The 115,343-nt window shown below is 72.4% G+C and carries 90 protein-coding genes and 3 pseudogenes (1 of these 93 running past the window's edge); 43 read left to right on the top strand and 50 right to left on the bottom strand.

Features of this window, described 5'->3' with window-relative positions; translation table 11 throughout:
* The 3 genes in view from crtI to PV342_RS04380 are tightly spaced (each overlapping or abutting the next) and all read left to right on the top strand, a layout consistent with a single transcriptional unit that may run on beyond the window.
* On the top strand, positions 1-1,194 hold the 3' portion of the coding sequence (gene crtI, locus PV342_RS04390; protein WP_500315836.1) for a phytoene desaturase family protein. The gene continues 324 nt to the left of window position 1, outside the view; the window shows 1,194 of its 1,518 coding nt (coding positions 325-1,518); the start codon falls outside the window, past its left edge; it ends in the stop codon at positions 1,192-1,194.
* Positions 1,191-2,192 carry a phytoene/squalene synthase family protein gene (locus PV342_RS04385; RefSeq protein WP_400800896.1) on the top strand — a complete coding sequence of 334 codons (1,002 nt, stop codon included), beginning with the start codon at positions 1,191-1,193 and terminating at the stop codon, positions 2,190-2,192. Before crtI ends, PV342_RS04385 begins: the two co-directional genes overlap by 4 nt.
* On the top strand, positions 2,189-3,205 hold the full coding sequence (locus tag PV342_RS04380; protein ID WP_500315835.1) for a Rieske (2Fe-2S) protein: 1,017 nt from the start codon (positions 2,189-2,191) through the stop codon (positions 3,203-3,205). The genes PV342_RS04385 and PV342_RS04380 overlap by 4 nt, the downstream gene beginning before the upstream one ends.
* Before the next feature lie 35 nt (positions 3,206-3,240).
* Here PV342_RS04380 and PV342_RS04375 read toward each other — a convergent pair whose 3' ends face one another.
* Complete coding sequence (locus tag PV342_RS04375; protein WP_500315834.1) at positions 3,241-4,809, bottom strand: FAD-dependent oxidoreductase; 1,569 nt, start codon at positions 4,807-4,809, stop codon at positions 3,241-3,243.
* Positions 4,800-6,017 carry a lycopene cyclase family protein gene (locus tag PV342_RS04370; RefSeq protein ID WP_400800890.1) on the bottom strand — a complete coding sequence of 406 codons (1,218 nt, stop codon included), beginning with the start codon at positions 6,015-6,017 and terminating at the stop codon, positions 4,800-4,802. The genes PV342_RS04375 and PV342_RS04370 overlap by 10 nt, the downstream gene beginning before the upstream one ends.
* A 218-nt stretch (positions 6,018-6,235) precedes the next feature.
* On the opposite strand from PV342_RS04370, the gene PV342_RS04365 reads away from it, so the two are divergent.
* The gene (locus PV342_RS04365) at positions 6,236-6,958 is read left to right on the top strand and encodes a class I SAM-dependent methyltransferase (protein ID WP_400800887.1); all 723 of its coding nucleotides are present in this window, start codon (positions 6,236-6,238) and stop codon (positions 6,956-6,958) included.
* A 48-nt stretch (positions 6,959-7,006) separates the two neighbouring features.
* Here the strand turns inward: PV342_RS04365 and PV342_RS04360 are convergent, their stop codons facing one another.
* Both PV342_RS04360 and PV342_RS04355 read right to left on the bottom strand, forming a co-directional pair.
* On the bottom strand, positions 7,007-10,438 hold the full coding sequence (locus PV342_RS04360) for a CARDB domain-containing protein (protein WP_500315833.1): 3,432 nt from the start codon (positions 10,436-10,438) through the stop codon (positions 7,007-7,009).
* A 461-nt stretch (positions 10,439-10,899) separates the two neighbouring features.
* On the bottom strand, positions 10,900-14,529 hold the full coding sequence (locus tag PV342_RS04355; RefSeq protein WP_500315832.1) for a S8 family serine peptidase: 3,630 nt from the start codon (positions 14,527-14,529) through the stop codon (positions 10,900-10,902).
* 729 nt (positions 14,530-15,258) lie between these two features.
* Here PV342_RS04355 and PV342_RS04350 point away from each other — a divergent pair.
* Positions 15,259-16,016, top strand: a pseudogene (locus tag PV342_RS04350) (SAM-dependent methyltransferase).
* Between the two features lie 11 nt (positions 16,017-16,027).
* Here PV342_RS04350 and PV342_RS04345 read toward each other — a convergent pair.
* The 5 genes from PV342_RS04345 to PV342_RS04325 form a co-directional block, all read right to left on the bottom strand.
* The gene (locus PV342_RS04345) at positions 16,028-16,717 is read right to left on the bottom strand and encodes a pyridoxamine 5'-phosphate oxidase family protein (protein WP_400800878.1); all 690 of its coding nucleotides are present in this window, start codon (positions 16,715-16,717) and stop codon (positions 16,028-16,030) included.
* Positions 16,718-16,847: 130 nt separating this feature from the next.
* Positions 16,848-17,483 carry a CBS domain-containing protein gene (locus tag PV342_RS04340; protein WP_386992470.1) on the bottom strand — a complete coding sequence of 212 codons (636 nt, stop codon included), beginning with the start codon at positions 17,481-17,483 and terminating at the stop codon, positions 16,848-16,850.
* A gap of 176 nt (positions 17,484-17,659) precedes the next feature.
* Positions 17,660-18,322, bottom strand: a complete 663-nt coding sequence (locus PV342_RS04335; RefSeq protein WP_500315831.1) for a helix-turn-helix domain-containing protein — start codon at positions 18,320-18,322, stop codon at positions 17,660-17,662.
* 83 nt (positions 18,323-18,405) lie between these two features.
* The gene (locus PV342_RS04330) at positions 18,406-19,047 is read right to left on the bottom strand and encodes a CBS domain-containing protein (RefSeq protein WP_400800872.1); all 642 of its coding nucleotides are present in this window, start codon (positions 19,045-19,047) and stop codon (positions 18,406-18,408) included.
* Between the two features lie 33 nt (positions 19,048-19,080).
* Positions 19,081-19,347, bottom strand: a complete 267-nt coding sequence (locus PV342_RS04325; protein WP_400800869.1) for an SHOCT domain-containing protein — start codon at positions 19,345-19,347, stop codon at positions 19,081-19,083.
* A gap of 445 nt (positions 19,348-19,792) precedes the next feature.
* On the opposite strand from PV342_RS04325, the gene PV342_RS04320 reads away from it, so the two are divergent.
* The 5 genes from PV342_RS04320 (at position 19,793) to PV342_RS04300 (ending at position 26,046) form a co-directional block, all read left to right on the top strand.
* Positions 19,793-22,192 (top strand): glycoside hydrolase family 65 protein, encoded by a 2,400-nt coding sequence (locus PV342_RS04320; protein WP_400800866.1) that lies wholly within the window; start codon positions 19,793-19,795, stop codon positions 22,190-22,192.
* 61 nt (positions 22,193-22,253) lie between these two features.
* On the top strand, positions 22,254-22,694 hold the full coding sequence (locus PV342_RS04315) for a hypothetical protein (RefSeq protein WP_400800863.1): 441 nt from the start codon (positions 22,254-22,256) through the stop codon (positions 22,692-22,694).
* A gap of 110 nt (positions 22,695-22,804) precedes the next feature.
* On the top strand, positions 22,805-23,956 hold the full coding sequence (locus tag PV342_RS04310) for a PLP-dependent cysteine synthase family protein (protein WP_400800860.1): 1,152 nt from the start codon (positions 22,805-22,807) through the stop codon (positions 23,954-23,956).
* Positions 23,953-25,224: an MDR family MFS transporter gene (locus PV342_RS04305; RefSeq protein ID WP_400800857.1), complete on the top strand. Its 1,272-nt coding sequence runs from the start codon at positions 23,953-23,955 to the stop codon at positions 25,222-25,224. The genes PV342_RS04310 and PV342_RS04305 overlap by 4 nt, the downstream gene beginning before the upstream one ends.
* Before the next feature lie 192 nt (positions 25,225-25,416).
* Positions 25,417-26,046 carry a pyridoxamine 5'-phosphate oxidase family protein gene (locus PV342_RS04300; RefSeq protein ID WP_361007552.1) on the top strand — a complete coding sequence of 210 codons (630 nt, stop codon included), beginning with the start codon at positions 25,417-25,419 and terminating at the stop codon, positions 26,044-26,046.
* A gap of 127 nt (positions 26,047-26,173) precedes the next feature.
* On the opposite strand, the gene PV342_RS04295 is transcribed toward PV342_RS04300, so the two are convergent.
* A complete protein-coding gene (locus tag PV342_RS04295; protein ID WP_400800854.1) occupies positions 26,174-27,796 on the bottom strand; it encodes a flavin monoamine oxidase family protein in 1,623 nt (540 codons plus the stop codon).
* Positions 27,797-28,048: 252 nt separating this feature from the next.
* Between PV342_RS04295 and PV342_RS04290 the strand changes: the two genes are divergently transcribed.
* The 5 genes from PV342_RS04290 to PV342_RS04270 all read left to right on the top strand — a co-directional run bounded on the left by PV342_RS04290 (position 28,049) and on the right by PV342_RS04270 (position 33,070).
* The gene (locus PV342_RS04290) at positions 28,049-28,495 is read left to right on the top strand and encodes a nitroreductase family deazaflavin-dependent oxidoreductase (RefSeq protein ID WP_400800851.1); all 447 of its coding nucleotides are present in this window, start codon (positions 28,049-28,051) and stop codon (positions 28,493-28,495) included.
* A gap of 325 nt (positions 28,496-28,820) precedes the next feature.
* Positions 28,821-29,396 (top strand): RNA polymerase sigma factor, encoded by a 576-nt coding sequence (locus PV342_RS04285; protein WP_400800848.1) that lies wholly within the window; start codon positions 28,821-28,823, stop codon positions 29,394-29,396.
* On the top strand, positions 29,393-30,625 hold the full coding sequence (locus PV342_RS04280) for a CU044_5270 family protein (RefSeq protein WP_400800845.1): 1,233 nt from the start codon (positions 29,393-29,395) through the stop codon (positions 30,623-30,625). The genes PV342_RS04285 and PV342_RS04280 overlap by 4 nt, the downstream gene beginning before the upstream one ends.
* A gap of 388 nt (positions 30,626-31,013) precedes the next feature.
* Positions 31,014-31,811 carry a L,D-transpeptidase family protein gene (locus PV342_RS04275; RefSeq protein WP_400800843.1) on the top strand — a complete coding sequence of 266 codons (798 nt, stop codon included), beginning with the start codon at positions 31,014-31,016 and terminating at the stop codon, positions 31,809-31,811.
* Positions 31,812-31,837: 26 nt separating this feature from the next.
* Positions 31,838-33,070 carry a L,D-transpeptidase gene (locus PV342_RS04270; protein ID WP_400800840.1) on the top strand — a complete coding sequence of 411 codons (1,233 nt, stop codon included), beginning with the start codon at positions 31,838-31,840 and terminating at the stop codon, positions 33,068-33,070.
* A 114-nt stretch (positions 33,071-33,184) separates the two neighbouring features.
* On the opposite strand, the gene PV342_RS04265 is transcribed toward PV342_RS04270, so the two are convergent.
* Positions 33,185-33,613, bottom strand: coding sequence for a DUF6210 family protein (locus tag PV342_RS04265; RefSeq protein ID WP_400800837.1), 429 nt, complete (start codon positions 33,611-33,613; stop codon positions 33,185-33,187).
* 251 nt (positions 33,614-33,864) lie between these two features.
* On the opposite strand from PV342_RS04265, the gene PV342_RS04260 reads away from it, so the two are divergent.
* A complete protein-coding gene (locus tag PV342_RS04260) occupies positions 33,865-35,112 on the top strand; it encodes a phosphodiester glycosidase family protein (RefSeq protein WP_400800834.1) in 1,248 nt (415 codons plus the stop codon).
* 415 nt (positions 35,113-35,527) lie between these two features.
* On the opposite strand, the gene PV342_RS04255 is transcribed toward PV342_RS04260, so the two are convergent.
* Positions 35,528-35,908 carry a hypothetical protein gene (locus PV342_RS04255; protein ID WP_400800831.1) on the bottom strand — a complete coding sequence of 127 codons (381 nt, stop codon included), beginning with the start codon at positions 35,906-35,908 and terminating at the stop codon, positions 35,528-35,530.
* Between the two features lie 489 nt (positions 35,909-36,397).
* Between PV342_RS04255 and PV342_RS04250 the strand changes: the two genes are divergently transcribed.
* On the top strand, positions 36,398-37,423 hold the full coding sequence (locus PV342_RS04250) for a C40 family peptidase (RefSeq protein WP_500315830.1): 1,026 nt from the start codon (positions 36,398-36,400) through the stop codon (positions 37,421-37,423).
* Between the two features lie 158 nt (positions 37,424-37,581).
* Complete coding sequence (locus tag PV342_RS04245; RefSeq protein WP_400806378.1) at positions 37,582-38,310, top strand: DinB family protein; 729 nt, start codon at positions 37,582-37,584, stop codon at positions 38,308-38,310.
* Here the strand turns inward: PV342_RS04245 and PV342_RS04240 are convergent.
* Positions 38,300-38,527, bottom strand: a complete 228-nt coding sequence (locus PV342_RS04240; RefSeq protein ID WP_400806376.1) for a hypothetical protein — start codon at positions 38,525-38,527, stop codon at positions 38,300-38,302. The genes PV342_RS04245 and PV342_RS04240 overlap by 11 nt on opposite strands.
* Before the next feature lie 474 nt (positions 38,528-39,001).
* Here PV342_RS04240 and PV342_RS04235 point away from each other — a divergent pair, with 474 nt between their 5' ends.
* Complete coding sequence (locus PV342_RS04235; protein ID WP_400806374.1) at positions 39,002-39,313, top strand: hypothetical protein; 312 nt, start codon at positions 39,002-39,004, stop codon at positions 39,311-39,313.
* A 255-nt stretch (positions 39,314-39,568) separates the two neighbouring features.
* Here PV342_RS04235 and PV342_RS04230 read toward each other — a convergent pair whose 3' ends face one another.
* The gene (locus PV342_RS04230; RefSeq protein WP_392616157.1) at positions 39,569-40,318 is read right to left on the bottom strand and encodes a lysophospholipid acyltransferase family protein; all 750 of its coding nucleotides are present in this window, start codon (positions 40,316-40,318) and stop codon (positions 39,569-39,571) included.
* A 186-nt stretch (positions 40,319-40,504) separates the two neighbouring features.
* Positions 40,505-40,879, bottom strand: a complete 375-nt coding sequence (locus PV342_RS04225; protein WP_500315829.1) for a winged helix-turn-helix transcriptional regulator — start codon at positions 40,877-40,879, stop codon at positions 40,505-40,507.
* A gap of 105 nt (positions 40,880-40,984) precedes the next feature.
* Between PV342_RS04225 and PV342_RS04220 the strand changes: the two genes are divergently transcribed.
* The 3 genes from PV342_RS04220 to PV342_RS04210 all read left to right on the top strand — a co-directional run bounded on the left by PV342_RS04220 (position 40,985) and on the right by PV342_RS04210 (position 44,030).
* Entirely contained in the window at positions 40,985-41,350 is a 366-nt protein-coding gene (locus PV342_RS04220) for a DoxX family protein (RefSeq protein WP_361009305.1), read from the top strand.
* 243 nt (positions 41,351-41,593) lie between these two features.
* Complete coding sequence (locus tag PV342_RS04215) at positions 41,594-43,090, top strand: FGGY-family carbohydrate kinase (protein ID WP_400806370.1); 1,497 nt, start codon at positions 41,594-41,596, stop codon at positions 43,088-43,090.
* Positions 43,091-43,250: 160 nt separating this feature from the next.
* Positions 43,251-44,030 carry an SDR family NAD(P)-dependent oxidoreductase gene (locus tag PV342_RS04210; RefSeq protein ID WP_400806367.1) on the top strand — a complete coding sequence of 260 codons (780 nt, stop codon included), beginning with the start codon at positions 43,251-43,253 and terminating at the stop codon, positions 44,028-44,030.
* 21 nt (positions 44,031-44,051) lie between these two features.
* Here PV342_RS04210 and PV342_RS04205 read toward each other — a convergent pair whose 3' ends face one another.
* Positions 44,052-44,504, bottom strand: coding sequence for a MarR family winged helix-turn-helix transcriptional regulator (locus PV342_RS04205; RefSeq protein ID WP_386992516.1), 453 nt, complete (start codon positions 44,502-44,504; stop codon positions 44,052-44,054).
* A gap of 598 nt (positions 44,505-45,102) precedes the next feature.
* Here PV342_RS04205 and PV342_RS04200 point away from each other — a divergent pair.
* Entirely contained in the window at positions 45,103-46,290 is a 1,188-nt protein-coding gene (locus PV342_RS04200; protein ID WP_400806365.1) for an alpha/beta hydrolase family protein, read from the top strand.
* A 72-nt stretch (positions 46,291-46,362) separates the two neighbouring features.
* Here the strand turns inward: PV342_RS04200 and PV342_RS04195 are convergent, their stop codons facing one another.
* Together PV342_RS04195 and PV342_RS04190 are read right to left on the bottom strand one after the other, a co-directional pair.
* Complete coding sequence (locus PV342_RS04195) at positions 46,363-46,986, bottom strand: isochorismatase family protein (protein ID WP_400806362.1); 624 nt, start codon at positions 46,984-46,986, stop codon at positions 46,363-46,365.
* Positions 46,987-47,185: 199 nt separating this feature from the next.
* Entirely contained in the window at positions 47,186-50,590 is a 3,405-nt protein-coding gene (locus tag PV342_RS04190; RefSeq protein WP_400806360.1) for a S8 family serine peptidase, read from the bottom strand.
* Positions 50,591-51,149: 559 nt separating this feature from the next.
* Between PV342_RS04190 and PV342_RS04185 the strand changes: the two genes are divergently transcribed.
* Both PV342_RS04185 and PV342_RS04180 read left to right on the top strand, forming a co-directional pair.
* Positions 51,150-52,928 (top strand): serine hydrolase domain-containing protein, encoded by a 1,779-nt coding sequence (locus PV342_RS04185; RefSeq protein ID WP_400806358.1) that lies wholly within the window; start codon positions 51,150-51,152, stop codon positions 52,926-52,928.
* A gap of 62 nt (positions 52,929-52,990) precedes the next feature.
* Entirely contained in the window at positions 52,991-53,911 is a 921-nt protein-coding gene (locus tag PV342_RS04180) for a MurR/RpiR family transcriptional regulator (protein ID WP_400806357.1), read from the top strand.
* Between the two features lie 199 nt (positions 53,912-54,110).
* Here the strand turns inward: PV342_RS04180 and PV342_RS04175 are convergent, their stop codons facing one another.
* From PV342_RS04175 to PV342_RS04140, 8 genes are all read right to left on the bottom strand, one after another.
* Entirely contained in the window at positions 54,111-54,587 is a 477-nt protein-coding gene (locus PV342_RS04175) for a cupin domain-containing protein (RefSeq protein WP_400806355.1), read from the bottom strand.
* A gap of 350 nt (positions 54,588-54,937) precedes the next feature.
* Entirely contained in the window at positions 54,938-55,522 is a 585-nt protein-coding gene (locus tag PV342_RS04170; protein ID WP_400806353.1) for a malonic semialdehyde reductase, read from the bottom strand.
* Complete coding sequence (locus tag PV342_RS04165; protein WP_400806352.1) at positions 55,485-56,360, bottom strand: AfsR/SARP family transcriptional regulator; 876 nt, start codon at positions 56,358-56,360, stop codon at positions 55,485-55,487. The genes PV342_RS04170 and PV342_RS04165 overlap by 38 nt, the downstream gene beginning before the upstream one ends.
* 165 nt (positions 56,361-56,525) lie before the next feature.
* The gene (locus PV342_RS04160) at positions 56,526-57,176 is read right to left on the bottom strand and encodes a hypothetical protein (protein WP_500315828.1); all 651 of its coding nucleotides are present in this window, start codon (positions 57,174-57,176) and stop codon (positions 56,526-56,528) included.
* Positions 57,177-57,235: 59 nt separating this feature from the next.
* On the bottom strand, positions 57,236-58,687 hold the full coding sequence (locus PV342_RS04155) for a glycosyltransferase family 87 protein (RefSeq protein WP_500315827.1): 1,452 nt from the start codon (positions 58,685-58,687) through the stop codon (positions 57,236-57,238).
* On the bottom strand, positions 58,684-59,523 hold the full coding sequence (locus PV342_RS04150) for a methyltransferase domain-containing protein (RefSeq protein WP_500315826.1): 840 nt from the start codon (positions 59,521-59,523) through the stop codon (positions 58,684-58,686). Before PV342_RS04150 ends, PV342_RS04155 begins: the two co-directional genes overlap by 4 nt.
* Complete coding sequence (locus PV342_RS04145; RefSeq protein ID WP_400806345.1) at positions 59,520-60,176, bottom strand: TIGR04282 family arsenosugar biosynthesis glycosyltransferase; 657 nt, start codon at positions 60,174-60,176, stop codon at positions 59,520-59,522. The genes PV342_RS04150 and PV342_RS04145 overlap by 4 nt, the downstream gene beginning before the upstream one ends.
* Complete coding sequence (locus tag PV342_RS04140; RefSeq protein ID WP_386992814.1) at positions 60,173-60,901, bottom strand: glycosyltransferase family 2 protein; 729 nt, start codon at positions 60,899-60,901, stop codon at positions 60,173-60,175. The genes PV342_RS04145 and PV342_RS04140 overlap by 4 nt, the downstream gene beginning before the upstream one ends.
* A 117-nt stretch (positions 60,902-61,018) precedes the next feature.
* Between PV342_RS04140 and PV342_RS04135 the strand changes: the two genes are divergently transcribed.
* Together PV342_RS04135 and PV342_RS04130 are read left to right on the top strand one after the other, a co-directional pair.
* Positions 61,019-61,738, top strand: a complete 720-nt coding sequence (locus PV342_RS04135) for a response regulator transcription factor (RefSeq protein ID WP_449706085.1) — start codon at positions 61,019-61,021, stop codon at positions 61,736-61,738.
* The gene (locus PV342_RS04130; RefSeq protein ID WP_329190438.1) at positions 61,728-62,840 is read left to right on the top strand and encodes a sensor histidine kinase; all 1,113 of its coding nucleotides are present in this window, start codon (positions 61,728-61,730) and stop codon (positions 62,838-62,840) included. The genes PV342_RS04135 and PV342_RS04130 overlap by 11 nt, the downstream gene beginning before the upstream one ends.
* A 165-nt stretch (positions 62,841-63,005) precedes the next feature.
* Here PV342_RS04130 and PV342_RS04125 read toward each other — a convergent pair whose 3' ends face one another.
* The 5 genes from PV342_RS04125 to PV342_RS04105 all read right to left on the bottom strand — a co-directional run bounded on the left by PV342_RS04125 (position 63,006) and on the right by PV342_RS04105 (position 67,984).
* Complete coding sequence (locus tag PV342_RS04125) at positions 63,006-64,058, bottom strand: NAD-dependent epimerase/dehydratase family protein (RefSeq protein ID WP_500315825.1); 1,053 nt, start codon at positions 64,056-64,058, stop codon at positions 63,006-63,008.
* 52 nt (positions 64,059-64,110) lie between these two features.
* Positions 64,111-64,536, bottom strand: coding sequence for a hypothetical protein (locus PV342_RS04120; protein ID WP_391578274.1), 426 nt, complete (start codon positions 64,534-64,536; stop codon positions 64,111-64,113).
* 2 nt (positions 64,537-64,538) lie between these two features.
* On the bottom strand, positions 64,539-65,675 hold the full coding sequence (locus PV342_RS04115) for a molybdopterin-dependent oxidoreductase (protein ID WP_400806335.1): 1,137 nt from the start codon (positions 65,673-65,675) through the stop codon (positions 64,539-64,541).
* Positions 65,676-66,062: 387 nt separating this feature from the next.
* A complete protein-coding gene (locus PV342_RS04110) occupies positions 66,063-66,575 on the bottom strand; it encodes a hypothetical protein (protein ID WP_500315998.1) in 513 nt (170 codons plus the stop codon).
* Between the two features lie 2 nt (positions 66,576-66,577).
* Positions 66,578-67,984, bottom strand: a complete 1,407-nt coding sequence (locus PV342_RS04105; RefSeq protein WP_500315824.1) for a molybdopterin-dependent oxidoreductase — start codon at positions 67,982-67,984, stop codon at positions 66,578-66,580.
* Between the two features lie 348 nt (positions 67,985-68,332).
* Here PV342_RS04105 and nhaA point away from each other — a divergent pair, with 348 nt between their 5' ends.
* Positions 68,333-69,649 carry a Na+/H+ antiporter NhaA gene (gene nhaA, locus PV342_RS04100; RefSeq protein ID WP_500315823.1) on the top strand — a complete coding sequence of 439 codons (1,317 nt, stop codon included), beginning with the start codon at positions 68,333-68,335 and terminating at the stop codon, positions 69,647-69,649.
* A gap of 448 nt (positions 69,650-70,097) precedes the next feature.
* Here nhaA and PV342_RS04095 read toward each other — a convergent pair whose 3' ends face one another.
* Positions 70,098-73,535 carry a phosphocholine-specific phospholipase C gene (locus PV342_RS04095; RefSeq protein ID WP_500315822.1) on the bottom strand — a complete coding sequence of 1,146 codons (3,438 nt, stop codon included), beginning with the start codon at positions 73,533-73,535 and terminating at the stop codon, positions 70,098-70,100.
* 242 nt (positions 73,536-73,777) lie between these two features.
* On the bottom strand, positions 73,778-77,569 hold the full coding sequence (locus PV342_RS04090) for a S8 family serine peptidase (protein WP_500315821.1): 3,792 nt from the start codon (positions 77,567-77,569) through the stop codon (positions 73,778-73,780).
* A 415-nt stretch (positions 77,570-77,984) separates the two neighbouring features.
* Here PV342_RS04090 and PV342_RS04085 point away from each other — a divergent pair, with 415 nt between their 5' ends.
* Positions 77,985-79,265 (top strand): MFS transporter, encoded by a 1,281-nt coding sequence (locus tag PV342_RS04085; RefSeq protein ID WP_500315820.1) that lies wholly within the window; start codon positions 77,985-77,987, stop codon positions 79,263-79,265.
* A 22-nt stretch (positions 79,266-79,287) separates the two neighbouring features.
* Here PV342_RS04085 and PV342_RS04080 read toward each other — a convergent pair whose 3' ends face one another.
* From PV342_RS04080 to PV342_RS04070, 3 genes are all read right to left on the bottom strand, one after another.
* A complete protein-coding gene (locus tag PV342_RS04080; protein WP_361002197.1) occupies positions 79,288-79,743 on the bottom strand; it encodes a VOC family protein in 456 nt (151 codons plus the stop codon).
* 6 nt (positions 79,744-79,749) lie between these two features.
* Entirely contained in the window at positions 79,750-80,805 is a 1,056-nt protein-coding gene (locus PV342_RS04075) for an MBL fold metallo-hydrolase (RefSeq protein ID WP_500315819.1), read from the bottom strand.
* A gap of 380 nt (positions 80,806-81,185) precedes the next feature.
* Positions 81,186-83,549: a glycosyl hydrolase family 95 catalytic domain-containing protein gene (locus tag PV342_RS04070; protein ID WP_500315818.1), complete on the bottom strand. Its 2,364-nt coding sequence runs from the start codon at positions 83,547-83,549 to the stop codon at positions 81,186-81,188.
* A 497-nt stretch (positions 83,550-84,046) separates the two neighbouring features.
* On the opposite strand from PV342_RS04070, the gene PV342_RS04065 reads away from it, so the two are divergent.
* From PV342_RS04065 to PV342_RS04050, 4 genes are all read left to right on the top strand, one after another.
* Positions 84,047-85,234: a bifunctional class I SAM-dependent methyltransferase/NUDIX hydrolase gene (locus PV342_RS04065; protein ID WP_500315817.1), complete on the top strand. Its 1,188-nt coding sequence runs from the start codon at positions 84,047-84,049 to the stop codon at positions 85,232-85,234.
* A gap of 24 nt (positions 85,235-85,258) precedes the next feature.
* The gene (locus tag PV342_RS04060) at positions 85,259-86,383 is read left to right on the top strand and encodes a hypothetical protein (RefSeq protein ID WP_500315816.1); all 1,125 of its coding nucleotides are present in this window, start codon (positions 85,259-85,261) and stop codon (positions 86,381-86,383) included.
* A gap of 642 nt (positions 86,384-87,025) precedes the next feature.
* Entirely contained in the window at positions 87,026-88,630 is a 1,605-nt protein-coding gene (locus PV342_RS04055) for an MFS transporter (RefSeq protein ID WP_500315815.1), read from the top strand.
* A 48-nt stretch (positions 88,631-88,678) separates the two neighbouring features.
* The gene (locus tag PV342_RS04050; protein ID WP_500315814.1) at positions 88,679-89,458 is read left to right on the top strand and encodes a class I SAM-dependent methyltransferase; all 780 of its coding nucleotides are present in this window, start codon (positions 88,679-88,681) and stop codon (positions 89,456-89,458) included.
* Positions 89,459-89,667: 209 nt separating this feature from the next.
* Here the strand turns inward: PV342_RS04050 and PV342_RS04045 are convergent, their stop codons facing one another.
* A complete protein-coding gene (locus tag PV342_RS04045) occupies positions 89,668-90,882 on the bottom strand; it encodes an SMI1/KNR4 family protein (RefSeq protein ID WP_500315813.1) in 1,215 nt (404 codons plus the stop codon).
* A 36-nt stretch (positions 90,883-90,918) separates the two neighbouring features.
* Here PV342_RS04045 and PV342_RS04040 point away from each other — a divergent pair.
* Positions 90,919-91,903: pseudogene (locus PV342_RS04040) on the top strand (enoyl-[acyl-carrier-protein] reductase FabV); the annotation flags it as partial.
* Positions 91,904-92,092: 189 nt separating this feature from the next.
* Here the strand turns inward: PV342_RS04040 and PV342_RS04035 are convergent.
* Positions 92,093-92,869 (bottom strand): hypothetical protein, encoded by a 777-nt coding sequence (locus PV342_RS04035; RefSeq protein ID WP_500315812.1) that lies wholly within the window; start codon positions 92,867-92,869, stop codon positions 92,093-92,095.
* A 137-nt stretch (positions 92,870-93,006) separates the two neighbouring features.
* Positions 93,007-93,153 (bottom strand): hypothetical protein, encoded by a 147-nt coding sequence (locus PV342_RS04030; protein WP_400806295.1) that lies wholly within the window; start codon positions 93,151-93,153, stop codon positions 93,007-93,009.
* Between the two features lie 762 nt (positions 93,154-93,915).
* Between PV342_RS04030 and PV342_RS04025 the strand changes: the two genes are divergently transcribed.
* Positions 93,916-94,614: an SDR family NAD(P)-dependent oxidoreductase gene (locus tag PV342_RS04025; protein ID WP_400806293.1), complete on the top strand. Its 699-nt coding sequence runs from the start codon at positions 93,916-93,918 to the stop codon at positions 94,612-94,614.
* Positions 94,615-94,701: 87 nt separating this feature from the next.
* Here PV342_RS04025 and PV342_RS04020 read toward each other — a convergent pair whose 3' ends face one another.
* Complete coding sequence (locus PV342_RS04020) at positions 94,702-95,301, bottom strand: hypothetical protein (RefSeq protein ID WP_329190472.1); 600 nt, start codon at positions 95,299-95,301, stop codon at positions 94,702-94,704.
* Between the two features lie 477 nt (positions 95,302-95,778).
* On the opposite strand from PV342_RS04020, the gene PV342_RS04015 reads away from it, so the two are divergent.
* The 3 genes from PV342_RS04015 (at position 95,779) to PV342_RS04005 (ending at position 102,811) form a co-directional block, all read left to right on the top strand.
* A complete protein-coding gene (locus PV342_RS04015) occupies positions 95,779-96,210 on the top strand; it encodes a hypothetical protein (protein ID WP_500315811.1) in 432 nt (143 codons plus the stop codon).
* 322 nt (positions 96,211-96,532) lie between these two features.
* Positions 96,533-97,564, top strand: coding sequence for a methyltransferase (locus tag PV342_RS04010; RefSeq protein ID WP_386992579.1), 1,032 nt, complete (start codon positions 96,533-96,535; stop codon positions 97,562-97,564).
* A gap of 1,179 nt (positions 97,565-98,743) precedes the next feature.
* The gene (locus tag PV342_RS04005) at positions 98,744-102,811 is read left to right on the top strand and encodes a Kelch repeat-containing protein (RefSeq protein ID WP_500315996.1); all 4,068 of its coding nucleotides are present in this window, start codon (positions 98,744-98,746) and stop codon (positions 102,809-102,811) included.
* Positions 102,812-102,955: 144 nt separating this feature from the next.
* Here PV342_RS04005 and PV342_RS04000 read toward each other — a convergent pair whose 3' ends face one another.
* On the bottom strand, positions 102,956-103,216 hold the full coding sequence (locus PV342_RS04000) for a hypothetical protein (protein WP_500315810.1): 261 nt from the start codon (positions 103,214-103,216) through the stop codon (positions 102,956-102,958).
* Between the two features lie 210 nt (positions 103,217-103,426).
* Here PV342_RS04000 and PV342_RS03995 point away from each other — a divergent pair, with 210 nt between their 5' ends.
* Together PV342_RS03995 and PV342_RS03990 are read left to right on the top strand one after the other, a co-directional pair.
* Positions 103,427-105,043, top strand: a complete 1,617-nt coding sequence (locus PV342_RS03995) for a purple acid phosphatase family protein (RefSeq protein ID WP_500315809.1) — start codon at positions 103,427-103,429, stop codon at positions 105,041-105,043.
* Between the two features lie 274 nt (positions 105,044-105,317).
* The gene (locus PV342_RS03990; RefSeq protein ID WP_400806277.1) at positions 105,318-106,964 is read left to right on the top strand and encodes an alkaline phosphatase D family protein; all 1,647 of its coding nucleotides are present in this window, start codon (positions 105,318-105,320) and stop codon (positions 106,962-106,964) included.
* 176 nt (positions 106,965-107,140) lie between these two features.
* Here the strand turns inward: PV342_RS03990 and PV342_RS03985 are convergent, their stop codons facing one another.
* The 5 genes from PV342_RS03985 to PV342_RS03965 form a co-directional block, all read right to left on the bottom strand.
* Positions 107,141-107,479, bottom strand: coding sequence for a helix-turn-helix domain-containing protein (locus PV342_RS03985; protein ID WP_500315808.1), 339 nt, complete (start codon positions 107,477-107,479; stop codon positions 107,141-107,143).
* A gap of 103 nt (positions 107,480-107,582) precedes the next feature.
* Entirely contained in the window at positions 107,583-107,891 is a 309-nt protein-coding gene (locus PV342_RS03980; RefSeq protein ID WP_361002242.1) for an SCO5918 family protein, read from the bottom strand.
* A gap of 54 nt (positions 107,892-107,945) precedes the next feature.
* Complete coding sequence (locus tag PV342_RS03975) at positions 107,946-108,275, bottom strand: CBS domain-containing protein (protein ID WP_400806394.1); 330 nt, start codon at positions 108,273-108,275, stop codon at positions 107,946-107,948.
* Between the two features lie 108 nt (positions 108,276-108,383).
* Positions 108,384-109,883: a DEAD/DEAH box helicase gene (locus PV342_RS03970; protein ID WP_500315807.1), complete on the bottom strand. Its 1,500-nt coding sequence runs from the start codon at positions 109,881-109,883 to the stop codon at positions 108,384-108,386.
* Between the two features lie 366 nt (positions 109,884-110,249).
* Complete coding sequence (locus PV342_RS03965; RefSeq protein ID WP_004986771.1) at positions 110,250-110,453, bottom strand: cold-shock protein; 204 nt, start codon at positions 110,451-110,453, stop codon at positions 110,250-110,252.
* A gap of 667 nt (positions 110,454-111,120) precedes the next feature.
* On the opposite strand from PV342_RS03965, the gene PV342_RS03960 reads away from it, so the two are divergent.
* Positions 111,121-111,831 carry a class I SAM-dependent DNA methyltransferase gene (locus PV342_RS03960; protein WP_400806265.1) on the top strand — a complete coding sequence of 237 codons (711 nt, stop codon included), beginning with the start codon at positions 111,121-111,123 and terminating at the stop codon, positions 111,829-111,831.
* 78 nt (positions 111,832-111,909) lie between these two features.
* Here PV342_RS03960 and PV342_RS03955 read toward each other — a convergent pair whose 3' ends face one another.
* The 3 genes from PV342_RS03955 to PV342_RS03945 all read right to left on the bottom strand — a co-directional run bounded on the left by PV342_RS03955 (position 111,910) and on the right by PV342_RS03945 (position 113,891).
* Positions 111,910-112,278 (bottom strand): DoxX family protein, encoded by a 369-nt coding sequence (locus PV342_RS03955; protein ID WP_500315806.1) that lies wholly within the window; start codon positions 112,276-112,278, stop codon positions 111,910-111,912.
* Between the two features lie 603 nt (positions 112,279-112,881).
* Positions 112,882-113,553, bottom strand: coding sequence for a permease prefix domain 1-containing protein (locus PV342_RS03950; RefSeq protein WP_500315805.1), 672 nt, complete (start codon positions 113,551-113,553; stop codon positions 112,882-112,884).
* A complete protein-coding gene (locus PV342_RS03945; protein ID WP_500315804.1) occupies positions 113,550-113,891 on the bottom strand; it encodes a PadR family transcriptional regulator in 342 nt (113 codons plus the stop codon). Before PV342_RS03945 ends, PV342_RS03950 begins: the two co-directional genes overlap by 4 nt.
* Before the next feature lie 85 nt (positions 113,892-113,976).
* Between PV342_RS03945 and PV342_RS03940 the strand changes: the two genes are divergently transcribed.
* Together PV342_RS03940 and PV342_RS03935 are read left to right on the top strand one after the other, a co-directional pair.
* The gene (locus tag PV342_RS03940; RefSeq protein WP_500315803.1) at positions 113,977-114,462 is read left to right on the top strand and encodes a hypothetical protein; all 486 of its coding nucleotides are present in this window, start codon (positions 113,977-113,979) and stop codon (positions 114,460-114,462) included.
* A gap of 204 nt (positions 114,463-114,666) precedes the next feature.
* Positions 114,667-115,086: a CoA-binding protein gene (locus PV342_RS03935; RefSeq protein WP_386992607.1), complete on the top strand. Its 420-nt coding sequence runs from the start codon at positions 114,667-114,669 to the stop codon at positions 115,084-115,086.
* A gap of 153 nt (positions 115,087-115,239) precedes the next feature.
* On the opposite strand, the pseudogene PV342_RS03930 reads toward PV342_RS03935, so the two are convergent.
* A pseudogene (locus PV342_RS03930) lies at positions 115,240-115,343 on the bottom strand (IS481 family transposase); the annotation flags it as partial.

Here is a 115,343-nt window from a genome sequence, read left to right as displayed (position 1 = left end):
GAGCCGGACGTGATGGAGGCCGAGGTCGCCGGGTTCGCAGGCGGGCGGGAGGCGCAGGGGTACCGGCGGCTGCGGTCCTGGCTGGGCGAGCTGTACCGGGTGCAGATGCGCAGCTTCATCGACGTCAACTTCGACTCGCCCCTGTCCCTTCTCACCCCCGACCTCGCCCGGCTGGCGGCACTCGGCGGATTCGGCCGGCTCCAGCCGCGCATCGCGCGCTTCGTCAAGGACGAGCGCCTGCAACGGGTGTTCTCCTTCCAGGCCCTGTACGCCGGAGTGCCTCCCGCCCGGGCACTGGCCGCGTACGCGGTCATCGCCTACATGGACACCGTCGCCGGCGTGTACTTCCCGCGGGGCGGCATGCACGCCGTCGCCCGCGGTCTCGCCGCCGAAGCCACGGACGCCGGTGCGGACCTCCGTTACGGGAGCGAGGTCGCCGCCCTGGAGCGCGGCCACGGCGGCAGAGTGACGGCCGTGCGCACCAGTGAGGGCGAACGGATCCCCTGCGACGCCGTGGTGCTCACGCCCGACCTACCGGTGGTGCACCGGCTCCTGGGCCGCGTTCCCCGGCGGCCGGTACGACTGCGGTGGTCTCCATCCGCGTTCGTGCTGCACGCCGGGACCCGCCGGACGTGGCCGCAGCTGGCGCACCACACCCTCTCCTTCGGCGGCGCCTGGACCCGCACCTTCGAGGAACTGACCCGTCTCGGACGCCTCATGAGCGACCCCTCCCTGCTCATCACCAGGCCCACCGCCACCGACCCCTCGCTCGCGCCCGAAGGCCGGCACCTGCACTATGTCCTCGCCCCGTGCCCCAATCTGGCCACCGGCCGCGTCGACTGGAGCCAGGCGGCCCCCGCCTACCGGGATCGGCTGATGGAGGAACTGGACAAGCGCGGACTGGAGGGGTTCGAGGCGTCCGTCGAGACGCTCCGCACCGTGTCGCCCGCCGACTGGGCAGCGGACGGGCATGCGGCGGGCACACCCTTCTCGGCGGCGCACACCTTCGCCCAGACGGGACCCTTCCGCTCCCGCAACCTCGTCCGCGGCGCCGGAAACGTCGTCCTGGCCGGCTGCGGCACCGTGCCCGGTGTCGGAGTGCCCACCGTGCTGATCTCCGGGAAGCTTGCCGCCGCCCGTATCGCTGGGGACCGGGCGGTGGCGCGGCGGGGGCCGCGGAGGAGCGTCCTGTGACGGCCCGGGAACTCGACGCCGCAGGAATCACCGAGCCCGCGACGCGGGAGGCCTACACGCGCTGCCGCGCGTTGAACGCGCGGCATGGCAAGACCTACTTCCTGGCCACCCGGCTGCTCACACCGGACCGCCGCCCCTTCGTCCACGCGCTCTACGGCTTCGCCCGCTGGGCCGACGACATCGTCGACGTCGACCACGGCCCCGGCGGCGGAGCGCCCGCGGCCAGGCAACGGGACCTCGCCGATCTGGAGACGGCGCTCCTGGACGGGTTGCGCAGGGGCCGGGCGGACCATCCGGTCGTCACCGCCCTGGCCGACACCGTCCGCCGGCACCGGCTCGACCACGCGCTGTTCACCGACTTCATGGCCGCCATGCGGATGGACCTGACCGTCACCGGGTACCCCACATACGCCGATCTGGCCGGCTACATGCACGGGTCGGCGGCGGTGATCGGCCTGCAAGTCCTCCCGGTCCTGGGGACGGTCACCTCCCGGGAGGAGGCCGCCCCCGCCGCGGCCGCCCTCGGCGTCGCCTTCCAGCTCACCAACTTCCTGCGCGACGTCGGGGAGGACCTGGACCGCGGCCGTGTCTACATCCCCGATGACATCCTGACCGCCCACGGGGCTGATCGCGCGCTACTGACCTGGTGCCGCGGGCGCGGTACCACCGACCCGCGAGTCCGCGGCGCCCTCCGTGAGACCGCCGCCCTCACCCGTGGTGTGTACCGGCGGGCCGCCGTCGGCATTCCCATGCTCGCTCCCGTCTCACGCCCCTGCGTCCGAACGGCCCTGGTGCTCTACCGGGGCATCCTCGACGAGATCGAGGCCGCCGATTACCCGGTGCTCCACCGGCGCGTGGCCGTGCCCCGGCACCGCCGCGCCCGTGAAGCCGCCCGCGGGCTCGTCGGTGTCGTCTCCAGCCGCGTCACCCACCGTGCGCGCTTGCGGCCGGTGCCGTGCGGCGCCACATCAGACACGCCCGAGGAGTCGACCGTATGAGCCGCTCCGGCCGTCCGCTGCATCCGCTGGCGCTGCTCAGCGCCGGCAAGTGGCAGGATCAGTCGCCCACCTGGCGTGACGCCAGGCCCGCCCTCATCGCGTCCGCGCTGAAGCGCGCCCAGGCCCGTCCGTCCGGCAACTGGTACGTGGTGGCCGCAAGCACGGAGGTCGACGGGCGCCGCGTCACCGGCAGGTGCGTTGCGGGCCTGGAGGTGGTGCTGTGGCGCGACCGGGAAGGACACGCACGAGCCGCCCCCGGGGCCTGCCCGCACCTGGGTGCTCCGCTGTGCGACAGCGTCCTGCGGGACGGCACGATCGTCTGCCACTGGCACGGCCTCGCCCTGAAGCCCTCGGGACGCCCGGGGTGGGAACCCTACCCCGCCCACGACGACGGCCTCCTGGTGTGGGTGCGGCTGGACGCCGTCGGTGGTGAGGAACCCTCACCGGCGCCCGCCGTGCCCGCGCGCCCAGCCCCGGGAGCCTCGCTGGCGGCCGTCATGACCGTCGCCGGGCGGTGCGAGCCCGAGGACGTCGTCGCCAACCGGCTGGACCCGTGGCACGGGGCCTGGTTCCACCCCTACTCCTTCGCCGACCTCACCGTCGTCGAGGCGCCCGCCGGCCACGACACGGACGCCTCCGACACGGCGCAGGACCGCTTCCTGGTCGACGTCTCCTTCCGTGTGCGCGGACGCCTCGGCGTGCCGGTGCGGGCGGAGTTCACCGCACCCGGGCCGCGCACCGTGGTGATGCGCATCGTCTCCGGGGAGGGGGCCACCAGCGTCGTCGAGACCCACGCGACCCCCCTGGGGCCCGGCAGCGACGGACGACCGCGCACCGCCGTGACCGAGGCCGTCGTCGCCCACTCGCCGCGCCCCGGCTTTGCCCTTGTGCGCCGGAGCGCGCCGCTGCTACGGCCAGTCCTGCGGCACAGCGCCGCCCGCCTGTGGCGCGACGACCTGGCCTACGCCGAGCGCCGCTACGCCCTGCGGAGCCAGGGCCGGTTCCCCGGCTGAAGCCCCGTCTCGTGCGCGGTGCCGGCACGACGCCTTCAGCCCCGGCGTGACAGGACGCGCATGACAGGGTTGCGCCCGCCCACCGGGACCGACCACAGCGGGTGGCCGCGCACTCCCCAGGACGCCAGGAGGGCGTTCGCCGCCTGGGTTCCCGTGGTGGCCGCGCGTTCCATCAGGGCGACGGGGAGCGCGCAGCGCACGTGGTCGCCCGCGACCACCAGGCGGGGGTGGCGGGTGCGCACCGTGGGGCGGTCCCGGTAGCCGCCGACGGAGAACAGTGGGCAGTCCTGCCGCCATTCGTGGCGGGTGTCGACCACGGCCGCCCCGGCGCACTCGGGGTAGATCCGCGACAGTTCGCGCCGCATGGCCGCCTGGACGGCGCTGCGGTCGGCCGCCGGGCCGACCGCATAGGCGTGGAGTTCCACCACCGAGCCGCCGGTCGTCCTCGCCCAGCGGGCCGCCTCTCCCTCCCAGTGGCTGAGGACGGTGACGTTGTCCACCGGGCCGTATCCGCTCGTCCCGAGGAATCCCGGCCGGTCGGAGCGCACGGGGCGGTCCAGCCAGTAGCGCGAGACCAGGAAGGGCGGGGCCGGCTGGAGCCGTTCGACCCCCGCACGCCAACTGGCCCCTTCCAGACCGGGCGACGCCGCGACCACGCTCCGCAGGCCCGCTGCGTCGAGGGCGAGGACGACCGCGTCGTACCGGTGCTCCTCCGGCGTGCGGGACGCAGCGGTGGCGGCGACCGCCAGGCGGAAACCCTCCGCGTCGGGGGTCACGGCATGGACGGTGCTGCCGGTACGGATGACGGTCCCCAGACCGGACAGGTGGTCGGCGAGTGGGTCCCAGAGCGCCTGCGGGTACGGCTCCCCGGGCACGTCGAACAGAAGTCCTTCGGAGGAGCCGAGGAAGTAGATGTGGAACATCAGCACCAGTTCCGCGGCGGAGAGTTCCTTCGGATCGGCGAAGAAGCTGCGGGAGAACACCTCGAACGCCAGGTCCCGGGCGTCCTCCGGGAAACGGACGTCGTCCAGGAAGGCCGACGCGCTCACCCCGTCGAGCCGTTCGTACACGTCCGGGATGCTGACGTCCAGGAGCGGCAGGGCGGCCCGCGGGTTCATCCGCGCCAGGCCCGACCAGCCGAAGGACGGGCTGAGCGCGACGAAACCCAGCACGCTCCACGGCGGTGTACGCGGCACGTTGCGGAAGCTGTCGCTCGCGCCGGTGGCGCGCCGCAGCGGGTAGTCGGCGAGCGGCCGCAGCCGCTCGAGGCCCGGGTCGGCCCGGCGGAGCACCGCACGGAGGTTGTAGTACTGGCGGAAGAAGGCGTGGAAGCCCCTGCTCATCGTGACCTGCCGGCCGTCGGCCAGAGTGGTCCGCCATCCTGCGGCCCTGCCGCCGAGCACATCCTCCCGTTCCAGCAGGTCGACGCGCACGCCGCGCTCGGCGAGCGCGACGGCCGCCGCGATCCCCGCGATGCCTCCACCCACGACGGCCGCGTGTGGTGCGGGAGCCGGCACCCGGTCGGCGCCGTCCCGCGCCGGCCACAGGACGGCCCTGCGGTCGCGGCCCGGGCGCGTCGGCCGGAACGGGCGGTTCAGGGGCATGCGGTGGCCTTTCGTCGCGGGAGCAGTGGGAGTTCCAGGAGAGAACGCAGCATGGCCGGCACCGGCGTGCCCAGACCGATGGCCCACTCGTCGCGCAGCGTCGACGTGCCATCGAGGAAGCGCAGTACCCGCTCCGGGGGATTGCGGCGGAACAGGGCCTCGAAGAAGGCCGCCCCACCGGCCCGGCCGGTCGCCAGGGCGCGCAGCATGACGGCGTCCATGAGGCGGTGGCGGGCCGCGTGCAGCGCCGGCGGACGCGGAGTCCGGCCCGCGTGCCAGGAGGCGGCGATCGCGGCCGACTGCCGCTGGATCGCCGCGAAGGCGTACCCGGTGGAGGGCCGGGCGGCACCGCCGGCCACACCGATGCGGAACACGCTCTCTCCGGCAGACCGGGGGAAGCGCCCGTCCGTCATGGGGATGATGCCCTGTTCGACCGCGGTGACCACGTGTCCGGCCGGCCGCAGTACGCGCTGGACATAGTCCTCCAGCGCCGCATCGTAGGCGGACCCGGTCAATGGTGCGGCGGAGAACTCCGTGTACTCGACCAGTGCCTCGCGGGGGGTGAAGGGCAGCACGTAGGCGAAGGACAGACCTTGGGCGGGCTGGGGGGTGCGGAAGTCCATCAGATCGGCGACACCGGGCTCGAAGCGGTCCGCACGGACGGTGACGAACCAGCCCTTGAAATGCTGCAGGAGAGTGGTGCGGGCCGGCGGCAGTTCGCTCGGGGGCCGCGAGTCGAAGGCCCAGCGGGCGTGGAGCCGGACCGGACGGCCCGCCGCGTCATGGCCGGCGATCTCGGCGCCTCCCGGCGCGTCACGCACCTGGTCCACTGTCGCCTCCACCCTCATCACGCCGGGCCGACGGGCGAGTACGCCTTCGACTGCGTGGAGGAAGTCGGCCGAACGGATCATCCGGTACGCGCGGCGGGACGTGAAGCAGACGCGGCGGCCGTCCCCGGCCGTGATCCGCAGCCGGTCCCAGCGGGCGGTGACCAGGCTTTCGAACTCGTCGCACTCGTCCCCCCAGAAGCACCATGTGCGGGCGGGGGAGCGCACGGGGGAACCCAACGGGGGCTCGACGAGCACGAGCGACACGGGGCGACCGGCCGGGCCCGGCGAGGCCGTCAGGCGGTGCGCCAATGACAGCCCGGCGGCGCCCGCCCCGACGATCGCGATGTCGACGGCACCCCGGATACCGGCATCGTCCAACGGATCCTCCCGGAGGTTGGTGGTGCGAAGCGGTCGTGGCGATGATCGCCCCTGCCGCCGCCGGAAGGGGGCACGGCCGGGTCGGACACGCGGTTCTTGACCCGTCCGTGGACGGCTCCGCCGAGGTGCGTTCCGACGGGAGCGGCGGTGGGATGGACAGCGGCATGGCGTGGTGCGCGTGCGTCCCGTCACCTGTCCCGGCAGCAGAGGAGCCCGTCATGACCGTGATGCACGGTGGTGAACTCGCGTCCGCGTTCGACCACGCCGCCACGCTCTACGATCGGATGGTCGCCGCCAATCCGGGCTACCACGCTCATCTGCGACGGTCCGCCCGGCGGCTGGGACTGCCCGCCGGCGGGGGAGGGATGCGGCTGCTGGACCTGGGATGCGGCACGGGTGCGTCCACCGCCGCCCTGCTCACCGCGGCCCCGCGTGCCCGGATCACCGCGGTCGACTCCTCTGCGGGCATGCTCCAGGTGGCGGCCGGCAAGCGATGGGGCCCCGGTGTCACGTTCCTGCACGCCCCGGCCGAGCGGCTCGCGGCAGCCGGGGCGGCCGGGCCGTTCGACGCGGTGTTCGCCGCCTACCTCTTCCGCAACGTGGCCGATCCCGATCTGGTCCTGGACCGGGTGCGGGACACGATGGCCCCGGGTGGGCGCATCGCGATCCACGAGTACACCCTCAGCGGCCGGACGCGCCATCGCGCGGTGTGGACGGCGGTGTGCAGGGGACTGCTGCTGCCCGTCGGGCAACTCGCCGGGGACCGCCCCCTGTACGAGCACCTGTGGCGCAGCGTTCTCGCGTTCGACACCGCCGACGCCTTCGCCGCACGGATGCGGGGGGCGGGATTCACGCACGTCCGGGTTCTTCCCCTGCCGGGCTGGCAGACCGGGGTCGCGCACACGTTCGTGGCGCGGGCGCCGGCCGGCAGGCGGGTGTGACAGGGCGCGGGATCCCCGGCTCGTGGTGAGCCGGGGACCCCGCCGTTCTCAGAAGGACCTGCGTGCTGCGGACGCGCCGTTCGGTGAGCCGGTGACGGTGAACTGGGAGCCGGGCTCGATCAGTACGTCACCCTGGGCCGAGTTCGTGATCGTGACGTCGGTGAGGGTGGCGCTGCCGCGGGCGCCGCTCATCGCGAGGATGCCGGAGCCGTTGACGGACTTGTCGATGCGGACACCGGTGACCTTGACACCGGGCATGGAGCCGCCGCCCGTCTTGAACTGAATGCCGTCGTAGGTCGAGTCGTGGATCTCGGTGTCCCGGATGGTGACCCCCGGGATGTCGGTGGCCTGGGCGAAGAGCGTGATGGCGCCGAACTCCTGCGCCTCGCCCCAGAACGCGCCGCCCGTCCGGTACAGGGCGTTGCCCGAGATGAGGGTCTGGCCCGAGAAGGGGATCGGGTCGTGGTCGGTGGCGAGCATGATGCCGGGGTAGTTCATCGTGTCGGAGACGATGTTGTTCTCGATGGTGTTGCCGTAGCCGCCGTAGACCGCGATGCCGTTGGCGCGCCAGGGCAGCTGGATCGTGTTGTTGCGGAAGTGGTTGTCGTGGCCGACGTCGACGGAGGTGTCCTTGACGTACTTGCTGGCCCACACCGCGAGGGCGTCGTCGCCGGTGTTGCGGAACGAGGAGTTGAAGACGGTGGAGTTGCGGGTGCCGTTGGCGAAGTTGATGCCGTCGGCGTAGGTGTTGCGGATCCGCACCCCCGTGAACTCCAGCCCGTCGCCGGGCCCCCACAGCTCGGGGATGTTGGAGTAGTCCCGGCCGGCCCAGACGCCGACGTTGGCGTGCTCGATCCAGACGTTGGTGATCTTCGTGTCCTTGCCGAAGCGCCCGTTGAGGCCGACGCCGCCCTCGGCGTTGCCGTCGCCGCCGCGGATCGTGCCCGAGCCGAAGATGGCGATGTCGGAGATCTGGGTGTTGTGGTCGATGTCGAAGCCGAAGTTGCCCTCGTGCGGGTGGTTGATGCCCCCGGCGTTCTGCGGCGGGGTCAGGGTGTAGAGCTGGGAGTGCCACATGCCCGCGCCGCGGATGGTGACGTCCCGGATGCCCACCTGGTTGTACTGGCCCCGGTTCTGCGGGTCGTCGGTGAGGATCTTCTGCTCCTGCCGCCACTGCCCGGCCGGGATCCACACGCAGGGGATCTGGCCGTTCTGGTCGGCGGTGACCGCCCGCTGGATGGCGTCGGTGTCGTCGAGCCCGTCACCGGGGACGGCCCCGTACTCGGTGATCGAGGCGCAGTCGGCCGGCTTGGTCAGCGCCGGGGCGACCTGCTCCAGGTCGATCAGGTCGATGACGTAGTAGGCCGCCGAGTCGCCCGCGTCACGCTGCAGCCGGAAGGTGGTGCCCTGCGGGTACGTGCGCGACAGCAGTGCGTGCGACTCGTCGAACAGCCGCCGTGCGTCGCCGCCGGGCCGGTTGGTCAGCCCCTCCGGGTCGTCGGTGCTGCCGTACAGCCAGCTGTGCTTGGAGGACAGCGACAGTTTCTGCACGAAGGCGCCGTCGGCGTAGAGGCTGATCGTGGCGTCCGATCCGCCGCCGCCCGCGGCGTCGGGGATGGAGTTGCGCACCACGATGGAGTTGGTGGAGGTGGTGGAGGTGAACTCGACGTACTGTCCGCCGGAGTCAAGCCGGACGGACTTGCGGCCCGACGACTCGGTCGCGAAGTTGGTGTGCCCGAAGGTCCGCTTGGCGTCGGCCGTGAGCAGGGTGCCCTGGTAGCGGCCGTTCTCCGCCTCGTACTCGGTGTACGGCACGGCCGCGCCGCGTCCGACGACGAGGGGCTTGGCGAGCACGTTGTTGTTCTCGTTGGTCTCGGCGACCAAGCCGGTGGCGTCCGCGGTGGCCGTGAGGGTGGCGCCGCCTGCGGTCGCCGTCCAGGTGCCGCTGATGGCGACGTTCACCGTCGCGCCCGCCGCGACCTGGCCGGTCGTGCCGTTCAGCGTGGTGGAGCCCGCCTGCAGCCTGGTCACCGAACCCTCCGCCGCGGCCGTCGTGCCGCGGTTGTGCACGGCGACGGTGAAGGAGACGGACGAACCCACGGCCGGATTGGCAGGGTTGGTGGTGATGCCGGTGACCTCGAGGTCCGGTCCGGGGGCCTGGCTGACGACCAGGCGGTCCGCGGCGTTGCGGCTGTTGTTGCTGTCGTCCAGCTCGGCCACCGTGTTGCGCGGGTCGACGACCGCCGAGACCGCGTAACTGCCCGCCGCGCGGGTGCCGGCGGAGACGGCGACGGTGGCGGACTCGCCCGGGTCGAGGGCGGGCACCGAGGCGGATCCGGCGACCGTGCCCTCCACGCTCACGTCCACGGTCGTCGCCGCGGAGCGCGCGGTGCCGGCGTTGCGTACCCCGGTGTTCACGGTGACCGCGTCCCGCTCGGACGGGGTGGCCGGTGACCAGCTCAGACCGGTGACGGTGAGGTCGGGAGCGGGCGCGGCGGTGCCGACCACCTGGAACTCCGCGACCTGGCCGCCGGGCGCGCCGGAGTTGGCGAAGAACCGCAGCCGTACGTCCTCCCAGCGCCCGCTGACCGGGATGGTCACCGCGTTGCCCGTGCCGGGACTGAAGGAGTAGTCGGCGCGGTCGCGCAGCGAGGTGTAGCCGGTCCCGGACGGCGCGCGGCCCAGCACCTGGACGGCCTGGGTGCGGGCCCCCCACACGGGGTCGGGGTTGAGCTTGACCACGACGCCGGTGACGTCCGCGGCCGAGCCGAGCTTGACGGTGAGGTCGGCAGGGTGGCCGGCCGCCTCCCAGTAGGTGGAGGTGGAGTCGTCGGTGGCGTTGGCGGCCACGAAGTTGTGCACCGACGAGGTGGCCTCGACCGGCTTGTTGCGCGCCAGGTTGGTGCCGGTGGGCGGAGGGTCGGTCGGGCCGCCCTCCTCGCCGTACACCTCCAGTTCCGACAGCTGAGCGGCACTCCAGCCGGTGTTGCCGGTGACGTTGACGCGGACGTACCGGGCGTCGGAGGGGGTTGCCAGGTCCACGGTGACGGCGTTGGCCTGCGCCGGGTTGAACACCCGTCCGGCCGAGGCGGCGAGCGTGCCGAACGAGGAGCCGTCGGTGCTGCCCTGCAGGGAGAGCGTCTCGGTCCGGGTCTCCCATCCGGAGGGCAGTTTGAGCACGATCCGGTCGACGCTGCGGGTCGCGCCGAGGTCGACCTGCACCCACTGCGGGAAGGAGCCGGCCGGGCCCTCCCAGTAGGAGGCCTGGGTGCCGTCGGTGGTGTTCCCGGCCGGGTACTCGCCGTGGGAGCCGCTCGCGGTGGCTGGGCGGCCGAGAGCGAGGTTGACGTCGGCGGCGGCAGCGTCCGAGGCCGTGGGGGCTGCCTGTGCGGGGGCGGACATCGGCAACAGCGCGAGGGTCATGAGCCCGGCCAGGGCGGCGGCGGACAGCGACCGTCGGCCGAGGGGTCTCCAACGCATGGGGTCCTCTATTCCGTGGGGGGCGGGGCGCGCGGCGGGCGGGCGAGGAGGAACCAGGGGGAGCGGGGGAAGCGCGGGAAGCAGGGACCGGAGGGTGCCGTCCCGACACAAGAGCCGGCCGTGCACGCCAATTGAGTAAGGCAGTCAACTTCTTGCGGAAAGCGCGTCATTAGGTTTCTCGGACGTCTCGGGTTTGTCAACAGCTCGTAATCCGGCCGCACTTGAGGGCGGACCGTGCTTGCGCTGCTTGCGGAGCACTTGCGCGCGGCTGCTCTGACACACCTGCGGCATAGCGCCAGGCAGACCCTCCGGGCGGTCCGTGGGAGGGGCGGCACCGGTGGGCAGGGCACTCGCAGTCAACGCAATTTATTGAGTGCACTACGCAAGATCGCTGGCTGCGGGAAACACGAAGGGGCCGGTGCCCGGTGCGTGATCGCACCGGGCACCGGCCCCTCACGGTGTCACTTCAGGCCGAAGGCCCGCGTGACGGTCTGGGTGACACCGCCGCCGTTGCGCTGTTCGGCGGTGACACGGATCGACACGTAGCCGGCCCGGCCCGGCGCGTTCAGGGCCGCCTGCCAGGTGCCCTTCTTCTCCTTGAGCCCCTGTCGCAGCCAGGTGGCCCCGTCGTCGTAGGACACCTCGAGCCGGACCGCGGAGACCGCGTCACCGGCAGCCTGACTGCCGAGCACGACCGGGTTGACGCTGAGTTCCGTCCTGCGCTCCGCCCTGCCCTCCGCGTCCAGGTCCGTGCCGTAGTCCAGCTGCACCAAGGGAACGGCCTGGACGCTCTCGGGGGCGCCGGAGGTGAAGCGCCACTCGGTGCGCGTGGCGGTCGAGTAGGGGCTGAGCGCCGTGTCACCCTTGGTGTCGACGACCAGCCGGTACGGGAGCTTCTCCGGCGCCAGGTCACCGACCCCGAACCAGGGGTAGCCCTCGATCCGGGACAGCTCCCGGTCGCCCTGGTAGAACGAGATCGCCTGGTACATGCCCGATCCGCCGCTGTGCGCCGACCCCGCGTCGCCGAACCCCTGGATGTAGGCGCTCATCGCGTTCTCGCCGCGGTACGGCAGATCGGATGCGATCATGCGGGGCCGGGTGATCGGCCCGAACCAGCGGTCCTTCTGCACACTGCCCGGCCGGTAGGTCATCAGGTCGGTCGACGAGCCGCCCCAGCCCTCCAGCCCGGCGTTCTGCTGCCACTGGACACCCGCGGTGACCCAGTCGGTGCGCCGTCCGGGCGCGACCACGTCGGCGGGAAGGGCGTTGGGCGAGAACCCCTTGTACGGCGGGTAGTCGTACGACGGGAAGTCCAGCCGCGACTCGGTGACCCGCCGTCCGGGGGGCGGGGTGAAGTCGAGGTCGACGCGGGCGAGGCTGCGGGCGTCCGTCCTCGCGGAGGGATCCGCGGGCACCCCGCCGAGGTGCTGGTCGAGGAGGTCGTACAGGTACGCCGGCGCCGGATGCGCCTCGACCGCGAGCCGCAGGCCCTTCCGGCCCGCGGCGCCGATCTCCTTGATCAGCGCCTCCCCTTCGTCCAGGGTCAGGGAGGCGACCGGGAGTTGCCCGGCCGTCACCTTGTCGGGTTCCCCGTACCAGTCGCTCCCGCGGCCCTCACCGTCGTTGACCACGAGGAGCAGCGCCGCACCGGCGGCACGCGCGGCGGCCGCCCGATCCGCGGGGGACACGGCGTCGCCGCCGCGGATCACCACGGCCCGGCCGCGGGCGGACACTCCGGCGTACTCGGCCTGCGTGCCGTTGCCGGCGAAGACGGCGTCGAGACGGGAAGTGCCGTCCCGCAGCGGCCGGGAACCGGGCTGCATGAGGGCGTCGTCGAGGAGGCGTCCGCGGTAGGTGATCGCCAGCGGCCGCTGTTCGGCGCGGATCCTGGTGGTCAAGGCGAAGCTGCCCTTTCTCACCTTGTCCTTGGTCGGCAGCGCCCACAGGCTGTCGTAGGCCGCCGAGGGCCAGATCCTCTCGCGCAGGGCGTTCCCGTCGCCGGGGGTGGGCGTGGCGGAGGTGAAGGAGCGGTACAGGTCGATCCTGCTGCTCACCACGCTGGTCGGCCGGGGTGTGGCCACCTTCACCTGGCGGGCGCGGGAGGCGTCGAGCTCCACGACCCGGTCGCCGGTGAGCTCGACCTCGGGGGCCGTCAGCACCGCGAGCCCGAGGGAGTGGCGGCCGCCGACGCCCTGCACGTCCGCCAACGACGAGACCATGTAGGAACCGGGAGCCCAGCGGCTGGTGAGCGACCCGTCGGGGATCCACAGGTATGTGGAGGCGCCGTCCGCGCTCCTGATCTCGACCTCGCCGCTCACGGGCCGGCCGTCACGGTCCTTCAGTCGGATGGTGAGGTCGTGCTTCTCGGACTCGACGGAGATCCCCACCGCGGTGTGCACCTCACCGCCCGCGTGGCGCGCCGTGACCCGGGCGGCGTACTGGCCCGCCGCGAGGCCCTGGGCGTCGACCACGACCTCGGCGGTGGCCGTGCCGTTCGCCGGCACAGTGACGCGGTCGCCGGACACCGCGAACACCCGCGCCGGGGAGTCGCCGCGGTCGACGGAGAGCCGCAACGTGAGGGGGCGGGACGTGGTGTTGGTGTAGGTGATCTTCCGCTCGACCGGCTGCCGCTGCGTACCGGGCGACCACCGTACGAGTCCCGCGTCGACCGATCCGGTCGCGACGACCTGGTCCTGGCCGTACGCGGCCGCCACGTTCAGCCGGCCGGTACCCGCCCGGTAGGGGCTGTAGTCGGGGGTCGGGACGCTGGTGCCCATCAGGGCGTCCTTGATCTGCCGACCCGTCCACCCCGGGTGCTTCTGCGCCAGGAGCACCGCCGCCCCGGCGACATGGGGCGTGGCCATGGACGTCCCGCTGTCGACCCGGTAGAAGCCCTCGCCCCACTCCAGGTACTGCGAGCGCGCCGCGAGTACGTCCACCCCGGGGGCGGTCATGTCGGGCTTGAGGGCGCCGTCGTTCATGCGCGGCCCGGCGCTGGAGAACTCGGCGAGGTGGTCGGACGCGTCCACCGCGCCCACGGTGAGCGCGGCGTCGGCCGTCCCAGGTGCGGCGAGGCTGTAGTCCCCGGGCCCGTCGTTGCCCGCGGCGATGACGAAGAGCGCGCCGGTCTCGGCGCTCAGCCGGTTCACGGCCTGGCTCATCGGATCGTCCTGGGTGTGCCAGCCACTGACGCCCAGGCTCATGCTGACGACCTTGGCGTGCTCGGTCCGCGCCGCCCACTCCATGCCGGCGATGATCCCGGATATCGTCCCGAATCCGTTGTCGCCGAGGACCTTGCCCACCAGCAGGTCGGCGCCCGGGGCGACCCCCTGCTCCTTGCCGCCCGAGGCGGCGCCCGTGCCGGCGACGGTGGACGCCGTGTGGGTGCCGTGCCCGTTGCGGTCGACGACGTTCTCGCCCGGGACGAAGCTGCGGGACGCCACGATGCGGTCCGCGAGGTCGGGATGGCCGGCGTCCACCCCGCTGTCCAGGACGGCCACCCGCACCCCGGCCCCGGTGCCGCCCGCGGCCCACGCGGCGGGCGCCCCGACCTGCGCGGTGGTGTCGGCGAGCGTCGCCTTCGCCTTGCCGTCGAGCCACACCTGGTCGACGCCGGCGGTGAAGCGCGGCGCATCCGCGGCCTCCTCGGCGCCGCCGGCCAGGCGTGCCGACGGCTGACCGGCGTCCTGCGCGGTGCCGGTGAGGGCCGCCCAGAAGTCCGCGGCCTTCGACCGCTCGGTGCGGACCGCCTCACCACGAACGGAGGGGAGGCTGAGAGTGGTCCGTGCACCGGGGAGTTCGGCCCTCTTCGCGAGGGCGGCGGAGCCCTCGGTGCGCGTGACGATCAGGGGGAGCGCGCCGAGATGCGCGTCGTCGTAGCCCTGGGCCAACAGCTGCGTGACGTTGAAGAGTTGCTTGTCCAGGCGTCCCGTCGCGATGTACGGCATCGCCTCGTCGGGGTACACGTAGGTGTCCCGGCCCTCGGTGGCGACACGCACCGAGCCCGTGGCCCCCGGTGCGCGTTCGACCTGCACCGCGGGGGCGGTGCCCTTCGGCCCCTGCGCCACCGTCACCTTGTCGCCGGTAATCAACGTGACCGTCGTGGGCGGGCGTTGCGCCGCGGCCGCGGCCTCGGTAGTCGTCGCGCCGGGCGCGGAGGGAGGAGCGCCGTGCGCCGCTCCGGGTGTCACGAGAGCGGCGACGAGAGCTGTGGCTGCGGCCGCTGTGAATCTTCGGGGGAAACGGGGTCTCACATTGCCCTCCAGAGTGGACGATCGGAGGAATCTGATCACTCTTGAAGAGCTCGTGTAAAGCACTTGAACCCCGAACTAACGGACTGTAACGTGCGTTATTTCCGAGCCGGTGGGCGTGGTCCGGGGAGCCGGCGTTGACGACCGGTCGAACATTAACTGAAACGGCCTCAGAAAGTGTCGCTGACCTGGGGATTCGCTCATACGGCGACGATGTGTGCGGTGCGTCGTGGAGCGGCCCGGAGGTTTACTCACCGGAAACTTTCGAATTCGACGTCGATACGGTCACTGGGGTCCGCCTTCCGCGAAAGTTTCGATGGGGCGGGGATGGTCGCTCGCACCCTTTGATGTGGCGGGCGGAAAGAGAAACGCGCCCATGTTGTGCGGTGAATCCGGGAGCACCCGAAGATGTCGCCATTTGTGGCGCGAAAGCCCGTGGTGGCGCGTCGCATCGGCCAAGTCGCCGTGTTCGGCGGCTGCTTGCTCTGCCAGACCGCCGGGATCGACAGCACGACCGACCCCCGGGGCGACGGAGTCCGTCGTGACCATCGGCACCCCCGTCCACCGCGGATCGCCACCGGCCGGGCCCATCCGGCCCGCGTGTACGGCTGATTGCTGGGCGGCAGGGACAACTACCCCGCCGACGAGGCCGTGGGCGGTAAGCTGCCGCCCGAGGCACGTGACGCCGCCCGGCAGAACCGGCGGTTCATGCGACGGCCGCCGCCTGGCTCGCCGCTCAGGGCGTCGACCAGTTCCTCGACATCGGCTCGGGCATCCCCACCGAACCCGACCTGCACCAGATCCTCCAGCGCCTGACACCCGCGGCGAAGGTCGTCTGCACGCACGACGACCCCTTGGTGCTGCACCAGGCACTGGCCCAGCTGACCGGACGTCCCGAAGGCGTCACGGACTTCCTCGAGGCCGACGCCCGCCGGCCGGAGGAGATCGTCGAGCACACACGCCGGGACAAGCACCTCACCCGCCCCGTCGCGCTCTCCCTCATCGCCCTGCTGCACCTCGTCCCCGACGGACAGGACGCCCACCGCGTCGTGCGCACCCTGCCATCCGCCCTGCCGCCGGGCAGCCATCCCGTCCTGTCCCACGCGACGTCCGATCTCCACCCCGAGCCGGCGGGGCAGGTCACCGCCGAGTACGCCAAGGGCGGTATCCGCCTCGACTTCCGCACCCGCTCCGAAGCCGCCCGCTTCTTCGACGGGCTGGACCTCCTCCGGCCCGGCCTGGTGACGTCCCCGGAGTGGTTCAGGACACGCCGGTCATCGTCCCCCGAGGCCAGTGGCATCTGCGCAGGGGTCGCCCGCGTCCGCTGACGCCCCCGCCCTCAGCGACGAAGGCCCGGGGACCTCAGGTCCCCGGGCCTCCCGCGGCCCGGTGGCGACGGAGCGGGCGCGTCAGGGGACGTCGATACGGCGGCCGCTGATGGCGTCCACGTCGATGCGGACCCACATGATGCGGTCGTCGTCCCCCGGCTACGGGCCGCTGTACATCCGCTGCGCCAGGTACCGTACGGCCTCCGGGCCTCGACGCGTCGGGCGGGGCCCCGCACCAGGACGCTCCAGCCCTGGCTGAGCGCCTCGTCCACATGGTCGACCTCGAAGACGACCTCGGTCCCGACGGCTTGGGCGGGGCCGGAGCCCGGCGCCGTCCTGAAGACGACGGAACGGTCGACCACGCTGTAGTTCACGGGCAGGACGGCCTCGTGACCGGGCGTCGTCACCGCGATCCGGCCCACACCGTGCCCGTCCAGCCGCGCCCGGCATTCGCCGGGGGAGAGCTCCACCAGGCGTGCGTGAGGCGAGGCGCGTCCGCGCCGGCCGGGCGGGAGGTCGGCCTCCCCTCCGCTGAGGGCGGTGACCGTCGTGTCCAGTACCGCCGCGAGGGTGCCCATCGTCCCCGGTCCGGGAGCGGCCGTGGACTGCTCCTCGATGAACCGCAGATGACTGGTGGCCATGCCGGCCCGGGCCGCGACCTCCTCACGGGTCAGACCCAGTTCGTCGCGCCGCTTGGCCACGCGCCGCCCCATGTCACCGGGGGGCGGCCGGAAACGGCTTCGGTGCCATGCCCCTCATCTCCTCGGTCCCGGGGTCCGAGGAGCGCGGACCGCCGCGCACGGTGATCGGACCCCGCTGATCGTCGTCCGTTCAAGGGTCCCAGACGGCGTCCACGACGCCCTCCACCGCGCGGGCGAACCGCGACGCCGCCGGGAGCAGCGACGGGTCGCCCGGTGGGCCGGAGAAGTGGACGACGCCCTCCTCGACGCGGACCCGCACCGGCGGGGGCTCACCGGGGAACAGGTAGGCGACGATCTCCCGGCCGACCTCCTCGGCGATCTCGTCGTCCGGGCGCAGGAAGACCTTCAGCAGGTCGCCCCGGCTGACGATGCCGCACAGCATTCCCTCACCGTCGATGACCGGCAGCCGCTTGACGTGCCGGCGCGCCATCGCGCGCGCCGCCTGCGCCAGGGTGGCGTCGGCGTGCACGCACACCGCGGGGGCGCTCATCAGCTCGTCGGCGGTGGTGGCGCCCGCCTTGCCCAGGTCCGGCAGCCGCCGCATCTGCTCGTGGCGGGAAGGGGCGCTGTCCCGGTACTCCTCCTTGGGCAGCAGGTCGGCCTCGGACACCACTCCGACGACCCGGCCCTCGCCCTCCAGCACGGGCAGGGCGCTGACCTTCCACTCCTCCATCGTCGTGACGACCTCCTTGAACGAGGCGTCCCGGCCGACCGCGACGACGGATCGCGTCATCACGTCGCCGACGACGTGCGGGCTGCCGTGCATGACGTCCTCCTCGCGGGCGGGGTCCGGTCCCCGTCCCCAGCCTGCTTCCGCGGCCCCGCCGTGCGCAGGGGCCTTCCGGCCCTTGTACGGGTCCGGCCGGTACCGGGGCGAGGCCCGGCGGTCGGACGATCGGGACCAGGACGACGGGGCACGCGCGTCCTCCGGCCGTCGGCGTGTCAGCCCACCACGATGCGGCGGCCCGTCACGGTCGACGGGGTGATGCGCAGCCACAGATCGCGCTCTCCGCCGGCCCACGGCCCGGTGTAGGCCTGCTCCTCGAGCCGTCTGACGCCCGCGGGGTCGGTGACGGTGTGCGCCATGCCGCGGACGAGCACGCTCCAGCCCTGGCTCAGGGCGTCGTCCACCTCGTCCACCTCGAAGGCGCACTTGGTGTCGGTGGCTTCCGCTGGGGTGGCGGCCGGAGAGGTGCGGAAGGCGATGGTGCCCTCGGCGACGCAGTAGTTGACCGGCACGACGGTGATCCCCTCGGGCATCGGCAGGGCGAGCCTGCCGACCCCGTGCGTGGACAGCAGCTCCCAGCACTCGTCGCGGCCCAGCTCCACCAGTTCCGCGTGTCCCGCCGCCCGCCCGCGGCCGGGTGGCAGGTCGGCGTCGCCGCCGGCGAGCGCGGACACACTCGTGTCCAGCGCCCTGGCCAGGCCCCGCAGCGTCGCGACGCCGGGAGCGGCGGTGGCATCCTGCTCGACGTACCGCAGATAGCCCGGCGCGATGCCCGTGCGTGCCGCCACGTCCTCCCGGGACAGGCCCAGCTCCTCACGGCGCATCGTGATGCGCCGCCCGATGTCCCCGGCCGCGGTGGTCGAGGGATGCTTCGTCATGGCGGTCACGTTCCTTCCTGTTCCCGGGGGGTGCCCCCCGGTCGATCGCCGTGATCCGGCGGCGCCGCGCGGGCGGCCCGGCCTTACACGCGGCCCGAGGTGAGGTCGAAGCGCACGTCCACCACACCTTCGACCGAGCGCACCATCCGGGCCACGACCGGCACCAGCGACCGGTCGCTGAGCAGGCCGCTCACCGTCACGACCCCGTCGGCCGCCTCGATGTCCACGAACTGCCAGGCCTCGGGCAGGAGTTCACCCGCGAGGAGTCCGCGCACGTCACGGGCGAGATCCTCATCCGTCCGCAGGAACACCTTGAGCAGGTCCCCCCGGCTCACCACACCCCGCAGCGCGCCGTCGGCGTCGACCACGGGCAGCCGCTTCACACGGTGCAGCGCCATCGTCCGCGCCGCCTGCGCCAGGGGCGCGTCCTCGCGCACGGTGATCGCCGGGGCCGTCATCAGCTGCCCGGCGGTGACCGCGGACGCCTTGTCCGGGACCGCGCCGACCGGTGGGGCGTCGTCCTCGCGGTGTTCCTCCTTGCGGAGCAGATCCGCCTCGGAGACCACGCCCACGACCCGGGTGCCCTCGGCCACCACGGGCAGGGCGCTGACCTTCCACCGCTCCAGGGTCCGCACGATCTCCTTGAACGACGTGCCCAGGGCGACCGCGACGACCTTCCTGGTCATCACGTCGCCCACCGACGCCGGATGCCGGTCGCCATTCATGGCCGCCTCCTTCGACGAGCGTGCCGGGTCAGGTCACCTCGACCCCTGCCGGTGAGCCGTGGCCTCCAGTACCGCGAGCCGACGCCAGTACTCCTCGTCGTCGATCTCGCCGCGGGCGTACCGCTCCGCGAGCAGCGCCCGCGCTTCCGGGTGATCCCGGTGGGCGGTACGATCCGCACCGCCGTCGGGGGTGTGCCGCAGCAGCACGGTCACGGCCAGGCCGACGAGGAACAGCAGTACCAGCCAGCCGAGGGACATCAGGGCCCAGCCCCAGCCGTTCATGTGGCCGTAGACGAACATCGTGTCCTCCTCACCGCGGCGCCCGGACCGCTGTCGCCGTTGCCGGCCGGGTCACCGCTGTGGGAGGACGGCCGCACGGAAGCGACCCGCCCCGGTCATCAGATCGCCGACCCCGCGGTGGTGCGTCGATCCGCCTCCCTGCGCACGGTGGAGCCCGTGCCCTCCGGTCCCACTGTCGGTCGACTCCACCTGGCGCCGCTTGGGCCGGTGGGGCCACCGACACGGCCGGACGTCCCTCCGGCCGGGCCGAGTGGCCCATGCGCGCACCGGTCCACGCCGCCCGTACGCGGGTATGGCGCACGCCCGCGGTGTGCTGCCCGCTCCGCTCGATGACGCGGACCTGCCGGTCGCGGCCGCCACGCCCCGCCACCTCGGGCGGGGCGTGGGCATCCGGGGGAGACTGGACGGGAGGACCCCGGCCGCCGGATCCCGGAGAGGGGCGACGATGGGGGAGTGGACCTGGTCGTACGAGGGATACGACCCCGCCCGGGAACGCCTGCGCGAGGCACTGTGCACCCTGGGCAACGGCTACTTCGCCACCCGCGGCGCCGCCCCGGAGACCGTCGCCGGCCCCCACCACTACCCCGGCACCTACGCGGCCGGCTGCTACAACCGGCTGCACTCCGCCGTCGCCGGGCGGAAGGTCGCCAACGAGGACATGGTCAACCTGCCCAACTGGCTGGCCCTGAGGTTCAGATTCCGGGACGGCGGGGCGTGGTTCACCCCCGACGACGGCTCGCTGCTGGAGCACCGGCAGGACCTCGACCTCCGACACGCCACCCTCACCAGGACGTTCCGGCTGCGCGACCCGCGCGGACGGATCCTCGCCGTCGAGCAGACCCGGCTGGTGCACATGCACGACCCGCACCTCGCCGCCCTGAGTACCGTCTTCCGCGCCGAGGGGGGCTGGTCGGCGGACCTGGAGGTGGAGTCCGCGCTCGACGGCGACGTGTGCAACGCGGGCGTCTCCCGCTACGGGGACCTGAACGGCCGTCACCTCACGCGGGTGCGGACCGGGATTTCGGAACCCGACACGGTCTGGCTGCGGTGCCGTACGACCGCCTCCGACATCGGCGTCGCGCTCGCCGCCCGCACGCACGCCACACCGCAACCGGCGGCCGCCCGGTCGTGGGACGCGGGGGAGCGCACCGCGGTCCACCGGCTGACCGTCCCCGTGGGACCGGACCGGCCGGCGGTCGTCGAGAAGACGGTCGCCCTGCACACCTCCCGAGACCGGGCGATCAGCGACCCGCTGCACGCCGCCCTCGACCGGGTCGAACGGGCCCCGGACTTCGCCGGCCTCCTCGACTCGCACTCCGCCGCGTGGGAGCGGCTGTGGCGCCGCGCCGGCCTGGACGTCCAAGGTGAGACCGGACGGATCCTGCGGCTGCACGCCTTCCACGTCCTGCAGACCCTCTCCCCGCACTCCGCCGAACTCGACGTGGGCGTGCCCGCCAGGGGACTGCACGGAGAGGCCTACCGCGGCCACGTGTTCTGGGACGAACTGTTCGTCCTGCCCTATCTGGACCTGCACTTCCCCGAGGTGTCCCGAGCGCTGCTGGAGTACCGCCACCGCCGGCTGGAGGAGGCGTGCCGGGCGGCGGAACAGGCGGGCTGCGTCGGGGCCATGTACCCCTGGCAGAGCGGCAGCGACGGACGCGAGGAGACCCAGACGCTCCACCTCAACCCGCGCTCGGGACGCTGGCTGCCCGATCACACCAGGCTCCAGCGCCATGTCGGCTCCGCCGTGGCCTACAACATCTGGCGGTACGGGCAGGCCACCGGCGACACGGAGTTCCTGTACACCAAGGGCGCCGAGATGCTGCTGCAGATCGCCCGCTTCTGGGCCTGCCTCGCCACCTGGGACCCCGACTGCGACACCGGCGGCCGCTACCGCATCCGCGGTGTCGTCGGACCCGACGAGTACCACGACGCCTACCCCGGCTCCGCGACGCCCGGCGTCGACGACAACACGTACACCAACGTCACCGCCGCCTGGGTGATGGACCGGACCCTGGAGCTGTGGCGGACCCTCCCGGCGCCGCGCCGCGACGAACTCCGCGAGCGCACGGGCCTCGGACCGGAGGAGACGGACCACTGGGAGGACGTCTCGCGAAGGCTGTACGTCCCCCGACACGACGGTGTGCTCAGCCAGTTCGCGGGCTATGGCGAGCTGGAGGAGCTGGACTGGGAGGGCTGCCGCGCACGGTACGGGGACATCCGCCGGCTGGACCGGATCCTGGAGGCCGAGGGGGACTCCGTCAACCGCTACCGGGCGTCCAAGCAGGCCGACGTGCTGATGCTGGGCTACCTGTTCCCACCCGGCGAACTGCACCGCCTCTTCGGGCGTCTGGGGTACCCCATGGACGACGGCACGTGGCGGTCGACCGTCGACTACTACCTGCGGCGCACCAGCCACGGATCCACCCTCAGCGGACTGGTGCACGCCTGGGTGCTGGCCAGGGCCGACCCGACGGGCGCCTGGTCGTGCGCGGAGGAGGCACTGTTGGGCGACGTCACCGACATCCAGGGCGGCACCACCGAGGAGGGCATCCATCTGGGCGCCATGGCCGGCACCCTCGACCTCGTGCAGCGCGGCCTGACCGGCCTGGACGCCCGCGGGGACGCCCTGTGGCTCGATCCGGTGCCGCTGCCGCAGCTCTCGCCGTTCGCCTTCACGGTGCGCTATCGGGACCACTGGGGCGTGCGGATCCACGTCGGCGGGGACCTCGTCAGCATCGCCGTCCCCACCTCCGCCGCGGCACCCCTGCGGGTCCGCCTCGGCGGCCGGACCTGGTCCGTTCCGCCGGGCCGCTTCCGGCGGCTCGACCTGCCGCCCCGATGACACATGCCCGCGGGGCCGACGGACGGATGCGTACAGCGAATGATCGACTACTGTACGTAGCATGATGTGGCGAGTGGGTCGGCGCGTCTCCCCGCGCGGAGTGCTCCTGCTGCTGGGCATGCTCCTGCTGACGGGCGTCCATCTGCTGGCCTGCGCGCACGGCCCGGACCGCGCGGGCAACGACACCCTCGCCGCCGCCTCGTCCGACTCGGCCCTGTGCCGGCCCGGGGGCGGCGCCTCGCTCGCGGACCAGGTCCTCGCCCGCGGCGGCAGGCCGCAGGACGACCACCACGCGCTGTGCGGGGTCGCCCTCGACAGGCTGCCCGATCCCCGCCTGCGCTGGGCCGACGCTCCCGCGGCCCCCGGCGCCGAGGGCGCGCCGCGGGCACCGGTACCGGCGATCCACCCCGCCCGGGCCGCGCCCGGAGGCGCCGGACATCCCTGCGCACCCGCACGGCCCGGCCCCGCGACCCTGAGCCTGCTCTGCGTATCGCGGACCTGACAGCACCCCGGCCCCGCCCGGCGCACCGCGCGGCGGGCACGGCCGAACGCGCCCCCAGGACCCGTACGAGCAGCGGCCGCGCCACGGCGACGGCGGCAGGAGAAACACCTATGAGCACCCTCCCCTATCCCGGCACGCCCACCTCCCCGGCCGAACTCCTGGCCGCCACCGCGCCCCCGCGCCGCACCCCGGCCGGGCTGGTCGGCAACACGCCCGTGCTGTGGGTCGGATCGCCCTTCGTCCCCGACGGCCGCGGCTTCTGGGCCAAACTCGAGGGCTTCAACCCCGGCGGCATCAAGGACCGCTCGGCGCTGTACATGATCGAGGCCGCCCGCGCCCGCGGCGAACTCCTCCCCGGGGCGCCGATCGTGGAGTCGACCAGCGGCACGCTCGGCCTCGGCCTGGCCCTCGCGGGGGCCGTGCACAGGCACCCGGTCACCGTGGTCACCGACCCCGGCATGGAACCGCCCCTGGTCGCCCTGCTCACCGCCTACGGGGCGACCGTCGACGTCGTCACCGCACCGCACCCGGTCGGCGGCTGGCAGCAGGCCCGCCGCGACAGGGTGCGGGGACTCCTCGCCGCCGAGCCGGCCGCCTGGTGCCCGGACCAGTACCACAACCCGGACAACGTCGCCGCCTACGCCGTCCTCGCCCATGAACTCGTCGCCCAGCTCGGCCGCATCGACGTGCTGGTGGCGAGCGTCGGCACCGGCGGACACTCGGCCGGGGTCAGCGGCCCGCTGCGCGCGTTCTTCCCGCACCTGCGGCTGGTCGGCGTCGACACCACCGGGTCGACGATCTTCGGCCAGCCGCCCGCCGCACGGCTCATGCGCGGCCTGGGCAGCAGCATCCACCCCCGCAACGTCGACTACCCCGCCTTCGACGAGGTGCACTGGGTGGCCGCCGCGGAGGCGGTGTGGGCCTGCCGCCGCCTCGCCCGCGACCACTACGCCACCGGCGGCTGGAGTGTCGGCGCCGTCGCGCTGGTCTCCCGCTGGCTGGCCCGAACGCTGCCGCCCGAGACCAGGATCGTGACGATCTTCCCCGACGGCCCGCAACGCTACGTAGGGACCGTCTTCGACGACCCCTACTGCCGGGACCACGGCCTGCTGCACCACGAACCCTCCGAGGACCCCGACGAGATCGCCCACCCGGGCGAGACCGTCGTCGGCCGCTGGACGCGCTGCACCACCGTCCGGGACCCGCTGGCCGCCGCGCCGGACACCCGGCTCGACGGCATGTCCTTCGAGGGCGCCCGATGAGGGGCCTGTGGCGGCAGGTCCGCTCCTTCGACACCCCGGCCCGGCTGCTGATGGCCAACCAGTTCGCCATCAACCTCGGCTTCTACATGCTCATGCCCTACCTCGCCGACCACCTGGCCGGCGGCCTCGGCCTGGCCGCCTGGGCCGTCGGCCTCGTCCTGGGCGTACGGAACTTCTCCCAGCAGGGCATGTTCGTACTCGGCGGGACCATCGCCGACCGATTCGGCTACAAGACGCCCATCGTCATCGGCTGCACGCTGCGCACCGTCGGCTTCGCGCTGCTGGGGCTGGTCGACTCACTGCCCGCACTGGTGGCGGCCTCCGCCGCCGCGGGGTTCGCCGGCGCGCTGTTCAACCCCGCGGTCCGCGCCTACCTGGCCGTGCAGGCGGGCGAGCGGCGGGTGGAGGGCTTCGCCCTGTTCAACGTCTTCTACCAGGCGGGCGTCCTGATCGGCCCCCTGGTCGGCCTGGCCCTGCTCGCCCTGGACTTCCGCGCCGTGTGCCTGACGGCGGCGGCCGTCTTCGCCGTGCTCACCGTCCTGCAGTGCCGGGCGCTGCCCGACCGCAGGCCGGGACACGCCGGCGACTCCGGCGCGGCGGCGGGCGTCCTCGGCTCCTGGCGGCAGGTGCTGGGCAACCGGCCGTTCATGCTCTTCTCACTGGCCATGATCGGCTCCTACGTGCTGTCCTTCCAGGTCTACCTGGCCCTTCCCCTGCAGGCGCACAAACTGCTCGGCAGCGGCGGACAGGCCGTCACCAGCGGCCTGTTCATCGTCTCGGCGGTCGTGGCGGTCCTCGGGCAGCTCCGCATCACCGACTGGGTCCGCGCCCGCTGGAGCGGACCGCAGGCGATCGTCGGCGGGATCCTGCTGATGGGCCTGGCCTTCACGCCCCTCGCCGTGAGCCCCGACCCGTCCGGCGGGACGCCGAGCGCCGTGCTCGCGGTGGCCCTGCTCGTCACCGCCGTCGCGTTGCTGGCGGTGGGCAGTGCGGTGGTCTACCCCTTCGAGATGGACACCATCGTCACCCTCTCCGGAGAGCGCCTCGTCGCCACCCACTACGGCTGGTACAACACCGTCTCCGGCGTGGGCATCACCGTGGGCAACCTCGCGACCGGCGCCGTCTGGGGCATCGCCGACGACAGCCACAAGCCGTGGCTGCCCTGGCTGGCCCTGACGGCGACCGGCCTGCTGTGCGCCGTCTGCGTCCAGCTGCTGTCGCGGGCCGGGGGGCTCGCCGCGGCCACCCGAGAGCCGGCCCTCGCCTGACCTTCGCCGGCGCCCGCCGGCTCTGGACTGGCGGGCGGCCGGTGTGTCTGCTGCGCTGAAGGGAGACAGACGTGACGCGGGAGGTGAGTGGCTGTGCAGGGTGGTCCGGACCAGGGCGGAGCGGCGGGCGCAGGCCCTTCGAACGGCGAGGACGTGGCCGGTCGTGTCGCCGTGCGGTGTGAGCAGCTGAGCATGTCCCGCGAGGAACTGGCCACCAGGGCCGGGATGTCGACGGCGTACCTGCGGCAGGTCGAGGAGCTGGGTTCCGGTTTCGACGCCGCCGCGCTGGAGCGGGTCGCGCACGTGCTCGGGGTGTCGTACGAGGAGCTGGCCTCGGGCTCCCGCCAAGCGCCACCGGGACGGGGCGGCCCGGCGGCCCGGCCGGTGCTGCAGCGGCTGTCCGAGGGCGAGTGCTGGAAACGGCTGGGCACCCACGGCATCGGCCGCGTGGCCCACACGGCCGGGACCGGGGAGGAGGCTCCCGTGCTGGTGCCCGTCAACTTCCTGGTCGACGGGCGGACGGTCGTCTACCGCACGGATCCGGCCGGCGCCGCGGCCGTCGCCCCCGGCACGAAGCTCGCCTTCGAGACCGACTTCGTCGACGAGGAGAGGCGTCTCGGCTGGAGCGTCCTGGTGAGGGGCGCCGCCGAGCCGATCACCGACACCGCCGCCGCGGAGGCACTCGGCAGGCGCCCCGGGGGCGAACCCTGGGCCGGGGGGACCCGGCCGCTGTGGATCCGCGTGGTGCCGGGCGAGGTGAGCGGGCGCGCCATCCGGTCGCTGCCCCCGGCCGGGGACCAGGACCCGGGACAGCCCGGGTGACGCCACGGGCGCGCCCGGTCGCCCGAGGCGGGCCGCGCGGCGGCCGACCGTCGGGGCGGCACCGTCGCCGGGACGAGGTGTCCGTCCGGATCTCCCGGCCGGCCACCTCGTCTCGCGTCGGCGGCGATCAGGCCTTCAGCGCGCGGCTGTGCAGCGTGGTGACGGCCTTGCGCGCGGAGAGGATCGCGCCGTGCTGCCAGGCGTCCATGTAGGACAGCCAGTCGCCCGCGTACAGGACGCGTCCGGTGGGCTCGTTGAGGGGCTTGTAGACGGCCGCGTCGGTGCCGCCGGGGATGCTGTGCCAGGCGCCTTCGAGGTGCCGGACGCGCTTCCAGGCGATGGAGAAGGAATTCGAGAGCTCGCTGCGGTACTTCTCGCCGTGGATCTTCACGCCCTGCATGACGGCGCGCGCCTCACGCTCGGCGGGCGTCAAAGCGGCATAGGCGTCGGCGTTTGACCCGGTGTTGTAGTAGCCGACGATGACGCCGCGCCTGCCGTGGTGACCGTAGGACGGGTACCAGATGTGGGAGAGGTCCAGGTCGGTCTCGGTGATGCCGCCGTAGATGCGGTGGTCGGTCTCCCACCAGCGGCTGCGGTACTCCAGGCCGATCTTGCCCGCCGACGAGGGGCGGATGGTGGTGAGCGCGGTCTGGACGTCGGGGCCCAGGTTGTGCGTGAGCCTGGCCAGCAGATGCGGTGGGATGGCCGCGACGCAGTAGTCCGCCTCGATCCGCCGCGGCCGTCCGCCGGGGTCGGTGTAGCCCACGGCGACGCCGCCCGCCGACTGCACCAGCGAGGTGGCCTGGCAGGAGTAGCGGATCCGGTGATCGCCGATGGCGCGGGCGAAGGCCCGCGGTATCCGGTCCATACCGCCGACCGGCTGGAACATCAGCATCGCCTGGTCGAACTCGAACTCGAACGCGAAGTGCCGCCCGACACCCGAGGCGAAGACCTCGGAGGCGGTGGGCAGGTCCCCGAGCAGGGCACCCGGGGTGCCCGCGGCGCCGGGCCAGGTGGCGTAGCCCCGGTTGGCGCCCCCTGCGTACGCCCATCCGTCGGATCGTCCGCCGATCTCGCCGAAGTCCTCCAGGAACGACAGGAGACGCTCCTTGTCCTGGGTGGTCAGTTCCTGGTCCAGAGCGCCCTGGTCGGTGGCCTTGGCGAGGAGTTCGCTGACGTACCCGAAGGTGTCGGCCTTGGCGGTGCGGTACCGCACGGGCTGCCCGGGCCGCATGCCCGCCGACTCGTGGTAGATGTACGCGTCGGCGTTGGAGTTGGTGAAGACCTCGATGGGGACGCCGAGTTCTCGGCAGTAGTCCAGCGTGACCATCCACTGCGCCAGCCGGGCGGGTCCGGCGTTGAGGTACTGGCCCTGGGAGAAGCCCGCGGTCTGGGTGTGCCCGTCGAGGTCGGTGTGGGTGTCCCCGCCGCGCACGGTGTAGTTGCGGCCGCCCGGCCGGTCGCGCGGCTCCAGGATCGTGCAGTCGTATCCGGCCTTGCCCAGTTCGTACGCGGTCGTCAGCCCGGCCAGTCCGGCACCCAGCACGACGACCTTGCCCGCTCTGCGCCCCGTGAGGTGGAAGTCGGCCGTGCTCGGCGCGCGGAAGTCGCCTCCTCGGCCGGCTGCCTCGGCCGTCGGCGCGAGCCCCAGCGCGCCCATGGTGGCGAACATTGCTCCGGCACCGCCGGTGATGCCGACGGCGCGCAGAAATCCCCTGCGGTCGAGCCCTGTTGGCTGCCCCTGCGTCATGAGTCGCCCTCTCTCGATCTGCCGGTGTGCATGCCGATCTTCAGGGCGGGCTGTTACGGATGGTGTGGCCGGGACATGACAGTGCCATTTCGCGTGTCGTGTGTGTGTGAACGGACGTCGATGACCGCCTCCCGACCGTTCGGGTGATCGGCAGCGGTACCGGCGGCGCGTAGCGGGGCTGACGCCGGGAAGGCGGGGGGTGGGTGAGGATGTTGAGGTTGGCGAAGCCGCATGCCGAGATGGGAGAACGACGTGCCTTTGGTGGGTGAGTACCAGCCGAGCCCCGAGCAGTGGGTCCGCGACCAGGTCGAGCTGTACGAAGGTTCGGGAGGAACCAACGGGACCACGCTGCGCGGCAGGCCGGTGATCGTTTTGACGACGCTGGGCGCCAAGTCGGGCAGGATCCGCAAGACGCCGCTCATGCGTGTGGAGCACGACGGCCGCTACGCGGTCGTGGCGTCCAAGGGAGGCGCTCCCAAACATCCGGTCTGGTACCACAACCTGGTCGCCGATCCCCGGGTGGAACTGCAGGACGGCCCCGTGCGCCAGGACATGACGGCCCGCGAGGTCACGGGGGACGAGCGGGCCGAGTGGTGGGAGCGCGCGGTGGAGGCGTGGCCCGACTACGCGGAGTACCAGAAGAACACCGACCGCGAGATCCCGGTCTTCGTCCTGGAGCCGGCGGCCGCACCCCACTGACCTGTTCCGCTCCGACGGCCGCCGCCCCCGCGAAGGGGCGGCGGCCGTCATCGGTCCGGGCGGGGTCCGCGAACGGCGGTCGGCCGGGCGTGCCGCTCGCGGTCCGGACCGTCGCCCGCTTCGGTTTCCGGCCCCTCGACGACCGACCACCCGCCGCCCGCCCCCGCTCACCACGGCGACCTTGCGCATCCCGGCCTGCGACCGCCGCCGGGAACCCCGTCCCGGCGTGATGTGGACCACATCCGCGGAAAATCTCGACCCGGGCTGTAAGAAACGGGCCGCCGCGCCCATTGCATGGTGAGAGTGCGAGATGAGGGGACGGCGCGTGACACATGCCCAACGCTTCCGGGACGTCTACGAGGAGTGCTATCCGCGTGTGCTCGCCTACACCACCAGCCTGGTCGGACGGCAGGTAGGCGAGGACATCACCAGCGAGACGTTCACCGTCGCCTGGCGGCGGGTGCGGGACGTCCCCGACCCCGCTCTGCCGTGGCTGCTGGGTGTGGCACGCAACCTGGTGCGCGAGCTGCGCCGCCGGGACGCCCACCAGTACCTCCTCGCCGCCGAGGAGGCGCAGCGCATCAGCAGCGGCGCCCGGACCGACACCGCGGACGTCGCGGCGGACGTCGCCGGCCGGCACGACGCGCTGCAGGCCCTCGCGGGCCTGCCGGAGGCCGACCGGGAGCTCCTGACGCTGATCGCCTGGCACGGCCTGAGCGCCAGGGAGGCCGCACAGGTCCTGGACTGCACCACCGCCACGCTGACCGTCCGCCTGTACCGGGCCCGTCGTCGGCTGGAGAAGGCCATGGAGGCGGCGCCCGCCGCTCCCGAGCCGGAGCCGGCGTCCGCACCTCCCGCAGAGACCCCGTACCGCAGCCACCGCGAAGGAGCACCCGCGTGAAGAACACCCGCAAGCCGTCCGGGCGGCCCGACGTCCTGAAGGTGCTCGCCGACGCGCGGCCCGAGGAACTGGACCCGTCCCGGCTCGTGGACTCCGCGCGGCAGCGGGAGGACCTCGCGCGTATCGTCGCCGGAGCGACGGACGGCCGCGCGGCACGCTTCCTCGCGCCGCGCCGCAGGAGCGCCTTCCGGCCGCTGGGGGCCGCGGCCCTCGCCGCCGTGGCGGCGTCCGTGGTGGTCGTGAGCACCGTGGACTGGCAGGAGCCCGCCGACCGTCCGACCGCCCAGCCGCCGTCCTCCGCCGGAACGGCCGCGCCGGGCGACGGCGCGGACCTCCGCGTCGACGGCCACATCGAACTCCTCAGCGCGGCCAGGCAGGCCGAGAGCGCCGTCGCCGAGGGCACGTACTGGCAGACCACCACGCGCTCGGAGAACGTGGACGTCGCCGGCGGCGAAGGGCACCTTTTCGCCGTGCGCAGCGCGTCCACCGACGAGTGGTCGGTGGGCGTGCGGCCCGGCACCGCAAGCCTGGAGGTCTCCGGCCTGGACTCCGTGACCGAGCCCCGGACCGCGGCGGACGTCGCCCGCTGGCAGGCCGCGGGCTCGCCCCGCACGGTGGAGTTCGAGGTCTCGAACAAGGCCGGGAGCGGCAGGCTCGTCACCGTGATGGGAACCGGGCGGCGGCCGCTGGTCATGCGGACGAACGCCGACGACAAGATCTACGCCGTCGGCCCGGACAACGTCACCTACAAGGACCTGCGCGCACTGCCCTCCACCAGCGGGGGCCTGCGCCGGTACCTGGAGCGGCTGTACGCGCAGGACAACGGGGCCGACACCGGCACCTCGAACCGCAGCGCCTGGATGCTGCGCCAGGCGGGCAACCTCGTCACGATGCCCGTGCAGCCCGCCGTCCGGGCGGCCGCGTACCGGGTGATGGCCGATCTGCCCGGAGTCCGGGTGACCGGGCGGGTCACCGATCCCCTGGGACGCGAGGGCGTGGGGGTCGACTTCCCCGTCAGCTACCCGGGACCCCTGGGGACGGTGAGGGAGCGGCTGATCGTGGACCCGTCGACCGGGGCCATGCTCAGTGACGTGCTCGTGCTCGTCGAACCGTCCGCCCGGGCCGAGGAAGCCGGGCTCGGCGCCGGTACGACGGTGAACTACAACGCGACCACCAGGATGAGCTGGGGCGAGCACCAGATCACCGTGCCGAAGAACGCTCGCAGCTGAACCCGGGCCGCACCGCGCGGCCGGAGGGAACACCGCACCACGGCGACCGGCCCCCGGCGGGCGCCGACTGACGGACCCGGGGATCCGCCGCTGACGCGACGCCGCGGATCCCCGGGCGACCGGCGACGTCCCCGGCCGCCGCCCGACCCGGCCCGATACGGCCGAACCGTCCCGGTGGCTCCCCGGAATCCGGGCAACCCGATCCGACGTCCGCCCGGTTGAACGGGTGTGAGACCACCCCTTCCGCCCAGGAGCGGGCCCACGCCACCGGCGGCGCCCCCGGGCGTACGGCATCGCCCACGGACACCACCCGGTCATCCGGTCCAGCGAGCCCCGCCGAGGGGCTTCCCCCCTGATCTCCCGTCCTCCCGAGAAAGCGCTTGCACCCATGCGCCTGCACAGGCCCTACATATCCGCGGCCGCCGCCGTGGTCGTCTCCTCACTGGGGATCGCCGCCTACCAGCACCTGCCCGAGAAGAACCCCGCCCCGGCCCCCGAGACGGCCGCGGTCGTCCGGGACGCCGCGCCGCCGGCGTCCGGGCAGCCCGCCGACGCGCCCGCCACGCCGCGGACGTCGGCCCCGCCGAAGCCGCGGTACCCCGAACTGCTGCCGGGGCTCGGCCCCAGGACACTGTCGCGGATCCCGGCGGACACCCGGCAAGTCGTCCTGGTCACGGGAGCGGGCAAGGAGTCCGCGAAGTCCAAGGTCGTGCTCTACGAGCGCGTCGACGGCGGCTGGCGTCCCGGAGCGGTGTGGGACGCCCACAACGGCTACAAGGGCTGGACCGACAAGCACTACGCGGGCGATCTGCACAGCCCCATCGGGGTGTTCGGTCTCACCGACGCGGGGGGACTCCTGGCCGACCCCGGCACCAAGCTGACCTACCACCGCTCCAACGGGTTCTCCACCGACGCCCGAGGCTTCCTGGGTGAGTCGCTCGCCGGTTCCTTCGACTACGTCATCGCCATCAACTACAACCGGCAGCCCGGTACGTCGCCGATGAACGGCGCCCAGCCCATGGGGGCGAACCGCGGCGGCGGCATATGGATCCACGTCGACCACGGCGGCCCCACGCACGCCTGCGTCAGCATCGCCAAGGCGCACATGAAGCAGTTGCTGCGGGTGCTGGACCCCGCCGACCACCCCGTCGTCGTCATGGGCGACGCGGCCTCTCTCGCCCGATGACAGTTCCGCGGCCAACAGGAGCAAGCGTGTCGTCCCAGCCCAACCTCACCGTGATCGCCCTCGCCGTCGTCGGGGCGTCGGTGCTCACCGCCTGCGCCGGCGGGCAGCCCGCCACCGCGCCCGCGGCGCAGGGGGCCGCGCCCTCCACCAAGGCCTCCTCGACCGGGCCGCGGGCCGTGGCGGCCGCCTTCCGGCTCAGCACGGGCGCCGCTGACGGAGACCGGCACGCGTCCGTCGGCGGCGCGGGCGACGTCGAGGTCTCCGGCGGGACGATCTCCTCCGTCACCCTCACCACCGCGGGCGGAACCCCGGTACGCGGGACCGCGGCCGCCGACCACCGCCGCTGGTCCCCGGACGCCGCCCTGTCCTACGGCACCGCGTACCGTCTCGTCGTCCACGCCGAGGACGAATCGGGCGGAAAGCAGACCCGCAGCCTGTCCTTCACCACCCTCACGAAGGACGACCGCCTCATCGGCACCTTCACCCCCGAGGACGGCTCCACGGTCGGCGTCGGCATGCCCGTATCGCTGAACTTCAACAAGCCCGTCACCGACAAGAAAGCCGTCGAACGCGGCATACGCGTCACCAGCGACGGCGGCCAGGAGGTCGTCGGTCACTGGTTCGGGAACCAGCGTCTGGACCTGCGCCCCGAGACGTACTGGAAGGCGCACACCAAGGTCACCCTGAGCCTGCGCCTGGACGGGGTGAAGGGCGCCGCGAACGCCTACGGCACCCAGGACAAGACCGTCCGCTTCACTGTCGGCCGCCGCCAGGTCTCCACCGTCGACGCCGGCACGCACATCATGCGCGTCGTCCGCGACGGCGACACCGTCCGCACGATCCCGATCACCTCCGGCGCGCCGGGAAGCACCACGTACAACGGGCAGATGGTGATCTCCCAGAAGCTCGTCAGCACCCGCATGGACGGCGCCACGGTCGGATACGCGGGGGAGTACGACATCCCCGACGTCCCGCACGCGATGCGGCTGTCCACCTCCGGCACCTTCATCCACGGCAACTACTGGGCACCGGACTCCGTCTTCGGGCACTCCAACGTCAGCCACGGCTGCGTGGGGCTCAACGACGTGCGGGGCGGAGGCGACTCAGGGCAGGACGCGTCCTGGTTCTACGACAACTCCCTCATCGGCGACGTGGTCGTCGTCAAGCACTCCCGCGACCACACGATCGCCCCCGACAACGGCCTCAACGGCTGGAACATGTCCTGGGAGCGGTGGAAGGCGGGGTCGGCGCTCGCATAGGCGCGCGGGCGCGGCCGTGCTCGACCTCGTGCGGTACCGGGCGCGGTCGTGTGCGACGCTCCCGTGGGGGGCCCGGGGAGTAGCGTGTGCCGGATGACCCCGACGTCCGCTGTCTCAGTCGGAGTTGAACCACACCAGCACCGCGGGCCCGTCCGGTGTGATCACCGGTACCCAGGCCTCGTCGGCGTCACGGATCCGGCTCTCGTCCAGCCGCAACGCATGCGGCTGCTCCGAGGTGCCGTCCGATGCCCAGTAGCGGATGGCACCGACGGCAGCGCGGAGTCTGTCCCGCTCGTCGGCCGGCCACGCGTGGTTCCGCGTTCCGGCGCCGCGGAAGTGCTTCTCGAACAGCTCGCGCAGCGCCGTCAGGCCGTCCGGGCCGAACAGGGGCACCAGGAAGCCCTCGACCTGTCCCTGCCGGCAGGCGGTCCCACCGTACTGCTGCTGATAGACGACACCGGTCCTCGCCTCGACCACCGCGTACAACCAGTCGCAGGCGCCGGTGCCGTCTGGATCGAGGAAGACGAAACGCGGAACGGCCATGCCGCCAGTCTCCCGGACCCGGGCCGCGGTCGTGAACCCGACGTCGTATGAGCTGAACCACCCCCGGCGGCGGTAAGTCCGCCCGTAGGGGGCGACGATGGGCCGTGGACAGGCGGCCCGCCGGCGACGTCCCTGGTCCGCCAGGGTTCGTCGGCCTGTCAGGAAACTGCTACCAGCCCTTCCACCGGGCCCCTTCTGATTGCTCCGGCCAGTACGTGCGCGTCACGCACGCAAAGACGACAGGACATCAGATGACGAGACCGATGGGTCGGGTCCGCACGGCAGCCGTGTCCGCGGCGACGGTGATCACGACGACGACGATGATGCTCGGGACGGGCGCCGGCCAGGCGGACGCCGCCGGGCGGGTCCGGGTGGCGGAGGGTGTGACGGTCGCGCCGGGCATCACCTACCAGTCCTTCTCGGTGACCGCCTCGCACGGCACGGTCACGGGCCACGTGGTCACCGCCGACCTGCGCGACCGCCATGTCTCCGTGGGACTCCTCTCGCCGGGGAAGGTCGCGGCCCGCGCCAAGCTCTCGCAGCTCGTGGCGGCCCAGGGCGCGGTGGCCGGTGTCAACGCCGACTTCTTCAACATCGACGAGACGCAGCACCCTGGCGTCCAGGCCACCGGTTCCGCGGTCGGACCGGCGATCTCGGACGGTGTGGCCCTCAAGGCGGCCGTGCCGAACGGTCAGCGCTTCGGCCCCGGCCTGCCGCCCGGCACGTCCACCCGTGACGTCATCGGCGTCGGATACGACCACAAGGCGCGGCTGGACGAGCTCACCCTCGACGGCACCGTGCGGGCCCGGAAGGGCGAGCGGTTCGACCTGGAGGGGCTGAACCAGTACGCCATCGCGGAGGGCGGGATCGGGGCCTTCGACTCGCACTGGGGAGACGTGTCGCGGCAGCGTGCCGTGTGCGGCACCGACACCCTGCGCGCCGCGGCGTGCACCACGGACGCCTACGAGGTGACCGTACGGGACGGACGGGTGGTCGCGGAGTCCGACACGATCGGCGCCGGCGCCATCGAGCCCGGCACGGTGGTCCTGGTCGGCCGCGAGGCCGGCGCGGCGGAACTCCGCACGCTTCGGCTGGGCGAGCGCGTCCGCGTCTCCGACAAGCTGCGGAGCACCAGCGGCAAGCGCCTGAGGTTCGCGGTCGGCGGCTACCCCGTCCTGCGCGACGGCGCACCCCTCCCCGGCCTGGACACCAAGGCCGTGGCGACGAGGACCGGAGCGGCGATCGGCGACAACGGCCGGCTGCTCCACCTCCTGGTGCTCGACGGAACCGCGGAGGCGGGCGCCGGTCTGACGATCGCCGAACTCGCGGGCGTCTTCCAGGCCGTGGGTGCCGAGGACGGTGTCAACCTCGACGGCGGCGGCTCCTCCACCCTCGTGACCCGTGACGCCCTCTCCGGCGCACCGGTCGTCCGGAACCACCCCACCGGTGGCGCCGAGCGCGCCGTCCCCGAAGGCATCGGGCTCTTCTCGCGCGACTGACCGACCGCACCCGGGCGGCACCTTCGCCGCCCGGGTGCACTCGGACACGGCTGCCGTCACGCTCCGGTGGCCTCGGTGCAGGCATCGCGGATGCCGAAGCCGCACAGAGTGCGGCGTCACGGAAGCAGCCGAACCGGTCGGGTGGGTGCCTGCCACGACATCGGCCGGTACATGACGGCCTCCACGCCACTGTGTGATGCCCCGACCCGGACCACGTTGATCCCGCGTGCGAACACCACTACCGCGGGCCCGCGTTCCCGGTCGGCATGCCATTGCGATGCCGTCACGCATGACTGCGCCGGAGGCCCCACAGTGGGGCCCGGGCGGTACCCCCGGCGCGGCGCCATCGGCCGCGCGCTGTGCGTACCGGTCGGGGGATGTGCCGATCGGCGGGAGCATCGCGTCGCCGAGCAGGTCAGAACGCGCCGGCGTCCGGTGCCGGGCCCGGGGGATGGTGTGCGCGGTCATCCGCACGGTCGTCATTGTGCGGCGGGGCGCCTACGGCGCCCCCGGAATTCCTGCGCGGGCGGGCCTTGATGTGGTTGACGGTCCCCACCATCGCCCTGCCCGGCAGGAACACGGTTGCGAGTGCCAGGAGGACGATGGCCGGATTGACCCAGCCCGGGACCAGGTCGAATGAGGCATTGCACTTGTTGTGCAGGGGAAACACCCGTGTGTACTCCCGCACGTGCTCGATCCGGTAGGCCTCGTCATAGGGCCGGCCCGCCACGAGCTCGCAAGTCTCCTCCACGTCCAAGCCGCCGCGGAAGATCCCGTAGACCCAGGTGAAGAACATGGCGACGGCCGTACCCAGGGAGAGCAACAGGCTCCTCCAGACCCTCACTTGGCGACCTCTCCCCTCGATCGGACGCGGATGAGGGTACAGCACCGCCGGTATCGGGTCACCGGAAAGGCCTCCTCATTTCATACCGCACGTGAATGCCGGAAATCCCGTCCGCGGTATCGGTCATGCGCAACCGGGGTCGTTCTTGATTCGGCCGAAATTCGTCCGGCGCTGAGGCAACTTTTCGAGATGTGACCTGCGCCACACCGTCGGTCAACTGTCAAGGCAGGTAAAGAAACAGCCGTCCGACTCCCTTTTTCCGCCGAGGGTTTGATTCGCTCGCGCGGAGATGATTAAGGTCATTCCCCGAACCTCCGCGCGGTCGATCATCCATTCAGGATGGCGGCGGAGGTCCCGCCGATCCGAAATGCCGCGCGTGCGACGGGAACCCAGGTCGCGATGCATGCGGCAGGCGGCTGGAGGAAGAAGGAGCTCGCGCCAGTGGCGTCCCATCGTCGTCCCAAGCAGGCCGGTCGCACACGTGTCACCGTGCTCACCGCGACCGCCGCAGCAGCCGTCGCCCTGTCCGCGCAGGCGGCCCAGGCCGCTCCCGCCAAGCCCTCCGTCAAGAGCGTGAAGGCCAAGGTCGACGGCCTCTACGAGCAGGCCGAGCAGGCGACCGAGAAGTTCAACGGCGCCAAGGAGAAGCAGCAGAAGCTGCAGAAGCAGGTCGAGGACCTGCAGGACGAGGTGGCCCGCCAGCAGTCCGAGCTCAACGACCTGCAGGACGACCTCGGCACCCTGGCCAGCGCCCAGTACCGCAGCGGCGGCATCGACCCCTCGCTCCAGCTCTTCCTCTCCGCCGACCCGGACAGCTACCTCGACAAGGCGTCCACTCTCGACCAGCTGAGCACCAAGCAGGCCGAGGGACTCCAGCAGATCGCCGAGAAGAAGCGCACCCTCAACCAGCAGAAGGCGGAGGCCGCGAGCAAGCTCGACGAGCTCGACGAGACCCGCACCGAACTGGGCAAGAAGAAGAAGGAAGTCCAGGCGAAGCTCGGCGAGGCGCAGAAGCTGCTCAACTCGCTGACCGCCGCCCAGCGGGCGTCCCTTGAGGCCGCGGAGAACCGCGCCAACCGCTCCAACGAGCGGGTCGACCTGGGCAACGACCTCCCGGCCTCCTCGCTGGCCGCCGCGGCCCTCGCCGCCGCCAAGACCAAGACCGGCCTGCCGTACGTCTACGGCGCGTCCGGTCCCAGCTCCTTCGACTGCTCCGGCCTCACCTCCTGGGCCTACGCCCAGGCCGGTGCCCGGATACCGCGGCCCTCCCAGGGGCAGGCCAACGCCGGCACCCGGCTGTCGATGAGCCAGCTGATGCCCGGCGATCTCGTCCTCTTCTACGGCGACCTGCACCACGTGGGGCTCTACGCGGGCAACGGCCTGGTCCTGCACGCGCCGCGCACCGGCACCTTCGTGCGCTACGAGTCGATCAACAACATGCCGTTCCAGTTCGGCGTCCGCATCTGATGCGGCGCCGCCGGACACCGGGCGCCGAGTACTGACGGAACCTCAAGAAACAGACACCACAAATCCATTGGCACAAAAGTCGTTCGCATCCCGGGCCGCGAGCCGCTAGCTTCCCGGAGCGCGACGAGGTGTGAAACCGACGAGAAGGGAGCCGGCCCATGGAGACAGAGGGCGCGCGGACCGACCGTCTGGGTCTGCTGCTCGACCAGTTCGACCACGCCAGGGAGATGGCCCGGGTACGGCTGGCGGGCCTCGGCGACGAGGAGTACCTCTGGGAGCCCGTACCCGGTTGCTGGTCGATCCGGCAGCGGGGTGCGGCGACGACGCCCAGGGCGTTCGGGCCGGGGGAGTGGGTGCTCGACCTGGGCGCCCCGGACATTCCGGCGAGTGAGTACGCCGAAGTCGCCCGGCAGGCCGCCGACGGGATGAGCGTCGACAAGATCGCCGAGGACTGGAGCGTGAGTGTCGCGCGGGTCGAGGAGGTGCTGGCCCACACCGGTCCGGCGGAGCCCGACGAAACGCCGGTCACGACGATCGCATGGCGCCTGGGGCACCTCCACTTCTGCTTCGCGGGCGGATGGGAGTGGACCTTCGGCGAACGGCGTCAGGATCCCAGACTGCTGGTCGACTTCACGCCGTCCGCGACGGTGGCGCTCCAGCGCTTCTGGGCCGTGATCGACCGCTGGCGTGACAGCGTCGCCACCGTCACCGAGGAGCAACTCGACACGGTCGGCTTCTCGCAGTACCCGTACGGCTCCGACCCCGACGAGCCGTTCGCCGCCGTGCTGGCGGGGGCCAACCTGGAACTCATCCACCACATGGCCGAGATCGCGCTGCTCCGCGACCTGTGGCGGGCGAGCGGCAATTCCGGCAACCTCACCAGTTGATCTCCGTCGCGAGGAAGGGTTCGTCCTCCGGGGCCTCTTTGCGGGCGCGCAGGACTTTCTCGGCGGGTGCGCCCACCGGCACACGCAACGCGGGCGCGGGTCGCTCGATCGTGTCGGCCACCGCGGCGGCCACGTCCTCGGGGGTGATGAGCTCGCCCCGGAGCGCGGGCAGGGCCTCGTAGAGCGGGGTGTAGGGATCGTTCTCCGACAGGAACACCTTCGCCCGCTCACGCCACCGCAGGAGACTGCGCCGGGCTGTACGACGCTCACCTTGACGCCGAAGTGACCCGCCTCGATCGCGAGCGTGTCGGCGAGTGCCCCCAGCGCCCAGGTGCCGGCGCCGTAGGCGCCGACCATCGGCAGCACCAGACGCCCCTGGATGCTGGAGACGAACCCGAGCCTGCGGCGCGGCCGTCCCGGTCCCGGACGTCCGCATCGAACCGGGACCCGGCTTCAAGCCGGGGGAACCGACCTCGATCCCGTCTCCAGCGCGATCAACACCCCGCGGCGGCTGCTCGAGCCCATCGCGACCACGCGCACGTCGGCCAAGGCGCGGGAGCGGCAGCGCGGGTAGGGCGCCCCTTCCGGATGGCTCACGAGCGTGCGGCCGCCGGGCGATCCGCAGTCCCGATCCCGGGGTGAGGACGGATGGTGGTCACGCGTGTCCGGGGGAAGCCGTACGATGCCCGCCGTGGACACTTCACGGGACGACCCGCGATGCGGACTCTGCGGGCAGGCCATGGACGGCCGGCACGAACAGCACCACGGGGAACCGGCGGTCGGTGCCGGGAGGCGTGTGGAGTACGTGGTGATCGCACTGCGCGGCGCCCACGCCCTCTACCAGGCCGCCGACGATCCCTCCCGGACCCGCAGGACCGGCGCCGACGTCCTGGCGGAGCAACTGGGGATCGACCCGCCCGATCTTCCCGGCCGCCGTTACACGTGCTGGGAGACGCCAGGGGAGTACGGCGGCGTCTTCCGGAGCGCCTTCGAGCCGGTCTGAGCCGCCCCAGCGCGGGGGCGTTTCCGGCTGGTCATCCGGCGTGTGCAGGCGGCCCACGCTCGGGGCCGCCGCCGGGACCCGTTCAGCGGCCTCAGGGGCGGCCCCGCCGCCTGTCACCGGTGCAGGCCCTCGACGATCTCCGCGTCCTTTCCCGCCATCCGCGAACGTCGCAGCTTCGTCGTCGGGGTCGGCCCGTCGCCACCGGCGACATGTTCCCGCCGCCGGTGGCGCCGTCCGTGGACGGCGGTCGTACGACTACTCGGCGTGCTGACGCGCGGGACGGCGCGTGGAGTGGCGCTCGGCGGGCGGCTGCTCGCCGCGGATGTCGGCGAGGAGCGCGGTGATGGCCGTCATGATGTCCTCGGTGGCGGCCTTGAGCACGTCGGGAGTGATGTCCTTGCCGTGGTGGCGGCTGAGGTCGACCGGCGGCCCGGCCACGACGTGCACCGTCTGGCGGGGCACCAGCCACACGCGGCGGTTGCCGCGGCCTCCGCGCGCGTACGGCGGTGCGATGCGGTGGGCGCCCCACTGGGCGACCGGGATGACGGGCGCGCCGGTCGTCAGCGCGATACGCGCCGCACCGGTCTTGGCGGTCATCGGCCACAGCTTCGGGTCGCGGGTGACGGTGCCCTCGGGGTAGACCGCGACGCACTCGCCCCTGTTCACGGCGGCTATCGCGTCCCGGAGCGCGTGCGCGGCGTCGGCGGTCCCGCGGTGGACGGGGATCTGGCCGGTCTTGTGCAGCACCATGCCGACGAAGGGGATCTTGAAGAGGGACGCCTTGGCGAGGAGGCGGGGCGGCCGGCCGCTGTTGTACTGGAAGTGCCCGTAGGTGAGCGGGTCGAAGTACGAGATGTGGTTGACGGCGGTGATGAAACCGCCCTCGGCGGGTATGTGTTCGTGTCCGCGCCACCGGTGTCTGACCAGGACGAACAGCACGGGCTTCGCGATGGCCGCGGCCAGCCGGTACCAGAAGCCGTACGGGTTGTGCGATCTGCCGGTCACCCCGGGTCCTCCTCTGTTCGCGCGGCGCCGTCGGGCCGCTCGTTCTGTCGTTTCCCGGTGCGTGGCAGACCGGTGCCGTGTCAGGTGTCCCGGCGATCCCGTGACGGGGACCGGCCATTTACTTGACCATGCAAGAGCCTAATTGCTGCATGACGCAACGATCAACTCGTTTCGGGTCCGGAAAGGTCACAGGCGCTCGCCGTACGCGGCTCTGCTGGCCTCGATCTCCGCGATGTGCTCGGTGGCCCAGCCCGCGAGGGCGAGAGCGGGCGGAATGAGGCTCTGGCCCATGGGGGTCAGCGCGTACTCGACCCGTGGCGGGACCTCGGCGTACGCAGTGCGGGACACCAGGCCGTCGCGTTCCAGGTTCTTCAGGGTCAGGGTCAGCATCCGCTGCGAGACGCCGGGTATCCGGCGGTGCAGGTCGGAGAAGCGCAGGCGCCCTTGGTCGAGGCTCACCACGATCAGCAGCGTCCACTTGTCGCAGATGCGGTCCAGCACCGCGCGGATCGTCCGTCCGCCGTCGCCGCGGATCATGCAGGTGTGCTCGTACTGCGACATCACAACTCCCTGTGCCTTGCGCACATCCGTGTGCCTTTTGCAGGCCCGCCGACAGTCACCCATGATGAGGCCACTCACGCCCGGCACGTCCCACAGGGGGTCGCTGTGAACGTCGCTTTCTGGATCGTCGCCGTGCTGCTGGCGGTGTTCTACCTCTATGCGGGGGGAAAGAAGGTCGCGCAGAGCCGGGAACGGCTCCAGCCCATGATGGGCTGGGTCGATCGCGTTCCGATGCCGCTCGTCAGGTTCATCGGGACGGCGGAGGTTCTCGGCGCGGCGGGCCTGATCCTTCCGCCGCTGACCGGGATCGCGCCCTGGCTGGCCGTCGCGGCGGCGATCGGACTCGCCCTGATCCAGGTCGGCGGGATCGTCGTCCACGTCTCGCGCGGGGAGGCGCGGCAGATCGGTCTCAACATCGTCCTGCTCGCGACCGCCGTCGCGGTCGCCTGGCTCGGGACGACCCGGCTCTGACCGCCGCCCCGTCCTCCGGGCCCGCTGACGAGTGGTCAGCTGCGCCAGCGTTGCCATGCGTTGGTGTCCGGTCGGCGCGAGGGCCCGCCGCGTCCCCTCCGGTGGGGGACCGCGCCCGCGAGACCCTGCCGCGAGCATCGACACGAACCGGTTGTTCCGAGCGTACACGGCGGCAGGGGCACGTCCGCGCCCCGGTGACCGCTTGTCCGGCGTCGGGGTCGGTCCGTGTGGTGACATGCAGTCATGACCTTCCTCGGCGTCGACATCGGCACCTCCAGCAGCAAGGGCGTCCTGGTCGACGCCTCGGGCGCGGTGGTCGCGACCGCGGTGCGCGCGCACACCGTCTCCCGCCCGAGACCCGGCCACGTCGAGATGGACCCGGAGACGTGGTGGCGGGAGTTCCGCGGCATCACCCGTGAACTGCTCTCCGGCGGCGCACGGGTGGAGGCGGTCGGCGTCAGCGGCATGGGCCCGTGCGTCGCGCTGGCCGACGCCGCGAACCGGCCGTTGCGCCCCGCGGTGCTCTACGGCGTGGACACGCGGGCCGTCGCGCAGATCGCCCGGCTCGACGCCGAACTCGGCCGCCGGGCCGTCCTCGACCGGTGCGGCAGCGTGCTGTCCACGCAGGCGGTGGGCCCGAAGGTGGCCTGGGTGGCCGAGCACGAGCCGGAGGTGTTCCACGCCGCGCGGCGGCTGTTCATGCCGGCCTCCTACCTCGCCCACCGGCTCACCGGCGCCTACGTGCTGGACCACCATTCGGCCAGCCAGTCCGTCCCCTTCTACGACACCCGGGCGGAGGACTGGTACCGCCCCTGGGTGGAGGCGGTATGGCCGCACGCGGACCTTCCCGAGCTGCGCTGGCCGGGCGAGGAGGCCGGGGCGGTGACGGCCGGGGCGGCGGCCGCGACCGGGCTGGCGCCGGGCACACCCGTTCTCACCGGCACCATCGACGCCTGGGCCGAGGCCGTCAGTGTCGACGCGACACGACCGGGCGACCTGATGCTCATGTACGGCACGACGATGTTCCTCATCGCCACCGTCGCCCGGCAGTTGCGCGTGCCCGAGCTGTGGAGCACCGTCGGCGCCCACCCCGGCACCCGCTCCCTGGCCGGTGGCATGGCCACCTCTGGAGCCGTCACCGACTGGCTGCGCGGCCTCTTCGGCGCACCCGACCGCGCGGCCCTGCTGGCGGAGGCCGCGGACAGCGGCGCCGGGGCTCGCGGCCTCGTGATGCTGCCGTACTTCGCCGGCGAGCGCACCCCGGTCGCCGACCCGGACGCGCGCGGGGTGATCGCCGGTCTCACCGTCGAGCACACCCGCGGCGACCTGTACCGGGCCGCGCTGGAGGCCACCGCGCACGGCGTACGCCACAACATCGAGGCCATGCGGCGCGCGGGCGCCGGCATCGAACGGGTCGTCGCGGTCGGCGGGGGCACCCAGGGCAGGCTGTGGACGCAGATCGTCTCCGACGTCACCGGGCTGCCCCAGGACGTCCCCACCGTCACCGTCGGCGCCGCCTACGGAGCCGCCCGGCTCGCCGCCGACCTGGCGGACCCGGCGGCGACCGCGTCGTGGAACCCGGTCCGCGACCGATGCGTTCCGGACCCGGCCGCCCAGGCCGCGTACGACAGGCTGCACGGCCTGTACCGGAACCTGTATCCGGCGACACGCGACACGGTCCACGCCCTCGCCCGGTTCCAGCGTGAAGCCGCGGGTGAGGGGTCCGGCCGAGCGGGATGACGTGGGCCCGGGGCCGGCCGGGGGCCTTTGCCGCCGAGCATAGGGAGGTTTACCCTTAATCGTAAAATTCAGGACAGTCAAGATTGATTACCGTCTGCTTCCGCCTCGCGCAAGGGTGCGGCGCCCGGGCGTCGCACCGCAGGTGGCCATGGGAGTGATCGTGTACGCACGTTTCGCAGGGAAAGTCATCCTGATCACCGGAGCCACCTCAGGCATGGGCTGGGCGACCGCGGAGCGCGTCGCGGGGGAGGGCGCGAAGCTCGTCCTCGTGGCCCGCGGCCGGGAGGTCGGCGAGGCGCTGGTGGCCGACATCCGCGCCGCCGGAGGTGAGGCCTTCTTCGTCCCCGCCGATGTGACGGTGGAGGCCGAGACGGCGGAAGCGGTCGGGGAGGCGCTGAGCCGGTACGGAAGGCTCGACGGCGCGTTCAACAACGCGGGCGCCCCCACTGCGGACGGCCCGGTCACGGAGGTCGACAGCGAGGTCTGGCACGCGGACCTGGAGCTCAACCTCACCAGCGTCTTCTACGCCTTGAAGTACGAGATTCCCGCCCTCCGGGCGAGCGGCGGCGGCGCGATCCTGAACAACGCCTCCGTGTGCGGCGTCGCCGCGTACCCGAACAGGGCCTCCTGCAACGCCGCCAAACACGACGTCATAGGGCTCACGCAGTCGGCGGCCCTGGACGCGGCCCCGACCGGCATCCGGGTCAACGCCCTGATCACCGGCGGCGTCGACACGCCCTTGTCGCGCTCTCTCGCGCGGGGCGACCCCGCCCCGACCCCGGAGGAAGCCTGGCGCTCGGCCGAAAGGATGCACCCGCTGGCGAGGATGGCCCGGCCGGACGAGATCGCCGCGTTCGCGGCGTTCCTGCTGAGCGACGAGACCGGGTTCATCACCGGAGCGGCGCTCGCGATCGACGGCGGGATGACGGCCCGCCTTTAGAGCCGCGGGGCGGCCGGTTCGTCAGCCGCCGGCCGCGGAGCGGCGCCTGCGGGGGGCCGCGGCGTCGTCGAAGTGCTCCGTCTGAAGTGTGGTGATCCGCCGGAGAGCGGCCTTGAAGCGTGCGTAATCGCGCTCGCCGATCTCCTCGGCGTGGCGCTGCTCGATGGCGGCCATGATGGCATCGGACTTGCGCATCTGGTCGCGTCCCAGGGGCGTGGGCACGATCAGTTTCGCGCGCCTGTCGCTGGGATCCGGGCGGCGCTCCACGTAGTCGAGGGCTTCGAGCTCGTCGATCAGATTCCCGATCACCTGCTTGTGGGTTCCCGACAGCCGGGACAGGTCCGTCGCCCGGCTGCCCTCCTCGTCGATGTAGCCCAGCACCGCGCCGTGCTGGGGGCGCAGTTCGGGATGGCCCTGCTCGGCGAGCTTCTCGAAGAGTTCCTTCTGGACGGAGAAGAGGAGGCGTGCGGACATGATCCCGATGTCGGGATCCGTCACTTTCCGTTCACTGCGCCGCACGGCCGGCCACCCCTCTGTGTCGTGTGTCCATGACTACGGTCGATCGTAGTGGGACGGCCTCGCCGGGTGACGGCCGCGCAACCTGGGCGCGTCACCCCTCGCCGATCCGCGGCGGCGCGACGCGCACGTTCGGCCCGCGGCGGCGCGGTCCTGGCGGCGCCTCGGGCCCCGGCCGGCGTCTCGCACGCCACCGTCTTCCGGCGCTGCGGTGACGTCGACGGGCTGCTGAGCGCCTGCGCCGACCACGTCGCCGCGTCACTCCCGCTGGTGCCCCCGGAGGGCGACTGGGCCGCCGCGACGGAGACCCGCTTCACCGGCCTCTACCGCCTGCTCAGCCGGCACCCGGGACTGGTGGCGCTGCGCGCCGGGCGCTCCTGGCTGGGGCCGCAGATGCTGGGCCGGCTCGTCGAGCCGCAGGCCTCCCTCCTCGCCGGGACACTCCGTTCGAGCTTGCAGCCGGCCCCTCGGGCGCCTAGGGTAAGTAGTCAAGATCAGTGACTATCAAATCTGCTCACCAAATGCGTTCGCTGCACCACCTCGTCAGGAGCTGAGGATGTCTGTCATCGAGCTGACCACGTTCGTCGTAGCGCCGGACAGGACGTCGGAGATGCTGTCGGCGCGGTCCGGCATGCTGTCGGCGTTCCGGAAGGACCGCCGGGGCTTCGTCGCCGCACGCCTCGTACGCGTCGCCGACGACACCTGGCTGGACATCGTCGAATGGACGGATGCGCTGGCCTTCGACGAGTCGCGCGCGAAGGGGGCGAACCTCCCGGAGATCGCCGCGTTCTTCGCCACCGTCGACGAACTCGTCAGCGCCGAGAACGGAGTGCGCTACGACGACGCCGCCGACGGCTTACGGGCCGTGCGGACCATCGCCTACGGGCCCGAGCCGTCCCAGGTCGGAGAGCTGTACCTGCCCGAGGGCGACGGGCCCTTCCCCGTCGTGGTGCTGGTGCACGGCGGATGGTGGACGGCCATGTTCGACCGCCGTCAGGTCGTGCCGCTCGCCGAGGACCTCGTGTCGCGCGGCTTCGCGGTCTGGAACGTGGAGTACCGCAGGATCGGTGAACCCGGTGGCGGCTGGCCGGGGACCTTCGACGACATGGCGGCGACCGTGGACGCCGTCGCGCACCTCGATCCGGCGGTCGACACCGCCCGCGTCCTGGTGGTCGGCCACTCGGCCGGCGGTCACCTGGCCGCCTGGGTCGCGCACCGCTCCGCCCAGCCGGACGGCCTGCCCGGCGCGCGTCCCAAGGTCGAACCCATCGGAGTGGTGTCGCTGGCCGGCGTGCTGGACCTGGTCGACGCTGACTCCGTGGCACTCGGCGACGGCCTGACGGATCCCGACCCCGACATCCCGCCCAACGTGCCGCCGCCCTCCCACGCCGAGGCGTGGCCGGCGGTGGCGGAGCGGGCCGGTGACGGCATCACCCGCCTGCTGCTCGGAGGGAGCGTCGCGGAACACACGGACCGGTACGCGGCGGCTTCCCCCGTCGAACTCGCCGCCGGCGGGGTCCCCGTCCCCGTCCTGATCGTCCACGGATCGGCCGACGAGGTGATCCCGCCGGCCTATGCGCAGACGTACGCGCAGGCCGCCGCGGCCAAGGGGGCGGACGTCACGCTCGTCGTGTCGCCCGGAGCGGACCACTTCGACGTGATCGACCCGGACGGACACGCCTGGGGAGTGACGCGTGCCTGGCTGGACGAGCGGCTTCGGCTGTGGAGGTCGAGCGGCGCGTAGCCCTGCGACGTCCGGTGCCGGGGCCGACGGCGGTCACGGCACCGGAGGCCCCGGCGCCGTGGGAGGAGGGAGTCAATCGCCGTACGCGGCGGAGATCTGGCCGACGAGGACGGCGAACGGCATGTCGAGGGCCTCGTACACCGCGCCGGCCTTGGGCGCGGCGTTGTCGCCGAGGATCTCGACCATGAGCGTGGCGTAGTCGCTGACGATCACGCCCGCATGCTGGAGCCGGATGAGGCCCGCCTCCCGTTTGGCGCCGGAGAACGTCCCGGACGCGTCGAGCGCCACGTAGGTGTCGTAGCCCTCCGCGGCGGCCGCGATGGCGGGGAGGGACGCGCACACCTCCAGCGAGATGCCCGTGAAGATGAGTTTGCGGCGCCCGGTGGACGTGATGCTCTCGCGCACCCGGTCGTCGTGCCAGGCGTTGACAGTGCTGCGGTCGATGACCTTGACCGTGTCGGGGAGCACGTCGGCCAGTTCACCGATCAGCGGGCCCCACAGGCTGTCCGCGGAGGTGGTGGTGACGACGGTCGGGACCTGGAGGATTTGTGCCGCCTTCGCCAAGGCCACCACATTGTGCTTGAGCTCCAGCAGATCGGTGTCCCGGACGCCGCTGTAGAGGCATACCTGGTGGTCGACGAGGACCAGCGCGCTGTTGTCGGGCGTCAGGAACTCGTGGAACTTGCTGTCCGACATGCCGCACACTCCTGCAGTCGGGGATGGAACCGTCCAAAATAGTCAAAATGAGTGACTTCTTTTGACGCTAACTCCCACCCTGCCGCGGTGCAAGCGCACACCGGGTGAAGCCGCGGCACGGCCCTGGTCGCAGACGACGCGACCCCGGCACGCGGCGGAGAGGCCGCGTGCCGGGGTCGCGTCGTCGTACGCGGCTGCCCTACCGGCCGCGTGCCACCCGGAACGAGCGGATGACGGTCTGGTCGACGGTGTTGCCCGAGGTGTCCGCGCCGGTGAGGCGGATCGAGGCGTAACCGCCGGCCGAGGGCGGTGTCAGCTTGACGAAGCCGTGGTCGCCCGCACGCCGGACGTCGAGGGTCTTCCAGCTCCTGCCGTCGTCGAAGGAGACCTGGACACCCAGCTTCCGGGTGGCCGCCGCGCCGCCCCGCTCGGCCGTCACGGTGAAGAGGTACGGGCGGCCGCCCGTGACGGTGCCCGAGGCGCCCACCGGGCCGCCGAGCCGTACGTTCATCAGCGGGAGCTCCGCCGGTTCCGGTCCGGCCGGGCGTGCCGAGGCGAAGGTCCAGGTGGCGGACGCCCTGCTGCCCAGACTCGACCAGCCGACTGTGCGGGTGCCGGAGGAGGTCAGGGTGTAGGTCGCCTTCTCGTACGGGACCGCCGTCTCGAGCCGGCCCAGGGAGTCCAGCGACGCGATCTTCTCTCCCTCGCGGTAGAGGGCCGACGAGCCCGTGGTGTCCCGGGCCTCGCCGGAGTGGGTCGGGGTGTCCGCGGCGGCCGAGGAGAACAGGCCGGGGGTGAGGGCCATCCGGTCCTCGAGGCGCACGGCCTCCACCGACCGGGCGCGCAGCGGCGCCTGGTTCCATCCCCGGCTGTAGCTGCGGCCCGGCGTGAACCGCGTGGTGCCCGCGAACTGGATCTCGTCGTAGCCCGCGGTGTCCTGCGCGCGCATGCCGAGGGTGCGGTCCCAGACGATCGCCGGGTCGTCGGTGTAGTACCGGGTCTGCCTGCCGGGGACGGGGATCTGGTTGCCGTCGACGAAGGTGATGGCGCCGTAGGTCGGGACCGGGGTGTCGATCCGTACGCCGAGCGGCTTGCCGCCCTGGTCGGCGTAGGTCTCCTCGACCCGGGCGAGGGTGCGGTCGTGGACGGGGCGGGTCAGGGTGGCGGGGACGGCGCCCTTGCTGTTGACGGCCAGGTTGTAGGCGTAGCTCCGGGCCGGCCGGCCGGCGATCCCGCGCACCGTGCCGCTCCAGCGCTGGGTGGCCAGGAACCAGAACGGGTGACTGCCGACCTTGGTGGTCGGCGTGGCGTAGACGCGGCTGCCCGGGAAGCCGAGCACGAACTTCTGGGTGCCGTACCGGCCGTCCGCGCTGATCGAGGTCGTACTGGCGAAGATGCCGTCGTTCCGGGCGCCACGCCTGTCGACGGTGAGCTCGACCGGCTTCGCCTCGCGGCCGTCGAGGACGACCGGGGTATCGGAGGTGAGGCCGACGCCGGGCCGGGAGAAGAGGACGGAGGTCTGCGCCACGGGGTCGAACTTGCTCGCGGAGATGTCGTACTCGCTCTCCGGAAGCTGCATGGACACCTTGCCGTCCGCGTCCGTGGGGAGGCTGTACTGCAGGCCGGTCCGGCTGTCGAAGGCGGAGACGCTGATGTCCGGTCCGACGGGCCTGCCGTCGAGGCCGAGGACGGTCAGCGACAGCGCGTGGGTGAGGGGTTCGGCGTAGACGCCGAAGGCGTCGCGGACGGTGGTGGCGCCGTCGTCCGTGGTGGCCACGACCGAACCGCCGTAGGCACCCGCCATCGTGTCGTCCACGGTGGCGGTGATGCCGGCGGACGCCGTGCCCCCGGCCGGGACGGTCACGGTGTCGGCCGACAGGGCGAAGGCCCCCGCGGGCGCGGCCTTGCCCCTGGGCCCGTGCGCGTCGACGGAGAGGTGGAGCGTGACGTCCTCGGCGCCGTCGTTGGCGTAGGTGACGGTGCCGGTCCGGGTGACGTCGTCGTGCGGATAGTCGGCCTTGCCCAGGCTTACGCTGCCGGAGGTGGCGCGTACGTCCTGCCCGGCGGCGCGGGCCACGTCCAGCCGGCCGGTGCCCTGGTCGTAGGCGGTCAGGCCGGGCAGGCCCTCGGCGGCGCTGGTGAGCGCCGACTTGAAGTCGGCGGCCTTCCATTGCGGGTGCTTCTGCGCGAGCAGCGCCACCGCCCCCGTGACGTGCGGGGTCGCCATCGAGGTGCCGGACGCGGTGACGTACGAGGGGCCGGCGGGGTCGCCCATGGCGGTTCCCGCGGCGCGGGCCGCGGTGATGTCCTGGCCCGGGGCGACGATGTCGGGCTTGACGGCGAAGTCCCCGATCCGCGGACCGCGGCTGGAGAAGGTGCTGAGCGCGTCCTGCTTGGTGGTGCTGCCGACGGTGAGCGCGGAGTCGGCGATGCCGGGGGAGCCCACGGTCCCGCCGAAGTAGTCGGCCGCCGGGGCGCCTTCGTTGCCTGCCGCTATCACGAAAAGGGTGCCGTGCTCGGCGGTCAGCGCGTCGACGGCCTCGGTGAGCGGGTCGCTCTGCGCGTAGGGGGCGGAGCCCAGGCTGAGGTTGACGGCTGTCGCGCCGGCCTCGGCCGCCCAGGTCATACCGTTGATGACGGCGTCGTCGGGGCAGAAGCCGTCGTCGGTGCAGACCTTGCCGATCAGCAGCTTCGCGTCGGGGGCGACGCCCCTGTACGTCCCGCCGGAGGCCGCGCCGGTGCCCGCGATGGTGGAAGCGGTGTGGGTGCCGTGTCCGTTGCCGTCCACCACCGAACCGGTGCCGGTGAAGTCCCTGGCGCGGTCGCCGCCGGCCTTGTCCGCCAGGTCGGGGTGGGTGGGGTCGTAGCCGGTGTCGAGGTCGGCGACGGTGACGCCCTTGCCCGTGACGTGCACACCGTTGGAGTCGACGCTGTCCCAGACCTCCGGGGCGCCGATGACGCGGGTGCTCTCGGCGAGGGCGACCCGGCTGACGCCGTTGAGCCACACCTTGTCCAGCGGACCGCGAAGCCCCTGCGTGCCGCTGACGAACGTCCAGAACGCGGCGGCGTCCCGCTTGGCCGGCGCCACGCTCCCTCCGTTCAGGACGTCCAGTGTCCGGGTGATCCTGGCGCCGTGCCGCAGGAGCGCGCCGCGGGCGGCGTCGGACGTGCCGCGGCGGCTGGAGTAGATCAGCCGCAGGGAGTCGCTCGAGGCGTCGTCGTACCCGGCGTCGAGCTGCTCGGTGACGTCGAACAGGCGCGGGTCGAGCTTGCCGGCGGCCAGGAGCGGTTGCGCGTCCGACGGAACCACAAAGATGTGGTGGTCGGCCCCGTGCCACTGGTGCGACACCTGGAAGCCGACGCGGGTGCGGCCGGGGCCGGGCCGCACGCCCACGCCGGGAGTGCCACTGGCGCCGCGGGTGACGGTGACCCTGTCGCCGGTGATCAGCGTGAGGGTGCGGACCGTTCCGCCTTCGGAGGACGCGGCACCGGCGTCGGGTCTGAGGGGCAGGGGGGCCGGCGACGCCTGGGCGGCGCCGGGCACGGCCCCCGCGAGCAGACCGGCGAGTGCCGGCAGCAGGGCCCATCGGGCGTGTATGCGCATGTATGAGTACCTTCGAGCCGCCCGGGAGACCTGTGCGCGGACGGCGGGCAGTTGGGGGCCCGGCGGTCGCCGGGCACCCGGGACCCGGTCCGGGAGCCGGGTGCCGCGATGCTGACGCCCCGCTCGGTTCGAACTCCGGATCGAGTCCTGGTCACGAGCGACGAGAAAAGCACATTTGATCAAGGTTGCCTAGCGGTCTGCGTCGCCGCAGGGGAATCGGCCTCCTCTCCCGGATCCGCGCTGCGGCCTGGCGGGGTGGCTGGTGGCCGACATTGACGGTGCGTCAGGTAGATGTGGATGGGCGGGCCGCGGCCCCGGCCGGTCCGAATGCCCGCATCGGACCGGCTGTTGACCGTCCTCGGTTTGGTTACTAACTTACGAACATCGCTCCGAGTTGGTTAACGAGTTTCGGCCTCCGGGGGCCGGACCTCCCCGCCGACGTGCCGAGCGACCACGGCACCTTCCCCTGACCGCCCACCGTCCACGCGACCCGGCCGGCGGCCGGCCAGGCCGGAGGCGTGCCGCACAGCGAAGCCAACTCCTCACCAACGAGGTACCCATGCGGATTCCTGTACTCGCACTCACCGCGGCGTCGGCCATGGTGGCCGCCCTCGCCCTGCCGGCCGGAGCCACGGCCGCCACGTCGGCCGCGGCCGGGACAGACGGCGGCGGCCGCCGCTTCGACCAGCCGTACGCCGGGTTCGCGCCCGCGGGCACCGTGCTGCGGCCGGCCTCTCCCCGCGCCGCCGGGCTCGACCCCGCCCCGATCGCCGCCTTCGAGGAGCAGGTCGCCGCCTGGGCGGACCCGGCGAGCGGCGCCGGCTACCTCTTCCCCGGCGCCACCAGTCTGATGGTCCACGACGGCAAGGTCGTCGAGCGCGGTGCCACCGGCTACGCGACGCGGTACTCGGCCCCGCAGACCGAGTTGCCGAAGGACCAGTGGACACCCGCGCGCACCGACACCATCTACGATCTGGCCTCGCTGTCGAAGCTGTTCACGTCCCTGGTGGCCGTACAGCAACTGGAGGCCGGAAGGATCCGGCTCGACAGCCCGGTCGCCGAGTACCTGCCCGAGTTCGCGGTGCACGGCAAGGGCGCCATCACCGTCAGGCAGTTGCTCACCCACACCTCCGGCCTCGCACCCGACCCCGAGCCGGCGCTGTGGCAGGGCTACCCCGACATCCCGTCACGGGTGAAGGCCATTCTCGACACCACGCCGGTGAACCCCGCCGGGACCACGTACACCTACTCCGACCTCAACATGCTCACGATGCAGCTGGTGCTGGAGAAGGTGACCGGCCGCAGCCTCGACACCCTCGTCCGCGAGGACATCACGCAGCCCCTGCACATGACCGACACGGGATACAACCCACCGGCCTCGAAGCTGCCGCGGATCGCCGCGACCGAGTACGAGGCCACCCCCGCACGGGGCCTGGTGCACGGTCAGGTGCACGACGAGAACGCCTGGGCCATGGGCGGCGTCGCCGGGCACGCGGGCGTCTTCTCCACCGTCGACGACCTCGCCGTACTGGCCCAGGCCATCCTCAACGGCGGCACCTACCGCGGCCACCGGGTCCTCAGCCGGCACGGTGTCTCGCTGCTGGAGGAGAACTTCAACCAGGCCTTCCCCGGCGACTCCCACGGCCTCGGCTTCGAGCTGGACCAGATCTGGTACATGAGCGGTCTGTCCGGCCCGCGCACGATGGGCCACACCGGCTTCACGGGCACCTCGCTGGTCATCGACCCCGAGTCGCGGTCGTTCGCCATCCTGCTGACCAACCGGGTCCACGCCACACGCACCACCCCCTCCACCAACGCCGCCCGCCGCGGTATCGCCGGGGCCCTCGCCCAGGCGATGCCGGTCAAGGCGCCCGGCGGCGGCCGCTCGTGGTTCTCGGGACAGGGCGGCGGTGCCACCAGCACGCTGACCACCAGTCCGCTGAACGCCTCCGGGACGGTCGACGTCGACTTCAGGTCCTTCGTGAACACCGAATCGACGGATCGCCTCCGTCTCGAGGCCAGCTCCGACGGCGGCGCGACCTGGCGGCCCGTGGCGCTGCGGGTCAGCGGTACCGGTGCTCCCGCCGACGACGTCACCTCGTTGTCCGGGCAGGCCGTACGCGCCTGGTGGCGGGTGCACGCGGAGGTCCCGAACGCGGCGTCCGGTCTGGAACTGCGCTGGCGCTACACCACCGACTCGGTCTACGAGGGGCGTGGTGTGAACCTCAGCGGGCTGCGGGTCACCGACGGGACGCACGTCCTGCTCAACGGCGACAAGCCGGGTGCCCCGCTGACCTCGGCCGGTTGGCGGGAACTCCCGGCGGGCGGCGGGCACTGACGCCCGCGCCGGGGCGCCGGCTCCACGTTGACCTGCGGCAGGGCCCTCAGTAGGTTTCCCGCGTGGTGACCGAGAACACGGCTGACGACCTGCAGGACAGCGCCCTCCTGGTGCGCATCCGCTCGCTCCTGCCCGGCCTCGCCCGGGCGGAGCAGCGGGTCGCCCGGGCGGTGCTGGACAGCCCCGCCAAGACGGCCCGCCGGAGCATCTCCGAGGCGGCCGCCGCGGCGGGCACCAGCGAGACCACGGTGATCCGGTTCTGCAAGTCGGTCGGTCTGGACGGGTATCCCGCACTGCGGATCGCGATGGCCGCCGAGGCCGCCCGGGCCGGGGCGCGCGCCGAGAGCCACCTGGGCGACGACATCACCTCCACCGACGACCTGGCCGGCATCGTCGGCAAGGTCGCCTTCGCCGACGCCCGGGCGGTGGAGGAGACCGGCGCGCAGCTGGACGTGGCGGTGCTCGGCGACGTGGTCGACGCGATGGCGGGCGCGGGACGCGTCGACGTGTACGGAGTGGGGGCGAGCGCCTTCGTGGCCGCCGACTTCCAGCAGAAGCTGCACCGGATCGGAAGGGTCGGCTTCGCCTGGAGCGACACGCAGATCATGCTGACGTCGGCGGCCGTGCTGCGCACCGGGGACGTGGCCTTCGGACTCTCCCACACCGGCGCCACCGCCGACACCGTCGAGGCACTGCGGGTGGCCCGGAGGCACGGAGCCACCACGGTGTCCCTGACCAACTTCCCCCGCTCGCCCATCACCGAGGTCTCCGATCTCGTGCTGACCACCGCGGCGCGCGAGACCACGTTCCGGTCGGGCGCGATGGCCAGCCGCATCGCGCAGCTGACGGTCATCGACTGCCTGTTCATCGGGATCGCCCAGCGGCATCCGGAACAGTCGGGGAGGGCCCTGGCGGCGACGTACGAAGCCGTCAGCGGGCAGCGTCTCGGCCCACGCCCGGCCGGAAGTAGACGGCCGAGGTGAGCCGCGTCGGGGGGGCCTGTACGCCGTCGCGCCGTCAGGTACGCGGTCGAGGATTTCGTGGCAGCCGTCGGCGGAACCGAGCGCGGCGCGGCCCCACTGCTCTACCGGACGTCCGCGCCCTGCCCGGTCGCCCCGCCCGGTGCGGAGTGCGATCGCGCATCGACGCGGACGATCGGCCTCCGACGGCGGGAGGTTTCCGCTAGCTCGACGGATCGTTGACCTTGATCGCTTCGCCCGTGTTGCTGATGAAGACGACCAGCAGTCGCGCGGGCTCCGTACGGCTGGCGTTCTCCGACAGGACATGGTGCGCGCCGGGCGGCTCGATCCAGTAGTCGCCCTGGCGGTAGGTGTGAACAGCCTCGCCGGCGAGCTGGCTGCGCACGGCACCCTTGAGCACGTAGGCGTAGACGAAGGCCTGCCCGTGGTGATGCGGGGGCGTACTCCCGTTGGGCGGATAGTCGACGACGGCCGAGGTGAACGTCTTGCCCTTCACGTTCGGAAGAGCCTGCTCGAACTGGATGGACAGCTTGTCGGGCGGCCTCGTGGACGGCTCCGAGGAGACCGCGGCGGCGGGCGCATCGCCGTCGACGTCCTTTGCCGCGGGAGCGCACGCGGCGACCGCGGCCATGGTGAGACCCACAGCGAGCAGGCCTCGACGGAACGCCATTCGGGTCATGACGGCGATCTCCTGTCCTCTTCACGTTCTCCGACGTACGGTGCGCGATCCGGTCCGGAACGACTCGACGGATTCCGGTCCGCGAATGCGTACCGCGGCGCCCGGAACCCGTCGAGGAGCCTAAAACGGAATCGGCCCGTCCGCTCGGGCTGCGGAGGCCGGCCGGAGGAGCGGATGCGTGCGGAGTGGCAGCCTCCTACCCGTTCCGGGTATGCGCGTCGTCCTCACCCGAGGACCCCGGTGCGGGCTACGCCATGACGGGGGTGCGGTGACGCCGACGTGGCCGGGTACGGCCGAGCCCCCGGGGGCGGGGCCCGGGGGCGTGAGGGCGGTCTGCCCGCCGTCCCGCGTCAGACGGTGCTGACGACCTCGTCATAGGCCAGCCGCGGGTTGCGGGCGAACCACGCGTCCGTTCCCGGGTTGCCGATGTTGACGACGGCGAGGACGGAGCGATCGCCCTCGGGGAAGAACTCCTTGTCGATCGCGGCGGCGTCGAAGCCGGTCATCGGGCCGGCGGCGAGACCTGCGGCGTGGACGCCGATGATGAAATAGCCCACCTGCAGCGCGGCGTTGAGGGCGGCCGAGCGCTCCCGGACCGTGCGCTCGGTGAAGAAGACGTCCTTCGCCTGCGGGAACTGCGGGAAGACGGTGGGCAGCTGCTCGTGGAACTCGTTGTCGGCGGCGAGCAGGGCGACGAGCGGGGCGGATTCGGTCTTCTTCCTGTTGCCCTCGGCCATGTGCCGGACCAGGCGCGCGCGGGCGTCGTCGGAACGGACCAGGACCATCCGCAGCGGCTGCTGGTTCATGGAGGTCGAACCGTACTTGACCAGGTCGTAGATCTCCTGGACCTGCTCGTCGGTGACCGGGGCGTCGGTGAAGGTGTTGGCGGTGCGCGCCTCACGGAAGAGCAGGTCCTGTGCGGCGGGGTCGAGCACGCTCGGGCAGCACCTCCCGCAGCCGGTACACCGCCTGCCGCAGGTAGCTGCGCCCGGCGGCATCGCTCCGGCCGGGGAACAGGGACTCCAGCAGCAGCGCGCGTCGTGCGGTCGCCGCCGGTCTGTTCAGCAGGAACGCCAGCAGTTCCGTGCTCTTGGCCAGGCGTGGACGGACCTCCCGCCCGTCCGCGCACAGCCGGACCACCCCGAACTCCTCGAGGATCAGCCGCGGCGAGGCGGGGGCGCTCAGTGCCACCCGCCCCGAGGACAAGGCCGCCACGAGTTCGTGCCAGGGCGACGAGAGCGAGGGCTCGGCGTCGGCCCTGCGTACGGCGACCGCCGGGACATCGTCCAGCGCCTGCAGCAGCAGATGGCGGCCGCCCCGGGCGGATGCGACACCCAGGGCCAGGTCGGCCGCGGCCTCCGCGTCACCGGCGCGCCACATCGCCTCGCTCAGGTAGACGGCCGCGGTGGGCAGTTCCAGCAGCCGGTTGCCCGTGGTCATGGCGGCGCCCGTGACGGCCAGTCGGTGGGCCGCTTCCCCGTCCCGGCCCGCCAGGAGGAGTTGCAGTCCGTGCCAGGTGCCGGCCAGTTCCCCGGGGAACGCGTACCGGGCACTGCCGTGGCGGGCCGCCTCGGTCAGCGCCCGGGTGGCGCGTGCGACGTCGCCGTCGAGCCGCAGGGCCAGTTTGGCCTCCAGCAGCAGGCTGAGAATCTCGTACACGTGTGAGCCGGTCGCCGCGACGGCCTGGCGTCCGGCTCCCAGCGCGGCCCAGGCCTCCTCATGCCGTCCGAGGTCGGCCATCAGCTCCACGTCGTCGATGGCCGTCAGCCACACCGGACGGGGTCCTTCACCAAGGGACGCGTACATCTCGCCGGCCCGGGAGATGCGTCCCGTCGCGCGGGCGCCCCCACCGTCCAGGGGGCACCGGTCGCCAGGCGCCCGGCGGAGCTGGGTCGCCCTGCAACTCGTCGAGCCTGCCGCCCATGTAGGCGATCCGCATCAGCATGACCTCGACCGGGCCCGCGGCGTCGGCCCGTAGGTCCGGAAGCGGTGTGAGGGGGGTGCCGTCCGCCAGGGACATGAGGGCCGCGGCGATGTCGCGGTGGCGGCGGGGGGCATGACGCGCAGCATCTGCCGGGCCTCGTCGGTCCTGCCCGCGTGCCAGAAGCACCACAGCAACAGCGCCAGGTCCTCGCTGCCGCCGGGCTGTCCGGGCAGCGCGCCCCACCAGAACGGCCCGTGCTCGTCGGCCAGCCGCAGCCCCCGCCAGCCCTGCTCGCGGCCGAACGCGACGCGCAGTGCGGCGGACACGAGCTCCGGGGCCGGGGGGCCGGGCGTGGGCCGCATCCGATCGAGCCAGCTCTCCGCCGTGGCCAGGTCCAGCCGGTCCAGGACACCGGCCAGGACCTGTTCGGCGGCACGCCGTGCCGCCGCCGCTTCTCCGGCCATCAGCAGTTCCGTCACGGCCTCCTCGTGACGGCCTGACGCTTCCAGCAACGTGGCGTGCCGGCGCCTGAGTTCGCGCCGGGCGTTCTCGCCCATGGCGTCGGCGCGCTTGCGCAGGTACCCGCGGAACCGTGGCAGCGGCCGCATGCGCGTGCCGTCGCGGGACCACGCCAGCGGCAGCCGGCGGTGGCGCAGGGCGGCCATGGTGCGGTCCGGGCGGGACAGCCCGAGGGCGTTCAGGCCGGAGGCCGGATCGAGGTGGGTCAGGTGCGCGACCGCAAGCGCAACCCGTCCAGGAGCCGCCGTGGCGGGCCGGCGCGCAGACACGCGCCGACCACGACGCACACGGCGGCCGCACCGTACGCGCACGTCTGAAGTGAGGTACCGGTCAGAAGCCCGCCCCCGAGGTAGAGGACCGTTCCGGCGATGGTGACCGCCAGCCACTCCCAGCGGCCGTCGAGCGCGACGAGGCCGACCACGAGCAGTGAGTACCAGGGGTAGTTGGGCGAGACCAGCAGCAGTGCCGCACCGGTCACCAGCAGGGCTCCGCGCCAGGGGCGGGCCGGGTCGCCTCGCCACCATACGTACAGGGTCAGCAGTGCGAGCAGAGCGACCGCCGCCGCTCCTGCAGCGGTGTCCGGCAGCAGCAGGCGCAGCAGCGCGAAACGGTGCACGTCGCCGGGCTCGTAGCCCTCCTCCTCCAGGTATCCGGGCAGGTAGCCCAGGACGGCGGCGCCCGACGCGGCGACGTACGGCACGTAGGCGAGCGCGACCACGGCGGCCGTCGCCGACACCGTGCGCAGGACGCGGGCCGGGCTGCGCTCCCCGGAGAGCGCGCCGGGCAGGGTCAGAAGGGGCAGCAGCTTCACGGCGACGGCGGCACCGAGCAGCGCTCCGCGCCGGGCGCCGGAGGTGGCGGTCCCGAGGGCGAGCACGGTCAGCAGGACGCCGAGGGTGTCGATGTGGGCGTTGTCGACCGCTTCGAAGGGGACGGCCGGGCACCACGCCCACAACGCGGCACGAGCCGGAGCCCGGCGGGGGTCGCCGCGCCGGCGCAGTACCGCGAGGAGGGCGACGGTCGTTGCGAACGCCAGCAGGGCGCCGCCTGCTTGGAGCGGTTTGTGGCGGCTGCCGGGCGGCGAGAGGGCATGGACGGTGACGAACCAGCCTTCGGCCACCGGCGGATAGATGGTCGGGACGTCGGGGCGGTTGATGCGGGTGCACACGCCGCTGTCCGTTCGGGTCAGTCCCCAGCCCTGGCAGGAGCCCCCGGCGGGGAACAGCCAGGCGTCACGCAGCCCGGCGAGTTCCGGCGCGGCGGGCGGATGGGCGTAGGGCGAGATTCCGGCGGCCTGGACACGGCCGTCCCAGGCGTAGCGGTACATGTCGGTGCTGGTGCGCGGCGGGGCGGCGAGCCCGGCGAGCGCCACGGCGGCGGCGCCGGCCAGGACCAGCGCGGTGGCGGCGCGCGCCGGGACCCCGCGGACGGCCCATGCAGCGGCGGCGAACAGCGTCCAGGCGACGGCGTATCCGGCCAGCAGTCGGCCGGGGTGGCTCTGGCTGTCGCCCGCGCGCAGGGTGCCGATGACGACGGCGGTCAGTGCGGCGAGAAGGACCGCGACGGCGACGGTGCGGAGTCGGGCGGGTGTCCGGTTCGCGGTCGCCGGCCGGCCGGACGGCGGGGACCCGTGCTGTGCGGCGGCTGTGTCACTCATGGCCGTCCGGGCCCTTCGGCGGCCGTGAGGCAGGCGTCGCGGTGCCCGGAACGCGGGCGGTGCAGTTCGACGAACGGGCGTCCTTCGGCGGTCCACCGGGATGCCGGTGTCCACCCCGCCGCCTCGGCGGTGCGCAGCAGGACGGCGGTGCCGACGCGGGCCCAGGGAAAAGGGCGGCCGTGCCGGCCCCGGCTGTCCTCGACTCGGACGGTCAGACGCTCCTCCTCCACACGCGGCGCGGCCTCCGCCAGGAGGCGTCCGCCGGGCGCGACCAGGGCGCGCAGGCGGGCCAGGAGGGCGAACGGGTCCCCGCCGATGCCGATGTTGCCGTCCAGCAGCAGGACGCTGCCCCAGCGGCCCTCCCCCGGAAGGCGGTCGAACACGGATCGGCGCACGGCGGAGCCCCCATGCCGCCGGGTCCGGGCCACCGCGGCGGGGCTCACGTCCACGCCGAGTGCCCGCACGCCCCGGGCGGCGAGTGCGCAGACCAGGCGTCCCGGTCCGCAGCCCACGTCCAGAACGGGGCCGGAGCAGCGGTTCAGGACGACGGTGTCGGCGGCGTCGGGCACGGCGCACCAGCGCTCCACGTCCAGCGGCAGCAGCTGATCCGCTTCCTCCGCGGTGCCGTACGGCCGCGGCGGCGGCGACAGGCGGCGCAGGAAGAGCGGGCCCCGACCGGTCCGCAGGGCGTGCGCGTAGGGGTCGTCGGACCATGGCTCGCCCGGCGGCGCGGGGATGCCGGGCGGCAGGCCCGTCGTCCGGGTCCTCCGCGGGGCCCCGTTCGGCTGCGTCCGTTCCGCGAGGACGGGATCCGGACCGCCCGCCGTGCCGCTCACCGACCCGCCCTCGCGAGCGAGTCGAGCACGGTGGCGAAGCGCGAGCCCGGCGGGCAGCACGCGGCCACCTCCGCGGCGTCGGCGGCGGTGTCCACATCACGCAGCACCGGCAGGTCGCCGACGTCGAGCCCCGCTTCGACGAGCCGGCGCCGCTGTGCCGCGCCGGTGTGGGCGGTGGACATCGGCACGCCGCGCACGAGGGCCGCGGCGCAGCCCGGATCGGCGAAGCCCAGCGCCCAGAATCCGCCGTCCTCGGCCGGACCGAACCATGCGTCGTGGCCGTCGTGTCCGGCCTCCGCGAGGAGGTCCGCGGTGAGTTGCGGGGTGTCCATGCCGAGCAGGAGGGCCGGTTCGCGGTCGCAGCAGGCGAAGGCGGCCGCGATCCGTTCGTCCAGGCCGCCGCTTTCCTGGCGTACGACCTCGAAGCCGGGCGGCAGCCATGGACCGGGAGCACCGTCGAGGACGAGGACGCGGCGCCGGGCGGGGGCCCTAAGCACCGTGTGCAGTGTGTCGGTGAGGGCGGCCTGCGCGAGTGCGGCGGCTTCCCGGGGTGTGTAGGGAGGGGTGAGCCGTGTCTTGACCCGCCCCGGGACGGGTTCCTTCGCGATGACCAGCAGTGTGAGGGCTCCCGAGGCCGGACCGCGGGCGCTCATCGTTCCGTTCCCCGTCCGGTCGCCGCGGCGGCCACCGAGTCGGCGGCCGGCGGCTCGGCGAGGACGGAACGCATGTCCCGTACCGCCTGCCACGTACCGCGCCAGGTGCCGGTGACCTTGGAGCGGCCTGTGCGCGGCCGGTAGGGGACGTCCGTCTCCGCCACCCGCCAGCCCGCGTCGGCGGCGCGGACCACCATCTGCAGGGGGTAGCCGGAGCGACGGTCCGTCAGGGCCAGGGCGAGCAGGGGCTCACGGCGCGCGGCGCGCATCGGTCCCAGGTCGTGGAGGCGCAGACCGGTGCGCCGCCGGACCATCCGGGCCAACTCCAGGTTGGCCAGCCGGGCGTGCAGGGGCCAGGCGCCGCGCGTCAGGGGCCTGCGGCGCCCCAGGACGAGGTCGGCGGTGCCGGCGAGGACGGCTCCGGCGACGGCGGGCAGCAGCGCGGGGTCGAGCGAGGCGTCGCAGTCGCAAAAGCAGACGACGTCCGCTGTCGCGGCGGTGAGGCCCGCGTGGCAGGCGGCCCCGAAACCGCGCCGCGGCTCATGGACCACGTGCGCCCCGAGGCTGCGGGCGATGTCCGCCGAACCGTCGGTGGACCCGTTGTCGACGACGATCGCGCGCCAGCCCGAGGGGATGCGTTCCAGCACCCAGGGCAGGGCCCCGGCCTCGTCGAGGCAGGGAAGTACCACGTCCACGGCGGCGGGAGGAGAAGGGGGAGTCTCGATCACCCCACTCACCCTACGAGTACAAAAGCCTCAAAAGGGATCCGCGCGTCTTACGGATCCCTGACGTCCGCCACCGTTCCCGCCGTCGGCCGAAGGCCGGGTGCGAGACTCGACGACGTGAAACACGTACTCGTCGTCGACGACGACGCCACCGTGTCCGAGGTCGTCGTCGGTTACCTGAACCGGGCGGGCTTCGGCGCCGAGGTGGCCTTCGACGGACCCTCCGCCGTGGCCCTGGCCGCCGTCCGGGCGCCGGACCTCGTGGTCCTGGACCTGATGCTTCCCGGCATGGACGGCCTCGAGGTCTGCCGCCGCATCCGCGACAACGGCCCGATCCCCGTGATCATGCTGACGGCGCGGGGCGACGAGGAGGACCGCGTCCTCGGGCTGGAGGTCGGGGCCGACGACTACGTCACCAAGCCCTTCAGCCCCCGCGAACTGGTGCTCAGGGTGGCGTCGGTGCTGCGCCGCACAGGAGACCGCGCCGGGCGGGGTGCCCCGGACGGATCCGGGCTGCGTGCCGGCACCCTCGCCCTGGATCCCGGCGCCCGCCGTGTCACCCGCCACGGAGCCGAACTCGCCCTGACGATCCGCGAGTTCGATCTGCTGGAGTTCTTCCTCCGCAATCCCGGACGGGCCACGAGCCGGGAGGAGCTCATGCGCCGGGTGTGGGGCTGGGAGTTCGGCGACCTGTCGACGGTCACCGTCCACGTCCGACGGCTGCGGGAGAAGATCGAGGTGGACCCCGCGCGCCCCCGCCTGATCAGCACCGTGTGGGGCGTGGGCTACCGGTTCGACCCCCCGGCCGCGGACGAGGGAGCCCTCGATGGTGCATGACACCCTCCTCATCGTGGTCTACGCGGCCATCGGCGCCGCCGCCGCCGGGTTGCTCGGCACCGGCGTTCTGCGGCTGCTGCGCAGCCGCTCGGTGGCGCTTTCCCTGGCGGTGGTCGCGGTCGTCACGGTCGCGGCCATGCTCGCCGGAACCATGCTGGTGTCCTGGGCCATGTTCCTGTCCGACCACGACCTGTGGGTCGTGACCATGGTCTGCTCCATCGCGGCGGTCGTCTCACTCGCGGTGGCCCTCGCGCTCGGCCGCGGGGTCGTCCGCGGCAGCCGGGCTCTGGCCGAGGCCACCCGCGCCCTCGGCGACGGCGGCGGTTTCACACCGCCCGCCGCCGCACCGACAGCCGAACTGGCCGAACTGGGTCGTGAACTGGCCGCCACGAGCGCGAAGCTCTCGGCGTCCAGGGAGCGGGAGAGGGCCTTGGAGGAATCCCGCCGCGAACTGGTCGCCTGGATCTCCCACGACCTGCGCACCCCCCTCGCCGGACTGCAGGCCATGACCGAGGCCCTGGAGGACGGCATCATGGACGATCCGGGCGTCTACCACTCCCGCATCCGCGCGGAGGTCGAACGCATGAGCGGCATGGTCGGCGACCTCTTCGAGCTCTCCCGTATCCAGGCCGGCGTCCTCGCCCTCAACACCACGCGCATGTCGGTCTACGACCTCGTGGGCGACGCGCTCGCGGGTGCCGCCACCCTCGCCAGGGAGCACGGCGTGCGCATCGTCGGGGACGGGGTCGAGCCGGTCCCGGTCGAGGTCGACGGCCGCGAGATGTCCCGCGTACTGGCCAACCTGCTCGTCAACGCGATCCACCGGACTCCCGCGGACGGCACGATCGCGGTCTCCGCACGCCGGGAGGCGAACAGCGTCGTGGTGTCGGTCACGGACGGCTGCGGCGGGATTCCCGCGGAGGACCTGCCGCGTGTCTTCGACACCGGCTGGCGCGGTACCGACGCGCGGACCCCGCCCGCCGGCGCGGGTCTGGGCCTGGCGATCGTGCGGGGGATCGTGGAGGCGCACAAGGGCCGGGCGGCGGTGTGCAACGTCCCCGGCGGTTGCCGGTTCGAGGTGCGGCTGCCCGCCGCCGCCTGAGACCCCTGTCGGCCGGGCGGACGGGCACGCCACCCCGTCAGCGGTCTTGCATCCCGGCCGACCAGCAGGGGCACGGTCCGACCTCGGAACTCGAAGGCTCCGGCGTCGAACGTGCTCACCAGCCGGCGGCTACGGAACCGAGCAGCCCCGGTTCCGTAGCTCCCATCAGGCGTCGCGCAGCGGAGCGGTCGCGAACTCCGCCATCCCCTCGGCGAACGCCACCCTCGGCCGCCAGCCCAGTTCCTCGCGCAGCCTGCGCGAGGTGGCCGTGACGTGGCGGACGTCGCCGAGCCGGTACTCGCCCGTCACCACCGGTGTCCGCGTGCCGTGCGCTTCGGCCAGGGCGGCGGCCATGTCCAGCACGGTGTGCGGCTCACCGCTGCCGACGTTGTACGCCCGCGCGGTCCCCTCCGGCAGACCGGGCAGACCGTCCAGGGCCGCGAGGTTGGCGCCGGCCACATCCCGTACATGGACGAAGTCGCGCCGCTGGCCTCCGTCCTCGAACACCCTTGGCGCCTCACCCCGCTCCAGCGCAGAGCGGAACAGCGAGGCGACGCCGGCGTACGGGGTGTCGCGCGGCATCCCCGGGCCGTACACGTTGTGGTAGCGCAACGCGATCACCCGTCCGCCCACCACGCGCGCCCACGCGGAGGCGAGGTGCTCCTGCGTCAGCTTGGTGGCGGCGTACACGTTGCGCGGATCGAGCGGGGCGTCCTCGGCCACCAGCCCGGACGCCAGCGGTTCGCCGCACCGCGGACAGGGCGGCTCGAAGCGCCCCGCCCGCAGGTCGGCCACCGTGCGCGGTCCCGGGCTCACGGCACCGTGCGACGGGCACTCGTAGCGTCCCTCGCCGTAGACCACCATCGAACTCGCCAGCAGCAGCGATCCGACTCCGGCCTCGGCCATGCCTGACAGCAGCACCGCCGTGCCCAGGTCGTTGCAGCCGACATAGGCGGGCGCGTCGCCGAAGTCCTTGCCGAGGCCGACCATCGCCGCCTGATGGCAGACCGCGTCCACGCCCCGCAGCGCCCGGGACACCGCGGCGGCGTCCCGGACGTCCGCCTGCCGCCAGTCCACCCCCGCGGGGACGGGCGGGGGAGTGCGGTGCGCGGCGGGCAGCAGCGCGTCGAGGACGCGCACCTCGTGCCCGGCGCCGGTGAGTGCGTCGGCGATGTGCGAGCCGATGAAGCCCGCGCCTCCGGTGACCAGGATCAACATGCCTCGACCGTACGGCCGCCCGCCCGCCCGGCGACCGTACTGCGCCGACACGTCAGCGGTTCGTAAGCCTTCCCGCCGCACGCGACCGCCGGCGGCTGCGAAGAGCACTCCGCAAGACCGGTACGAGGGCCGCGACCACCGCCACCGCAAGCAGCGTGACCAGCCAGTTGCGCGGATAGTCCAGGGGCAGGACCGAAGGGTTGGCCGGCTTCCCGGGGCGCAGCAGCACCGGCAGGGCGACCGCCGTCAAGGCGCCGCCGACCAGCAACGCCCCGCGGACAGCGCCACGGACGCCCCCGCGAACCAGTGCCGACCCGATGAGCAGAACCAAAGGCGCGATCAACACGTCGTGCAGCAGCACCGCCCCGCCGAGCCAGATCAGCACACCCGTCACATCTCGCACCTCCACCAGGAGGCAGCCGCCCACGCCCGCGAGCACCAGACCGACCGCGCCCGTGAGGCGTCGCGTCACGCTCACCCTCACACCGTCACCTCCAGCCTGCCGACCCACTTGGTCTGCAGCACACCCGGCCGGTTCGGCGCGATCAGACGCACCGGGTAGCCGTGGTCCGGCGTGAGTTCCTCACCGTTCAGGCGCAGGGCGAGCAGGGTGAGCGGGTCGCGCGCGTACTCCCGCCCCATCTCGGAGACCCGGTAGCCGCCGTGCGTCTCCAGGGAGACCGCCCGTACCCCGGCGTGCGGCGGGGCCCCCACGAGGTCCAGGAGGTCCGCCACCCGTACACCCGCCCAGCGCGCCGACTTGCTCCAGCCCTCCACGCAGGCGATCGGCAGCCGCGCCTCGTACTGGGGGAGGTTCCTCAGCTCGTCGAGTGTCAGCGTGCGGGGCCGCGGTCCGGTGACCGTCAGGCGGAAGCGGTCGGCCGTGATCAGCCCGACGCCGGCCGCGGCGGCGGTGCGGTTGACGGGCAGGCCGCTCGGGCCGTGGTCCGGATGGCGGGGCGCCAGCAGGGTGAAGCCCTTCAGCGGGGTGAGGGACTGGCCCACGGTGGTCACCGTGACCGCACCGGCCGCCGCCGCCACCGCGGCCAGCAGCGAGCGCCGGTCGGGCCCGTCCTCCTCGGGCAGCGCCAGGGTTCCCGGCGACCGCCGGCCCCAGTGCGCGCGGATCTCCGGGGCCTTGACCGCGAGGTGCAGCAGGACCGATCCGGCCGCCAGCCAGGCCACGGCATAGTGCACCGGTGCGAAGGAGAACGGCCACGGGTACCACTGCGCGGTGTTCAGCAGACCGGTGGCCACCTCGAAGACCGCCGCCGCCACGAGCACGGCCACCGACGACCGCTCCAGGGCGTGCCGTACTGATCGGACCGCGGGCCAGGAGAACAGCCGCGGGTACACCGTCCACAACTTCGCCAGCAGCAGCGGGACCGCCGCGACACCCGATGCGACGTGCAGGCCCTGCGTCAGCCGGTAACCCCACACCGGACGGCTCGGCAGATCAGGGGACAGCCATGCCGGCGGATGCTGCAGCACATGGCTGATCAGACCGGTGGCGAAACACACCATGAAGGCGATCCCGAGCCATCGCCCGATCGACGTCGCCGTTCGGGCGTCGTGCAGCCTGCCGTTGAACCGCGGGGGGAGCAAACGTGATCTCATGCGTCCATCCCAGCCGCCGCCACGCCGCCGCGGAACACCCGAGCCCCTTACGGAACAGGGACGTCCCAGCCTTCACCAGGCCGCCGCCGAGGCGCCGTGGCGTCACACGGTCGCCAGGGCCACGGGCGGGCAGCCACATGGGCTGCCGGTCGTCGAGGGAATCGGGGAAGCGCGGCCGTGGAGCGATCGAATCGGCAACGGCTCCAGCACCGCCCCCGGCCGCCACCTCGCTCAGCCGGGCCCAGGTTGGACGTCGCGCCTCACCCTGCCCGGACCTCGTCATCAGGGCGAGCCCCCGGGATCCGCAGGCGGGCACCAGTCGGTCGGCGACCGGATCGACGACGTCCTGCGTGCCGGTCGCCTGCGTCAGAGTCGCCGCCAGGTGCATCAGCCGGTACCGCTCGGCTGCCGCGGCGCCCTCGGAGGCTGTGCCTCGTCGCCTGGCGCCTGCCGGTGGATCCGGCCCAGCTTGAGGGCGAAGAGCAAGGCGGACACGCCGAACAGGATGGCGGTGACGGCGAGCCACCGGCCGATGTAGATGGCGTCGGTGAGCCCGGTGGCGCCTCGGTAGGGGCCGGGAAGCCGGAAGATCAGGGGGAACCAGACCAGGAGCAGCACTCCGGACAGGAAGGAAGGCACCCGCAGGTAGTTGATCCACGCCGGTGTCGGCATGTGCCGGGCCCGGTGCCGGAGCACCGAGCGGGCCGAGAGGTCGGCGAGCGAGTAGAGCGGCAGCAGGATGAGGTCGTGCAGGACCGCCGCCCCCACCAGCCAGATCGCCACTTCGACGGGCCGCTGTGCGAACAGCCGGACGCAGGCGTAGCCGGTGACGGCAAGTGAGCAGATCAGGACGAGCAGGTGGAGGGGGTTGGCGCCGTACCAGCGCGGGAAACGGGACATGATCACGTCCGGAAGGTGAGTCGGTGCACCCACTTGGTGTTGTTGACCCCGGGGTTGGCCGGCACGATGACACGCGCCGGGAAGCCGTGGTCCATGGACAGGTCCACTCCGTTGACCCGCAGGGCGAGCAGGGCCCGCGGGTCGTGGATCTGGTTTCCGCGAAGCATCACGGAGCTGTAGGGGCCGGGCGGCTGGACGGACTCGACCAGCACGCTCGCGGCGGTGCGCACTCCGCTCAGGGCCGCGAGATCGGCGAGCCGGAGGCCCTCCCAGTGCTGATCCGTGGTCGACCAGCCCTCCACGCACGCGATCGGCAGCGCCGCGGCGTACCGCGGCATGGCGAGCAACTGCTCGCGGGTGAAGGCCAGGGGCCGTCCGCTGCCGTGCAGCTCGAGCCGCCAGGCCGGGCCGACGAGTTCGGGGGTGACGCCGACGGACGCGGCGGTCTTGTTGATCTGGAAGCCGTTCGGACCGCTGCCCGGATCACGGTTGTGCGGCGCGAGCAGGGCGGTGTCCCGCAGTCGGCCACCGATGCTCTGCCCCGCGGTGACCACCAGCAGCAGGAGTGATCCGGCGCCGACCATCCCCACGGCGCCGCGACGACTCATGGTGGGAGCGGAGGGCGCGACCGGCACCAGGCCGTCCGGGTCGGGGGGCTCCGGCCGGGTTCCGGAGACCCCGGTGCGCAGTTCCCGGAACGGATCGCGACTGAGCAGCGCGCGCGTCATCCGGGGCAGTTTGAGGCTCACGTGGACGACGAACGCGGCGATGAACACCCAGGCGCCGTAGAAGTGCAGGGTGTAGAAGGAGCCGGGGAAGACGTAGAAGAGCTGCACATTGAAGATGCCGGTCACGAACTCGAAGATCACCCCGCCCACCAGCAGGAGCAGCGACAGGCGCTCGAGGGCGTGGGCGACCGACCGCAGCGGCGGCCACGTGAACAGTTTCGGGATGACCGACCACAGTTTGGCCAGCACCACCGGCACGAGGACGACGCCCAGCGTCACATGGACGCCCTGGGTCAGCCGGTACAGCCACTGAGGACGGGTCGGCCAGTCGAAGAGGTAGAACCCCAGCAGGCCCTTGTCGGGAGTCTGGTCGTTGATCGGCCCCAGGTCCGGGTTGTACGCGGCGTAGGAGAGCACGCCGGTCACGAACATCACCGGGATGCCGAACAGCAGTACGAGACCGAAGACCGAGGTCAGCCACGGCCCCCGGATGGGACTGCGCCAGAAATCGGGCCGTACAGGACCGGGAGGCGCAAGCGCCGAACGGATCCGCCGCCCGACCGCGCCCGCGCGGACGGACAGGGCCGGAACGATCCTCCTGCGGTGGCGCCGGGGGGCAGCCCGGGACTCCTCCGGACCTTCCGCGCGTCCGGCCGACGATGGCTGTCCGCGTCCGCTCATGAACCGACCCTCCGCAGCCAGGGCGCGCGCCGAGCAGGGCAGCGGCCGTGATCCAGCCACCCACACATATCCCGAGCTCGGCCGCAGATCGTCCCGCCGCCACCAAGGACCGGCAATCACCGACCGAAAGGACCTGTGATCGGGGCAGGCGAGTGACCTCTGCACACCCGACGGCGGCCGCGGAACACGGCTCCCGGCGACCCGGCCAGGAGCACTTGGGGGCAGTGACGATCGGTCGCTAGGGTGTCAGTAAGGCGTCAAGAAAAGGCGCCCGGTGTGCCGGGAAGTCTGGTCGGCGTTGTGGAGCCGTGTGCGCTCCGTCGTCGACACCCCGGAGGTTCGCCCCCTGTGGCCCCTACCCCCCCTTCCCGCCCTCCTCTGTTCCTCGGTGTGCTCCCGTGGCCGGAGCGGCGGGTGGTTGCCCGGGCCCTGCGGACGGAAACGGTCGGTGGGCTGGTCCTGCTGGCTGCCGCGGTGGTGGCGCTCGTGTGGGCGAACAGCCCGTGGAGCGGAGCGTACGAGGCGGTACGCGACTTTCACTTCGGCGTTCCCGCCCTCGGGCTGGACCTGTCGGTCGGGCACTGGGCCTCGGACGGGCTGCTGACGGTCTTCTTCCTGGTCGCCGGGATCGAGCTGAAGCGTGAACTCGTCGTCGGGGAACTCCGCACTCCGGCGACCGCCGCGCTGCCGGTCGTCGCGGCCGTGTCCGGGATGATCGTGCCCGCCGGGCTGTATGTGACGGTCGCCGCGCTTGGCGGCGGGAGCCTGCAGGGCTGGGCCGTGCCGATGGCCACCGACATCGCCTTCGCACTCGCCGTGCTGGCAGTCATTTCCACCCACCTGCCCGCGGCCCTGCGGGCCTTTCTCCTGACCCTCGCGGTGGTGGACGACCTGGGCGCGATCCTGGTGATCGCGGTCTTCTTCACCTCCGACCTGAACCTGTGGGCTCTGCTGGGGGCGGTGGCCGCGCTGGTGGTCTTCTACGGGCTCCAGCGGCTGCGGGTCACCGGCTGGTGGTGGTACGTGCCGCTGGGGCTGATGATCTGGGCGCTGATGTACAACGGCGGCGTGCACGCCACCGTCGCGGGCGTCGCCATGGGCTTGATCCTGCGCACCACACGGGACGACGACGAGATCGCCTCGCCTGCCGAGCGCACCGGGTTCCTGCTGCACCCGCTGTCCGCGGGGATCGCGGTCCCGCTGTTCGCGCTGTTCGCCGCGGGCGTCGCGGTCTCCGCAGGCGCACTGGGCGAGGTGTTCACCCGCCCGGAGCCGCTGGGTGTGGTCGTGGCCCTGTTCTGCGGCAAGATCATCGGCATCTTCGCGGGTACCTACCTCGCGGCCCGCTTCACCCGTGCCCGCCTCAACCCGGACCTGGCCTGGGCCGATGTGTTCAGCCTCGCCACCCTGGGCGGAATCGGCTTCACCGTCGCCCTGCTGATCGGCGAACTCGCCTTCCCCCCGGCCCAAGGGGAACATGTCAAAGCAGCCGTCCTCGTCGCCTCCCTGGCATCGGCCTGCGTCGCCTCGCTGCTCCTGCACCGGCGGAACCGGCTGTACCGGCGGCTGTGCGCGGAAGAGGACGTCGACGCGGACGGGGATGGCATTCCCGACATCTACCAGCGCGGCGACACGAGCCCCACAACAGCCCAACAGGCGGACTGAAAGCCGGGCGGCGGGCCCGCGCCGCAGCCGTGTGCAAGCGGCCGTCGTGCGCCGGGCGAGCGTGCGGAGCCTGTGGGGCTGCCCTGGGTGGCCTGCTCGCGGGGAGGAACAGAGGGACCGGGCCGCCACCGACCGTACCCGCCACGTGGTCCGCCCGGTCCGGGGTGTGCGCGCCCGATTTGAGGAAGCGGCCGGTGCCGGTGCGGGCCGTTCCGCCCAGGTCGCTCGTGTCCACGGGGGCGCCCTCCCCACGGCGAGAACCCCGCGGTCACGCTCGCGAGGCCGATCAGTCGATCGCGATCCAGGCGGCCGTCTGAGTGACGTCGCGGCGCGAGGGTGCCCCCGGAGCGCAGGGGGCACGCCGCCGTTCGGCACCGCTGATACCCCGAGGGCGCGGTGCGGGGCGGCGGGTCGCTGCCCGCCGCCCCGCCAAGGCCGGTCTGCTCGGTCAGGCGTCGGCGATGGGGGAGGTGCCCAGACGGACGTTGTCGATCGCCCAGAACCAGTTGTTGCCCGCGTTGAAGATCCGGAAGCCGACCTTCGCCGAGGTCGCCTCCTCGGGGACCGGGCAGGAGAGCCGGACGAGCCGGTTCTGCTGGTCCTCGCCCAGGTTGGTGTTCCCGGACGTCGCGCTGCTGTAGTGGAGCAGCCGGACCGGGGCGCCGGTGTCGAAGGTGACGGTGACCTCGGCCTCCTGCGGGCTCTCCTGCCGGTAGTGGGAGTCGAAGCCCAGGTGGAGGGTGGACGTGCCCGAGGGGATGGCCACCGCCGGGGTGCTGAGGGTCGAGTCGAAGCGGCCCCGGCCGGAGGGGCTGCCGGTGTCGTCCCAGTCGTCGGGGTCGGCCACGGCCACCACGCCGAGGGCCCGGCCGAAGGCGGGGCGGTCCTGCCCGGCGGGGAACCAGAACTGCTTGGACAGGAAGCTCCAGCCCTGCAGTTCCCGCGTACCCTGCGGCATGGCCGGGGCGTTGCTGACCGTCCAGCCCTCGGGGGCGGTCCGGGTCCAGCCCAGCAGTCCGGGCCGGCTCAGATCGGCCGCCGGGGCGAGCGCGGGGGCGAGGGACTCGAAGTCCTCCGCGAGCAGATGGCCGGTCATGACGGGACCGGTCCTGGCGGAAAGGGACGCCGACGCCTGCGTGGAGGCGCCGTTCAGCTGTGCGGCGACGGTCGCCCTGAGAGTGCCGGAGGTGCGGGCCGCGGCGGCGGGCGCGACGACGTCCCAGGCCAGCGAGGCCGACGAGCGGGCGGGCACCGATGTGGGCGTGCTGCCCTTCGCGGTCGAGGTCCAGCCCTCGGGGAGCGCCAGCGTGGCCGCGACACCGGTGAGGGGCGTGCCGCCGGCGTTGGTGACGGTGGCCGTCACGGTGAGGGGCCTGCCCGGCGAGAGCACCGTGCCGTCCGTTCCGGGGGAGCTCGCCGGACCGGTGAGCGCGAGGCTCATGGCCGGGGCGACCCCGGTCCTGACGCGGGCGTCGGCGATCCGGAGCAGCCCGTCGCCGTCGGCGTGCGCGGCGACGTCCAGCCGGCCGGTGGTGGCGTTCCCGGCGGGCGTGACCGTGAAGCGCACGTCGGCCGAGTCACCGGCCCGGAGCGCGGTCGGTGCCCCGCCGCCCCGCCGGACCGTCCAGCCGGACGGGGCGAGAAGGGCGACGGACAGGTCGTCGAGCCGGTGCCGGCCCTGATTCCGCACGGTGACCACGACATCGGTCGGGTTGCCCTGGGCGAACGGCGTGTCCAGGTTCGGCGGCGGCGCCGGAAGGCCGATGGCCGCGGCGAGGGCGGGGGCCGTGCCGGTCTCCGGATCGGTGACGCCGGGCCTGCCGTCGGCCAGACGGCCCGTCATACGCCGCAGGAAGGACGGGTCGTCCCGGTCGACGACGACCACGTCGTACCAGCCGTGGTCCGGGAGGCGCAGACGCACCGTGTGGGACCTGCCGGGCCCCAGGGTGACGGTCTCCACACGGTCGCCGTGGCCCCCGGAGTGGGCCGACTCGCCGACCAGGAACGTACGGGTGGTGGGGGAGGGGTTGGAGCACACCACCGTCACCTGGCCGGGCGCGGGGTGCTCGACGAGGTACGCCTCGCCGCCCACACCGGCGCCGCGCAGCTCCCACACCGACCAACCGGGGCCGTGGACCTGCAGGTCGTAGCCGTCGGCGCCGTACTCCACCGTCTCGTCGGCGCTCCTGCCCGCGGACACGGTCCAGGCCCGCGGGGCGGAGCCGTCGCCGGGGTAGGCGGTGAACGCCGCGCCGGTGCCGCCCTCGTTGCCGAGCCGCAGCTCCACCGCGGAGCGGGTGACCTGCGCACGCAGGGACAGCCGGTACGGGGAGCGGCGGGTGCGTCGGGTGCCGGACTCCTGCTCCGGGAGCGACTGGTCCTTCGGGGGTACGGGGTTCCACCGGCCTATCGGTGCCGGAACCGCGGCGGGCTGCTCGACCTCGGGCTGCCGCTGCGCGCGGTCGAAGTCGAAGGCGGAGGTCAGGTCACCGAAGACGCTGCGACGCCAGGGGCTGATGTTGGGCTCGTGGACGCCCGTCCACTTCTCCAGGAACCGGATGACCGAGGTGTGGTCGAAGGCCTCCGAGCTGACGAAACCGCCCACCGTCCAGGGCGACACGACCGTCATGGGCACGCGCGGGCCGGGACCGACGGGGCTGCCCTTGAACCAGTCGTCGCCGTTGCCCGAGGCCGGCTTCGGCGCGACCGGCGCGGGCACGTGGTCGAAGTAGCCGTCGTTCTCGTCGAAGTTGATGAACAGCGCCGTCCTGGACCAGGTCTTGGGGTCGCGGGCGATCGCGTCGAGGAGGTCGTAGACGAGGTTGGCGCTGCCGACCGGGGTGGAGCTGCCGGGGTGCTCGGACAGGGCCGCCGTCGGAACGATCCAGCTGACCTGCGGCAGCGTGCCCTTTGCGATGTCCGAGGCGAGCCGCCCGACGAGGGTGTCCGGCTCGGAGCGGTACGCGCCGCGCATGAACAGCCGCCGCTCGGCCTCGGTCAGCGCGTCGACGCCCCGCTGGAACTCCGCCAGCGCGGCCTTGCGCTGATCCGCGGTCCTGTCCCACAGGCTGTCGTAGAACTGCTCGGTGGTGGCGTACCCGCCGCCGACCCTGGCGAGGATCTTCCGCCCGATCTCCTTCCAGGGCCGGAAGTACTCCACCGCGTTGTCGGTGAAGTTGTCCCACTCCTGGTAGATCTGCCAGGAGACGCCGGCGGCCTCCAGGCGCTCGGGGTACGTCGTCCAGTCGTAGCCGGCGTGGCCGTAGTCGTACGCGGCGTTGGTGACGGCCCGGTTGACGCCGTCGGGCTCGTAACCGGTCGTGCCGGTCCACAGGTAGTTCCGGTTGGGGTTGGTCGAGCCGTAGACGGAGCAGAAGTAGGAGTCGCAGATGGTGAAGCGGTCGGCCAGTTCGTACTGCAGCGGGATGTCGTGCCGGTCGTAGTAGGCCATGGTGCTCTGGCTCTTGGCGGCGACCCAGTCGTTCCACCAGCCGTCGCCCCGAGCCTGGTTGGCGTCGGAGAACCCGTGCGCGAGCGATCCGAGGTACTGGATGTCGCTCTCGGGGCGGCCCGCGTCGAGCGCCGCCCGCCGGGCCGAGAAGGGCAGGACCTCGCCGCCGCCGGGCCGGGGCTGCTCGAAGACGGTTCCTCCGGTGGGCAGCCGCAGCGGAGTGCGGTCGCCGAATCCGCGCACGCCCTTGAGCGTTCCGAAGTAGTTGTCGAAGGAACGGTTCTCCTGCATCAGGATGATCACGTGCTCGATGGCCCGCATGCCGCCGCGCGGCATGGGCGCGGCCATCGCCTGGTGCAGCGAGGGGGGCAGCAAGGAAAGCGCGGTTCCACCGGCGAGGGCGCCGAGGACCTTACGGCGGGAAACGTCAGACATGCCCGGAGGCTAGGTCGCCTCCACCGCGTGACATAACCCTGGGTCACCGATCTTCGTCGACCGTTCACCGGGCGGCACCGGACGTTCCCCTGCCGGTCGGCGTGTCCACGCGCATTCGGCACGCGCGCCGCCGGGTGACGACGGACGGGTGATGACGGACGGGTGATGACGGACGGGTGATGACGGAGCGGGTGCCGGGGGCCGAGCCCCCGGCACCCGCTCCGCCGGTCGGACGGGTGTGCCTACGCGCCGAACCGGTAGGCGCGTTCCACGGTCTGCCGGACCGAGTTGCCTGCCTTGTCGACGGCGGTGACGCGCAGGGTCACGTATCCGCCGTCCCGCCGGTCGCCCGGCCGTTCGATGGTGGCGGTGAACCGGTCGCGGCCGCGGTCCTTGACGCGGACCTGGCCCTTCCAGGTTTTGCCGTCGTCGAAGGATGCCTCGACCTTGAGCCTGACCCCGGCGGGGGCGGCGAGGCCGTCCTGGTTCCGGACCGTCAGGTCGATGTCGTGCCGCTTGCCGCCACCGACGGTGTTCCCCAGGTCGGCGGGCACGCCGTAGTCGACCTGGAGGAGCGGAAGCAGCGTCTTCTTCGCCGCGGTGCCGGAGCGGAAGGTCCAGGACGTGGAGGTCCTCGTGCCGGTCTGCCAGAACTCGGTGTCGCGTTCGGTCGTCAGGTCCAGACGGTACTCGGCCGCTCCGGCGGGGACGGAGAACTCCCGCCAGGCGTCCGCGGCCTCGGTCACCTTCCTGCCGTCGCGGTAGAGGACCGCCGCCACGGTGTCGCCCTTGAGGTAGGACGGATCGTCCATCGTCCCGGGCGTCCCCGCCCTTCCGCCGATACCTCCACCGAAGGCGGGAACCTGCCTGCGGCCCCAGTGGCCGGCGACCGTGTCGGTGTACTCCGGGATCGCCAGGCTGAGGACGTCACCCTCGCGGACGGCGGGCCGGTCCCAGCCGCGCGGGATGGACGGCCGCACCACGGCCCTGTACCACTCCTCGGTGGCCTTCTCGCCCGCCTTGAAGGTGCGCGGGGTGTCGCGCAGACCCGACTGCAGCGCCCCGGCGTAGAACTGCTCGGGACCGGTCATGAAGTCGACGTCGTGCATCCACTGCGTGTCGCCGGAGGTGACGTACTCGGTACGGGGCGTTCCCGTCGGCACCCAGCGCGAGGTCTCCCACGCGACGTCGGTGTAGGGGCGCCAGCTGAAGCGCTGCTCGCTGGTCCAGTGCAGGTCGCCGTTGTTCGCGTAGGACGCCTTCACCTGCGCGGTGTTGCGGTCCGAGACGGTGTACGTGACGTCCTGCGGGATCTGCCGCCACTGCGTCGCGACGTCGTACAGGTACGGGCTCGCGACCGTACCGGAGATGTCGACGACGGTCTTGCGCTTCTTCATGTACTGCAGCAGCCTGGCGCCGTCGTCCGCGGTCATCCGGACGACGGGCAGCGCCGAGCGGGTGTCCATCGGCTTCCAGCGGGTCCAGGCGATGAGGCCCTCGGGCAGGACGATCACGACGCCCTTGGCGCCGGCCTTGGCGGCCGTCTCCGCCAGGTCGTACCCGTCCATCGCGTACTCGTCGCGGATCACGGCGAGCTTGCCGCGCACGGTGGCGGGCCGCAGGTCCGGCTTGTCCCGCGTCCCCGCGTCCACGGCGACCAGCTGCTCGCCCCGGGGGTCGAACGGCGTGGAGTGCTTGGCGTAGAACGGCCGCAGGTCGAAGTCGGCGCCGCGGACCTCGGTCCTGAGCTCGGGAGCGGTCATCTCGAAGCGGGCGTTGAACTCGAAGTCGCCCTCGGTGACCTTCGACGTGGGATTCGCGTACAGGTCCACGAACCCGCCGCCGTCCTCGTAGTAGATGCCCAGCGTCAGCGGCACCCCGTCGATCTTCCGGTACATCTGGTACGTCACGTTGTTGCGCCGCTCGGCCGGCTTGGGCGTCTGCACCCGCACCAGCTTGGCCTTGCGCGCGTCCAGGGTGACGGTCGTGTCCTTGGTGACCTTCACCTCGGGCTCGACGACCTGGATCAGGCGGACGCCGTCGCTCGAGTCCTCGGCCAGCGTGCCGCCGACGAGGTAGGTGCCCTCCTCGACCTCGGCGACGCCCAGGTCGGTGAACCGGACCTCGGCGTCCCCGCCGTAGACGTCCAGCAGGGACCACACCGTGGGCTGCCCGTCGGGGCCGAAGGACTTGGTGGTGAGCTTGTGCATCGGCGCGCGCACCCACAGGCTCAGGGTGGTGTGGACCGACGTTCCGTCCGCGGACGTGGCGGTGACGTAGCCGTAGTAGGAGCCGCGGCCCGCCTTCGCCGGGTCGACGGCGACCGGCACCTCGGCGGTCGCGCCCGGGGCGACACGGACCGTGTCAGCGCCCAGCGTCAGCGCCTGGGCGGGGAGCGCCTTGCCGCCCTTGGCCGTCAGCGCGGCGCTCAGGCTCAGCGACACTTCCTCGCCGGAGTGGTTGGTGTAGCGGACCACGCCGGCCCGCTGGACCGGGGATCCCTCCCTGTCGAACGGGCCCAGGACGATCGTCCCGGTGGCGGTCACGGGGGCGGTGAACGCCGCCTTGACGTCGACACGGCCGCCGCCCTGCTCGGTCGGCACCTGCCCTGACACCGTGTGGGACGTGCTGACCAGCGCGTCCTTGAGCTGCTCGCCCGTCCAGTCGGGGTGCTGCCCGGCCAGCAGCGCCGCCGCGCCGGCCACGTGCGGGGTGGCCATGGACGTACCGCTCGCCGAGACGTAGTCGTCGTCGACCGGGGTCCCCATGGTCGTGCCTGCGGCGCGCGCGGCGACGATCCCGACACCCGGAGCGGTGATGTCCGGCTTGGCCGCCTTGTCGCCGACGCGCGGGCCGCGGCTGGAGAAGGACGCCAGGGAGTCGTCGCGGTCGACAGCGCCCACCGTGAGGGCGGCGTCGGCCGCGCCCGGCGACCCCACCGTCATCTCGCCCAGCTCGCCGGCGTTGCCCGCGGCGACGACGAACAGCGCGCCGCTGCTGCGGGAGATCTCGTTGACCGCCTGGCTCATGGGGTCGGTGCCGTCGGTCTCCATGTCGGCGCCCAGGCTCATGTTGACGACCCTGGCGCCCTCGGCCGCTGCCCACTCCATGCCCGCGATGACCTGCGACTCGCTGCCGGAACCGTTGTCCCCGAGCACCTTGCCGATCAGCAGGTCGGCGCTCGGCGCGACACCCTTGCGCAGACCGCCCGAGGCCGCGCCGCTGCCGCCGGCGGTGGCGGCGACATGCGTGCCGTGACCGAAGTGGTCCTGGGTCGAACCGCTGTCGGAGAAGTCCTTCGCCTCGCTCACCCGGCCCGCCAGGTCCGGATGCGTCTGGTCGGCGCCGGTGTCCAGGACCGCGACCTTGACGCCCTCACCGTGGAAACCGGCCGCCCACGCGGCGGGCGCGTTGATCTGCGCGGTGCTGCGGTCCAGGGTGGGGCGCACCTGGTGGTCCAGCCAGACCTTCGGGGTCGCCGCGGCGGCGCTCGCCACCGACGCACCCGCCTGGGGCGCGAGTTGCCTCCAGAACGCGGCCAGATCCTCGGCGCCCACGCGCAGCGCCTGGGCGTCGATGCTCGCCAGGTGCCGCGGCTCGGCGGAGTCCTCGTGGAACTTCGCGAGCGCGTCCGCCCTCTTGGCCGCCGCACGCTCGGAACTCCCCGGCGTGGACACGATCATGGGCAGGGCGTCGGTGTGCGCCTCGTCGTATCCCTGGGCGACCAGGGCCGTCACGTCGAACAGGTCCGCGTCCAGCCGCCCGGCGCGGACCAGCACCGCCGCGTCCGAGGGCAGCACCGTCAGGGCGCCCTCCTTCTCGGCGATCTGGAAGAACACCTTCTCTCGACCCGGGGCGCGCTGCACCGAGGCCGTCTTCCTGCCGTTCGCCGCGTCGCTGACGGTGACCCGGTCGCCGGTGATCAACCGCACGGTGGTCGTACGGTCGTGCGGCGCGGGCGTCCGTGCGGCGGACCCCGAGGGGGCCTGGGCGGAGGCGGGCGCGACAGCAACCGTCGCCACTGTCGCTGACATCGCTATCGCCGCCCAAAGGCGGATCCGTCTCATCGGTGTCTGCACCCCTTCTGTCATCCCGGCACGCGGGCAGAGCGTTCGTGAGCGGGTGGCATGGACCGTCGTCGTGACACCCCGCCGCCGTCGGCGGTCCGGGAACGTGAGGCCGGGGCCCCGCGCGGGTGAAGCCCGCACAGGTGCGCCCGAGGACCCTCGTACAACTGCGGTTCAGAAGCCGTTCGGAATCATCCGGTGTGCCGGCGTGCCCTGTCAGCGATCCCGCCTGGCACAACTGGGCCATGTCACAAGGGCGCCACACGCCGTCCGGGGTTCGCGGGCCACGCCCCGCCGCCCCAGGAAAACCAGGTGACCGGCGAGCCGGTATTCCTTACGATCGGGCGCTGCCCGTTGTGTCCCTGCCCCTGATCGGTCAGCCGTGAAATCCGTGATTCCCGGCGTGCTGCGTGACGAGCCGCAGTTCGCCCGCCTGTTCATCGGGCAGTCCTTGTCGGTGCTGGGCGACCGGGTGTCGTTCGTGGCGGTGCCCTTCGCCGTGCTCTCGGCGGGCGGGTCCGCGTCCGACGTCGGCCTGGTGGCCGCCGCCGGGCTGGTGCCCACGCTGCTCTTCACCCTGGTGGGCGGTGTGTGGGCGGACCGCTTCCGGCGGCACCGCATCATGCTCCTGTCCGACCTGGTGCGGTTCGCCTCCCAGGGGCTCCTCGCCGTGGCGTTGCTGACCGGCGTCGCCGGGGTCCCGGCCTTCGTCCTGCTGATGGCCGTGTTCGGTACGGCGGACGCGTTCTTCATGCCCGCCTCGACGGGCCTGCTGCCGCTGGTCGTCGCGCCCGACCGGCTGCGCGAGGCGAACGCCCTGCGGGGGTTCGTGCAGTCGTCCGGACTCGTGCTCGGTCCCGCCCTGGCCGGTGGTCTGATCGCCTTGGCGGGCCCCGGCGGCGCACTGGCTCTGGACGCCCTCACCTTCGCGGTCAGTGCCGCGTTCCTGGCCCGCCTGAGCCCCCGCGAGACCGAACCCGGCACGGGCCGGACCGCCACCGCGACGACGTTCCTCGGGGAACTGCGCGCCGGCTGGGCGCAGGTGCGCGGCCGTACCTGGGTGTGGTCCGGCATGGCGGCCATCGCGGTCTACCACGTCGTCGTGCTGCCGTCGGTGTTCGTGCTGGGACCGGTCCTGGCAGAACGAGAGTGGGGCGGCGCGGCGAGCTGGTCGGTGGTGGTCGCCGCCTTCGGCATCGGCTCCGTCGTCGGGGACGTCTGCGCCTACCGCCTCACGATCGCGCGCCCCATGGCCCTGGCCGCCGCCGCGCTGGCGGTGGCCTCCTGCCAGGCGGTCATCATCGGCAGCGGCGGCTCGGTCGCCCTGATCGCGATCCTCGAAGGGGTCACCGGCGTCGCCGTCTCGCTCTTCTTCCTCCTGTGGGAGACCGCGCTGCAGACGCATGTGCCGGAGGCCGCCCTGTCCCGTGTGAGTTCCTACGACTACCTGCTGTCGTCGGGTCTCATGCCGCTCGGCCTGACACTCGCCGGCCCGGTCTCCGAGGCCCTCGGCGTACGGCCCACCCTCTATGCGATGACGGTCATCGGGGTCCCCGCCGCCATCGCCCTGCTGTGCGTTCCCCAGGTAAGGCGCCTCCCGGCGGCCCCCCACGCCCCGGACGGCACCGTCCCCCACGCCGCCCCGCAGGCCGCGCTGCCGTGAGGCGCGTGGAGGACGGGGCCGGTCAGGAGCCGGCGGGCGGATCGGCCAGGATCCCGCGGAGCAGGCCGGTGGCCTGACCCACCTCGATGAGGTAGCCGTCGGGGTCGCGCAGGTAGCAGCGCAGTTCGGACCCGCGGTCCAAAGGCTCGGTCAGGAAGCGGGCGCCCTTGGCGACGGCGTGCGCGTGGAAGGCGGCGATGTCGGCGACGCGCACGTTCAGGAAGCCGGACACACGGTCGGTCACCTGCGGCACCTCCAGGGTCACGTCCGGCTTGTCGGGGGTGGGGCCGCCGCCGGGGTTCATGATGAGCCAGCTGTTGGCGACCTTCACGATCGCGGGGTTCTCCTCCATCACGACCTCGCCGCCGAAGACGTCGGCGTAGAAGCGGCGTGAGACCGCCACGTCCCGGACGGTCAGGAAGTGCGTCAGGAGCAGGCCGTGCTCGGGCACGGGGAGGTCGGCGGGCGAAGCGGGCATCGTTGGTCACCCTTCGTCGAGGTGGGGTGGCCCCGGGTCCCGCCTGCGGTGCGCGGCCGAGCCGTGCGGCGCAGGGGTCCACGGTCCGGGGTGCGCACCGTTACGCAGTGGTCGACCGGCGCGGCCGCGATTGTGTGACACGCGGGCGGTCCTGCGCCGTTCCCCCTCGCCATCGTCCGGCGGCGGTTCAGGCCGGGACGAGGCGATGCGTGGTGCCGCTGCTGCCGGCGGACCACGCGTCGGGCATCGCCGCGGCGAGGGCGTGTTGCGCCCGCCAGCCGGTGCAGTGCCCGGGGGCGACCAGCCGCGGGGCGAGGTCCCGGAGCGCGCGGACCGTGGGAGGGATGACGGTTCGAAGGCGGGGCCGGTCAGATGGAACCCGCCCAGCAGGGCGTGGAGCTGTCGTACCCCGGTCAGCCGCCGCGCGTGGCGGACGATGTTGACGACTCCCGCATGACCGCAGCCGGTGAGGACGACCAGGCCGCGGTCCCGCAGATGTACGACCAGCGCCTGGTCGTCGACGACCCGCGGGTCGTGCTCCCAGTGGTCGCCGCGCAACGCCTGGTGCGCGGCGGGCATGCCGTGCTCGGAATCGGTGGTGCGGTCCACCTCGCCGGTGATCAGCACGCTTCCGTCGACGAGAAGGGAGGGCAGGCTGCGTTCGACGACCTCGAACCCCTCCGCGTCGAGCGCCTTCCTGCTGAGGGTGGGCATGTCGAAGGTGCTCTGCGGGGTGCGGAGGCGGCGCCGGGTCCAGGCATGCGGATGGACGACCATCGGCATACGGCGGGTGCCCAGCCTGCCGGCGAGGCCGCCGAGGCCTCCCGCGTGGTCGAAGTGCCCGTGGCTGAGGACGACGCCCTGCAGACTCCCCAGGTCGACCGCGAGCCGGTCGGCGTTGGTGACCAGGCCCGACGGTGACAGCCCGGTGTCGAACAGCAGCACGGTCTCGCGGTCGCCGCGGCGGACCGTGACCAGAGCGGAGAAGCCGTGCTCGGCCAGCAGACCCACCGCTGTGCGTCCCGTCTCGAACTGGCCGGCGGCGGTGGAGGCGGGCCCCATTCCGGCCCTGGTGGTGTACTCGTCGCCGACGAGCAGGCGTCGAAGGTGTTGTCCATCAGGACCGTGACACGGACCTCGTCGACGGGCTGGAGGGCGATCGGGTCCACGGCACGGCCGGGAGCGGGCCGCGGGACGGAGAGCGCCGCGTCGTGAGGGGTGGCCTGGCTGGTGTCGCACATGGCGGTCCAAGTCCGCGCGCGCCGCGCGGGCGGATCAGCCGTCGGCGCCGGTCAAGACGACTCAGACCGATGCTCCTCCGCATCCGCCGCCCCCGCAAACGCACCGGCGCCGCTCCCGCGGCCGCTGAGGAGGTGCGACGGCCGTCCGGTGCGGCGCACCCGCGAGGAGGCGTGCGGCACACCGGACGGCGGGCGGCGGGACTAGGAGATCCGCACCGTCACGGACCTGCCGGGCTTGAGGGTGAGCCGCTTGCGGAAGCTGCCGGCGCGCAGTTCGGTCGTGGTCCCGCCGGTGCTGCGGACGGTCGCCTCGGTCACCTTGCCGTCGCGCCAGGCCAGGTCCACCTCGAAGCCGCCGCGGGCGCCGACGCCGGTCACGGAACCCTTGGCCGCCCAGGCGGCCGGGAGCGCGGGCAGGAGCTCGATGACGCCCGGCCGCGAGTAGAGGATCATCTCCAGCGCGGCGGCGGCACCGCCCAGGTTCGCGTCGATCTGGAAGATCGTGTAACTGCCCTGGCTGTACATGTCGAACCAGTTGGCCGAGGTGCCGTTGCTGTTGGTGATGGACGGCCGCAGGACCGTCAGGTACAGCTGGTAGGCCTTCTCCGCGTCCTTCAGCCGGGACCAGCACAGCGACCGCCACGCGCACGCCCAGCCGTAACTGTCCATGCCGCGGGCGGTCAGCAGCGCGCGGACCCCTTCGAGCAGCTGGGGTGAACCGGTGTCGGCGGCGATCCGGTCGCCCGGGTAGAAGCCGATCAGCGGGGACAGGTGCCGGTGCGTGACCTCGCCGAGGTTGTCGGGCGTCATCCACTCCTCGAGCCAGCCGGTCTTCGGGCTGACCCGCGGCAGGTAGAGCTTGGCCTGCATCGCGTGCAGCTCGGCGGCCAGGTCGGTGTCCCGACCGAGCACGCGCGACGCGGTCGTGAACTCCTCGAACAGCTCCCACGCCAGCTCCTGGCCGTAGGTGTTGCCCTTGCCGTCAGGACCGTGCTCCGGCGACCAGGAGGTGTCGTCGATCAGGACCTCGCGCGAGGTCCCGTCCTCGTCCTTGACGGTGGTGGTGATCAGCCGCGCCTGCCAGAACTCCGCCGCGCCCTTGAGGACCGGGTAGATCAGCTCCAGGTACTCGCGGTCCTGGCTGTACTCGTAGTGCCGCCACAGCGAGTTGCACAGCCAGGCGTTGCCGGAGGGGTGCCAGGCCCAGCCGCTGCCGCCGTGGATGTTGGTGGAGAACGCGACCGCCCAGCCGGCGATCTTCCCCGAACTGTTGCGGAAGCGGTTGCGGTCGCTGTTGTAGAGCCGCTTGGTGACGTCGGTCCAGACGGGCAGCTGGGACACGCAGTAGCGGGCGAGGGCGAGGGAGTTCTCGCCGAGGCCCGCCGGGTCGGCCAGCCAGTAGTTCATCTGGACGTTGATGTCGGTGTGGTAGTCGGCGTACCAGTCCGGGTTGTTGTTGTGCACCCAGATGCCCTGCAGGTTCATCGGCAGCCAGTCGCGGGAGCCGGTGATCGTCAGGTAGCGGCCGTACTGGACGTAGGCGGCCTCCAGTTCCGGGTCCGGCGTGGAGTCGTCGGTGTACCGCACGGCTATGCGCGACCAGGAGTCCAGCGACCGCTGCAGCGCCGAGGACTCGCCCAGGTCGATGGTGAACCGGTTGTAGAGCCGGTGGTAGTCCGAGACGTGGGTCTTCAGCAACTCGTTCCCCGGCACCTTCGCCGCGGCGGCGATCTTGGCGCGCGCCACGGCGAGGGGATCGGTGCCCGGCTCGCGGAAGTCCTTCGCCGCGTCGGGGGAGTAGTCGGTGCCGCCGCACACCACGATCAGCAGCTCACGGCACCCCGCGAAGGACAGCTTGTCGCCGTCCACGCTGACCCGGCCCGTGGCGCTGACCGCGGTGACCGCGGCGGCGTAGCGCAGGCCGTTCTTGAGCTTCCCGTCGAAGGAGAGCTGCCCGCCCCCGCCCGTCGTGGTCTCGCCGTGGGTGCCGGCCAGCGAGACGGTGCCGGTGTGCGGGCCGCCGGTGAGCCGGACGACGACCACGTCGTCCGGGTGGCTCGCGTACACCTCGCGGTGGTACGTGTTGCCCTCGTGCCGGTAGGTCGCGGAGACCACGCCGTTGCTCAGGTCCAGTTGGCGGCGGTAGGCGGTCACGGACTTGGCGGTGTGGCCGGGCAGTGCGACGCGCAGTTTGGCCAGGAGCCCGAAGCTGCCGAAGTTGTCGGGGCCGTAGGGGAGTTGGCCGTCGTCGGTGAGGGTGTCGTTGCGGCCGCCGGTCCAGAACGCGCCGTCGGTCAGGTAGAGGAAGTCGTCCGCCGGATCGCAGCCGGCGAGCGCGCCGAGCCGGCCGTTGCCGACCGGCAGGGCCTCCTGGATGACGCGCGCCTCGTCGGCGGGCGTGCGGTACCAGATCGACGTCGCCTTGCCCTCGGGGACGATGTCCACGCTGGACGGGCGGGCGGGAGCGGCGTGCGCGGCGAACGGGGGGAGGCCGCCCGACAGGGCGAGGCCTCCGCCGGTGGCACCGGCGATGCGGAGGAAGTCACGACGGGAAGAAGCGGACACGGCAAGGCTTCCCTTCCGGGGTTGCAGGAGCCCACAAAAAGTATTCATAAATAATCAACTTGTTTCGTCCACGTCAACGGCTGCGCCCAGATTAACCCGACCTTTGCTTTGGTCCATGCTGAACTTATGCCCTTTTGGTTCGTGATTTCGCCATCAGGGGAGGGGGGTTCCCGGCGGTGCGGCTCAAGTACGTCGGATGTATCGCCATGTTGGCTGACAGCGCTCCGGGGCAGCCGGAGCGGTGCTCACCCGCCCCGGAGGGCACGACCATCGACGGTGGCGTGCGGCGCGGTGTCGAATGGCTCGCAGGGGCAGGCGCAGGGACTTGCAGCGGACGATCGGGGACGCCGACCGGGCCGGCGAGCCGGCGAAGAGGGCTCGCCTCGACGGCCATCACGGCGACGCTCGATCGGACCGAACCGACCCGCGCCCACGAGACGGATCCGGAGGACACCGCTGGCCGATCGAAGCCCCGCGCCGACGGGAAGGACTGCACCGTGGACGATCCCGAAGTGACGAACGCGAGCGCCTGGAACGCCTACGGTTCCCACCACCTGGCCAGGGGCACCGATGTCCCCGACGCGCACGGCATCTCCTGGGGGTTCTGGCAGGACGCCCACGGCGTGGACATCTTGGGCGACGTACGAGGCCGCCGGGTCGCGGACCTCGGATCGGGCCTGGGCCGGCACGCCGCCCACCTCGCCCGGGCGCACGGTGCCGTGGTCGACGCCGTCGAGGCCTCGCCCACCCAGCACGAGCGCGCCGCGGCACGCTACGGCGGCGTGCCGGGACTGCGCCTGGTCCTCGCGGACGCCGTCGACCACCTGCGGCTGACGGATCCGTATGAAGTGATCTACTCGGTCCACGGTTTCGCTTACATCGACCCGCGCCGCCTGCTGCCCGCCGTCGTGGACGCGCTGGCCCCGGGCGGCAGGCTGGTGTTCTCGGTCCTGCACACCGACTCCGACGGCCAGGGGCCCTCGAACACCGTGACGGCGCGCCCGCAGATCCTGCCTCTGGCGGGCGGCGGGCAACTGACCGTCCGGATGTGGGTCCTGGAACCGGAACTGTGGCGGGATCTGCTGGAGGAGCACGGCCTCGTCGTCGAGCGGATCGACACCCTGGACGCGCCGGAAGAGGACGTCCCGACCTCCTGCCGTCTCTTCCACGCGCGCCGGCGCACGCGGGTCGCCAGCCGTCCCCGCACGGCCGGCCCGCCGCCGTCGAACACCGCCCTCGGAGTGGGGGCGATCCTGCACGGCCCGCGCGGTCTTCTGCTGGGCCGGCACCGGCGGGGTACGTGGGAGCTGCCCGGGGGTTCGGTGGAGCGGGGCGAGTCGCTGGTGGGCACTGCTGTGCGCGAGGTGAGGGAGGAGACCGGCTGCCTCGTACGCGATGAGGACGTCGAGTTGCTCGGTCTGCTCCTCGACGAGGTTGAGGGCACGGTGCGGGCGACAGCCGTCGCGGTGATCACCGCGTGGGAGGGCGAACCGGGGGATCAGCCCGGGGAGAGCGTGGGCGACTGGCGGTGGTGGGCGCTCGACCGGCTCCCCAACAGCCTGTTCGTCCCCAGCGCCCAGTGCCTGACCATCTGGCGCCCCGACCTGCCGATCGAGCATCCGCCTGCCCGGCTCCACCGCTTTCGGGCAGGCAGCGGCGAGCCCACCGGGGACGCGGACGCCTGACGCCCCGGAGGGGAGGTTAACGGGTTGCCCCGGGCGACCGCCGTCCGGATGATCTCCGGTGTGATGAACCTCCTCGCCCCCGTGCACAAGGCCCGCCTCGAGCGATGGGTCCGCACCCGGTTCGATCCCACCGAGTACGGGATGGTGCCCGTCGCGATGCTCGACCCCCGACGGGCCGGGCCGCCCCTGCCCGCTCACCGGATCGAGGAGATGCAGGCGGTCGCGGACGCCGCGTGGGAAGGGGACTGGCGCACGGCTGCCTCCTACGTGGACCGCGCGGGCGAGGAGTGGGACGAGCGCTGGCACCGGCTGGAACTGCTGCAGGAGATCGCCGGGCAGGACGACGACTGGCTGGGCGACTGGCGCCGCAACGACCCGGACAACGGGGACGCCGCCACGCTCCACGCGCAACTGCTCGTGCACCGGGCCTGGGAGATCCGGGGACCCGGGTACGCGCACCAGGTCCCCGCCGAGCGCATGCGCCGCTTCAAGCAGATGTTGCCCGCCGCCATGGAGGCCGCGCAGCACGCCTCCGGGCTCGCACCCCGTGACCCCGGCCCGTGGGTCGTCATGATCACCACCGCGCGCGCCCTGAACTACCGCGGCATGCGGTTCCACCCGCTGTGGGAGGGACTGGCCGAGCGCGCCCCGCACCACTACTCGGGCCACTGGCAGGCCCTGCAGTACTGGTGCGCCAAGTGGTGCGGCACCGACAAGCAGATGATGGACTTCGCCGAGCGTGCCGTGCGCAACGCCCCGGAGGGCAGCCCCCTCGCGGGCATCTACCTGCACGCCCTGTCCGAACTCACCGAACGCCACGGCGCCGTGGCGCCCGTGACCACGGCCCGGGTCAAGGGCGTCCTGACGGAGGTCGACCGGTCGCTCGGCCAGGCGCGCGGGGACGCCCGGGAACTGCCCCGCCTGCGTCACCTGCTCGCGCACTACCTGGGCGAGAGCGGCGACCACGAGGCCGCGCTCGAGCAGTTCCGGCTCATCGGCCCGTGGTGCGGCGCGGAACCGTGGACCGACAAGGGCGACCCGGTCGCCACCTTCCAGCTCGCCCGCGGCATCGCCGCCGCCAAGGCCGCGAACGGCAAACTGCCGGACACCGGGGAGGGTGCCGCCCGCTGGGGCCGCACCGGCGGGTGACGGCCGGTCAGGCCGGCGCCCGCCCGACGAAGCGGTGAGGCGGTCGAACGGGCCCGGCTGCGTCACGCCCTGGTGAGTTCACCGCCGCGGCGCGGACCAGTCGCGCGCGTCTTCCTCACGCCGCCCCGGTAGGCACGGAGCAGGCGCCGGCGTCGGCCACCGGGGCGGGCCTGCGCGCCGCTCCGGAGGCGCGGCTCTCGGTGAGGGGAGGCCCCGGCCCGTACGCCGACGGTTCCGGTGATCCCGGCCGGCCCGAGTACGCCGCCGGGCCGCCCCGGATTCCCCGCGACCCGAGACGTGGGCCCGCGCCCCCGGCCGTTGCCGCGGCGGTCACGTCCACCAGCTCCGGAGCCGCATGCCGTACGCCCCGCGGCGGCCTCAGCGCGCTCGCCCCCGATGATGGGGCAGTCCACGGCCGACGGCGCGGATCGCCCGCCGAGACGCGTACCCCGGACGAGGGGGCGGCCGGGGTTCCGGTCCCGGGATGTCGTTCCGCCGTCCCGCCGGACGAGGGGGCGGCCGGGGCGGTGTCACACCTCGGGGCACCCCGCTGTCATACCTACCGCGCCGCGCCGCCCGAGCCGGCCCGCGCGCCCACCGCCCCCCTCGCCCGCCCCGCGCACCGGAACCCGGAGGACCCCGATGACGGACCGCCCGCGTCCACGTCCACGGCCGACGCGAGGACACGCCACGGCACACACCGCCCCCGCCCCGTCCTCCCGGCAGCAGCCCGCGGACGCTCAGCCCGCCATCCGCACGTCCAGCGCCCGGGGCCGGTGGATCCTGCTCGCCACCGTGCTCGGCACCGGCGTGGTCCAGCTCGGCTCGACGGTCACCAACGTCGCACTGCCCCACATCGGGGCCGACTTCGACGCCGACCTCGCGGCCCTGCAGTGGACGGTGAACGCCTACATGCTCACCCTGGCCGGGCTGATCCTGCTCGGCGGCTCCCTCGGGGACCGCTTCGGACGGCGCCGGATCTTCGTCCTGGGCGTCGTGTGGTTCGCGGTCGCCTCGCTGCTGTGCGGACTGGCCCCCGGCACCGGCACGCTGATCGCCGCCCGCGCCCTGCAAGGCGTCGGCGGGGCCCTGCTCACCCCGGGGTCGCTGGCGATCATCGAGGCCTCCTTCCACCCCGACGACCGGCCCCGCGCGGTCGGCCTGTGGTCGGGCTTCGGCGGCGTCGGCGCGGCCCTCGGCCCGTTCCTGGGCGGCTGGCTGGTGGACGGTCCCGGCTGGCGCTGGACGTTCCTGCTGAACGTGCCGCTGGCCGTCCTGTGCGTGCCGGTCGCGCTGCGCCACGTCCCGGAGTCCGCGGGCGAGGACCCTCGGCCGGCCGCCGCTGCCGGTGCCCCGGTGCGCTGGCACCACGGTTTCGACGTTCCGGGCGCGGCCCTGGGCGCGCTCACCCTCGCCCTGGCCACGTACGCGCTGACCGAGGCCCGTGACGCCGGGCCCGCGGTCGTCGCCGCCGCCGTCGGCGGCGTCCTGGCCGGTGCCGCCTTCGTCCTCGTGGAACGGCGCAGCGCCGACCCGATGATGCCCTTGTCCGTCTTCTCGTCCCGGCAGTTCACCTCGGTCAACCTCATCACCGTGTGCGTCTACGCGGGAACGGGCGGCTTCTTCTTCCTGACCGCCCTGCAGCTGCAGATCGTCGTCGGGTACTCGGCGCTGGCGGCCGGTGCCGCCATGCTGCCGAACACGGTGCTGATGCTGGCGTTCTCGTCCTCCTCCGGAGAGCTCGCCAAGCGGCTGGGGCCGCGCGTCCCGCTGACCGTGGGCCCGTTGGTCTGCGGCGCGGCCATGCTGATGATGCTGCGGGTCGGCCCCGGCGCCTCCTACGTCCGGGACGTCCTCCCCGCCCTGCTGGTCATGGGCGCCGGCATGGTCGTCCTGGTCGCACCGCTGACCGTGACACTGCTGTCGTCGGTCCGGGCCGCGAACGCGGGGCTGGCCAGCGGCATCAACAACACCGCGGCCCGGGCCTCCGGGCTGGTCGCCGTGGCGGCGCTGCCGCTGCTCGCCGGGATGGGCCCGGACGCCTACCGCTCGGCCACCGCCTTCGACGCGTCGTACAGCCAGGCGATGCCCCTGTGCGCGGGCCTGCTCGCCATCGGCGCGGCCCTGGCCTTCGGCACGCTCCGGCGGACTGCGACGGCCCCCCACCACCTGCATGTCCGGGTGCACGGCTGGCTCATGGAGCCCCCGCCGGTGCCGCGGCTCGCCCACCGCCGCGCCGCCGGCTGAGCCCCGAACCGCATCGAGCAACGAACCGTGAAGGAGGACGAGCACACCGTGGTTCTCGAGAGGTTCCCCGCGCCGCCCGTGGACGCCGCGGCGGCCCCGTCGACCGAGGACGACGACTACACGGTGAGCGCCGAGTTCTACGACCTCCTCCAGGCCCGGCAGGACGAGCAGCGGGTCCGCCGCCTCTACGGCCGTGACGTCGCCGACGCCCGCCTGGGCGTCCTGGACATCGGCGCCGGCACCGGACGGGTGACGCTGATGAGCCTCGCCGAGTCGGGCGTGCGCGTGCACGCCGTCGAGCCCGCCCGCGCCATGCGCGCACCCCTGATGACGCGGCTCGCCATGCTGCCCGCCGAACTGCGCGGAAGGGTCACCGTGCACCCGAGCACACTCCGGCAGGCGGGGCTGCGGTCGGTCGCGGACGTCGCCGTGTGCCACAACACGGTCGCCGCCGTGCCGCCCGCGGCCCGCCGCGAACTGTGGCCCTCCGTGGCCCGGGCCCTCGTGCCCGGCGGATCCCTGATCCTGCAACTGCCCCCGTCCCGGCTCCCCACCCGGGACGTCGTGAAGGTCTACCCCGAACAGCGCGTAGGAGGGCATCTCTACGGCGGGCGGCTGGTGATGTCGGCCGAGGGGAACCGCATCCGAACCCGCTTCGACTACTGGGTGCGAGACCCGCGACGGGTGCTGCGCGAGCACACCGAGACGTTCTGGATGTGGCCCGCCACCAGGGACCAGATGGCCGCCGACCTCGCCCGGCACGGCTTCGTTCCCCTGCCGGGGAGGAGGGACCCGGCCGTCCTGGCCGTGGCGCTCCGCAGCCCGTAGAGCAGCGTTCGGACCGGTCTCGCCCTGGATCCCCGCGCCCCGCCGGACGTGGTGGAAACACGCCAAGATCAACACCGTTGCGTTGCGTTTGCGGCCTGCGGGGCAGGGGGGGTGGGCGAGGCAAAGGGACTCCCGTAGATCAACGATCGGCGAGAAAGTTGATCAAGGTTCGCAACGGTGCTGAGGCCCCAGCCCGTGGTCTTGGGGCCTCACCACGGCGCGCCTGGCCCCCACGGTTCGAAGAACATGACGTCCAGCGGATGCAGGTCCCGGCCGGTCAGACCGGGGAAGCCGGATTCGGCAGGGCCGCCGCGCAACCACGTGAGCAGGGTCGCCGTGAAGTCGCCTGGCAGGGGCGGCCCTTGATCCCAGTGGCGTGGGTTGACGGCTACGCGCCATGTCTCGGGCGGGCCGTCCGCGCACCAGCCGATCTGGTCCCCGTCGATCGTCGACGCGAACGGCAGGAAGCCGCCGGGCTCGGGCCACGCGGGCATCGGGTAGTACTGGGGATGGGCGGCGCGCAGTTGGCGGTAGCCGTCAAGCATGCCTTCTACGGTGGCCGCGAGCCCCTGCTCCCGTGGCCGGTCCAGGGACAGTGGGGCGCTCATGTCCAGCCACCAGCTCCAGTTGCCCGCCCCGTACCGCTCCGCGAGCGCCACGAAGTCCGGCGGCAGCCGGGTGCCGAGCCGCTCGAAGACCTGCTCCCATGTGCCCTCGCCCAAATACGGCTCCAGGGGCGGTGGGACCAGCGCCATGACGGCGTCGAGGCCCGAGCCCTCGGTGAGCGCCGCGCGCTGCCGCGCGTCCACGGCGGTGCCCGCGGGCGGGGGCGACCAGGGTGCGGCCCCGGCCAGCGACGGCCAGACCCGTATCTGTGAGGACAACGGGCCCAGGAGCCCGCCGGGCTCGCCCGGGTGCGGCAGGCCGGTGCGCAGCAGCGTGAACAGCAGCTCCAGGAACGGGACTTCATAGTCCACCCAGGGCTCACTCACCCCGACTGCCACATTCGTGGTCATGAGCGTGACCGGCCACTCGTCGGGATCGTCCGACGCGCCCGTGTTCCAGAAGAGGTGGTCGCCGCTCCTCGTCGTGGCGAAGGCGAGCAGGCCGCTCTCCTCGGGCAGGAAGGGGCGCCGACGCGCGGTGAACATGCCGGGCCGGATCGCCGAGTGCCGGTGCGTCTCGACGATCCATGCTGCGTACTCGAAGCGGCCGTCGGTGCTGACGCACGGGGGGTGCAGCCGGATCGCCGCACCCGGGCCGCCTATCTCGGCCGCACCGTACGCCGACACGAGCGCCTTGTAGTCACCGGGCAGCGGGGTGCCGAGCCAGCCCTCGACCGCCGCCCAGTCGACGGCGGGCGCCGGGCCTGGCGGCGGTCCGACGAGACCTGTGAATGCGGTGATCCGCGCAGAGTGATCCATGGAGCCGAGGATGACATCCCTCACTGACATGGAGATTGGCATGCCTGCCCCGCCCCGGCCGATCCCTCCGGTCCGCCTGAGGGCCCGGGGCCCGTGGCGCTGATCGTCGGTTCCTCCGCCGGGTACGGTCTGGCCGCCACCCTCGCCGGACTCAGCGTCCGACGCGATGAAGAACCAGGTCGCCGACCTCATCGAGCGGCGTTTCGGCGGCAGGCTGGACCACCTGGTCTACTCGGTCGCCGCGCCCCGCCGTACCGACCCCGACACCGGCACCACGTACGCGTCCGTCCTCAGGCCCATCGGGCGGGCGCACCGCACCAAGACCCTCGTCTTCGACGAGCAGGGCGTTCCCGAGGTCCGGGAGGTCGAGACCGTACCGGCCGAGGCGGACGACGTCGAGCAGACCGTGGCCGTGATGGGCGGCGCGGACTGGGAACGCTGGATCGACCACCTCAGCGACCGGGGTGTGCTCGCCGAGGGCTTCACCACCGCCGCACTGTCGTACATCGGATCGCCGCTGACGGCGGCGATCTACCGGCAGGGCACCATCGGCGTGGCCAAGGCCCACCTGGAGGCCACCGCACGCACCCTGGACGAACGGCTTGACAAGACCGTGGGCGGACGTGCCGTGACCTGCGTCAACGGCGCCGCCGTCACCCAGTTCTCCACCGCCGTCCCCGGGATCGCCCTCTACACCGGCCTGCTGCGCGGCGTCCTCGGTCAGGACATGCTGCCGCCCGTCCGCCAACTGGCCGCGCTGTGGGACGAACTCACCGGCCGCGCCCCGCTCGCGCCCGACGACGAGGACCGGATCCGCCTGGACGCCTGGGAACTGGCCGACGACGTCCAGGCCGCCGTCGCCGACCGCTGGCAGGCCGCCACCACCGACACGATCTCCGGCCTCGCCGACCTCGACTGGTTCCAGGCCGAAGTCCGGCGCCTCTACGGATTCTCCGTGCCCGGCGTCGACTACGCCGCCCCGGTGGCCACCGATGTCCCCTGGCCGGGCCACACTCCCTGACCCCGAGGGCCGGCCGAGGGGCGGCCTTAAGGGAGGTCTTCCCCGTGGGGTGCCTGCGGCCGGAGGTCCGCGCGCATGCGACGAGCCCGTTCTCGCAAGCCGACCGGAGCCGAATGCCGGCGGTAGGTTCCGGGAGCCGGGCACACGTGGGACCCGTGCGCGATGGGCAGAGCGCAGTGGCGGGCCCGATCAGTTGGCCGACGTGTTCCGTGCCACTCCGGCTGCCTCGGTGATAGCGCGTTGTCCGAGATCGCCGAACAGCTGCATCGTGACGGCGGCCAGGACGTCGTCCTCGTGAACAGTCCGCCCGTCCCCGCGGCGGGTGGACAGGGCGAGGAGAGGGTGCCTGAGCGGCGGGCCCGCGGCCGGCTCGCCCGGCACCATCGGACTGACCGTCCCGAATCGCTTGACCCCGCCCTCGCGGACGACCTTGGCCGCGTCCCCGGCCAGGGCCGTCAGGAACACGCTTGCGATTCCGTCCAGGTCGCGGACCATCGCCGGGACCGCCCTCACACCCCGGCTCCCCAGCAGCCTTCTCACCCCGGCCTCGAACCGGTGGGCGCCGGCCACACCACTCGGTGTACGCGTCCCGCGGCGCTCACGAAGAGACACGAGCGCACCATCGGCGTTGCGCAGCTCGCCCATCAGGCCGTGGAAGGTCGGGCTGTGCAGGTACCACGCCGATCCCACCTCCACCTCGACGTTGCGGTCGATTGCCGAGATGAGGTCCTTGGGAATCAGCCTCTTCCTGGCCTCCTCGGCAGCCGCGCTTCTCGCGGCGTCGATGATCTCCGCCAGCACGGTGCGCGTCACCGACGCGGCGGCCCGCGCGGCCGGCCGGGAGACGTGCAACGAGGTCACGTCCCGGAACACCGCTTTGACGAGCTGAGGCTTGAACGGCAGGTCGGTCACGTTGGAAGCGGTCCGCGGACCGCCGCGCTCGGTGCGTAGGGGGTGTGTGGTCATCGAGGAATGTGCTTTCTGCTGTCGGAGGTCTCAGTGGCCCATGCCGCACCGGGCGGCGAGACCACAGCGCTCTGCGGAGGGTGCCGAGCCGACACCGGGCCTGCCGGGCGACGTACTGTGGTGCGGCGCCGTGCCGGTCAGTCCGGTTCGTCCGCGGACGAGGACACCGCGGGCACCGTCACCGCGGTCGCTGCCGCCGTGGCCGCGAAGGACGGGGTGGCGAGCAGGAGGGCCGGGGCGAGCATGCCCGCGGCGATGCCGGGCGCTACGCGATGCAGTCGCAAGGGAAAGACTCCTCTTCTTTCGCGATGGAGGTGAGTTGAGGACGCCTCAGGATTCACTTCGGTGATGCTGTCACCTGGGTCTGACAGTGGCAGTTGCCCCGCTCGGTCGCAGGGCACCGTCGCCGCGGACGAGGCCGGTGTGTGTTTCATGACGGCGCGCCAGCGCGGCTCGTGGCCTGGGGGCGGTCGTGGTGTGGTCCGAGCGTGTGGTGGTGCACGACGGTGCCGGGGCGGGGCCGGGGGAGCCGGTCGGGCTGCTGCACGGCTTGGCCGGTCATGCGGGTGAGTGAGAGGTGGTGGCCTCGCTGCTGATTGCCCGGGATCGGGTCGTCGTTGGTCGATCAGCGCGGGCACGGCGCGAGCGTCATCCGTTCGCGCGGACATCCACCTCGACCTGCTCCAACTGGCCTGCGCCGTCATCTGCTTGAGGCGACTCCGAACTTCATTCTGAAAACGATCGGTCAGTCAGGGAGGAGTGCCCGCCCCGGCTCGCGCGTGGAACGCGGCGAGCTCGTGGGGGTTCTCGGCGTGACGTCGATCTCGCGGACTGTGCCGTCCTCGACGTGGTGGATCTCGAGGTTCGTCCGGGCGCCGCTACGAGCGGAACGGAGCGCTGCACGCCGAAGGCGCGGGGCGACCCCTCGGCACCGGCCCGGGCGGGAACATGACACGAGTCACCGCCGACGTAGAACCTGTGGGGACCGGCGAGCGTCTGGATGGTGTGAGAGCAGGCAGCTCTCGCAGATCGCATGGGGAGCAGAAATGAGCACGGTACTTGTCGTCGGGGCCACGCAGGGCACAGGGCGGGCACTGGCCGCGGAGTACGCGCGGCGGGGCGCGGACGTCCTGATCACCGGACGTACCCAGGAGCGCGCCACGACGGTGGCGGAGGAACTCGCGAAGGAGACCGGCGGTACGGTCACGGGCCTGGCACTCGACCTGAGCCGTCCGGCGGACATCGCCGCCGCCCTCGAAGCGGTGCCCCAGGTGGACCGCTTGGCGCTGGTCGGCATGGTCCGCGACAGGAACACCGCCCGGGCCTATGACGTGGCCGCGGCCACGACCCTGGCCACGACGAAGATCGTCGGCTACACGGCCGTGGTCACCACGCTGTATCCCCGGATGTCCGCGGACGCCTCGGTGCTGCTGTTCGGCGGCATGGCCAAGGACTTCCCGTACCCGGGTTCGACGACGCTGACGGCGGTCAACGCCGCCGTGCAGGGCCTGGTGCGCACGCTGAGCGTCGAACTGGCACCGGTGCGGGTCAACTCGCTGCACCCGTGGGCCATCGTGGACAGCCCCTTCGTCGTGGACAACGCGCAACTGCAGGACGGAGCACGACAGATGACGCTCACCGGTCGGCTCGCGACCATGGCGGACATCGTCGACGGCTGCCTGTTCCTGCTGGAGAACCCGATGGCCAACGCCATCGACCTCACCCTGAACGGCGGCATCGCCTGACGGTGCCGACAGCCGGGCCGAGCACGAGGACGCCCCCTCCGGTCCGGAGGGGGCGTCGTGCCGATGGGAGGCCTGGGGCCCGTCGGCTCAGATCGTCGGCGTGTCGTCGACGTGCTCCTGGTGCGGCTCGAGGACGAACTTCCAGCCGGCGCTGGCCTCCATGAACCGCACGCGGGTGGGGTAGATGTCCAGGGCGCGGCGGTCGCGGTTCTGGCCGCCCGTGCCCTTCCGCCCGCGGGCCGGCTCTTCGAACAGGTCGACCTTGACGTCCGGCACCGCGACGACTTCCTCGTTCCAGCGCTGGACGATCCCCGCGCCGAACGCCTCCCGGGCGGCGGCGTAGAGCGACGCCAGGGACTCCGCGTTCCCGTCGGGCACGAAGAGGGCGAGGTTGAGGAGGACGCCGGCCTTCTGCAGGACCTCGATCTCCTCACCCGCCTTGTCGGCGACCCATATACCGCGCTCCTCGGCGTTGTCCGGCAGGACGTGGACCTCGTCGCCGAAGACCGTCCTCGCGGTGAAGGACCCGCCCTCGAAATTCTTGCCCGACTTGGTGAGAGTCGCCGGTGCGAAGCAGTCGAGCCGAAGCTCCTCCATCTCCGCGGGGACGAAGATCTCGTCCTGGAGGCCCAGCTCCGAAACCTCCTCGGCCGTGAGACGTCGGGCTGCAACCTTCTCGGTGTTCACGTTCTTTCCCTTCTTCGTGTAACCACGGACAGTTCGGCGACCCGCGGCATGCGACGTGGCCACCGCTCACTGCACGACCTGCCGGTGACTGGACGTCACATGGCCAAGCGGTGGGCGTGTTGACTTCGCCGCCCCGGACGGATCCCGAGGTGTCCGGCTCCCCATGCCGGTACGTGCAGAGGCAGCACGCCGGGCAGGAGGAGCCACGCGCGGTGAGTGTAGTGCGGAGGTCTGACAACGCATTGGCGCGGGGCGCCCCCACCTGCACGGAAGCTGCCCGAAGTCCTGGCGTACGGCGTGCAGTTCGGGGCGAGCGCAACGATCGGTGAAGCGTCCGGCCCGGCTCGCTCGGCCACGCCAGGCCGGGCGGCAGGCCCTGATGGGGGACGGCATGCTCGCTCTCGAACCCGGTACGCAGAACCCGCGGCGGGAGCCAGGGCGTGTAGCGGAAGTGAAGCGTGCGCATAGGCTGTTGGCATGTCCCTGAGCCACGTACTCCTCTCGTCCGGTCGTTCCATCGAGCTCACCGAACTGCGGATGTCGTCGACCTACGGGGGGATGCTGGAGGGTTACCCGTGCAAGCGCATCAACGACATGAGGGTCAGCGGCCTCAAGCGGCAGGGCGAACGGGATTTTCCTTCCACGCCGTTCCATCTCGTTCCGCCCTCGCGTGAGTACCCGGACCAGACCGCCGGCGCCTTCGGTCCTGTTGAGGTGCTGCCTTCCGTGGCTTGCATCGGCGTCTTCCGCTCGACAGCGGTCGCTCCTCAGGTCGACCCGGTGCTGCACCGTTCCGTCCTCACCGTCGCCTGGTTCCAGCCCGGCCGGGACGTGCCGTCGGGCGAGGACGCTGACCTTGCTCTGCGCGGCGTTCGCTGGGAAGAGCTGGCCCAGGACTACGAGCTGTAGCGACGCGCGCTGATCACGGCCGTTCGTGGATGGCCGCTACGAGGACAGCGACCTGGCTGCTGACTGCGCGCGTGTCGTGACGGGTCGCCCGGAGGAGTCGGGCGGGGGCCGTGCGCGGGCATGGTTCGCACGTTCCCGTCATGACGCGTGGGCCCTCGGCTCGTGCCGGGACCCGGATCGTGAATCGCGGTGAACGTTTCGCCGACGCTTTGCCGAATGTTCTGCGCTTGCGCGCTTTTGGTGTAGGGGGCACACGTTCGGCTTCCCACCCCGGGCTACAGTTGGTTGACCATTGAACCAGTTCCGATTGGTGTGCTTGCCGATGACCGAGAATCTCCAGAACCCACCCTCCGAAGCCGCAAGCGCCGGCGTTCTGCTGCAGATGCTCAGCGGATACTGGGTGACGCAGATCGTTCGGGCCGCAGTCGACCTCTCCATCCCCGACCACCTTGCCGATGGGCCCCTCGGCGCGGAGGAGATAGCCGAACGGGAGTCCAGCGACCCCGCCACCACGTACCGGCTCCTGCGCGCCTGCGCCTCGCTGGGCCTGGTGGAGTACCAGGGAGAACGCCGGTTCTCCGACACCCCGCTCAGCCGGCTGCTCCGCACCGGGGCACCGAACACCCTGCGGGAGGTGGCCCTCACATGGGCGGGGCCCTCTCACTGGCGTGCCTGGGAGCGGTTCCCGGAGGCTGTCCGAAAGGGCGGCACCCAGATCGAAAGCGCGCTGGGCACGGACTTCTTCACCTACCTCGGTGACAACCCCGCCGAGGCGGAACTCTTCTCGGTCGCCATGTCCGGCATGTCGGAACAACTCAACCGCGACCTCGCCCAGGCGCTCGACACCACCCGCAGCACAGTCGCGGTCGACGTCGGCGGCGGTACGGGGGCGCTGGTGCAGGGACTCCTGCTGGCGAACCCGACCCTGCGCGGGCAGAGCCTGGACCTGCCCCATGCCGCTGCCGCGGCGCAGGCCTCGGCCGGGAAGCAGGGGCTGACCGACCGGTTCACCGCGGTCACCGGGGACTTCTTCGAGTCCGTCCCGCCGGCTGACCTGTACCTCCTCAAAATGGTCCTGCACGACTGGAACGACGCCGATTGCGTCAGGATCCTCCGGAACTGCCGTGCCGCCGCACTCCCGGGCGCGCGGGTCGTCGTGGTGGAGAACGTGATCGGGGAGATCGGAGCGCCCGGCTTCGAACCGCTCGCGGACATGCACATGCTGGCGATGCTGCCCGGGCAGGAGCGCGATCTCCCCGAATTCGACAAGCTCTTCGCCGCATCCGGATGGCGGCGCACGGCCGTCACCCCGACCGGATTCCAGTTCAAGATCATCGAACTGGAGACCGACTGATCCCGGGCCCTCGGTGGAGCCTTCGCGGCAGCGTCCGGCACTGAACGTCGGTGCGGGCGCTGTGCGACGTCACGCTCCCGGGCCGGCGTGCCGCTGTCGAAGGCGTCGGAGGTCTCCCGATGTCAGGCGCGTGTGCGGCTCGGGCCCGCTGATCGAGGGAGCGGGGAGGAGGCGCCGGTGAGCAGCTCCGTGCGGCGGATGGCCACCGCAGTGCGGGGGCCTGGCGGCCGCCGCTGCGCACGGGTCGCTCAGCCCTGCCGAGGCGGGTTCGGCCGGGACGCGGCGGCCTCGCCCTCACCCGGACGCGATCGATGAACCACGCGCCCGGCCCCACCAGCACAGTCACCGCGTCCGCGTGGACGGGCAGCCACAAAGGGGGTGGTGGCGGACAAGCAGCCGGCGACGGCGTCGTGACTCTGGACCGCCTGCGAGTGGGGGTGGGGGCGGCACCCGCGCGCAGGCCAGGTTCAGCCGGCGCCGCCTCTGTCCGGCTGCTCTCGTAGGTGCCCAGCGCGGCACATCGGCCGCGGGTGCCCTGGCATCGGGAGCAGTCACGTCCCCGCACGGCGCCCGCCGGGCGCCATGGCGGACGATCATGAAAGCCCGGCCTGGTTGGCCGGGCGTCGACGGAGCCTTTGGCCCGATCGGGCGGGGAGACGGGCAGGTCAAGGGCCGGCAAAGGTATTCTGCGGCCCAGCGGGTCCCATGCGCGGCCGAGTTGTCCCCGGAGGGGAGAGCTGACCAGCGCGGATGGCCGTCCGGGAGCCGGATCGGGTGCCCGGTGGGTGCTGGCGGCTTTGCGTCGCGTGTCGTATATACGCCCCCGATACGCCTAGTGAACAGTTTCGAACAGCGAATGCGTGGCGTTCACTCAGCGAACACGAAAGCACCATGCGTTTCGCCCAAAACATCAAAAGTCGCAACGCTGCGCGCACATTCCGCACTCGCGTCATGACTTTGCGTCATATTCGTCGCCTCAGGCTCCTTATTGACATGAACAGAACCGAACACGCTAATGGGCTCCGGCGAACGCTCCGACGTCCGCCGTCGCCAGGAGCCGTGCACGGCTCACGATCCCTGCAAGCACGCATGGGAGTCACGTTGCGCAGACCAGCAGGAACCCCCCACCCGTTTCGCCGGACGGTGACCAGAGGCCTGGCAGTCCTCGGCGCCGCTGCCATGGCGGTGCTCGGCGTACAGGCACCGGCCTTAGCCTCGGGAGCCGCGGGCGCGAACTCCGCCGCCTCGGGCACCGGCGTCCGCCGCTCCTTCGAACCCACCTGTGACACGGCCAAGCCCGGCCACTTCAGCTGCTTCGCCCTGCGCCGCACCGACGTGAAGCCGGTCAAGGGCCTGATGCCCGCCGCCGACACACCGTCCGGCTACGGTGCGGGCGACCTGCAGAGCGCCTACGGCCTGCCGGCCGACGGCGGCGCCGGACAGACCGTCGCCATCGTCGACGCCTTCGACGACCCCACCGCCGAAGCGGACCTCGCCGTCTACCGGGCGCAGTTCGGGCTGCCCGCCTGCACCACGGACAACGGATGCTTCCGCAAGGTCGACCAGCGCGGCGGCACCGACTACCCCGCGCCGGACCCCGGCTGGGCCGGCGAGATCTCGCTCGACCTCGACATGGTCTCGGCGTCCGCGCCCAACGCGCACATCCTGCTGGTCGAAGCCGATGACAACAGCTTCGAGAGCCTGTCCGCCGCCGTCGACCAGGCGGTCGCGATGGGCGCGAAGTACGTGTCGAACTCCTACGGCACCGACTACCGCGGCGGGAACGGCGAGGACCCGTCGGAGACCACGGAGCTGGACGCCCACTACAACCACCCCGGGGTCGCGATCACCGCGTCCACCGGCGACTACGGCTACGGCGTCAGCTACCCGGCGGCCTCGCAGTACGTGACCGCGGTCGGCGGCACCACGCTGACCCGCGCCCCGTCCACCACGCGCGGATGGACCGAGTCGGCGTGGAGCCTGGCGGGTTCCGGCTGCTCGCTGTACGAGCCCAAGCCCGCCTTCCAGCACGACACCGGCTGTGACAACCGGGCACTGGCCGACGTCTCGGCCGTCGCCGAGGACGTGGCGGTCTACCAGACCTACGGCCACGGCGGCTGGGCGGTCTATGGCGGCACCAGCGTCTCGGCGCCCATCATCGCCTCCGTGTACGCCGCCGCCGGCACCCCCGCCGCCGGCTCGTACCCGAACGCGTACCCGTACGCGGCCGGAACGGGCATCAACGACATCACCACCGGCAGCAACGGCAGTTGCTCCCCGTCGTACCTGTGCAACGGCGCCGAGGGCTTCGACGGCCCGACCGGTCTCGGCACGCCGGCCGGTCTGGCCGCGTTCCGCACCGGTGCGCACGGCGTGATCTCCGGAACGGTGACCGACGGCGCCACCGGCAAGGCCGTCAGCGGTGCCACGGTGACGGCGGGTACGGGTGTCACCCACACCGACGCCTCCGGCGCGTACTCCCTGACCCTGCCCACCGGAACCTACGACGTCTCCGTCGAGGCCTTCGGCTACGCGGGCGACTCCGCCGACGGGGTCGTGGTGGACGACGACGCCACGGTCACGGAGAACTTCACCCTCACCGCGGTGCCCAGCCAGACGATCGCCGGCAAGGTCACCGACGGCTCCGGTCACGGCTGGCCGCTCTACGCCAAGATCACCGCGGACGGCGTCCCCGGCGTGGTGTGGACCGACCCCGCGACCGGCTCGTACAGCATGGACCTGCCCGAGGGGCACTCCTACACCCTGCACGTCGCGTCGGCCACGCCCGGATACAAGGCCGTCAGCAAGAAGATCACCGTCGGGGACTCCGCGCAGACCGCGGGCATCGCGGTCCCGGCGGACTCCTGGACGGCGAACACGCCCGGATACCGCGTCGACGTGACCGGCACGACCGAGCCGTTCGACGCCACCGACGCCCCGCCCACCGGCTGGAAGGTGGTCAACGCCGAGGACACCACGGGCGGCTGGCAGTTCGACGACCCCGGCGACCGGGGCAACCACACCGGCGGTGACGGCGCGTTCGCCGTCATCGACAGCGACCACTTCGGCGGCGGCGCCGTCCAGGACAGCTCGCTGCTCAGCCCGGTGTACGACTTCACCGGCAAGAACGACCCCGAGGTGGCGTTCAGCACCGAGTACAAGCAGTACGGCGGGCAGTCCGCGGCCCTCGAGGCGACCTCGGACGGCGGCGAGCACTGGACCAGGGTCTGGTCGCCCGGCGCGGACGTCACCGGCGACCGCATCGAGGCGTCGCTGGCCGACTTCGCCGGCAAGCCCGAGGTGCAGCTGCGCTTCCACTTCGCCGGGAGCTTCGGCTGGTGGTGGGCCGTCGACGACGTCTTCGTCGGCGACCGGCAGCTGACCGCGATCCCCGCCGGCCTGGTCGTGGGCACCGTGACCGACGCCAACACCGGCACGGGCGTCGTGGGTGCCACCGTCACCAGCCAGGACAAGCCGACCGAGAAGACCATCACGACGGCCACCCCGGAGGACCCGAACCTCTCCGACGGCTTCTACTCGTTCGTCTCGACGGCCTTCGGCAGCCACCCCTTCACCGCGGCCAAGGCGAAGTACACCTCCCTGAGCAAGAACGTCAAGGTCGGGGCAGACAGCGCCGTCCAGGCGAACTTCAAGCTCAAGGCCGGCAAGGTCACCGTCACCCCGGCCTCGGTCTCCGCGACCGTCGCCTGGGGCGGCTCCAAGACGCAGAACCTGACCGTCAAGAACACCGGCGGCGCCGCCGCCACGGTCAAACTCGGCGAACAGTCCGGAGGGTTCACCCAACAGGCCGAGGGTGCCGCCCTGCAGACCGTGAAGGGTGACTTCAACCCGCTGTCCAGCAAGGCCCACAAGGCGTCCGCCAAGGCGGGTCCGACCGCGGCGGCCCCGGCCGACGACACCTGGCAGACGGCCCCGGACCTGCCGGGCGCCCTCATGGACAACGCCGTCGACACGCTGGACGGCAAGGTCTACTCGGCCTTCGGCTACAACGGATCGGCCGACGTCAAGGACCTGTACGTCCTCGACCCGGTCGCCGGCAGCTGGACCAAGCTTGCGAGCGCGTCGGACACCCGTGAGAGCCCCGCGCACGGGGTCATCGACGGCAAGCTCTACGCCGTCGGCGGCTGGGGCGCGTCGGGCTCCCCGGACGCGAAGCTGGAGATCTACGACCCGCAGTCGGACAGCTGGACCACCGGTGCGTCCGCGCCCAAGCCGTACGCCGGCTCCGGCACGGCCGTCCTGGACGGCAAGCTGTACATGATCGGCGGCTGCGGCGCCGACTTCTGCGGCACGACCGACGCCGGCGTCTACGACGCGGGCACCGACAGCTGGTCCCAGATCGCCGCCTACCCCGAGCCCATCTCGTGGGAGGCCTGCGGCGCCATCGACGGTCAGATCTACTGCGCCGGCGGTCTCGGCGCGAGCGAGAACGACGTCGTCCACTCCTACGCCTACGACCCGGGCACCGACAGCTGGTCGCAGCTCGCGGACGTCCCGGCCCCGCAGTGGGGTACCTCCTACGCCGCGGCCAACGGCCGTCTGCTGATGGTCGGCGGCGTCGGCAACAACGCCCTCACCAACCGCGGCCAGGCCTTCGACCCGAAGTCCGGCACCTGGGGCACCCTCCCCAACGCCAACGTCGCCACCTACCGCGGCGGCGGCGCGGCCGGCTTCTACAAGGTCGGCGGCGGCAACGCCCCCGGCAGGCCGATCACCAAGGTCGAGGTGCTGCCCGGCTACGACCAGGGCGGCGCGGGCGACGTCGACTGGCTGAGCGAGAGCGTCCAGGAGCTCACGCTGCAGCCGGGCGCCAGCGCGACCGTCTCCGTCACGCTGGACGCCAAGGCCGCCTCGGTGACCCAGCCCGGCGACCTCACGGCGAGCCTGAGCGTGGGCACCGACACGCCGTACTCCACGGCGCCCATCCCGGTGAGCCTGCACGTCAGCCCGCCCAAGACCTGGGGCAAGATCACCGGCGTCGTCCTGGGCAACAAGGCCACCGGCGGCAGCGCGCCGCTGGCCGGGGCGACCGTGCAGATCGACAGCTGGGCCGCGAGCTACACGCTCACCACGTCCGCCGACGGGACGTACGCCCTGTGGCTCGACGTCCGCAACAACCCGCTCACCGTCATCGTCGCCAAGGACGGCTACCAGCCGACCGTCACGACGGTGAAACTGACGAAGGGAGCGACGGTCACCGCCGACTTCACCTTGAAGCGCAAGTAGCAGGAGAAGGGGAAGCGCCGGGAACGGCGCCGACGGCCCCGGGAACGGGCCGTCGGCGCACCCCTGCGGCGTGACCCGCGGCACGGGCACGGCCGGTCCCTTCGGGGGCCGGCCGTGCTCGTGTGGCCCGTCGTCCCTGGCGGCCTACTCGGCCTCCTCCCCCTTCCCGAGACGGCGCCGGTTCTCCGCACGCTGCGTGCTCATGTCGGGGACGACGGCCACGGCCTCCGCGCAGCGGCCCTGCCGGACGAGCAGACGCGCCAGATCGGTCGCCGCCCGGCTGCCGGGGCACCGACGGAGTAGGGCGACGGCCTCCTCCGTGCGGTCGTCCCGCGCGAGCAGCCAGGCGATCGTGACCTCCCGGTCGTCCACCTCGTCCGGCGGCAGCGCCTCGCTCCACGGCATGAGCCGAGACAGGGCCAGGGCGCCGTGAACGACCGTCCGTTGCGGTGACCGCCATCTGCCGTTCATACCTGTCCCACCGCTCCGGTCGACCGTGCTTCCTAGCGTCCGTGAGTGCGCGCACCGCTGACCTGCCGCAGCCCGCTGTCAGGTACGGAGCGCCGCTGTCCCGTCGGTGTGCGACTGCACCCGACGACGCGAAAGGCCCCCGGAATGTCGGAAGAACCCAAGCAAACCAGAATCTCTCGTCGCAACGCGCTCGGCCTGTTCGGCGCGACAGTGTCCGGCGCCGCCGCCGGGCCGCTTATCCTCGGCGCCGGAACCGCCGAGGCGGTCCCGGCGACGTCGGAGGTCACCGGTCTCACCACCGGCTCGGCCACCACGCCCGTCCAGGGCCTGCACCTGACCTTCGGCGCCGACCCACGCAGCCAGATGGTCGTCTCGTGGGTCACCGACGCGGCCGTCAGGAACCCGCGGGTCGTCTACGGCACGCTGAGCGGCGGCTTCGGCTCCACCGTGCACGCGACGACGAAGACGTACGTGGACGGCACCTCCGGGCGGACCGTCTGGGCCCATCACGCGCTGCTCAGCAAGCTCAAGGCCGACACCGACTACCTGTACGCGGCCCAGCACGACGGCGCCACCCCCGACGCCGGCACCTTCCACACGGCGCCGTCCGGCCGGGCCCCGTTCACCTTCACCAGCTTCGGCGACCAGGGTGCGCCCAGTGTGACGTGGAAGACCGGAGCGAACCCGGCCGACGCCTCGGGCCGGGACTTCGAGCCCAACGCCACGCCCGCCGCCGCCGACATCGTCACCGGCGTCGAGAAGGTCGGCCCGCTGTTCCACCTCCTCAACGGTGACCTCTGCTACGCCAACACCGGGCCCGACCGCATCCGCGTCTGGCGCGACTTCCTCACCAACAACAGCCGCTCGGCGCGCTTCCGTCCGTGGATGCCGTGCGCGGGCAACCACGAGATCGAGCTGGGCAACGGCAAGCTCGGTCTCGACGCGTACCAGACCTACTTCGAGCTTCCCTCGACCGAGACCCAGCCCGAACTCGACAACCTCTGGTACTCCTTCACGGTCGGCTCGGTGAAGGTGATCGCCCTGCAGAACGACGACATCGCCCTGCAGGAGGGCGGCGACGTCTACATCAACGGCTACTCCGGCGGCCGGCAGCTCGCATGGCTGAAGAAGGAGCTCAAGTCGGCACGGGCCTCGAAGGACATCGACTGGATCGTCGTCTGCATGCACCAGGTGATGATCAGCTCCGCGACCGCCGCGAACGGCGCCGACGTCGCGCTGCGCGCGGCGTACGGCCCGCTGTTCGACGAGTACGGCGTCGACCTGGTGGTCTGTGGCCACGAGCACGACTACGAGCGCTCGCTGGCGGTGCGCGGCGTCGTCCCCGGCAGCGTCACCCTCACACCCAACCCGAGTCAGACCGCACTCGACGTGATCGACAGCGCGCACGGCACGACGCACATGGTCCTCGGCGGTGGCGGCGTGTCCGGCATCACCAACAACAGCTTCACCACCGACGACGCCGACGGCCACGGGCACCACTCGGCGTACGTCCAGATGGAGCACGTCGGCAAGTACAACTCGGTCAAGGAGAAGGAGACGGCGGTCTGGATCGGCGTCCGTGACGCCGAGCATCCGTACGGCTTCGCCGAGTTCTCCGTCGACCCGGGCCGGCACCCCGGTGACATGACCCGCATCCACGTCACCTACTACAACATCATCACGCCCACGGGTGAGCTGTCGGTCTTCGAGAAGTTCACGCTCCAGCGCCCTCGTAGCGACGGCGGCCACGGCCGACACTGACTGGCCGCGACCGGCAGCGGTAGCCGGCAACGCCTGGGGCCCGGGACGACGTCCCGGGCCCCAGGCGTTGCCGCCAGGAGCCCTCGGCCGCTCGGAGCAGCCCCTGCGGGCTGCGGGACGTGGAACGAACCGGCCCTGAGACATGGCGCGTTCGTGCGAGTTTTGTGAAGGACGGGCTTCGTGCCGGTGACGGGGCCAACGGTCACCCTCCATACATGTACGCGCCAACCTTTCGGTGGCTGTACGCCGCCCTGGGCCACTGCAATGCACGCTCATGCAGCCTTCCGCATCACCTTCCCCGTCCGGGCACTCCGCCGAACTTCGTGACGCCGTACGCCACATGGATCGGCGCCGTTTTCTGACCGTCACCGGGGCGGCGGCCACGCTGGCCTTCGCCGTGAACATCCCGCTGGGCGGCACCGCCGCCGCGGCCGAGGCCAGCGCCGTGAAGATCACGGAGAACCCCTTCACGCTGGGCGTGGCGTCGGGCGACCCGCTGCCCGATTCGGTGCTGCTGTGGACCCGGCTCGCCCCCCGTCCGTACGAGAGCGGCAGCGGCCTGCCCCAGAAGCGTTTCAAGGTGCGCTGGGAACTCGCCCACGACGAGCGCTTCACCCGCGTCGTCGAGCGCGGCACGGTCGACGCGCACCCGGAGTACAACCACGCCGTGCACGTCGAGGTGGGCGGCCTGGACGCCGACCGCGTCCTGTACTACCGCTTCCGTGTGGGCCAGTGGGTCAGCCCCGTGGGCCGTACCCGCACCGCCCCGTCGAAGGGCGCCCGCCTGACCGAGCTGCGTCTCGCGGCGGTTTCCTGCCAGGCCTACCACGACGGCTACTTCACCGCCTACCGCCACCTGGCCGACGAGGACCTCGACGCGGTCTTCCACCTCGGCGACTACCTCTACGAGTACGCCGTGACCGCGACCGGTGGCGCCCGCGCCTACACCGACCGCGTGCTGCCCTCGCACTTCAACCGCGAGACGCTCACGCTGGAGGACTACCGGCTCCGGTACGCCCTCTACAAGTCCGACCCCGACCTGATGGCCGCCCACGCGGCGCACCCCTTCGTGGTGACCTGGGACGACCACGAGACGGAGAACAACTACGCGGACGACACCCCCGAGAACGACGTTCCCCCGGAGGAGTTCCTGCTGCGGCGGGCCGCGGCCTACCGCGCGTACTGGGAGAACCAGCCGCTGCGCCGCCGGCAGCTCCCGCAGGGTCCCGAGGCCCAGCTCTACCGGCGCCTGCAGTTCGGGCGGCTCGCCCAGTTCGACATCCTCGACACCCGCCAGTACCGCTCGGACCAGGCGTACGGTGACGGCTGGCAGGTTCCGGGCCCGGAGTCGCAGGATCCGGCGCGCACGATGACGGGCGCCACCCAGGAGCGCTGGCTGGTCGACGGCTGGCGTTCCTCGAAGGCGACCTGGAACGTCGTTCCCCAGCAGGTCACCTTCGCGCAGCGCAAGGACCGCTCGACGCCCGACTTCAAGGTCTCCATGGACTCCTGGGACGGCTACCCGGCCTCCCGGCAGCGCCTCCTGGACGGCTGGGAGTCCGCGGGCCGGGACAACCTCGTCGTCCTCACCGGTGACGTCCACGTCCACTACGGCTTCGACATCAAGAAGGACTTCGACGACCCGGCGTCGAAGACCCTCGGCACGGAGATCGTCACCAGCTCGATCTCCAGCGGCAAGGACGGTTCCGACAAGCCGTCCAACTGGGCCACCTACATGCAGGCCAACCCGCACCTGAAGTTCTACAACGGCCGCCGCGGCTACGCCGTGGTGACCCTCGGCAAGGACGAGGCGCGCGCCGACTTCAAGACGGTGTCCGCGGTGACCACGCCGGACGCCCCGATCACCACGGCCGGTTCCTTCGTCACCGAGGCCGGCAACCCGGGACTCACGCCCGCCTGACCGTCCGACGGGTAGCGGTTGTGCAGCGTTACCTCCCGGGGGACGTCCCCCCGGGGGGTAACGTGCCGTTCGGCCCGGCCGGCACGCGGTACTCGGAAGTCTTGAGCGTCCCGGGCAGCGTGCACCAGCGGTAGCCACGGAAATCCGGGCCGGCGCACAGGCCGAGCCGACCTGTCTCACCCTGAGTCCGCTGGATCCGCCGACGCGGCGGCGCGGCGGAATTCGGCATGGTCGCGCTGGGCTTCCGCCAGCAAGTCTTCGAGGATGACGATGCGACAGGCGGCCTCGACGGGGGTGCCCTGGTCGACGAGCTCACGGGCTCTGGTCGCGATGCGCAGTTGGTGGCGGGAGTAGCGACGGTGTCCGCCTTCGGAGCGGAGCGGGGTGATCAGGCGGGCTTCGCCGATCGCGCGGAGAAAGCCCGGGGTGGTGCCGAGCATCGCGGCGGCCCGGCCGATGGTGTAGGCGGGGTAGCCGTCGTCATCGACAGGGCCGGAGGAGTCGGCTGCTGTCATCACACCTCTTGGTGGAACAGGTGGCTGGGCCTCGGCGCGACACCGACACCAGGGCCGCGCGCCGGCCGAGCCCTCGTGCCGCGCCGGCCGGCCTTCGCCCTGGCTACCCGGCGGTGGGGACGCCGAGCAGAGCCGAGGCCTCCTGGAGCGGCGTGAGCCCGGGCGCCGGTGCCGCGGCAGGCAGGTCGCGGCAGGTGAAGCCGAGGCGGGCCATCGCCCGGAGTACCTCGCCGGAGGTGAAGTCACGACGGTCCTGCCGGGTGACGACCTCGCCCACTTGCATGACGGAGTAGCGACGGCGGCCGATGATCACGGACTCACCGGTGACCGGCTCGGGTCTGACGCCCTTCATCGACGCCACCACCCCGCTCTTGGACAGGTCGAACGCGAAACGGGCGATGACGCAACGCATGGTGCCTCACAGGGGGAGTGGAAAGCAGTGGGACCGGCGGGCGACGGGTCAACGTCAGCGGGTGAGTACGCCCACGGCGCAGCCGTGCTCGTCGAGGACGGGCACGGCCGTGAGCCGGCGGTGGCACATGATGTGCTGCGCCTCGGCCATCTTGGTCATCGGTGAGGCGAACGGCCCGCCGTCACGGGCGACTTCCCGCAGGCGGACCTGATCGGTATAGGTGCAGCCGTCACGGAAGGCGGTGAGCTGGGCGAGGGTGACCAAACTCGTGCACCGGCCGTCCTCGTCACAGACGATCAGATGTCCGGTACGTGCACTGGCCATGACCGACAGGGCCACCTCGACGGTCATGTCGTCCCAGACCTGCGGTCCGGGCGCGTCCATGGCTTCGGCCACGGTCCCGCGAGTGGAATCCGAAGGGCGTGGCAAGTAATGCGCCAGCGTCAAGAGGTGCCTCCTGGAGTAGTGGTGGGCGTCATGACCGGGACGGTCCTACGCCGCGGCGTCGCCGACGGACCGCCACTGATCTGTGCGGCGCGCCTCCCGGATGGTGCGGCGCTCCTGAGCCGTGACGCGGTTGCGTCGGCCGCGGGAGGCGGGGCCGTTGTCCTTGTGCTCGGCCACGGGCGCAGTGATGACCACCGGGATACCCGATGGAGTCTGCGCGCCGGTGATGCGGATGAGGTCGGCCCCGGAAGGGTGGACCTGGGTGGTTTCCGGGCGGATTCCGGCATGCTGCATGAGACGGGCCACGTCGCGGCGCTGGTCGGGTGTGACCAGCGTGACCACGATGCCGGACCGGCCGGCGCGGGCCGTGCGGCCGCCCCTGTGCAGGTAGTCCTTGTGGTCGCCGGGCGGGTCCACGTTGACGACCAGGTCGAGGTTGTCGACGTGGATCCCGCGCGCGGCGACGTTGGTCGCGACCAGAACCGTGACGTGCCCGGACTTGAACCGGGCCAGGGTTCGGGTGCGCTGCGGCTGCGATTTGCCGCCGTGCAGGGCGGCGGCGCGGACGCCGCTGTCGAGCAGGTGCTCGGTGAGTCGGTCGACGGCGTGCTTGGTGTCCAGGAACATGATCACCTGGCCCTCCCGCGCAGCGATCTCGGTCGTCGTCTGCAGCTTGTCGGCGGCGTGTACGTGCAGCACGTGGTGCTCCGACGTACTGACCGCGCCGGCGGAGTGGTCCAGGGAGTGGACCACCGGGTCGTGCAGGTAGCGGCGGACCAGCAGGTCGACGTTGCGGTCCAAGGTGGCCGAGAACAGCATTCGCTGTCCTTCGGGGCGAACCTGGTCCAGCAGCGCCGTTACCTGGGGCATAAAGCCCATGTCGGCCATCTGGTCGGCCTCGTCCAGGACGGTGACGGCGACTTGGCCGAGCCGGCAGTGATCGCGCTCGACGAGGTCCCTCAGCCGGCCCGGCGTCGCGACGAGCACCTCCGCGCCGTCGCGGAGCGCGCCGGCCTGACGGCCGATCGGCATCCCGCCGACCGCGGTGGCCAGTCGGAGTTTCATCGAACGGGCGTAGGGGGCGAGAGCGTCGGTGACCTGCTGGGCCAACTCGCGGGTGGGCACCAGCACCAAGGCCAGCGGTTGCCGGGGCTCGGCGCGCCGTCCGGCGGTACGAGCCAGCAGCGCGAGGCCGAAGGCGAGGGTCTTGCCGGACCCGGTTCGTCCGCGGCCCAGCACATCGCGGCCCGCCAGGGAGTTGGGCAGCGTCGCCGCCTGGATCGGGAACGGCACGGTCACGCCCTCCGCGGTGAGGGTCACCAGCAGTGGCCGGGGCATGTCGAGGTCGGCGAACGCCCCAGCGGCGGGCAGTGCCGGAGTCAGTGTCTCCGGCAGGACGAACTCCCCCTGCGGTGCGGCGGGGCGGTGGCGATGGCCGCCGGAGCGGCTTGCGTCGCTGGTCCTCGTGCGGACGCCGTTCTTTCCTGCGCCGGAATTTCCGCCGCGGGTGGCGGTGAAACCGTCGTTCATACGTGTGCGGCTCATCCAGAACCTTCCTCAAAGCGGCCGCATTCTAGGAACTCTGCTGCGCTGCGCAGTACAGGGAATCGCAAGATGGGCCAAGCAAATATGGCCGGCGGGCGATGCCCGCGGGCTGAGAGCGCTGAACGGGTTGGGCGATCCGGTCCACGTCCCCAAGACCGAGGCTTTGGGCGTCGAGAGGCTCTGACGGATTTTCATCCGGAGCCTTGAGCGGACATCTGCTGCCGAGGGGGGGATCGCGGCGCCCTCAAGAGCCTGCCCGCGGTGAAATCGTCACGGCGTGAGCAGGGCAGAGTGTGTACCGATGCGCTGCAAGCCGGGGCCCGCACCCAAGGTGCGGGCCCCAGCTGCGGTGTGCCTGTTTCAGCGTCAGGCGGGAACGATGTTCTCGGCCGTCGGGCCCTTCTGGCCCTGTGCGATGTCGAAGCTCACCTTCTGGCCTTCGAGGAGTTCACGGAAGCCCTGGGCGGCGATGTTCGAGTAGTGGGCGAACACGTCCGCGCCGCCACCGTCCTGCTCGATGAAGCCGAAACCCTTTTCCGCGTTGAACCACTTCACGGTGCCAGTAGCCATGTGCTGAATCTCCTTTGGGGCAGTGCCCGGAGCCCGTACGGTACGGATCCCGCGTCGCCGCAATGATTGCCCCGCCAGCAGATGACCGGAATAAAGGACTGCTCTCATAGGCGCGGGCCGGTGAGGGCACTTTTTGGGAACCACAACTGCAACTCTTTTGAGAGTAGCACGGCGCGATCGTCTGTGCACGGTTGATAACCGTGCACAGACGATCCCCGTGAGATACCTCATCGCGTGTCGCGCCGATTTCTCACTTCGCGAGCGCAGATATTGAGCCTCCCGGAACGCACTGTTCGCGCGGCGCCAACGCCACGAGGACTCGGTGAAGGGGGCGGGGGCCGCGCCGCGCACAGCAGTCAATGAGGGGCCAGCGCCACCAAGGGCGTTGACCCTCGGTACCGAGGACCGTCGCGCACCGTCGGGAGCCGAGCCCCCCGCCCATGACGAGGCCGACGCCGCCGGTTCGTGGTGACGTCGTTCGCGGCCTGCCGGTTCAGGTCGACGCGGCGAACTCGTCGCCCTGACGGGCGACGTCCAGAGGCCGCTCAAGGATTCGACGTCAGGAGTTGCCTCTACAAGACGGTTTGGCTCCCCGGTCCCGCGGAGGCCCCGGACCGCTTCGCCGACAGCCGCCGGTCTTCGTGGCCAACGGCTCTACCCTGAAGGGATGTTCTCACCCGAAGGGCCCTCGCTGCGCGAGCTGGCCGTGCAGGCCTTCTCCTCCGTCGAGCGCGGATACGACCTGCTCGCGCCGAGGTTCGACCACACGCCGTTCCGCACGCCGGACCGGATCCTCGACGCGACCGTCACCGCCCTGCGCCCGCTCGGTCCCTTCGGTGACGGGCTGGACGTGTGCTGCGGCACGGGGGCCGGCCTGCAGGTCCTGCACCCGCTGTGCCGGGGCCGGGTCGCGGGAGTGGACTTCAGCGCCGGCATGCTCGCCGAGGCGCGCCGTGCCCACCCGGACGGGGAATGGATACGCGCGGACGCGCGGAGACCGCCCTTCGCCGCCGAGTTCGACCTGGCCGTCAGCTTCGGCGCCTTCGGCCACTTCCTGGCCACCGACCGGCCGGCCCTGTTCGCCGGGGTGCACCGCGCCCTGCGGCCCGGCGGGCTCTTCGCCTTCCCGGTGTTCGCGCCGCCCCGCATCTCCTCCCGGAGCTACTGGGTGCCCGCCGGGTTCGACGCGGCCATGCGCATACGGAACGCGGTCTGGCGCCCGCCGTTCGTCATGTACTACCGCACCTTCCCGCTGCGCGCCGTGCGCGCCGAACTGACCGCGGCGGGCTTCACGGTGCGGACCGCGGTACTGCCCGACTTCGGCCGCCGCCCGGACGGCGCCCCGTACGCCCGGCTGGTCATGGCCCGCAAGGGCTGACGGCGGCCGTCTCATCCCGGTACACGGAACCGAGGACCCGCCGGCGCTCTATGCGGGCTGCCGGGTCGGCCGCCGCTGCTACAGGGACGCGGCCAGCGTCAGGGCGGTGGCCACGGCCACGGGCAGCAGCACGATGGGGGTCACCGCGGCGTTGCGGGTCGCGCTGTCGGCGTACTCGCCCTTCTTCACGTGGAAGCCGATCGCGCCGATGAGCACCACCACCGTGCCCGCGGCAGCCGCGATGCCCAGCGGCTGCCACCAGATGCCGGCGCCCAGCCCGACGGCCTCGGCAACCTCTGCGATTCCCACGCACCGGACCAGCCCGGAGCCGAGCCCCTTGTGGATGAGGCCCTCCGGCACGGGGCCCTTGAGCTGCACCTTGGGTGCGCCGGCGGCGAGGAAGACGAGGGCGAGCAGAACGCTGAGGATGACAGCGGCTGTGTACACGATGGTTCCTAGTCCTGAAGAAGAAGTGAAGGCAAGCGCGGCGCGACGGCCCGCGCGCCCGATGGTCACCCGCGCGAAGGGGCTCCCGGGTTCGATCCCGGATCCCATGAGAACATTACTTGACGAGTCAAGCAAATGACCGGCCGGCCGGGACGCGCCATCGTGAGCGAGGTCTCACCAGCGGAAACGGCGTCGGACGAGCCCCCGCCGAAGGCTTTGGGAACGGGCACGCACGCCGAACACCACCCGGCCGCCGGGCCGACGACCTGTTCGCAATGTCCGCGACAGCACCTGCGGCGGACCGTGGACCGACGCCTCGGCCTGCGTCACCGAGACTCCGGATCCCCGCACACCGGACAGCCGTACTCGTCGGCGGTGCCCCAAGCGACCCGGTGACCGCAGAAGTCACACGGCCGCGAGGGCTCCACCGGGTCGGGGAGTCGCACACCGGCGGGCGCGCCGGCGGCGGCGCTGCCGCCGTCGGTCCGGATCGGCACCGGTGCCGTAGGCGTCGCGGCCGCGTAGGCCACTCGCGAAGTCGAAGGAGGCCCCGGCGGCGGCGCAGGCCTGCTCAGGCGGGACCCATCCCCGGTGGGCGCGGGTTCACGCGGTCCGCAGGCGTGCGCATCGGCGGCAGGCGCGGGCCGAGGCCGCCACCACGGCGTGGGACAGGGCCGCGAGTGCGCCGGCCAGGGCTAGCAGGGGCCAGTTCGCGGCCAGGACGCACGCGGTGGCGAGCGCGAGCGTGGCGACCGCCATGGCGACGCTGGCCGTGGTGCCGGTCCAGGCGACCGCGAGGGGTAGCCGGTGCGGCACGGGCAGCCGGCGAGCGAGGGTGCCGGTGACGGCCAGTGCCGCCGCGGCGAGCAGTGCCGCAGCACCGGCAACGCCCGCCAGATGAACGGCCAGCAGCTGAGCCACACGTGGCAGGTCCCAGGGCTGATCCTGGCCGGTCGTCCGGGCCAGATACCAGCAGGTGACCAGGAAGGGAGCCGTAAGGGCGACAGCCCGGGCGGTGTGCCGGGCCTGGGCGACGGTCAGTTCACGTTGGCAGCCCGGTGCGATCTCGTCGACGGTCCCGAACTCTTCGACCGCCAGGTGGGCGGCGCGCGGGTGTGCCGTTCCGGCGTGGGTGTACGCCGCCACCGTGTCCGCGAGGCCGCCGCCTATCTCTTCGATCATCCTCGCCTTGATCCGGGCCGGGCCGTGCAGCGCGGCGGTCAGGGCCGTGACGTAGTCCTCGACGGGATCGGCCTGCCGGCCGGCCGCGTTCATGTGGCCGCGCCGGGCGGTGGGACGGGGTTCAGCACCGATCCGATCGCCGTCGTGAACTCGCTCCACGCGGTGCGCTCGCCGGCCAGCGAGCGCCGTCCGGCATCGGTGAGTTCGTAGCACCGCCGTCGCCGTTCACCGGAGGACTGCCAGCTGCTGCTCAGCAGCCCCAGGCGCTCCAGCCGGTTCAAGGCCGGATAGATCGTGCCCGTCCGCAGTTCCAGTACGCCCTCGCTGCGGTGCTGGACCGCGGCGATGATCGCGTAACCGTGCAGCGGGCCCGGTTCGAGCACGGCCAGCAACAGTCCGTCCAGGTGCCCTCGCACCGCGTCTGCCCTCATGTGTAGGCAGCCTACCCAAAGTAGGCGTAGGCAGTGTATGTATTGGCAGCCAACATATTCACGCTTCTGCTCGGAGGAATCCGCGGTGACCAAGGTGATGCTGTCCCTGCATGTCCTGGCGGCGATCGTGACGGTCGGATCGATCACGGCGGCCGCGTCGATGTTCCCCCGCTACGCGCTGCAGGCTTCCGGCGGCCGCGACCGGGGCCGGGGCCCGGACGGGCGGGCCGCCGCGATCGCCGGACTCCTGCACCGGATCTGCCGCGGCTACGCCGCCGCGGGTCTCGCCGTACCGGCCCTCGGGGTCGCCACCGGCGCCCTGCTCGGCGTCCTCACCGACGTCTGGCTGATCGCCTCGCTCATGTTGACCGTGATCGCCGCGGCCATCCTGGCCCTGGCGATCCTGCCCGGCCAGCAGCGACTGCTCGCCTTGGCCGAGGACGCGGCCGCCGAGGGCGAGTCGCGTCCCGCGGCGGCCCGGCTGACCATGCTCACCGGCGTCTTCAACCTGCTGTGGGCCGCCGTCGTCGTCCTGATGATCGTCCGTCCTGGCTCGACCACAGGGGCGTGACCCGGGGTGCCGACGAACCGGTCCTGTTCGTGACCCGCCGCCGTAGCGCCGGCACGCCGGTCGCCACGGACGTATTGCATACAGTATTCGAGCCGCCTAGGGTTGCTCCATGCTGCAGACGAAGCTCAGGGGCCCGGCCCCTTCCATGGCGATGCGGTCGGCGGTGGGCGGTGCGGTGCCCACCCGCGAACGGGGGTTCCGGACATGACGACTTACGGCGACGACGCGACGATCAGGCGGATACTCACCGAGGCCGGTGACACGTGGGCCGTGGTGGGTCTGTCCGACAATCCCGATCGGGCCGCCTATCGCGTGGCCGAGAAGCTGCAGCGGCTCGGCAAGAGGGTGGTGCCCGTGCACCCGAAGGCGGAGACGGTGCACGGTGAGCAGGGCTACGCGTCCCTGGCGGAGATCCCCTTCGTGGTCGACGTCGTCGACGTGTTCGTGAACTCCGCGCTCGCCGGAGATGTCGCCGACCAGGCCGTGGCGATCGGCGCCAAGGCGGTCTGGTTCCAGGTGGACGTCATCGACGAGGCCGCCTACGCCAGGACCCGCGACGCCGGCCTGCTGATGGTGATGGACCGCTCCCCGGGACGGGAGATACCCCGGCTGGGGCTGGGATGACGCTCGCCGCCGGCCCCGCGTGACCACCCGTCACCACCGCGTGCGGGGCCTGCGCGGCAGCCGGGGCCCGTCCCGTCCCGTGTGGTCGGTCAATCGGCGTCCTCCCCGGGCCGCGCCGTGCATGCGGTGAGTGTGCGGCGCGGCCGGGCCATCCTAGGTGTATTGCCCCGTGAGGTTAGGAACGCGGCTGGCGGGTGGTTGGCCCTTCAGCGCGGTGTGTCCGCGGTGGTGATTGTAGGTGTGCAGCCAGGCGGGGA

It is taken from the genome of Streptomyces sp. PA03-3a, assembly GCF_033792735.1.
Classification (GTDB): Bacteria; Actinomycetota; Actinomycetes; order Streptomycetales; family Streptomycetaceae; genus Actinacidiphila.
Note: the sequence above shows the minus strand (reverse complement) of the source record. Positions and strands in the feature narration are given on the sequence as shown.

Coding starts and splice junctions, on each gene's coding strand:
- PV342_RS04380 (WP_500315835.1), top strand. CDS start 2,189: ATGAGCCGCTCCGGCCGTCCGCTGCATCCGCTGGCGCTGCTCAGCGCC.
- PV342_RS04375 (WP_500315834.1), bottom strand. CDS start 4,809: ATGCCCCTGAACCGCCCGTTCCGGCCGACGCGCCCGGGCCGCGACCGC.
- PV342_RS04365 (WP_400800887.1), top strand. CDS start 6,236: ATGACCGTGATGCACGGTGGTGAACTCGCGTCCGCGTTCGACCACGCC.
- PV342_RS04360 (WP_500315833.1), bottom strand. CDS start 10,438: ATGCGTTGGAGACCCCTCGGCCGACGGTCGCTGTCCGCCGCCGCCCTG.
- PV342_RS04340 (WP_386992470.1), bottom strand. CDS start 17,483: ATGCACGGCAGCCCGCACGTCGTCGGCGACGTGATGACGCGATCCGTC.
- PV342_RS04335 (WP_500315831.1), bottom strand. CDS start 18,322: ATGACGAAGCATCCCTCGACCACCGCGGCCGGGGACATCGGGCGGCGC.
- PV342_RS04330 (WP_400800872.1), bottom strand. CDS start 19,047: ATGAATGGCGACCGGCATCCGGCGTCGGTGGGCGACGTGATGACCAGG.
- PV342_RS04325 (WP_400800869.1), bottom strand. CDS start 19,347: ATGTTCGTCTACGGCCACATGAACGGCTGGGGCTGGGCCCTGATGTCC.
- PV342_RS04320 (WP_400800866.1), top strand. CDS start 19,793: ATGGGGGAGTGGACCTGGTCGTACGAGGGATACGACCCCGCCCGGGAA.
- PV342_RS04315 (WP_400800863.1), top strand. CDS start 22,254: ATGATGTGGCGAGTGGGTCGGCGCGTCTCCCCGCGCGGAGTGCTCCTG.
- PV342_RS04310 (WP_400800860.1), top strand. CDS start 22,805: ATGAGCACCCTCCCCTATCCCGGCACGCCCACCTCCCCGGCCGAACTC.
- PV342_RS04305 (WP_400800857.1), top strand. CDS start 23,953: ATGAGGGGCCTGTGGCGGCAGGTCCGCTCCTTCGACACCCCGGCCCGG.
- PV342_RS04300 (WP_361007552.1), top strand. CDS start 25,417: ATGTCCCGCGAGGAACTGGCCACCAGGGCCGGGATGTCGACGGCGTAC.
- PV342_RS04295 (WP_400800854.1), bottom strand. CDS start 27,796: ATGACGCAGGGGCAGCCAACAGGGCTCGACCGCAGGGGATTTCTGCGC.
- PV342_RS04275 (WP_400800843.1), top strand. CDS start 31,014: ATGCGCCTGCACAGGCCCTACATATCCGCGGCCGCCGCCGTGGTCGTC.
- PV342_RS04265 (WP_400800837.1), bottom strand. CDS start 33,613: ATGGCCGTTCCGCGTTTCGTCTTCCTCGATCCAGACGGCACCGGCGCC.
- PV342_RS04260 (WP_400800834.1), top strand. CDS start 33,865: ATGACGAGACCGATGGGTCGGGTCCGCACGGCAGCCGTGTCCGCGGCG.
- PV342_RS04255 (WP_400800831.1), bottom strand. CDS start 35,908: ATGTTCTTCACCTGGGTCTACGGGATCTTCCGCGGCGGCTTGGACGTG.
- PV342_RS04245 (WP_400806378.1), top strand. CDS start 37,582: ATGGAGACAGAGGGCGCGCGGACCGACCGTCTGGGTCTGCTGCTCGAC.
- PV342_RS04225 (WP_500315829.1), bottom strand. CDS start 40,879: ATGTCGCAGTACGAGCACACCTGCATGATCCGCGGCGACGGCGGACGG.
- PV342_RS04215 (WP_400806370.1), top strand. CDS start 41,594: ATGACCTTCCTCGGCGTCGACATCGGCACCTCCAGCAGCAAGGGCGTC.
- PV342_RS04205 (WP_386992516.1), bottom strand. CDS start 44,504: ATGTCCGCACGCCTCCTCTTCTCCGTCCAGAAGGAACTCTTCGAGAAG.
- PV342_RS04200 (WP_400806365.1), top strand. CDS start 45,103: ATGTCTGTCATCGAGCTGACCACGTTCGTCGTAGCGCCGGACAGGACG.
- PV342_RS04195 (WP_400806362.1), bottom strand. CDS start 46,986: ATGTCGGACAGCAAGTTCCACGAGTTCCTGACGCCCGACAACAGCGCG.
- PV342_RS04190 (WP_400806360.1), bottom strand. CDS start 50,590: ATGCGCATACACGCCCGATGGGCCCTGCTGCCGGCACTCGCCGGTCTG.
- PV342_RS04185 (WP_400806358.1), top strand. CDS start 51,150: ATGCGGATTCCTGTACTCGCACTCACCGCGGCGTCGGCCATGGTGGCC.
- PV342_RS04175 (WP_400806355.1), bottom strand. CDS start 54,587: ATGACCCGAATGGCGTTCCGTCGAGGCCTGCTCGCTGTGGGTCTCACC.
- PV342_RS04160 (WP_500315828.1), bottom strand. CDS start 57,176: ATGGCCGCCCTGCGCCACCGCCGGCTGCCGCTGGCGTGGTCCCGCGAC.
- PV342_RS04155 (WP_500315827.1), bottom strand. CDS start 58,687: ATGAGTGACACAGCCGCCGCACAGCACGGGTCCCCGCCGTCCGGCCGG.
- PV342_RS04145 (WP_400806345.1), bottom strand. CDS start 60,176: ATGAGCGCCCGCGGTCCGGCCTCGGGAGCCCTCACACTGCTGGTCATC.
- PV342_RS04130 (WP_329190438.1), top strand. CDS start 61,728: ATGGTGCATGACACCCTCCTCATCGTGGTCTACGCGGCCATCGGCGCC.
- PV342_RS04125 (WP_500315825.1), bottom strand. CDS start 64,058: ATGTTGATCCTGGTCACCGGAGGCGCGGGCTTCATCGGCTCGCACATC.
- PV342_RS04115 (WP_400806335.1), bottom strand. CDS start 65,675: ATGAGATCACGTTTGCTCCCCCCGCGGTTCAACGGCAGGCTGCACGAC.
- PV342_RS04110 (WP_500315998.1), bottom strand. CDS start 66,575: ATGTCCCGTTTCCCGCGCTGGTACGGCGCCAACCCCCTCCACCTGCTC.
- PV342_RS04105 (WP_500315824.1), bottom strand. CDS start 67,984: ATGAGCGGACGCGGACAGCCATCGTCGGCCGGACGCGCGGAAGGTCCG.
- PV342_RS04095 (WP_500315822.1), bottom strand. CDS start 73,535: ATGTCTGACGTTTCCCGCCGTAAGGTCCTCGGCGCCCTCGCCGGTGGA.
- PV342_RS04090 (WP_500315821.1), bottom strand. CDS start 77,569: ATGTCAGCGACAGTGGCGACGGTTGCTGTCGCGCCCGCCTCCGCCCAG.
- PV342_RS04080 (WP_361002197.1), bottom strand. CDS start 79,743: ATGCCCGCTTCGCCCGCCGACCTCCCCGTGCCCGAGCACGGCCTGCTC.
- PV342_RS04075 (WP_500315819.1), bottom strand. CDS start 80,805: ATGGGGCCCGCCTCCACCGCCGCCGGCCAGTTCGAGACGGGACGCACA.
- PV342_RS04055 (WP_500315815.1), top strand. CDS start 87,026: ATGACGGACCGCCCGCGTCCACGTCCACGGCCGACGCGAGGACACGCC.
- PV342_RS04045 (WP_500315813.1), bottom strand. CDS start 90,882: ATGGATCACTCTGCGCGGATCACCGCATTCACAGGTCTCGTCGGACCG.
- PV342_RS04035 (WP_500315812.1), bottom strand. CDS start 92,869: ATGACCACACACCCCCTACGCACCGAGCGCGGCGGTCCGCGGACCGCT.
- PV342_RS04025 (WP_400806293.1), top strand. CDS start 93,916: ATGAGCACGGTACTTGTCGTCGGGGCCACGCAGGGCACAGGGCGGGCA.
- PV342_RS04015 (WP_500315811.1), top strand. CDS start 95,779: ATGTCCCTGAGCCACGTACTCCTCTCGTCCGGTCGTTCCATCGAGCTC.
- PV342_RS04010 (WP_386992579.1), top strand. CDS start 96,533: ATGACCGAGAATCTCCAGAACCCACCCTCCGAAGCCGCAAGCGCCGGC.
- PV342_RS04005 (WP_500315996.1), top strand. CDS start 98,744: ATGGCGGTGCTCGGCGTACAGGCACCGGCCTTAGCCTCGGGAGCCGCG.
- PV342_RS04000 (WP_500315810.1), bottom strand. CDS start 103,216: ATGCCGTGGAGCGAGGCGCTGCCGCCGGACGAGGTGGACGACCGGGAG.
- PV342_RS03995 (WP_500315809.1), top strand. CDS start 103,427: ATGTCGGAAGAACCCAAGCAAACCAGAATCTCTCGTCGCAACGCGCTC.
- PV342_RS03990 (WP_400806277.1), top strand. CDS start 105,318: ATGCAGCCTTCCGCATCACCTTCCCCGTCCGGGCACTCCGCCGAACTT.
- PV342_RS03985 (WP_500315808.1), bottom strand. CDS start 107,479: ATGACAGCAGCCGACTCCTCCGGCCCTGTCGATGACGACGGCTACCCC.
- PV342_RS03980 (WP_361002242.1), bottom strand. CDS start 107,891: ATGCGTTGCGTCATCGCCCGTTTCGCGTTCGACCTGTCCAAGAGCGGG.
- PV342_RS03975 (WP_400806394.1), bottom strand. CDS start 108,275: ATGGACGCGCCCGGACCGCAGGTCTGGGACGACATGACCGTCGAGGTG.
- PV342_RS03970 (WP_500315807.1), bottom strand. CDS start 109,883: ATGAGCCGCACACGTATGAACGACGGTTTCACCGCCACCCGCGGCGGA.
- PV342_RS03965 (WP_004986771.1), bottom strand. CDS start 110,453: ATGGCTACTGGCACCGTGAAGTGGTTCAACGCGGAAAAGGGTTTCGGC.
- PV342_RS03960 (WP_400806265.1), top strand. CDS start 111,121: ATGTTCTCACCCGAAGGGCCCTCGCTGCGCGAGCTGGCCGTGCAGGCC.
- PV342_RS03950 (WP_500315805.1), bottom strand. CDS start 113,553: ATGAACGCGGCCGGCCGGCAGGCCGATCCCGTCGAGGACTACGTCACG.
- PV342_RS03945 (WP_500315804.1), bottom strand. CDS start 113,891: ATGAGGGCAGACGCGGTGCGAGGGCACCTGGACGGACTGTTGCTGGCC.
- PV342_RS03935 (WP_386992607.1), top strand. CDS start 114,667: ATGACGACTTACGGCGACGACGCGACGATCAGGCGGATACTCACCGAG.